The organism is Luteimonas sp. A501, assembly GCF_054052085.1.
In genome coordinates this window covers 54,750-164,999 of record NZ_JBSVRI010000002.1, presented here as the reverse complement: position 1 = coordinate 164,999, position 110,250 = coordinate 54,750, and the positions used below count along the sequence as shown (strand labels likewise).

Here is a 110,250-nt window from a genome sequence, read left to right as displayed (position 1 = left end):
GCCATGCTGGAACAGACGGCCCGTCTCGTGGCCGCGAACGGCATCAAGCCGGTGGTCGATCGCGTGTTCCCGTTCGCCGAGGCGAAGGAGGCGTACCGCCACCTGGAGTCCGGCACGCATTTCGGGAAGGTGGTGATCGAGGTGGCGAAGGCCTAGAGCAGCACAAGGCAAATCCGGTGCCAGCGCCGTTGTGTTCTCGGCGGGCGCCGGCGGTGGGAGCCCGCAGCGCACGCATGCCGTCGACTACCAAGCCGCGACCCGCGCCATGCAAGCGGCGGAGCAGGCCGGCGTCACCCGCTTCGTCATGGTGTCCTATGCCGGCGCCGACATGCACGTCAACCAGCTCGACCCGACGGACCCGTTCTACTCCTATGCCAAAGCCAAGCATGATGCGGATGCGAAGCTGCGCGAGACCGGGTTGGACTACACCATCCTCGGGCCCGGCCTGCTCACGCTGGAACCGGCAACAGGGAAAATCCTGCGAGCGGTAATGGCAGGCGCGGACTGGCCGGAAGACAAACGCGTCACCTCGCGGGCCAATGTCGCCGAAGCGATTGCACACGTCATCAAGACCGGCGCTGCCAGCCGCCAGACCGTGGATTTCTACGACGGAGATACCCCGCTCGCCGAGGTGATGGATCAAGGCTGATCCATGGCGAGTCCGACACTATCGCGTGAGCATCTCGGGGGTCAGGGTAGTTCAGCGCACCTGCTTGTTGAGGCCGCGTGCGTCGGACGCCTCGTCCACCGCAATGCGCCCAACGCGGACATCATCGGTAAAGAAGCCATCGATGCCGGCTTCAAGCAGCGCGCGGATATGCGCGATGGCACCCTCCTCGCTGCGGCTGCGCGGGTCGTCGCCCTCCCACAGGCTGCGCGGCAGGAAATGATTCTCGGGGCGGAACGTGTACGGCATGACCTGCAGCCCCGCGGCGTGCGCGTCGGCGACCAGCGTGGTCGCCTTGGCCAGGCGGCCGTCGGCGTCCACCGGCACCACGTACTGCAGGTGCGGGCCGAGTACGTCGGCGTAGGTTGCTACGTCACGCAGGCCGGCGGGCGTTGCCAAGTCGGCATAGGTCTGGCCGCCGGCGGGGACGTCGGCCGGCAGAGCGTCCGGCGCACCGAGCAGTTGCGCCAGGCGGATGTTCGCCCTGCCCTCGCCGAGCTGCGTGCGCAGCGCGCGCAGGTTGCCGACTTCAAAGGACTGGATCACCACCGGCGCACTGCGGGTGTAGGGATGCGCAACCAGCGCCGCGAGCACGCGGCTTTCCATCGCCAGGCCGAGCGCGCTGAAGTGGCTGGGGTGCTTGATCTCCGGGATCAGGCCGATCACCCGCCCGCGCGCCGCGGATTCGTGCGCGACCAGTTCGATGATCTCGTCGAAGGATGGCACCGGGTGCAGGCCGTCAGCGGCGGTGCTGCGCAGCTGCGGGATGCGCTCGCGGGCGCGCAGGGTGCGCAGCTCGTCGAAGCTGAAGTCTTCGACAAACCAGCCTTCGATCTCGTGGCCATCGACCGTGCGCGTGGCCTTGCGGTCGGCAAAGGCCGGGTGCGCGGCGACATCGGTGGTGCCGCCGATCTCGTTCTCGTGCCGTGCCACCAGCACGCCGTCGCGAGTGGAGACGAGGTCGGGCTCGATGTAGTCGGCGCCGTCTTCGATCGCGCGCAGGTAGGCAGCCAGGGTGTGCTCGGGCAGCACGGCGCTGGCGCCGCGGTGCGCGATCACCACCGCCTTGCCGTCATGCGGCGCTGCGATGGCGGCGGCGGCTTCCGGGTTGTTGCCGGTTTCGGCGGCGGGCGCGGGAGCGATGGCCATGGCGAGGGCGAGCGAAATCCAGTGCAGCATGCGGAACTCCAGCGGACGGAGGCAGACCGGCATCATCGCAGCGGGGTTTGACCTTCGCATGACCCGGGGCAATGGCCCGGAAAGAAAAGGGCCCCGGAAACACTCCGGGGCCCTGGAACAGGAAAATATTGTTGCGATGTCGCTTATGCGACAGGCGCCACCCCTGCCGCCTGTGCGCCCTTCGGACCCTGGGTGACTTCATAGCTGACGCGCTGGCCTTCCTGCAGGCTGCGGAAGCCTTCGGAAGAAATCGCCGAATAGTGCACGAACACGTCGGAGCTGCCGTCTTCGGGAGCGATGAAGCCGAAACCCTTGGCGTCGTTGAACCACTTCACTGTGCCGTATTGCATGACTCGTTCTACCTCGTCTGGATACGATTGCGCGCGCCGACCTGCAAGGGACCGGGCACACGCGAGCCGAGTATGCAAAGCCCGGCGCCGCCGTGCAAATCAGCCGGCGAGCAGCGCCTCGACCAGCGCGGGCAGCCCGGACGATGCCGCAGCCACGTTCGCAAGTACGTCGTCGAGCGTGATCACCTCGTCCACCTGCGGCCCCGCGCCCGCCGCCCAGTTGGCAACGATGGCGAGGCAGGCGTAGTCCAGGCCGAGTTCGCGCGCCAGCCCGGCCTCGGGCATGCCGGTCATGCCGACCAGGTCGCAGCCGTCGCGTCGCATGCGCGCGATCTCGGCGCGGGTCTCCAGGCGCGGCCCCTGGGTGGCGCCGTAGCAACCGCCATCGACCACCGCGACAGCGGCACGTGCGGCAGCCGCCAGGACGTCGCGACGCAGCGAGGGCGTATAGGGATCGCCCATGTCCACGTGCAGCACCTCGGTGCCCGGCTCCTCGCAGAAGGTCGAGATGCGGCCCCAGGTGTAGTCGATGAGCTGGTCGGGACAGGCGAGCACGCGCGGGCCGAAGGCATCGGTGATGCCGCCCACGGTGTTGAGCGCGAGCACCCGGCGCGCGCCCAGCGCGTGCAGCGCGGAGAGGTTGGCGCGGTAGTTGACCAGGTGTGGGGGCACCGAATGGCCCTCACCGTGGCGGGCCAGGAAGGCGACCTGCCTGCCTGCGATCCGGCCGATCCGCACCGGACCCGACAGCGCGCCGTAGCGGGTGGGCGGCTGCTGCGTTTGGACGTCTTCGAGGCCGGCGAGCCGGTACAGCCCGGTGCCGCCGATCACCGCCAGGGCGATCAGCTCATCGGCGAGCTTTGGCGTATTGGTTTCGGGCGACATGTCCGTTTCCTGCGTGGCGCGCGCTCAGTCGGCCAGCGCGTAGATGGCGGGCAGGTTGCGGCCCTGTTCGTTGTAGTCCATGCCGTAGCCGAAGACGTAGCGATCGGGCACGTCGACGCCCGCCCAGTCGGCGCAGACGCCGTCCACGCAGCGGTCGTGGACCTTGGTGGCGAGCACCGCGACCCGGATATCGGCGGCGCCTTCGTCTTCGCACCAGCGGGTGACGGCCTTCAGGGTGTGGCCTTCGTCGAGGATGTCGTCGACCAGGATCACGCGGCGGCCGCGCATCGGCGTTGCCGGGCGGTGCAGCCAGGCCAGGCGCGAGCCGCTGGTGCCGCCGCGGTAGCGGGTGGCGTGCAGGTAGTCGAATTCGAGGTCCAGGCCGCGCTCGCCCAAGGCAAACGCCAGCTGCGTCGCGAATGGCATGCCGCCGTTCATGATCGTCACGAACAAAGGCGGGCGCTCGTCATCGGCGTACTCGGCTTTGATGGCATCGGCCATGCCCTCGATCGCGTCCTCGAGCACGTCGCGGTCGTGGATCAGGTCGGCATCGACCATGACCTCGGCCAGCCTCGGCGCGTTCATGCCGCCACCCCGCCGCCCTGGCGCGCGGATGCGGCGCCATGGCGCGCGTCGGCCAGCAGGCCGTCCCAGCCCAGCGCGCCGCGGCCGACCAGCCCGGCCAGGGCCATGGTGTTGAGGCTGCGGCCTTCGACCGCGGCCAGCGATTCCTCCACCAGTTCCGGGTGGCAGACCAGGACCACGTCGCAGCCGGCGTCCAGGTGCGCATCGACGCGCGCCTTGATGCCGCCCACGCCGTGCGCCGCGGCCATGCCGATGTCGTCGGAGAAGACCACGCCGCGAAAGCCCATTTCCTTGCGCAGGATGCCGTTGATCCACAGCGGCGAGTAGCCGGCGGGCTCCGGCGCCACCTGCGGGTAGACCACGTGCGCGAGCATCACCGCGTCGGCACCGGCGTCGATGCCGGCGACGAAGGGCACCAGGTCATGGGCGCGGATCACGTCCAGCGGGCGGTCGTCGACGGCGTCGTCGAAATGCGTGTCTTCGCGCACCGAGCCGTGGCCGGGGAAGTGCTTGAGCGTGGCCGCCATGCCGGCCTCGTGCATGCCTTCGACGTAGGCGCGGGTGAAGGCGGCGACCACCTGCGGATCGTCGGAAAACGCGCGGTCGCCGATGGCGAGGTTGCCGCGGCCCAGGTCGACCACCGGGGCGAAGCTGAGGTCGACGCCCGATGCGCGGACTTCGCTGGCCATCAGCCAGGCGTGTTCGCGGGCGCGCTGCAGGGCGCCTTCGGCATCACAGGCGTAGTCGCGGCCGAAGGTCTCCAGCGGCGGCAGCGCGCTGTAACCCTCGCGGAAGCGCTGCACGCGGCCACCCTCCTGGTCGACGCTGATGAGTTGCGGACGCGGCGCGGCCTCGCGGATGGCCTGCGACAGCTCGGCCACTTGGGCGCGCGAGGCGAAGTTGCGGGTGAACAGGATCACGCCGGCGCAGGCATCGTGCTGCAGCCAGTCGCGTTCCTGCGCGTTGAGTTCGGTACCGGCGATGCCGATGACAAGCATGGTGGTTCTCCTCAGGCGGCCGGTCCCGCGCGTTCCGCATCGCTCCACAGCGAGTACGGCCGCGCGGCCAGGGCCAGATTGTAGTAGCGGGGGCAGTCGGTGGCCTCGACGCCCAGCCAGGCGGGGTGTTCGAAGGTTTCCGCGGCGCTTTCGAGCTCGATCTCGGCGACCACCAGGCCGGCGTTGTCGCCGAGGAACTCGTCGACTTCCCACAGATGATCCCCATGGCGCACCAGGTGGCGGCGCTTCTCGACCAGACCGCCGACGCACAGCGCGAGCAGCTCGCGGGCTTCGGTCACGGGCAGCGGGTATTCGAACTCCTGCCGGGTGTGCCCGAGCTCGCGCGACTTGATGTTGAGGAACGCCCCATCGCCCTCCAGCCGCACGCGCACCGAAGCGCGCTGCCGCCCTTCGTCCATCGACGACTGGTCGTTGAGGTAGCCCTGCGCCATCGGCACCACGGCGTGCGCCGCGTCGCGCCAGCCTTCGCCGGTCACCATGAATTTCCGCTCTATCTCGATACCCATGAACCCTCACGACCCTCTGTAGGAGCAGCTATAGCTGCGATCCCGGCCAGACAGCTTATCGCGGCTATAGCCGCTCCCACAGGTGAAGGTGAGGCTGGTCGCAGCTATAGCTGCTCCTACAGGGGGTGGGCGTGAGCTGGCGGGTCGAAGACGGCGATGGATTCGACGTGGGCGGTGTGGGGGAACATGTCCATCACCCCTGCGGCGCGCAGGTGCCAGCCGCGCTCGTTGACGAGGTAGCCGGCATCGCGCGCGAGCGAGCCGGGATGGCAGCTGACGTAGACGATGCGCTTCAGGCCCTCCAGCGGCAGCTGCTGCAGCACTTCCAGCGCGCCGGCGCGGGCCGGGTCGAGCAGCAGCCTGTCGAAGCCCGCCTTCATCCAGGGCTGCTCGCGCAGGTCGGTGGTCAGGTCGGCCATGTGGAAATACACGTGCGCCATGCCGTTGCGCGCCGCATTCGCGCGCGCGCGCTCCACCAGCCCGGCATCGCCTTCCACGCCCACCACTTCGTCCGCGACCCGCCCCAGCGGCAGGCTGAAGTTGCCCAGGCCGCAGAACAGGTCGAGCACGCGCTCCCCGGGCTGCACGTCGAGCAGCTCAAGCGCGTGCGCGATCATCGATTCGTTGAGCGCGGCGTTGACCTGGATGAAGTCCAGCGGCTGGAACTCCAGCTCGACGTCCCAGCGGGCGAGACGGAACGCCAGCCTCGGGCTTTCGGGCCACAGCGGCGCAACGGTCTCGAGCCCGCCCGGCTGCAGGTACACGGCAAGATCGTGTTCCTGCGCGAACGCCACCAGCGCCGCGCGGTCGCGCTCGCCGAGCGGTTCAAGATGGCGGAACACCAGCGCGGTGGCGTCGTCGCCGGCTGCGAACTCGATCTGCGGGATCGCGCTGCGCGCGTCCATGCCGTCGACCAGGGCTGCGAGCGCCCCGAGACGGCTGCCAAGCTGCGGAACCAGGGTGTGGCATTCGCTCAACTCCGCAACGAAGCGCGCATCGCGCTCGCGGAAGCCGACCAGGGTCCTGTCCTTCTTCTCCACGCGCCGCACCGAGAACCGCCCCTTCCGGCGATAGCCCCAGGGGCTCGCGGTGAGCGGCGGCAGCGTTGCCTCCGGCCGCACCTGCCCGATGTGCTCGAAGTCCGCGGCCAGCATCCGCGCCTTGGTGGTGATCTGCTGGTCCCCGGCCATGTGCTGCAGGCTGCACGCGCCGCAGGTGCCGAAGTGCGGGCATTGCGGCTCCACGCGTTCGGGCGCGGCCAGCAGCACTTCCACGACTTCGGCTTCGTCGAACCGCCGTGCGCGACGGGTCTGCACCGCCATTACCCGTTCGCCGGCGAGCGTGCCGGCGATATGCACGGACTTGCCAGCGTGCGGATGTCCTTCCGGTCGACGGGCAATGCCGCGGCCGTCGGCGCCAAGTTCGAGGATTTCGGCCTCGAACGGAGTCCTGTCAATGCGTGCCAATGAAAAATACCCGGAACAATCTATCGAACCCCCATTCTGACCCTGCAGGAGCCGCTGTAGCCGCGACCGCTGTTGTGGGAGCGGCTATAGCCGCTCCCACAAAAAAAGGGGGGATTATTTCTGGCGCCAGGCGCCGCCCTGCTGGTACCACCAGCCAGAGCGCGCGCTCGCCACCCACTGCTTCGCGAACACGTCGCGGATCTGCGACTCCCACTCCGGATGGCCGTTGGCGACGGCGATCTCGCGATAGACGGCGTTGCGGTCGCGGTTGTCGTCGGCCACCGCGGCGTTCACCGCCACGCGGTCTTTCAGCGGCAGCTTCGCGGCATCGCGCACCACCAGCAGGCCGTCGCTGCCGAAGCCCAGCGCGCCACTGTCGAAGTGCGGGCGCAGGGTCGATGTGAAGCGCGACTCCATCCGCTGCTGGATCGCCTGGATCGCCGGCGTGCGGATGCTGATGTCCGGCGTCTGCGCGTGCGCCGGTGCGATGCCGAGCAGGATCCACGGATCGAAGTCCAGGCGGCGCGATTTCGCGTCCGGAAGCTGCGCCACGGCGCCTGCCTGGCCATTTCCGGGGACGTCATGCCCTGGGACGTCATTCTCGGGAACATCGCGTTCTGGAACATCAGTCGCAGGGCTGTCGCTCGCCGGAGCGTCACCCTCCGGAACACCCGGCGCCTGGGCCGCGCCCCCGTCCCCGTCCCCGTCCCCGATCACCTTCTCGACGAACTCGCGCGCGGCTTCGCGCGCCTCGGCCGCGGGGAAATACACGTTGATGGTGACGCAGGCGGTGAGCACCAGCGCGGCGGCGATTGGCAGAGTGTACGAACGCATGCAGTCCTCCTGGGACGGGTCAATCGAACACCGGCGAGACCTCGCCGGAACCTGCGGCGGCCAGGCGTTCGACCAGGGTGTCCCAGTCGACGCGCCGGTTGAAACCAACGATGTCCAGCCGCGGCAGCCCGGACCCTTCGACGATAACAAACCCGCTGCCACGCGGCTGCAATCCGGCCATCGTGCAGACGCCGTTCACCAGTCGGCACGACAGGCCGATCCGGCGGTAGCCGAAGTCGTCGAACAGCGCCAGCAGCTGGCCCTGCAGGCTGGCGGTGAACGAGGCGTCGCCGACGCTGGAGATGTCCTGCACCGCGCGCTGGCTGATCCGCTGGCGAACGCCGCGGCGCGGTTCGGTGTGCAGCTCGGCATCGAAGGCCACCGGTTCCCAGTCGACCAGGCGCAGGCCTTCGACGTGGCCGTGCAGCCGCCCGCTGATGCCGCCGACCTCGAACACGCCGGTCAGCGCCCGCAGGTCCAGGCCGTCGAAGCCGATGTCGGCCAGCAGCGTGGGCGCGACGCCGAAGGGCCGCTCCATCGCCAGCGACGACACCCGCACTTCGCCATCGAACGCGTGCATGACCAGGCCGCCGTCGAAATCCAGGCGCTCGCCGACGTAGCGCACGCCGGGGATGCTTCCGGACAGCGTGCCCGGGAAGGCCGGCAGGCCAAGGGCCGGCATCAGCCGCGCCATGTCCAGCGCCTCCACCGAGAGCGCGCCCTCGATCAGCAGCGGCCCGCGCTGGCCGGGCGGGCGCAGGTGCAGCGCCGACACCGAGAGCCGCCCGTCGAGCAGCGGGATGTCCGTGGCCTCGCGCAGGTGCAGTTCGCCGCCGCTGCTCCGCCACGGCAGCCGCGCCGCGCCAAGCGCGATCGCGCCGAGCGCGCCGCTTCGCCACTGCAGGTCGCTCTGCGCGCTGCCCTCGGATACCAGGTGGACGCGGCCATCAAGGCCTTCGAAGCGGAAGCGGTCGCCGGGCGCGGCAAGGTCGAGTGCACGTGGCCGCAGGTCGAAGCTCGACAGCACGCCGTCGCGCAGCGCCAGGTCGATGTCCAGCGCCCCGTACATCGTCAGCCCGCCGAGGCCCGCCACGCCAAGCCATCCCGAGAGATAGCGCTCCGGCAGCAGCGAAACGTCGGCGCTGCGCAGCGACAGCGCAAGATCGCGCAGGCCGGATTCGCCCAGGAATGCGCTGCCGCCGACCTCGAGCACGCCCGGGTCACTGGCCGAAAATTCCGTCAGCGCCCAGCCGTCAAGCGCACGCTGCGCCCGCAAGTGCAGCGGCAACGGCGCGTCGGGGAGCACGAAATAGCCGCCGCCCAGCAGCAGCTCGCCGCCGCGCAGTTCACCGTCGAGCGCCAGCAGCGGGCCGTCATCCAGCGCCAACCAGTCGAAGTCCAGGCCCGCGGCAAGGCCGGCACCGGCAACGCGGCCGTCGGTGCTGTCGAAGGCTGCGTCGGCAAGCGCCAGCCGACCCTGCAGTCGCAGCGGTCCGGCGTCGGGAACGCGCACCTGCAGGTTCCCGTCCACGCGGCCCTCGCCAAGCTGGACCTCGCTCCAGGCCTGCGCCGCCAGCGCCTGCGCCCAGGCCACCGGGACGCGCGCAAGGTCGATGGCGAAGAGGTCCGGCTCCGCCTCCGTGCGCAGCAGTGCCAGGCGCGTGCCGTCGGCACCGGAGAGCGCGGCCTGGATGTCGCCATGCGGCAGTGCCAGCGCCAGCCGCAGCGGTGCACCCTGTCCCTGGCGGACTTCGCCCTCGCAGCGCCAGCCTTCGTCGCCATCGCGGCGCAGCGGGCAGCGCCAGGACAGCGCGTGGAAGCGATAGCCGAGATCCGGGGCCTCGGCGCGCCCGGCGCTGATGCGCAGGTCGCCGCTGTCCGCCCCCGCCGGCCAGTCCAGCCGCACCTCCACATCGTGCAGGGTCGCGACCGGCGTCGACACCTCGGCCACGCGCGCGGTCAGCGTGCGCGCATCGGCGCCGCCGGCGTGCAGCAGCGCGAACAATCCAAGCAGGGGTAAGATCCACGCTGACATGGCTGTCAGGTTAGCGACAGGAGCGTACGCGTTGATGAAGCCCCGCATCCTGCTGGTCGAGGACGACCACACCACCGCCGCCTTCCTGGCGGCCGCCACCGAAGCGCTGCCCGCCAGCGTGGATATCGTGGGAACCCGCGCGGCCGCCCGCGCCCAGGCCAGCAACATCGCCTACGCGCTCTGGCTGGTGGACGCCCACCTGCCCGACGGCGATGGAGCCAGCCTGCTGGCCGACCTGCGGGCGCTGGGCCTGGTCACGCCCGCGATCGCACACACTGCCGCGCGCGAAGACGACGTCCACCGGTATCTGCACCAGGCCGGCTTCGATGCGGTGCTGGTGAAGCCCTTGGCCGCGGCCGCGCTGCGGGCCGCGATTGCCGGAACCCTGGCTGGACGGACGCCGTTGCGCATCGCCGAGCCCGGGCCGGGGGTTGCGGAAGCCGCGGCTGCGCATCGGTCGGCGGAATCGGCATGGGACGACGCCGCAGCGCTGCGCGCGCTCAACGGCGAACGTGCGCATGTCGATGCCCTGCGCCAGTTGTTCCTGGCCGAACTGCCGGCCGCCCATCGCCTGGTCATGGCCGCGGGGCAGTCCGGCGACCAGGCGACGGTGCAGGACGCCCTGCACCGCCTGCGCGCGAGCTGCGGATTCGTGGGCGCGGCGCGGCTGGAGCAGGCGGTGATCGCACTCCAATGCGCCCCGACCTCGGCAGGAGCGCTCGCGCACTTCGACGCCGCGGCTCAGGAACTCTCACCGCGGCCCTGACGCACGGGCGTCGCGGTCATCCGGCCCAGGTCGCCCAGCAGTTGCCACGAGGCCAGCGGCCGACCGCCAAGATGCGACTGCAGCACTTCGCGCATCACCCGGCGCAGGCCGCCCAGGTCCTCCGCCGGCGGCACGCTGTCCGCGGCCAGCGCCAGCAATGCGCGTCCGGTGGCGGTGCGCGCGCGATCGCCACCGCCGCGATCGCCATGCACGCGCAGCGGTCCCTGTTCCGCGTCCAGCCGGTAGCGCGCGGCCGGGTCCACCGGGCTGCCGTCCCCTTCGTGCGCGTAGTCAACGCCGACGCCGAGCGCGTCCAGCAGGTCGCGTTCGAATCGGCGCAGGGTCCAGGCCAAGGGTTCACCGGCGCCCAGGCGCGCGCGTAGTTCGCCATAGGTGGCGTAGAGCTCGGGCTGGGGATCCTGGCGCGGGGCCAGGCGCAGGATCAGTTCGTTGGCGTAGAAGCCCGACAGCATCGCGTCGCCCTGCAGCCGCGGTGCGGCGTCCAGCGCCTCGGCCGTGGTCAGTTGCGCGAGTTCACCGCGGAGAACGGCGTCGAAACGGATGTGCTGCATCGGCTGCAGCGCCGCGCGCAGCGCCTGCCGCTTCGGCCCGCGCACGCCGCGCGCGACCAGGCCGATGCGCCCGTGTTCGGCACACAGGACCTCGAGCAGCAGGCTGGTCTCGCGCCAGGCCCGGGCGTGGAGGACATAGGCGGGTTCGCCAAGGATTCGCATCCCGCCATTGTAGGAGCGGCCATGGCCGCGAACGCTCCTCGTGCCGGCCTTTGTGGGAGCAGCTATAGCTGCTCCTACTGAGAGATCACACCTAGTCGCCGTAGCCGAGGGTGCGCAGGGCGGCTTCGTCGTCGGACCAGCCGGCGCGGACGCGGACGAAGGTCTCGAGGAAAACCTTGCAGTCGAACAGGCGCTCCATCGACAGCCGCGCCTTGGTGCCGATCTCGCGCAGGCGCTGGCCGCCCTTGCCGATCACGATCGCCTTCTGGCCGTCGCGCTCCACCCAGATCACGGCACCGATGCGCAGCAACGGGCCGGACTTCGAGGTCTCTTCGGTGAAGGATTCGATCTCGACCGTGGTCGAATACGGAAGCTCGGCGCCAAGCTGGCGCATCAGCTGCTCGCGCAGCAGCTCGCCGGCCAGGAAGCGCTGGCTCTTGTCGGTGATGGCGTCCTCGTCGTAAGCCGGCTCGCCTTCGGGCACCAGCGCCAGCAGCTCGGCCACCAGCGCGTCCAGGCCGGTGCGCTTGAGCGCGGACACCGGGTGCACTCCGGCGAATTCGCGGCCCTCGGTGGCCTGCTGCAGGTAGGGCAGCAGGCTGGCCTTGTCCTTGATCCGGTCGACCTGGTTGACCACCAGCACCACCGGCACCTTCGCCTCGCGCAGGGCCTCGTAGGCGAGTCCGTCCTCATCGTCCCAGCGTCCGGCCTCGACCACCAGCACGGCCGCGTCCACGCCTTCGACTGCACCGCGCGCGGCGCGGTTCATCATCCGGTGCATCGCGGTGGCCGATTGCCTGCGTTCGCCGCGATGGATGCCGGGGGTATCGACCAGCTGCAGCTGGCCGCCGGGGAAGGTGGCGATGCCCAGCAGTCGATGGCGCGTGGTCTGCGGGCGGTTGGAGACGATGCTGACCTTGACGCCCACCAGCGCGTTGACCAGGGTCGACTTGCCGACGTTGGGCCGGCCGACGATGGCGATCGCGCCGCTGCGGCTGGGGGCTTGGGTGTTCATGGTTTCACTGGTTCCAGTTGGGCGAGCACCGCGGACGCGGCCTCCTGTTCCGCCGCGCGGCGGGAGCTGCCGCTGCCTTCGGCGTCGGTCGCGGGATCGCTGAGCTGGCAGCGGACCAGGAAGATCCGCGCGTGCTCTTCGCCACCTTCCGACAGCAGTTCGTAGGTCGGCAACGGACGTTGCCGCGCCTGCAGCCACTCCTGCAGCCGGGTCTTGGGATCCTTGCCGATGCCGCCGGCCGGGAGGCCGTCGATCTCGGGTTCGAACCAGGGCAGCACGGCGGCGCAGCAGGCTTCGAAGCCGGCGTCGAGGAAGATCGCGCCGACCACTGCTTCAAGCGCGTCGGAAAGGATCGAGTCGCGGCGATGCCCGCCGGACTTCATCTCGCCGGGCCCCAGCGTGATGCGCGCGCCGAGCTCAAGCGCGCGCGCGATCCGCGCCAGCGACGATTCGCGCACCATCTCGGCGCGGGCGCGGGTCATCGCGCCTTCGTCGGCCTTGGGCCAGCGCAGGTACAGCGCCTCGGCCACGATCAGCCCGACCAGGGCGTCGCCGAGGAACTCCAGGCGTTCGTTATGCGGTGCGCCGGCGCTGCGGTGGGTCAGCGCCTGCGCCAGGAGCGCGGGATCGCGGAACACGTGTCCCGCGATGCGCGCAGGGGCATCAATCGACCGCACCGGCCCGGGTCAGCATCTGCGTGGACTCGAACTTGCCGACGACGTCGAGGTTGCCGATGAGTTCCTTGCGGACCTCGTACTTGACGTCCATCTGCCAGCCGGCGCCCACGCGCTTGAGCTTGACGTGCTCGGGCTTCACGTTCTCCGAGTAGCTGATGTACAGCCGACGGAAGAACAGGTCCTGGATCTTGCGCGGCTCGGTGTTGGCGATGCCCGGTTCGTTGGCCAGCCCCTTCATCGCCGAGCGCACGCTGTAGTACTCCGAATACATCGGGAACAGCTTCATGCCGACGTAGGCGAACAGGCCCACGACCGCCAGCACGATGATGAATCCGAGCAGGGTGATGCCGCGTTGTGAATTCCTCATTTCCCCTCTCCCCTTGGTCCGCGATGCGTTGGTTGTCGCGCCGGCCGGTGCGGCCGTGGTCACAGGCGCGTGCCGATGCGCTTGAAGTCGACGCCGCCGGCGGCGCTGTCGAAGTTCATCCACACCAGGAACGCCTTGCCGCGCAGCTGCGCCTCCGGCAACGTGCCCCAGAAGCGGCTGTCGTCGCTTCTATCACGATTGTCGCCCATCACGAAATACTCGCCCGCGGGCACGGTCCATTCGCCCACGCCGTGGCTGGCGAACAGCGGGCTTTCGATCTCGAGCACTTCGTGCGGACCGGTGCCCAGGTCTTCGGCCAGGAGCGTCGCGCCGGTCATCTCCTCGCCGCGCCCCTTGCCGACGTAGTCGCCGACCGGCTGGTAGGCCGCCGGCTCGCCGTTCACGTACAGCACGTTGTCGCTGTAGGCGATCCGGTCGCCCGGCAAGCCGACCACGCGCTTGATCCAGTCCTGGTCCGGGTGCGCGGGCGGCCGGAACACGACCACGTCGCCACGCTCGGGCAGGCCGATCTCGATCACCTTCCTGTTGTTGACCGGCAGGCGCAGGCCGTAGGCGAACTTGTTGACCAGGATGAAGTCGCCGATCAGCAGCGTCGGCATCATCGAACTGGACGGGATCCGGAAGGGCTCGGCGATGAAGCTGCGCAGCACCAGCACCACCAGCAGGATCGGGAAGAAGGCGCGCGCGTAGTCGACGACGACCGGCTCCCTGTCCTCGTCCAGCAGGCCTGCACGCGCCTTGCGCGCCTTGGCGAAGAACAGCCGGTCCAGCAGCCAGATGATGCCGGAGGCGAAGGTCAGGATGACCAGCCCGAGTTCGAACCACTTCATCATGCGCGTACCTCGCCCGTGGCACGCCCGTTGGCCGCCATCACTTGTTGTCCACCTGGAGCACCGCGAGGAAGGCTTCCTGCGGAATCTCGACGCGCCCGACCTGCTTCATGCGCTTCTTGCCTTCCTTCTGCTTTTCCAGGAGCTTCTTCTTGCGGCTGATATCGCCACCGTAGCACTTGGCCAGCACGTTCTTGCGCAGCGCCTTGACCGAGCTGCGGGCGATGATCTGCGAGCCGATGGCGGCCTGGATCGCGACGTCGAACTGCTGCCGCGGGATCAGGTCCTTCATGCGGTCGGTCAGGTCGCGGCCGCGGCGGTCGGCGTGGCTGCGGTGGACGATGATCGACAATGCGTCGACCTTGTCGCCGTTGATCAGCGTGTCCACGCGCACGAAGGGACCGGCGTCGAAGCGCACGAAGTGGTAGTCCAGCGAGGCGTAGCCGCGGCTGACCGACTTCAGGCGGTCGAAGAAGTCCAGCACCACTTCCGCCATCGGCAGCTCGTAGCTGATCTGCACCTGGCTGCCGAGGTAGTTGATGCCGATCTGGCTGCCGCGCTTCTCTTCGCAGAGGGTGATCACGTTGCCGACGTAATCCGGCGGCGTGAGGATGTTGGCGCGGATGATCGGCTCGCGCACTTCTTCGATCTTGTTCGACGGCGGCAGCTTGGCCGGGTTGTCGAGCGTCATGACTTCGCCGTCGGTCATCAACACTTCGTAGACCACCGTCGGCGCGGTGCTGATCAGGTTGAGGTCGTACTCGCGCTCAAGGCGCTCCTGCACGATCTCCATGTGCAGCATGCCGAGGAAGCCGCAGCGGAAACCGAAGCCCATGGCCTCGGAACTTTCCGGCTCGAAGCGCAGCGCGGCGTCGTTGAGGCGCAGCTTTTCAAGCGCCTCGCGCAGGTCCGGGTAGTCGTCGGCATCCACCGGGAACAGACCGGAAAACACGCGCGGCTGCATTTCCTGGAAGCCCGGCAGCGGATGCGGCGCGGGATCGCCGGCGAGGGTGAGCGTGTCGCCCACCGGCGCGCCGTGCACGTCCTTGATGGACGCATTGATCCAGCCCACTTCGCCCGCGCGCAGGGCCGCGGTTTCCTTGCGCTTCGGCGTGAACACGCCGACCTTGTCGACCTGGTGGGTGCGGCCGGTGGACATGACCAGCATCTTGGCGCCGGCCTTGATTTCGCCCTGCATCACCCGCACCAGCGAAACCACGCCCAGGTAGTTGTCGAACCACGAGTCGATGATCAGCGCCTGCAGCTTGTCGGTGTCCCGCGGCTGCGGCGGGGGGATGCGGTGCACGATGGCCTCCAGCACCTCTTCCACGTTGAGCCCGGTCTTGGCGCTGACCGCGACCGCGTCGGTGGCGTCGATGCCGATCACGGCTTCGATCTCGGCTTTGGCGCGCTCGATGTCGGCGGTGGGCAGGTCGATCTTGTTGAGCACCGGGATGACTTCCAGCCCCTGCTCGACCGCGGTGTAGCAGTTGGCGACCGACTGCGCCTCGACGCCCTGGGCCGCATCCACCACCAGCAGCGCGCCCTCGCAGGCCGCCAGCGAGCGGCTGACTTCATAGCTGAAGTCGACGTGGCCGGGGGTGTCGATGAAGTTGAGGTGGTAGGTCTCGCCGTTGCGCGCCGTGTACGGCACCGACACCGACTGCGCCTTGATGGTGATGCCGCGTTCGCGCTCGATCGGGTTGTTGTCGAGGACCTGCGATTCCATCTCGCGCGCGGTCAATCCGCCGCACAGCTGGATGATGCGGTCGGCCAGCGTCGACTTGCCGTGGTCGACGTGCGCGATGATGGAGAAGTTGCGGATGTTCCGCATTGATTCGGGGGGCATGGGCGGCAGTCTGGTGGCCGCGTCGGGCCGGATCGTCGAACGGGATATTGTCGCACAGCCGCCGCGAGCCGCCGCGGCCCCTGCAGGAGCCGCTATAGCGGCGATCGCCGCCATGGAAATCCCCGGAACGTGCAATCGCGGGTATAGCCGCTCCCACAGTGCGGCTGCGGCCGCTCCACACAGTGCGGCTGTGGCCGCTCCCCAGGGGTCGTGGCGGCCCCTACTTCGCGCTCTCGCGGGGCGTCACTGCGATGAACTGCGTCCCGCCGCTGCGGTTGCGGACCAGCAACATGACCGTTTCTCCAGTCTTGACCTTGCCCAGCTCGCGGTCGAGCGCGGCCGGGGTGGCCACGTTCACGCGGCCCACCTGCAGGATCACGTCGCCCGGCTGGATGCCGGCGCTGCGCGCGGCCAGTCCTTCGACGCGTGCCACGGCCACGCCCTCGTCCGGCTTGAGGTCCAGGCGGCGGCGCTGTTCCGCGTTCAGCTCGCTGCCGACGAGGCCCAGCGGATTGCTCTGCTGCGCCGCCGGCGGTCGCGCCGCCGGGCGGGAACCCGCACCCGCGATGCCTTCGTCAAGCTCGCCCAGGGTCACGGTGATGTCGCGGGTGCGCCCTTCGCGCCAGATCTTGACCCGGACCTTGCTGCCCGGTGCCTTGCCGCCAATCATCGGCGGCACGTCGCTGGACTGGTTGACGCTGACACCGTCGACCTCGCGGATCACATCGCCGCGCTCGATGCCGGCCTTCTCGGCCGCGCCACCCTGGATCACATCGGCGACCAGCGCGCCGCGGATGTCGGGCAGGTCGAGGCCCTTGGCGTCGTCGGGCCCGATCTCCTGCACCTGCACGCCCATCTGGCCGCGACGCACCTGGCCGGTGTCCTTGAGCTGCTCGGCCACGTTCATCACCACGTCGATCGGGATCGCGAAGCTGACGCCCATGTAGCCGCCGGAATTGGAGAAGATCTGCGAGTTGATGCCGATCACTTCGCCGCTGGTGTTGAGCAGCGGGCCACCGGAATTGCCGCGGTTGATCGCGACGTCGGTCTGGATGAAAGGCACGTAGCGCTGGTTGGAATAGCGGTTGGCACGCCCGACGGCGCTGACGATGCCGGCGGTGACCGACTGGTCGAAGCCGAACGGCGAGCCGATCGCGACCGCCCATTGCCCGGGCTTGACGCTGTTGGCGTCGCCGGCGCGCAGGAAGGGCAGGTTCCTGGCATCGATCTTCAGCACCGCCACGTCGGACTGCTCGTCGCTGCCGATCACCTCGGCGTTGAACCCGCGACGGTCGGGCAGCGTCACCCGGACATCGCTCGCGCCGGCAACCACGTGGTGGTTGGTGATCACATAGCCGTCGCCGGAGATCAGGAAGCCGCTGCCCATCGACATGCCGCCGCGACCGGGACCCGGATCCTGCGGCGCGCCCGGGAACGGCGTGCCGGGACCGAAGAAGCGACGGAAGAACTCGGGCATGTCATCCGGCATCGCCTGCGCCTGGCGGTTGCCGCGGCCGTCGATGGTGACCTCGATGTTGACCACTGCCGGCGCCACGCGGTCGACCAGACGGGTGAAGTCCGGCAGTCCGGTGACCAGCGGGGCCGATGGCGGCGCGGACACCGCCGCCGGAGCCGGAGCCTGGTCCTGTGACTGCGCGGTGGCGGCCGGAATCACGACCGCGGCGGTACCGGCGGCGGTCAGCGCGACCAGGGCCAGGGCAAAGACGGGGGTTTTCATCGGGGATCGGCCTCGGCTTGGTGATCGGGAAGTTGTACGCCTGCCTCGCGTGGCGTTTCCAGCCGCGGCTGGAACGGCGCGAAACTGTCGGCCTGCTGCAGTCCGTAGCCGGCCGCGAACGGCCGCGTGGCCGACAGGCCGGACAGCGTGGCACGTGGCCAGGGGCGCGTGGCCGCGGCCGGCGGTGCGCCAAACAGGGCCTCGCCATCCGCAGCGGGCGAAGGCACTGCGGCCAGGATCGGCAGTCCGGCATCAATGGCGGCCGGCCGTGCTGCCTGCGGGACCGGGACCTCGAGCGCGGGTAGCAGCGGCGCCACGGGCAGCCGTGGTGCTGTCGCCACCGCCCGGGCCGGGGCGTCGACCGCAGCCTGCGAGCGGCGCACCGCGGCGCGCTGTGCCTGGCTGCGCGTGCTGCTGCGGTCACCGGCGCGACGGGGGACCTCGGCCACGGCGATTGCCAGCGGTGCGGCGGCGGCCAGCAGATCCGATGGGGCATCCGTCGCGGATGCGGGCGACGCGGGATCTATACCGACGCCATCGGTCTCCGCGGTCTGCGCAAGCGGAGCCGCTGCAGCAGCGCTTTCGACAAGGACCGGCGCGGACAGCGAAGTACTGGAGGCCGTGGCGAGCTCCGGCGCCTGGGCGTCGGGCATCTGCCGGGCCATGAACAAGGCCACCAGCGCAACCGAAGCGGCCAGCGCGCCGCCGCCCCAGCGCAGCAGGCGCGGCGGTCGTGGCCGCGCGTTCCCGGCTGGCGATGCGGCCGCGGCGGCAGGGCCGGCGATGGCAGCCGCCACCCGCTTGGAGAAGTCCGCCGGCAGCAGGGCATGGCCGCGGCCGCGCAGTACGTCGCCGCTGACCTGCCAGCGCTCCCAGCACGCGGCCAGCTCGCCGTCGTGCTGGAGGCGGCGCAGCATGAAGCGCGCCTGGTCCGGTGAAAGCTCGCCGTCGAGCATCGCCGACAGCTGCCGGCGATTGTGGGCATAGAGCTTGTCCGGCGGCGCCGGTTCAAAATCGATGTTGTCGTAGTCGTTGGTCATCAGTGTGCTCATCGCGCCGCGCGTGCGGGCGCGGATCCGGTATCCATCAGGGGTTCGAGCTCGATGTCGATCGCTTCGCGGGCGCGGAAGATCCGCGAGCGGACGGTGCCGATCGGACAGTCCATGCGCGAGGCGATCTCCTCGTAGCTCAGGCCCTCGACTTCGCGCAAGGTGATCGCCGTGCGCAATTCCTCGGGCAGTGCTTGGACCGCGCGAAGCACCGTTTGTTCCAGCTGCTGGCGCATCAGCTCGCGTTCCGGCGTGTCGTTGTCGCGCAGCGCGGTTGCGGAGTCGAAGTGCTCGGCGTCGCCAACCTCGATGTCATCGGTCGGCGGACGGCGGCTGTGCGCGACCAGGTGGTTCTTGGCCGTGTTGACCGCGATCCGGTGCAGCCACGTATAGAACTGCGCGTCGCCGCGAAAGCTGCCGATCGCGCGGTAGGCGCGGATGAAGGTCTCCTGGGCGATGTCCTGGCATTCGCTCCAGTCGCGCACGTAGCGCCCCACCACCGCGGCCACGCGATGCTGGTACTTGCGCACCAGCAGGTCGAACGCTGCCATGTCGCCCTGCTGGACGCGGCGGACAAGATCCTGGTCGAGCTGCGTGTTGTCGATTTCAGCCATCGGCCGGTGCTCTCCTCGGGACCGGCCCTGGGGACCGGATATGACCTTCACGCAGGGCAAAAGTTCCCTGCTGCAGGATCATCTGGGGTCGCGTTCAGCCGCGTGCAAGCCCGATACGCCGAAGCGGACCATTTGACGCCGGTGAAACAGACTCTGGATCATAGGCAATTCCCCCGTACCCGCACGGATGGTTCCGCATGATTCCTGGCCTCGATGGTCTGCGCTTCAGCCACTGGCAGGTGGAGCAGCGCACAGACGGCGTTGTCCTGCTCACGTTCGACCGCCAAGGCGAGTCGGTGAACACCTTCGCCCAAGACGTCCTGGTCGAGCTCGACGCCCTGCTCGAGCGGCTGTCACTCGATCCGCCAAAAGCACTGGTGCTGCGTTCGGGGAAGGCGAAGGGCTTCATCGCCGGCGCCGACATCCGCGAGTTCGCCGAGTTCGATGCCAAGGGCACCATCGGCGATTCCATCCGCCGCGGCCAGCAGGCGTTCCAGCGCCTGGCCGAACTGCCCTGCCCCACCGTCGCCGCGATCCACGGCTTCTGCATGGGCGGCGGCACCGAGATCGCGCTGGCCTGCCGCTACCGCGTGGCCAGCAACGATCCCTCCACGCGCATCGGCCTGCCCGAAGTGAAGCTGGGCATCTATCCCGGCTGGGGCGGCAGCGTGCGCCTGCCCCGCCTGGTGGGCACGCCGGCTGCGATGGACATGATGCTGACCGGACGCACGCTGTCGGCGTCGGCGGCGAAGACCATCGGCCTGGTCGACGAGGTGGTGGAGCCGGCGCAGCTGGTGGACGCCGCCGCCGGGCTCGCGCTCAAGGGCGTGATGCGCCCCTTCAAACAGCGCTTCACGGGCTGGCTGACCAACCTCGGGCCGGTGCGCCAGGTGATGGCGCCGATGCTGGTCAAGCAGGTCGCACGCAAGGCCCGCAAGGAGCACTACCCCGCGCCTTACGCGCTGATCGAGACCTGGCGGCGCACGGGCGGGGACATCCAGAACCGCTTGGCCGCTGAGCGCAAATCGGTGGTGAAACTGGCGGGCACGCCGACCGCGCGCAACCTGACGCGTGTGTTCTTCCTGCAGGAGCGGCTGAAGGCCCTGGGCGGAAAGGACAGCGGCATCCAGCGCGTGCACGTGATCGGCGCAGGGGTGATGGGCGGCGACATCGCGGCGTGGGCGGCGCTGAAGGGCTTCGATGTCACGCTGCAGGATCGCGAGCAGGGCTATATCGACAAGGCGCTGGCGCGTGCGCAGGAGCTGTTCGCGAGGAAGGTCAAGGTCGATGCGAAGCGGCCGGAGGTTGCGGCGCGACTGAAGTCGGATCTGGCAGGCGACGGCGTGGCCGGCGCGGATCTGGTGATCGAGGCGATCATCGAACAGCCGGAGGCCAAGCGTTCGCTGTACGCGGGCGTGGAACCGAAACTCAAGGCCGACGCCCTGCTCACCACCAACACCTCTTCGATCCCGCTGGACGAACTGCGCACCGGTCTCGCGCGCCCGGCGCAGTTCGCCGGCCTGCACTACTTCAATCCGGTGGCACTGATGCCGCTGGTGGAGATCGTGCGCCACGACGCGATGGACGCCGACACCGAGCGCCGCCTGGCCGCGTTCTGCAAGGCGATCGACAAGCTGCCGGTACCGGTGGCCGGCACGCCGGGCTTCCTGGTCAACCGCCTGCTGTTCCCGTACATGCTCGAGGCCGCGACCGCGTATTCGGAAGGCATCCCGGGCGCGGTGATCGACAGGGCGGCGGTGAAGTTCGGCATGCCGATGGGTCCGATTGAACTGATCGACACCGTGGGCCTGGACGTGGCCGCCGGTGTCGGCGCGGAGCTCGCGCCCTTCCTCGGCCTGCCGATCCCGGCATCGCTGGCGACGCCGCCCGAGATGGGCAAGCGCGGCAAGAAGGACGGCCAGGGCCTGTACACCTGGGCGGACGGCAAGGCGAAGAAGCCGGACGTGCCGAAGGATTACAAAGTGCCGGCGGACCTCGAGGATCGCCTGATCCTGCCGCTGGTCAACGAAGCGGTGGCGGCGCTGCACGAAGGCGTGGTGGCCGACGGCGACCTGCTGGATGCGGGCGTGATCTTCGGCACCGGGTTCGCGCCGTTCCGCGGCGGCCCGATCCAGTACGTGCGCGAATCGGGGGCGGATGCCCTGCTGCTGCGGCTCAAGGCGCTGCAGGCAACGCACGGCAACCGGTTCGCCCCGCGGCCGGGCTGGGATTCGCCGGCGTTGAGGCGCTGACAGAAAGCCCAACCGCTCATGTAGGAGCAGCTATAGCTGCGACCCACGCCCAGGCAAGACCCGGCGGTCGCAGCTCTGGCTGCTCCTACATGGTGTGCGTGGGCTTTTCGGCGGTGAGGCTGCCCGCCAGCAGGGTTTCGATCTTGCCCTTCACGTTCTCGCCCTCGGTGGTGTCGGCGAACTGCACGCCGATGCCGGCGGTGCGGTTGCCCTGGGCGCCGGGCGGGGTCACCCAGACCACCTTGCCGGCAGCCGGCAGGCGCTCGCTGGATTCGGGCAGGGTCAGCAGCACGAAGACTTCGTCGCCGATGAAATAGCGGCGCGTGGTCGGCACGAAGATGCCGCCGTGCTTGAGATACGGCATGTAGGCCGCGTACAGCTGGGCCTTGTCCTTGACCGCCAGGGACAGGATGCCCTGCCGCGCGCCGCCACCGGTTGCACTCATCGCGTGACTCCCCTTGCCTTGTCGCCCGCCGCGTCGCGCCATGCGAGCAGCAGTTCCACCACCGCGAGATCGGCGCGGACCGTGCTGCGCAGCAGTTCGCGGGTGCGATTCGCGGCGTCGAACCAGGCGGCCAGCTTCCGGATTCCGGCGGGGTCGGTCAAGCCGGCGGCGTGGTCGCGGGACAGGTCGGCGGCGTGCAGCAGGCGCTGCATCGCCAGTTCGTCCGTGGTCCAGGCCTTGGCGACCTCCAGCGGCGAAGCCGCGTTGGATGCGACCTTGGCCAGGTCCGTGGCAACCTCGCGGCGCAGCGCCATGCCACCGTCACGCAGCCAGGCGTCGGCCAGCCCGGGATGGCCCCGCGCCGCGGCAAGCGCCTCGATGGCCGACGCCGGCGCATGGCCCTGGGACTGCAGCCAGACCGCGGCCTCGTCGGCCGGCGGCAGGCGGAACTCGAGGCGCTGGCAGCGGCTGCGGATGGTCGCCGGCAGGCGCGCGGGGTTCGCGCTCAAGAGCCACAGGTAGCGCCCGGGCACCGGCTCTTCCAGCGTCTTGAGCAGGGCGTTGGCGGCGGCATCGTTCATGTCGTCGGCGGGATCGATGATCGCGACCTTCGCGCTGCCGTACTGCGGCGTGGTGGCCAAGCGCGCGGACAGTTCGCGCACTTGGTCGACCGGGATCACCGCCATCTGCCGCGGCGGCGACGGCGTGTGGCGCCAGGCGTGGCCGACGAAGATCGCATCAGGGTGCCCGGGGTGGCCCCAGGGCTGCGACAGCGAGCCGTCGGGACGCTGCTCCAGCGGATCCTTCTGCGAGCGCGAGCGGTACAGCACGCAGGGGCGGCACTGGCCGCAGGGCCGCGCCGCGCCATCGCCGGCCTGGCACAGGACGCGCCCGGCGAGGCGTTCGGCCACCGCACGCTTGCCCAGCATCGCCGGCCCGGTGAACAGCAGCGCGTGCCCCATGCGCCCGCCATCAAGCGCGGCGGCGGCATGGTCGTACGCGCGCTGCTGCCAGGGCGCGAGTGGAGCGTCGAAACTCATGGCCCAATCCGCGATGCGCGCAGCGCGGCCAGCGCCGCCGCCACGACCTCGTCCACCGGGCGTGACGCGTCGACCACGCGGAAGCGCGCGGGCTCGGCCGCCGCGCGCGCGAGGAAGGTCGCGCGCACACGCTCGAAGAACGCATCGCGCTCGCGTTCGATGCGATCGGGCTGCGGGTCACGGCTGCGGATGCGCGCACGGCCCTGGGCCACGTCGATATCGAGCAGCAGCGTCAGTCCGGGGCGGATTCCGACCACGCGGCGTTCGAGCCCGGCGATGAAGCCTGCGTCCAGGCCACGACCGCCGCCCTGGTAGGCGTAGCTGGAATCGGTGAAGCGGTCGCACAGCACCCAGGCACCGCGCTCGAGCGCTGGCTGCACGATGGCGCGCACGTGCTGCGCGCGCGCGGCGAACATCAGCAGCAGCTCGGTTTCGGCCGCCACCGCTTCGTCGCCGGGATGCAGCAGCAACTCGCGGATTTTCTCCGCCAGCGGCGTGCCGCCGGGCTCGCGGGTGACCACCACTTCGCCACCGTCGGCCGCGAGCGCCTCGCGCAGCGCGGCCAGCACCGTGGTCTTGCCGGCGCCCTCGCCGCCTTCCAGCGACACCAGGCGCGGATGCATGGGCAGCACGCTCATCGACAGCCGACTCATCGCGGCCCGTGCTGTTCGCGGTAGCGGCGCACGTACTGGCGCACGGCGGCGTTGTGCGCCTCGAGCGAGGGCGAGAATACGTGCCGGCCGCTGCCGTCGCCGATGGCGACGAAGTACAGCGCGTCGGTCTCCTCCGGCTGCGTGGCCGCGCGCAGCGCGGCGGCGCCGACCATGGCGATCGGCGTCGGCGGCAGGCCGTCGCGGGTATAGGTGTTGTACGGCGTGTCGGTGAGCAGGTCGCGGCGGCGGATGTTGCCGTCGTAGCCACTGCCCATGCCGTAGATCACCGTCGGGTCGGTCTGCATGCGCATGCCGATGCGAAGGCGGCGGGTGAACACGCCGGCGATCATGGGCCGCTCTTCGGCGATGCCGGTTTCCTTCTCCACGATCGAGGCCAGCACCAGCGCCTCCTCGGGGGTGTCGATCGGCAGGTCGTCGGCGCGCGCCTGCCAGGCGGCGTCCAGCGCGGCATCGAGGTCGGCGGCGGCGCGGCGCAGCAGGTCGATGTCGCTGTCGCCGCGGTCATAGGCATAGGTTTCCGGCAGGAAGCGGCCTTCGGGATGCACGCCCTCGCGGCCCAGCATCGTCATCAGCGCGGCGTCGTCGACCTCGTGCAGGGTCTGCACCAGGGGCGTGGCGCGGGCCAGCGCGGCGCGCAGCTCGCGGATGGTCCAGCCCTCCACGATGGTGAAGCGGTGGTGCACCACCTTGCCGTCGCGCATGTGCGCCAGCAGCTGCGTGGCGGTGATGCCCGGCTCGAGCGCGTACTCGCCCACCTGGATGTGGCCGCCGGTGCCGAGCTGGCGCGCCAGCAGGCGCCACTCAAGGTCGCGGCCGGCGTCGATGCCCTGCCCGCGCAGGCGCGCGACCACCCTGCGCAGCGTGTCGCCGCGCTCGACCATCAGGTTGTCGCCGGCCTCGACGCCCGGCAGCGGCCCGGTCGCGAAGCGCTGGTAGCTGGTCCAGGCCTGGTAGCCGGCCGCGCCGGCGACGACGGCCGAGAGCAGGAACAGGACGAGGACGATGCGCTTGAACGCCTTCATGGCGCGCGCCCGCCGATCTGGCGATGGTGGTCGGGATGCATGCGTCGAAGGATACCGTGCCCGCCGCGGCGCCGGTCAGGCACCGATGGCCTGCAGCATGCCGCGGGCCTTGGCGCGGGTCTCGTCGAGTTCGTGCGCGGGATCGGAATCGGCCACGATCCCGGCGCCGGTGCGGAAGCGCAGCACGTCGCCGCCGACCTCGGCGCTGCGGATCAGGATGTTGAGGTCCATGTCGCCGCTGCGGTCGAGCCAGCCCATGGCGCCGGTGTACGCGCCGCGGCCGACGCCTTCCAGCCCGGCAATGATCTCCATGCAGCGCACCTTCGGCGCGCCGGTGATCGTGCCGCCGGGGAACACCGCGCGCAGCACCTCGCCCGGCGTCGCATCGGCGCGCAGGCGGCCACGCACGTTGCTCACGATGTGGTGCACGTGCGCATAGCTTTCCACCACCATCAGCTCGTCGACCTCGACGCTGCCGGCGCGGCTGACGCGGCCGAGGTCGTTGCGCTCCAGGTCGACCAGCATCACGTGCTCGGCGCGCTCCTTGGCATGGCCGACCATCTCGCGGATACGCTCGATGTCGTCGTCACCGGGCAGGCGCGGCCGGGTGCCGGCGATGGGCCGGGTCTCGACCAGGTCGCCGCGCACCGAGACCAGGCGTTCGGGCGAGGCGCTGACCACCGCGCCGTCATCGCCGAGATCGAACAGGCCGGCAAACGGGGCCGGGTTGGCGCGGCGCAGGCGTTCGTACAGCGCGGCGGGTGCGACCGGTGCATCGAAGCGCGCTTCCCAGGCCCGCGACAGGTTGACCTGGAACACGTCGCCGGCGCGGATGTACTCGAGCGCGCGGGCGACGGCGGCGAGGTAGTCGCCGTCCGGGTCTTCGCGACAATCGAGCAGCGTCGGCCAGTGCGGCGCGGCGATCGAGGCGGCCATTGGCTTCACGTACGGCCGTGATGTCGCCATCGGCTCCGTCGATACGAAGGCAGCAGACGATACCGGACCCGGAAATGTCGCGACAGGGATCGCTGCGATATCCGCCAGCACCTGCTCCAACAACGCCTCGGTGCCCTCTTCCGCCAGCACCACCGTTTCGCCGCTGGTGCGGTCGCGCAGCACCGCAGCCGGGCAGCGGCAGGCCACGGCCACGGGCAGCACACCCGGGGCGGGCGGCAGGCGCAGCACCGGCTCCACCTGCGCGCCAAGCTCATAGCCCAACAGCAGCGCCCAACCGCCCTGGAAGGGCCACGGCGAAGGCGCGCGCGGCCGGCGCAAGGCGCCCCAGTCGGCGTCGAGGGTACGCAGGAAGTCATCGCCCGCGGACGCGCCCTCAGCAGGCAAGCAGTCGCTGCGCCGTGTGATGCCGTCGCGGTCGAGCGTGATGCGTGCACCGTCAGCGATGAGCAGCATGTCCCAGCGCCCGAGCGCAGTGCCCGAGGCCACCGATTCAAGCAGCAGTGGATAGCGCGCGGACGCACGCTGCTGCAGCGCGAGCAGGTCCAGGCCGGGCGCCAGCTCGCGGACGTGGGTCATATGCGGGTTCCGCCGCCCTGCGGCGGCACCGTGCTCAGATGCGGCGGAAGACCAGGCTGCCGTTGGTGCCGCCGAAGCCGAACGAGTTCGACATCGCCACGTCGACCTGCTGCTCGCGCGCGGTGTGCGGCACGTAGTCGAGGTCGCAGCCTTCGGAAGGATTGTCGAGGTTGATGGTCGGCGGGATCACGCCGGTGTGCAGCGCCATCGCCGAAAACACCGCTTCGACGCCACCGGCCGCGCCCAGCAGGTGGCCGGTCATCGACTTGGTCGAGCTGACCATGACCTTGCGCGCATGCTCGCCGAGCACGCTCTTGATGCCCATGGTTTCAGCCAGGTCGCCGGCCGGGGTGGAGGTGCCGTGGGCGTTGATGTAGCCGACCGCGGACGGGTCGATGCCGGCGTCGCGGATCGCGGCCACCATGCAGCGCGCGCCGCCCTCGCCGTTCTCGCTGGGCGCGGTCATGTGGTACGCGTCGCCGCTCATGCCGAAGCCGGCGAGCTCGGCGTAGATGCGCGCGCCACGCGCCTTCGCGCGCTCGTACTCCTCGATTACCAGCACGCCGGCGCCATCGCCCATGACGAAGCCGTCGCGGCCCTCGTCCCAGGGACGCGAGGCGCGCTGCGGGTCGTCGTTGCGGGTCGACAGTGCCTTCATCGCGCAGAACCCGCCGAGCGAGGTCGGCGTGGTGGCGAACTCGGCGCCACCGGCGATCATCGCGTCGGCGTCGCCGTACTGGATCATGCGCATCGCCAGGCCGATGTTGTGGGTGGCCGTGGTGCAGGCGGTGACCGCGGCGATGTTCGGGCCCTTGGCGCCGGTCATCATCGACACCTGGCCGGCGATCATGTTGATGATCGTGCTGGGCACGTAGAACGGCGAGATCTTGCGCGGGCCGCCCTCGTGGAACTTGACCGTGGTTTCCTCGATGCCCTTCAGGCCACCGATGCCGGCGCCGATGGCGACGCCGATGCGCTCGGGATCATCCGCCGCGACGTCCAGGCCGGCGTCGGCCAGGGCCATCATCGCCGCTGCCACGCCGTAGTGGACGAAGGGGTCCATCTTCTTGACGTCCTTCGGCGCGATCCACAGCGTGGGATCGAAGCCCTTCACCTCACCCGAGATGCGGGTGGCGAAGGCCGAGGCGTCGAAATTGGTGATCGGGCCGATGCCCGAACGGCCGTCCACGATGCCCTGCCATGACGAGGCCAGGTCATTGCCAAGCGGCGACAGGATGCCGAGGCCGGAGATGACGACGCGACGCTTGGACATGTGGACTCCTGGACGGTTGTGCACGCCGCCGCGCGGCGCGCCGGAAACGCCCGAGGCCGCATGAGCGGCCCCGGGTTTTTTACTCGGTGCGGCGCGCTGCGCCGCCTGGCGAGTCAGGCCTTGACGTGCGTCTTGACGTAGTCGATCGCCTGCTGCACCGAAGTGATCTTTTCGGCTTCTTCGTCGGGGATCTCGCACTCGAACTCTTCTTCGAGCGCCATCACCAGCTCGACGGTGTCGAGGGAATCCGCACCCAGGTCGTCGACGAAGGAGGCGCTGGCGCTGACCTCGTCTTCCTTGACGCCCAGTTGTTCGACGACGATCTTCTTGACGCGCTCTTCGATGCTGCTCATAGGTATCCGGCTCCGGTGGAGGCTGTTGCGGTGGGTAGTGTAAGGGATTCGGGTGGAGGTGGTACCGGCCGGTTCGGCCCCTTTCCGTTCAGGGACCTGGCGGCCGCTTCCGTCACGGCATGTACATGCCGCCGTTGACGTGCAGGGTTTCGCCGGTGATGTAGCCGGCGTCCGGGCCGGCCAGGAAGGCGACGGCGCGGGCGATGTCGGCGGGCTCGCCGAGGCGGCCCAGTGCGATCTGCGCCGCCATCGCGGCCTTGGCGTCCTCGGGCAGGTCGCGGGTCATGTCGGTGCTGATGAAGCCCGGGGCGACCACGTTCACGGTCACCCCGCGGCTGCCGATCTCCTTCGCCAGCGACTTCGAGAAGGCGATGATGCCGGCCTTGGCGGCGGCGTAGTTGGCTTGGCCGGCGTTGCCCATCACGCCGATCACCGAAGCAATGTTGACGATGCGGCCCTTGCGCGCCTTCATCATGCCGCGCATCACTGCCTTCGAGCTGCGGAAGACGCTGCTCAGGTTGGTGTCGATGACAGCCTGCCAGTCTTCATCTTTCATGCGCATCAGCAGGTTGTCGCGGGTGATGCCGGCGTTGTTGACCAGGATCGAGATCGGGCCGATGTCCTTCGCGATCGAATCGACCAGGGCCTCGATCGCACCAGGCGTGGTGACGTCAAGCACGCGGCCATGGCCGCCCTGCGCGGCGAGCCGCTCACCGATCGCCTTCGCCCCGCCCTCGCTGGTGGCGGTGCCGACGACCGTCGCGCCACGCGCAGCCAGTTCGTCCGCGATCGCCGCCCCGATGCCACGGCTTGCGCCGGTCACCAGCACGATCTCGCCTTTCAGTTCCTGGGTCATTCTGCTTCTGCCTGTATCAGTAAGAGCTTTTGCCGCGGATTTACGCGGATTGTTCACGGATTTACACGAATAAAACAGGAATGGGCCGCAGCGGAACCTCGCTTGTGCCTTTTCATCTGCACTTGCCCTATCCGCGTAGATCCGCCCTTATCCGCGTAAATCCGTGGCAAAAATCAGCTTTTCCATTCTGCCAAAGCCGCGTCGAAGTCTGCGACGGTACCAAGGGCGCGGGCTTCGAGGGATTTGTCGATGCGGCGGGCCAGGCCGGTGAGGACCTTGCCGGGGCCGCATTCGCCGATGCGGGTGGCGCCACGGGTGGCGAGGGCCTGCACGCAACCGGTCCACTGCACGGGGAGGTAGAGCTGGCGCACCAGGGCGTCGCGGATGGCCTGCACGCCGTCGTGGACTTCGGCGTCGACGTTCTGCACCACCGGCAGCGAAGGCTCGCTCCACGCCAGCCCTGCCATCGCCTCGGACAGGCGGTTGGCGGCCTCGCGCATCAGCGGCGTGTGCGAGGGCACGCTGACGGCGAGCTTCACCGTCTTGCGCACGCCCTTGGCGGCAAGCAGTTCCAGCGCACGGTCGACCGCAGCCGCATGGCCGCCGATCACCACCTGGCCCGGCGAATTGAAATTGGCGGGCACCACTACCTCGTCACCCGACGCCTCGGTGCAGGTCTCACGAACGAGGGCGTCCTCGGCGCCGATGACGGCGGCCATGGCGCCCGTACCGGCCGGGGACGCGGCCTGCATCAGCTGGCCGCGCAGGCGCACCAGGCGTGCGGCATCCGCCAGCGGCAGCGCACCGGCCGCGACCAGCGCCGAATACTCGCCCAGGCTGTGGCCGGCCAGCAGCGACGGCGCCGGCCCGCCCGCGGCCTGCCAGGCGCGCCACACGGCCACGCCCGCCGCCAGCAGCGCCGGCTGGGTGAACTCGGTGCTGTTGAGCTGCGCGTCGTCGACATCCTGCGACAGCGCCCAGAGATCGACCCCTGCACCTTCGGACGCTTCGGCGAAGGTATTTCGCACCACCTCTCCGCGCGCGGCGAGGTCGGCAAGCATGCCCGACGACTGCGAGCCCTGGCCTGGGAAAACGAATGCGAGCTGCGAAGCGGTCAAGTGATGGTCCAGATCAAAAAAGCCGGGCGATGATAAGCCCGAACCACCCGCTCCGTCTGTACCCGCCCGTATTGAGCTTGGCCGCCGAGCGACAGCGACCCATCCTGCCCGCTCCCCGATGACCCTCAACGCAGCCGGGAAAGGTCGAACAAAAGCTTTCTGCCACGGATTTACGCGGATTTACACGGATAGAGCAAAATCAGGAGTGCAGCGCGGCCACTCGATGCTCTCGCTTTATCCGCGTGTATCCGTGGCAAAAAAGCTCTTCCAGAATCCCCGGGAAACGCAAAAGGGCCGCGGTTTCCCGCGGCCCTTTCGCCATGCAGCGTGCAGTTGCTCAGTAGCGCAGCAGCGCCGAGCCCCAGGTGAAGCCGCCGCCGAAGGCTTCGAGCAGCAGCAGCTGGCCGCGTTCGACCTTGCCCGAGCGCACCGCTTCGTCGAGCGCCAGCGGCACCGAGCCCGACGAGGTGTTGCCGTGCTTGTCGACGGTAACGATCACGCGGTCCATCGGCAGGTCGAGGCGCTTGGCCGTGGCTTCGATGATGCGCAGGTTCGCCTGGTGCGGGATCAGCCAGTCGATCTCGCTGCGGTCGATGCCGTTGGCCTCGAGCGTCTCCTCGACGATGCTGTCGAGCGCCTTGACGGCGTGCTTGAAGACATCGCTGCCGGCCATCTGGATGCGCACGCCGGCGTTCTTCTCGTTTTCCTTGAACCCGACCGAGACCCCGACCGGGTTCCACAGCAGCTCCTTCTTGGCGCCGTCGGCGTGCAGATGGGTGCTGAGGATGCCGGTCTCGGTATCGGCCTTGAGCACCACCGCGCCGGCACCGTCGCCGAACAGCACGCTGGTGGTGCGGTCGCCCCAGTCGACCATGCGGGTCAAGGTTTCCGAGCCGATCACCAGCGCGGTCTTGACCGAGCCCGAAATGATGAACTTCTCGGCCACGCTGAGCGCGAAGATGAAGCCCGAACAGGCGGCGTTGACGTCGAACGCCGGGCAGCCGGCCACGCCCAGGCGCGCCTGCACCAGGCAGGCGGTGGACGGGAAGATCAGGTCGGGCGTGGTCGTGCCGACGATGATCAGCTCGACCTCGGAGGCCTCGATGCCCGCTGCTTCCAGCGCGCGCACTGCGGCATGGAAAGCCAGGTCACCCGTGGTCTCGCCCTCGGCGGCGATGTGGCGCTGGCGGATGCCGGTGCGCGCCGCGATCCATTCGTCCGAGGTGTCGACGAACTTCGCGAGGTCGTCGTTGGTCAGGACCTTGGCCGGCAGGTAGCTGCCGGTCCCTGCAATGCGCGCGTACGTGCGCGGTGCGGCGGACTCACTCATTACGAAGACGGACCTCGCGTGTTGCTGGGCGCCACGCATGGCGCCGACGGCTGCGTGGCGCACGGGGGCGCCACGGCCAGGGCATCGCCCGCGATGGAAGCGGGCGCGCTGAGGATCAGTCTTCTTCGGCCACGCGGGTCTTGGGCACGATCACCTGGCGGCCGCGGTAGAAGCCGTCGGCGGTCATGTGGTGGCGCAGGTGGGTCTCGCCCGACACCGGGTCGGTCGCCAGCTGCTTGGCGCTCAGCGCGTCATGGGCGCGGCGCATGCCGCGGCGCGAGGGGGAAACACGGGATTTCTGTACAGCCATGGGAGTGCTCCAGCAGCAGGAATAGTCAATCAGGAACCAGGGCTGATCGGACCAGGGTCGATCGGATCAGCTTGATCAATCTTTTTTCTTCAGCGCCGACAACGCCGCGAACGGGTTGATCTGCGCCTCTTCGTCGGCGGCGACCGGCCAGTCGCGTTCGACGCTTTCCGACCCGGGCGACACCGGTACCACCGGCACCGCCAGGATCAGCTCATCCTCGACGAGGTCGATGGGGCGGATGGCGCCGTCGTCGGCCACGACCAGGGCTTCATACCCTGGTGGCAGCGCGGCTTCGGCGGCCTCGCCTTCATCATCCCCCGATCGCAGCAGCCCCAGCCGCTGCACCAGCGACACCGGGAACACGAAGCGCTGCAGCGTGCGTTGGCACAGCAGCGGCAGGCGTGCTTCGATACCCAGCTCGACATAGGGCACCTGCAGCGAGTCGCGGTCGAAGGAGACGGTGTACGCCACCTCGCCCTCGTCGTCTGCCAGCGCCTCGCGCAGGCGCGGGAGCGCGGACAGCGGCAGGCGGCCCACGAACTCCCGCCGGGCCGCAACCATGCGCCAAGCGTCCACTACCTCGGGCACGTCTACGGACATAAGCCGCAAAATGTTAGGCCTCGGACCCGCCCGTGTCAAACCCGGCCCCGCCCGGGAATTCCATGCCGCGGCCCGCGCGGCGACAGTTTGCCACCGGCTCCGGTTCCCCGGCAGACTGCGGCCCCGCACGCGAGGTCCCCGACTTGACGCCAACACTGCTGTGGAGCGCGTTCCTGGCGCTGGTCGCCCTGGTGGCCGGGCTGTTGCTGCGCCGTCGCGCCGGCCAGGGCCGGCACCGGCGGGCGATGGCCGGAGTCCTGGATGCCGCCGATGCCCTGGAGACGAGGTTGCGCACCGCACGCGGTGAAATCGAGGCCGTGGCGGGCGAAGGCGACGATCCGGTGCGCGCGGCTCTGCAGGAAATGCTGCGCCAGCGCCTGTGGCTGCAGCAGCATGGTTCCGCGGCTTCGCCCAGCCAGCTCGATGCCGTCCGCACCTCGATCGACGACGCGCGTGCGCGCATCGACCAGCAGCTCCTGCACATCGAGCGCGCCAGGGCGCCGCAGCCGTGAGCAGCGACGCCAATCTGGTGCTGGCCTCGACCTCGCCCTACCGCCGCGAGCTGCTTGCCAGGCTGCGGCTGCCGTTCGACACCGCCCGCCCCGAAGTCGACGAAGCGCCACTTGCGGGCGAGACCCCGTCCGCACTGGCCCTGCGCCTGGCCGAAGCCAAGGCCCGGGCCGTGGCCACGCTGCATCCCGGCGCGCGCGTGATCGGTTCGGACCAGGTCGCGGACTTCGACGGCGTTGCCCTGGGCAAGCCCGGCAGCCGCGAGGCGGCGATCGCGCAGCTGCAGGCGATGTCGGGACGCGCAGTAGCCTTCCGCACCGCCGTGGCAGTCGTCGGCAGCGGCACGATGGCCACGGCGCTCGACACCACGCTGGTGCGGTTCCGCCAGCTTGGCCGCGGCGAGATCGAGCGCTACGTCGACTGCGAGCAGCCCTTCGACTGCGCCGGCAGCTTCAAGTCCGAAGGCCTGGGCATCACCCTGTTCGAAGCCATCGAAACCCGCGACCCGACGGCTCTGGTCGGCCTGTCGCTGCTGGACACCGTGCGCCTGCTGCGCGAGTCGGGCCTGGTCCTGCCCTGAAGTTCAGCGCGCGGCCGCATCCACGATGATGCGCTGCTCCGACCAGTCCTCGACGCTGCCGTCCCGGCCATGGAGCCGCAGGCCCAGCCAATGCTCGCCGGCGCTGCCGGCCGGCAGCTCGACGCGGGCGGAGAAGCCGACTTCGGGGTGGCCGGCATCGGTCGAGATGCCCCAATACGTCGCCACGCCCGGACTCTCGATGCCGTAATCGGCCTCCGCCACCAGGGTGCCGTCGAGCAGTACCTCGACCCGCTCGATGCCGACGCCATCCTTGAACGCCCAGCCGCCGACATCGAACGCAGTGCCGACCCGCGCATTGGCGGCGGGCGTGTCGATCCAGGCCATGGCTGGAAGCGTGCAGGCCGCGTCCGCGGCGCGCTCTTCGATCGCAAACAGCAGGAAGCGCGTGCGCCCGTGGTCGACGTTGAGCACGCGTGGCGGCGGCAACGCGCCGAAGCGCCCGCACAGTGCGTGGTAGCGCAGCAGCAGGTGCTTGTATTCGACCTCGCTGGCCGCGATCACCAGCAGTACGGGCCCGCCGGGGTCGGTCGCGCCGGCCGCCTCCAGGCCCCACAGGCGCAGCTGCGGCGCGCGCCCATGCTGGCGGTTGGCCGGATGCTCCAGCACCTCGATCGAAGCATCGCCGAGCGCAAAGCCGAGTTCGGCGCCGATCTTGAAGTTGTCCGCCACGAGCCGCGTGCCTTCCGGCATGTCTTCGCGCAGCTCGCGCACGGCATCGGCAAGCACGTCCCATCCGGCGAAGTTGGACGGATACCATTTCAGCGAAGCGGTCCGCGCGCGCAGCTCCGGCACCGAGACCAGTGCGTGGTAGCCCAGCACCGCGGCCAGGCCTACGCCCGCGGTGGCCCATGTCAGCACGCGCAACCAGCGCGGCCATCGCACGAGCAGCGCCGGCAGCAGCGGCAGCAGCGCCACCAGGCCCGGCAGCGGCCAGTGGAAGCTCACCCGCTCGGTATCGGCGAAAAAGCCGAGCACGAAGAAGCCGAGCACGACCAGGCCGCCCGACAGCGCGATGAAGCGCACGGGCTCGCTGGGCGCGCGTGCGCCGCGCCAGCCCGCCCACAGCAGCGCCGCGAACAGCAGCGGCGTTGCCAACAGCGTCTGGATGGCGATGAACCAGGTGCCTTCCGGATGCCAGGCCCACGGGTGGCGATCGACCAGCTGGAAACGCAGGCCGGCCTCGGCGTTCTCGAAGTTCCAGGCCAGGAGCGGTGTCCAGGCCGCCGCGCCGAAGGCGATCGCGATCCACAGGCGCGGGTCGCGCAGCGCCTGGCGGCCCTGCGGCAGTGCAAACAGCGCCATCACGCCGACGCCGATCACCGCCGCGAAGCGGTAGTGGCTCAGCGCTCCGATCGCCAGGCCGACGGCCAGCTGCAGCGCGGCGCCGTACCCGACCTCGCGCAGCAGGCGCGTGCCTGCATCCAGGCACAGCAGCGTGGCCACGACCATCGCCGCGTCCGGCAGCGCCATCAGGCCCAGGGTGCCCGACAGTGGAAGCAGCAGCGCGGCGATACCGGCCACCCAACCCTGCCTCTCACCGAACTCTCGCGCGGTGATCCGCACCACCAGCCAGGGCACCAGCGATGCCAGCAGCAGGAATGGCATGCGCAGCGCCAGCGTGCCTTCGCCGAACACCGCGGTCCCGATGCGGATCAGCCACGCGGTCAGCCCCGGCAGGTCCGAGTAGGCCCACGCCAGGTGCCGGCTCTCCTGCCAATAGAAAGCCTCGTCCACGAACAGCGGCAGGCGTGCAGCCACCACCGCCTTGAGCAGCAGCAGCGCACACCAGAGGGCGACGAAGGTCGCACGTGCGTCGATCTTTTCCCGCATCCGGCAGCGACCTCGTTACACTTCGGTGGACTCTTACGGAGCCCGGCATGACTGCCCAGTCCGCAAAACAGGACATGCTACCCGACGCCCTGCGCAAGTCCCTGCATCATGCCGAAGCGCAGGTGAACTCACTGGTACTGGGCAAGGCGCAGGCGGTCCGCTTCGCCTTCACCGCCCTGCTCTCCGATGGCCACCTGCTGATCGAGGACCTGCCCGGCCTCGGCAAGACCACGCTGGCGCATGCGCTGGCGGCAACGCTGGGCCTCGGCTTCCAGCGGGTGCAGTTCACCTCCGACCTGCTGCCCTCGGACATCGTCGGCGTGTCGGTGTACGACGCGCAGGCCGCGAGCTTCACCTTCCATCCCGGGCCGGTATTCGCGCACGTGCTGCTGGCCGATGAGATCAACCGCGCGCCACCGCGTACGCAGAGCGCCCTGCTCGAAGCCATGGCCGAGCACCAGGTCACCGTCGACGGCAGCACGCACCTGCTGCCCGACCCGTTCTTCGTGATCGCCACCCAGAACCCGGTCGACCTCGCCGGCACCTATCCCCTGCCGGACTCGCAGCTGGACCGCTTCCTGCTCCGCCTGCAGTTGGGCTACCCGGACGCCGAGGCCGAGCGCGCGCTGCTGGCCGGCAGCGACCGGCGCCACCTGATTGCCCAGGCCATGCCGATGCTCGGCGGCGATGATGTGCTGCGCCTGCGCGAGGCGGTGCTTTCGGTGCACGCCAGTGACGCCCTGGTCCGCTACGTTCAGGCGCTGCTTGAACGCAGCCGCCACCACGCCGGGGTCCGCGTGGGGCTGTCGCCGCGCGCCGGCATCGCCCTGCTGCGTGCGGCACGCGCGCACGCGCTGCTGCTCGGGCGTGGACACGTCCTGCCCGACGACATCCAGGCACTGTTCGCCGCTGTGGCCGCGCATCGACTGGTGGCCGACGCCGACGCCGGCGACGAGGCCGCGCTGGCGCAGGCGATCCTGCACGCCGTCGCGGTCGACTGAGCGTGGCGGGCGGGCGCCTGGCCAGCCTGCGCGCACGCCTTGGATCGCTCGCGCGGCCGCGGCGGCCCGAACCCTTGCCGGTCATCTTCAACCGCCGCCGCATCTACGTCCTGCCGACCGCCTTCGGCGCCTTCTTCGCCACGCTGCTGGCGGTGATGCTGCTCGGGGCCCTGAACTACAACAACAACCCGGCCCTGCTGCTGGCCCTGCTGCTGGCCGGCGCCGGCAATGCCAGCCTGTTTGCAGCGCACCTGCAGCTGTCCGGGCTGCGCGTGGTCGCGGTCGATGCCGAACCCGTGCCGGCCGGCGCGCCGATCACGCTGCGCGTGCACCTGCGTGCCGACACAGCACGCCCGCGGCGCGGCCTGCGCCTGCGCGTGGGCGACGTCGAAGCCACCAGCTCGCTGGTCGACGGCGCCGGCGAGGCGCGCCTGGTGCTGCCCACGCAGCGCCGGGGCTGGCTGCATCCGGAGCGCATCACGATATCGACGACGCGGCCGCTCGGCATCGCCCGCGCCTGGGGCCATGCCTGGCCAGCCGAACCGCTGCTGGTCTATCCGCGCCCGGAAGCCGACGGGCCGCCGCTGCCGCACGGTGCCGGTGATGCGCCGCAGGCGCGGCTGCATCCGTCGGGTGACGACGTGCACCACCTGCGTGCCTACCGCCGCGGCGATTCGCGGCGGGCGATCGCCTGGAAGCCCTCGGCGCGACGCGGCTCGCTGCTGGTGCGCGAGTACGAGCAGGCGCAAGGCGCGGACGTGGTGCTGGACTGGTCGCTGGTGCCGCTTGCGTACGAGGACCGCATCCACCGCCTGGCACGCTGGGTGGACCAGGCCGAACGCGAAGGCCGTCGCTACCGGCTGCAGCTGCCGCAGCAGGCGATCGGTCCGGGCCGCGGCGCCGTGCACCGGCATGCCTGCCTGCGCGCGCTGGCACTGATGCCCGCGTTGGCCGTGGAATCCGGTGGCCGCCGTGGCTGAGGCGCGCCGCCGCAGTCCGACGCTGGATCCGCAGGCGCGGGCCTGGACCCTGGCCGCGGCGGGCGCGTGCCTGCTGCCGCTGCTGCTGCAGCTGCCGGGGCCGCTCGCCGCCGGACTGGCCGCGGTCGCCGCCGCGGTCGGCGCGCTGTCCTGGCGCCGCCGGCTGCCTGCCGTGCTGCGCCTGGTGCTGTCGGTGGCGCTGGTCGCCCTGGTGCTTGCCAACTCCGGCTTCCACTTCGGCCGCGATACCGGCTGCGCACTTCTGGCCGCCATGCTCGCGCTCAAGCCGATGGAGCTGGTGACCCTGCGCGATGCGCGCAGCCTGCTCGGCTTCGCCCTGTTCGCGCCGTTCGCGACCTTCCTCCTCGACCAGGGGCCGCTGAGCCTGTTGCTCGGGCTCGGCGCCGCGCTGCTGGCGCTTGCGTCCATGCTGCGCCTGGCCGAGTTCGAGAGCGGGGATGACGCCGGCATGCCGCCGCGCGAACGCCTTCGACGTGTCGGCGCGATGGTCGCCATCGGCCTGCCGCTGGCGCTGGCCGCCTTCTGGCTGTTCCCGCGCATGGCCACGCCGCTGTGGGGCGTGCCGGAGCGTGCGATCACCCGCACCGGGCTGTCGGACAGCATGTCGCCCGGCGAGTGGATCGACATGCTGGTCGACGACAGCCCCGCGCTGCGCGTCACCTTCGACGGCGCCACGCCGCCGACCTCGGAGATGTACTGGCGCGGCCCGGTGCTGTGGAACTACGACGGCCGCGAGTGGACGGCCTCGCGCTGGTTCAGCGCGCTGCCTCCGGCCGCCATCGAGCACGGCGCAACGCGCTACAGCTACCAGGTCGACGTCGAGCCCACGGAGCGCCGGATGCTGGTCGCGCTGGAGCTTCCGGTGGCGACGCCCGACGGCGCGCAGCGCGCGTACGACCACACGCTGACCACGCGCCGGCCGCTGACCTCGGTGACGCGCTGGCGGATGACATCGGCCGCGCCCACCACGTTCGAACCCGAGCTCCGGCAACTCCTGCGCAGCGCCGCGCTGCGGCTGCCCGAGGGCTTCAATCCGCGCACGCTTGCCCTGGCCCGGCAGTGGCGCCTGGATGCCGGCGAAGGCGCCGCCGCCGACGCGGCCATCGTCGACCGTGCGTTGTCATGGATCCGCGCCGAGTTCGGCTACACCCTGGGCACGCCCCTGCCCGGCCGCCATGCCGTCGATGAATTCCTCTTCGAGCAGAAGGAGGGCTTCTGCGAGCACTTCAGCCAGGCCTTCGTGGTGCTGATGCGCGCGTCCGGCATCCCGGCGCGGGTGGTGACCGGCTATGTCGGCGGCTACCGCAATCCCGTGGGCGGCTACTGGATCGTGCGCAACTCCGATGCCCACGCCTGGGTCGAAGCCTGGCTGCCCGGGCGCGGCTGGGTGCGCGTCGACCCGACCGCGGCCGTCGCGCCCGAACGCATCTACGACACCATCGCCGACCGCGCCTCGCGCAGCCCCGGCGGCCTGCAGGCGCTGGGCCCGATGCTGGGCGTGGGCGACTGGATGCGGCGCGGCTGGAACGACCTGGTGCTCGGCTTCGACGCCGATCGCCAGCAGCGCATCCTGCACGCGTTTGGCGGACGCGACCTTGGCGGCGGCCAGCTGGCGCTGCTGTTCGCGCTGATGGCGGGGCTGGCGCTGGCGGCGATGCTCTGGCTGGTGGCGCGCGGCGAACGCGAACGCGACCCGGTCCTGCGCGCCTGGCACCGACTGGCCGCGCGCTACGCGCGGATGGGCCTGGGACGGCACCGGCATGAGACCGCGAATGCCTGGGCGGCGCGCGTGGTGGCGACCCGCCCGCAGTCCGCCGCACTCCTCACCCTCGGCACGCGTTTCGACAATTGGCGCTACGCTCCCGGGCAGGAGGGCGAGCACCGCGCCCTGTTGCGCGACCTGCGCGCGCACCGCCCCTGACGCCCGGCGCACGCCGACATTCCGGAGACATCCATGCGCAACCACATCCTTCTCGCACTGGCTTCCGCGGCGCTGCTGGCCGCATGTGCCTCGCAGCCCAAGCCGCTGCAGGGCGAGTACGCCCCGCTCACGCCGCGGGTGGCGGCCGAATCCGACGCCAGCGGCAGCCTGGTGCGTTGGGGCGGACGCATCGTCCAGGTCGAGCCGCGCGCCGACAGCACCTGCTTTGAAATGGTCTCGACCCGCCTTGACCACTACGGCCGTCCGTACTGGGCCGACGACGACACCGGCGGCCGCTTCATCGCCTGCCGCTCCGGCTTCTACGACCCGGCGGTGTTCGAACGCAACCGCGAGGTGACGTTCACCGGGCGCTTGGCCGGGCACGAGAGCCGCGACATCGGCGGTTACAGCTACCGCTTCCCGCTGGTGGATGCCGACGTGGTCTACCTCTGGCCCGAGCGGCCGCGCAACCTGGTCACGCGTCCTGCGCCGTGGCCGTGGTGGGGTTACTGGTAGGGCTTATTCGGGGTTCTTATCCCGACTGAGGGAGAGAGGTACGGCCACGCCGTGGATGCAGGGGGGATGCCCAGAGCCGGCCATGGATGTCCGGCGGCCGGATCTGGGAGCAGGACGCGCATAATCCGGCTGGGCATCCCCCCTGCATCCACGGCGGGCAGCGCGCCCCCTCCCGGAGCAACAACCGAACCCCGGCAACCGGGAGAAGAACCCTATTCGGGCGTACCGAAACGGCCGAGGGGCGCGCCGGCCAGCAGGTGCAGGTGGATCTGGAACACGGTCTGCCCGCCGTCTTCGTTGCAGTTCATGACGATGCGATAGCCGTCCCCGTCGAACCCCTCCTGCTTGGCATACGCCGCCGCGGCCAGCGCCAGCCGGCCTACGACCGCGGCCTGGTCGGCCTGCAGGTCGTTGAGCGTGGCGACGTCGACCTTGGGCACGAACAGCACGTGCACCGGCGCCTGCGGCGCGATGTCGCGGAAGGCGATGAGGTGTTCGTCTTCGTAGACGATGTCGGCGGGAATCTCGCGCTTGATGATCTTGTGGAAAATGGTCATGGGGCTCCTAGGCCATCTCGCCGCGGCTGCCGAAGGCGTGGGACAGCGTGCCGCGGTCGACGTACTCGAGTTCGCCGCCCAGCGGCAGGCCGTGCGCGGGGCGGCTGGGGCGCACACCGTGCTTGCGCGCGAGCTGCGCCAGGTAGTGCGCGGTGGCCTCGCCCTCGACGGTGGGGTTGGTGGCGATGATCAGCTCCTGCACCTCGCCTTCGGCCAGGCGTTCACCAAGCACGTGCAGGCCGAGTTCGCGCGGGCCAATTCCGTCGAGCGGACTCAGCCGGCCCTGGAGCACGAAGTACAGGCCGCGATAACCCGTCGCCTGCTCGATCGCCAGGCGGTCGGCGGGCGATTCCACCGCGCACAGCAGCTGGGCATCGCGCGACGCGCTGGCGCAAGTCGCGCACAGCGGCGTCTCGCTGAAGTCGCGGCAGCGCTCGCAGTGGCCGATCTTCTCCACCGCTTCGCCCAATACTTCGGCCAAGCGCTTGCCACCGTCGCGCCCGCGTTCAAGCACGTGGTAGGCCATGCGCTGCGCGGTCTTCTGGCCCACGCCGGGCAACACGCGGAAGGCCTCCACCAGCTGCTCGAGCAGGGGCACGCTCACGATGTGGCGGCGTGCCGGTTCAGAACGGCATCTGCATGCCGGGGGGCAGCGGCATGCCGGCGGTGGCGGCACCCATCTTCGCCTGCGATTCGCTGTCCACCTTGTTGCTGGCGTCGTTGAACGCGGCGGCCACCAGGTCCTCGGCCATCTCCGGATCGGCCAGCACGCTGGGATCGATGCGCACCTTCCGGCACTCCTTGCGGCCGGTCAGCGTGACCGTGACCATGCCGCCACCGGCGCTGCCGGTGACTTCGATGTTGGCCAGTTCGGCCTGCGCCTTCTGCAGGTTCTCCTGCATCTTCTGTGCCTGCTGCATCAGCTGTGCGATGTTCCCGCGCATGTCAGTGCTCCTGTTCTTGTATGGGACGGATGGAGTCCGGGACCACGCGTGCGCCCTGGCGCTCCATCAGGCGCTGCACGTCCGGATCATTGAGGAAGGTCGATTCCGCGGCGCCCTGGCGCTCGTCGCGCGCGCGTTCGTTGCGCGCGTGCAGGGTTTCGCCGGTGGTGGCAGCGCCGGACTCGAAGCGGATCTGCGGCGCAGCGCCCCAGGTGGGAGCCAAGGCATTGGCGAGCTGCTGCACCAGGAGCGGCGCGCGAAGGTGGTCGTCGGCCTCGGGCAGCGACAGGCGCAGCACGCCGTCGCCCACGGCCACGAAGGCGGAGCTGGCCGCAAGTTCGCGCGCCGGGCCGCGAAGTCCGAGGCCGGCGACGAAGTCGGGCCAGGACGCAGCGTCGATCGCGGCCGGCGACGCGCTTGTACGTGGCGCAGCCACAGGCGCAGCCGCCGGAGTGGCCGGAGGCAGCACTGTCGGAGCGGCGGCTGGCGCCACGGACGGAGCCACCGATGGCGACGTCGAAGGCCGAGCCGACGATGCGGCGCGCACGGGCGGCGCTTCGGGCCACGGCGGTGCGTCAACAGGCACCGGCGCCTTAGCCGGCCGCGGAGCCGGAGCCGGAGCCGGAGCCGGAGCGAGGGTCGGCGTGGTCGATGCAGGCGTCGATGCGGATGTCGGGGCCGCTGCGGGTGCCACCGGCGCCACTTCCGGTGTCGCCCTGGCGGCACTGACGGCCGGCACCGCGGCAGCCCCCTGCAGCGCCGCGCGCGCCGCAGCCGCGGCCGAGCGCCCGGCGCCTGGCGCCGCGGCCTGGCCACCCGCGCCACCGCCAGAGGCTGCGCCGCCTTCGCCGGGCCGGAACGCCAGCATGCGCAGCAGGCTCATTTCAAAGCCCACGCGCGCACTCGGCGCGAGGTTGATGTCGCGGCGGCCACCGACCGCCATCTGGTACCAGAGCTGCACCAGCTCCGGGCGCAGCGTCGAGGCCAGCGCGCCGAGGTCGACACCGTCGGCCTCGCCCACGCTCCCCGGCACCAGCTGCCTGACCTGGATGCGATGCAGGGCCTCGGCCATCGCGTCGAGCACGCCCGCCCAGTCGGGCGAGAAGCCGGCCAACACCTCGATCGTTGCCATCAGCGCCGCACCATCATCGTCGGCAAGCGACGCGAGCAGCCCTGCCACCTGGGTGCGGTCGACCGAACCGAGCATGGTCGCCACGGCCTGGTCGGTCAGCGCAACGCCTTCGCCGGCGCCGCAGTAGGCGATGGCCTGGTCGAGCAGCGACAGGCCGTCTCGCAGGCTGCCATCGGCCGCCTTCGCCATCTGGCGCACCGCGCCGGGCTCGGCGCCGATGCCTTCGGCGGCAAGGATCTTCGTGATCTGCCCGCCGATCTGCTCCTCGTCCAGGCGCTTGAGGTTGAACTGCAGGCAGCGCGACAGCACCGTCACCAGCAGCTTCTGCGGATCGGTGGTCGCGAACAGGAACTTGACGTGCTCCGGCGGCTCCTCGAGCGTCTTCAAGAGCGCGTTGAACGCCGGCTTGGAGAGCATGTGCACCTCGTCGATCAGGTACACCTTGTAGCGCCCGCGCGAGGGCATGTACTGCGCGTTTTCGATCAGGTCGCGGATGTTGTCGACGCCGGTGTTCGACGCGGCGTCGATCTCCAGCAGGTCGATGTAGCGGCCGGCGTCGATCGCCTGGCAGGTCTCGCACTCGCCGCAGGGGTCGCTGGAGGCGCCACGCTCGCAGTTGAGGCTCTTGGCGAAGATGCGCGCAATCGTGGTCTTGCCCACGCCGCGGGTACCGGTGAACAGGAAGGCGTGGTGGACGCGGCCGGAATCGAGCGCGTTGACCAGGGCGCGGACCACGTGCTCCTGGCCCACGAGTTCGGCGAAACGCTTCGGGCGCCACTTGCGGGCGAGGACGAGGTAGGACATGGCGCCATTCTGCCATGCGAGCGGAGGCGGTCGATGGTCGAGGAGGCGGAGGATGGGCAGGTACTCCGCCGGCGTCGCGGTGGAGCTGCTCCTTATTGCCGGCGGAGTACCTGCCCACCCTCCGCTGCCACCGGCGCGGCGGGGTGGTGGGAAAGGCAGGGGCGTCGCGCTTTTGATCTTTCCGGGCCGCGGGAAGGCGCTGCGAGGCGGGTTGGGGGGTGCGCAGTGGGCATAAAGGCCCGCGCAGCGGGACAGCCCACGGAGTACCCACCAACCCGCCGTACGGCGGGCCATGCCACGTCCCTGCCACGCCGATCCCGAACTCCACCAACCCGCCGATGTTCCTTGTCGTCACAACCCGAGGAAGGCTAGAATTGCGGGTCCCGTGCGGCCGCGCCAAGGCAGGCAAGACGCAAGGGCAGGTGCGGAGAGGTGTCCGAGTGGTTGAAGGAGCACGCCTGGAAAGTGTGTAAGCGTCTAAACCGCGCTTCGGGGGTTCGAATCCCCCTCTCTCCGCCAGTTCCAAGCGCGCGCCGCGCATCGGCCGCGTTCGCAGGTTTCCATGGTGGCCCCGTCGGCCCCTCGCGACGCTAGATCGAAAACTCCGCCAGGGCCGGAAGGCAGCAACGGTATTGATCGACGCGGGTGCCGAGGCAAGTTGGCGGGGCCGCCTCCATTCAGGGCGCCAACGCCGGATGCGGCACCGGATCGGCCAGCGCGATCGCCTCGCCAGGGCGCGCCACGCGATGGCCGCGAGCGCGGATGGCATCACCGTCGGCCTCGCTTGCGTAGTGATAAAGCACGCAACGCTCCAGGAGCCCGGGTGCGTACTCGCGCTCCAGGTCGTCGATGCCGCTGTGCGAGGGATTGCCGAGCAGACCGCAGTCATGGGCGATGAGTTCGCCGGCGCTGGCGACCGCGGCCAGCACCCCGGGGATCGGCCGCGTGTCGCCGCTCCATACCAGGCTGCCACGCAGGCGCAGTCCGAAGGCGGTGCGCGGCCAGTGGTGGCGGGATTCGAATACTTCCAGGCGCACGCCGTCGTGCCAGAAGGCATCGCCCACCGGGACCACCCTGAACGCGTCCCAGAAGTTGGCACCACCTTCGGCCAGCGCGTTGGGGTAGTCGGCGACGCGCCGGTGCAGCAGCGGAAGCACGTCCACCGGCACGTACAGCGGCGTGCGCCCACGGCGCGCGGGATCGAAATAATTGGCCACGAACAGGCGCTCGAAGCCGGCGACATGATCCAGGTGCACGTGGGTGACGAACAGCGCCGGCGGCGGTGCCCCGTAGTGCGCAAGGTAGCTGGTCAGGCCTTCGGCGCCGCAGTCGATGGCGAGCCACGGCGCGCCATCGCGTTCGATGGTCGCCATCGGCGAGCCCAGGGCCACCGCCGAAGCGCTGCCCACGCCCTGGAACCTCAGTGTCCAGGCCATGCTCAGGTGCCCCGTTCCCAGCGCTTGTCGTAGCTGCGGCGCAGGCGCGCGAAGTCCTCGCGGACCTCGGCCTCGCTGCGCGCGCCGCGGAGCTTGATCAGCGAGCGCTCCAGCCGCGCCAGGTTGCCCATGCGCCAGCCGGTCGCCGGGATGTGCATGCGGCCGCGGTCCAGGTCGATGAGCCAGCCCTGGCCGGTGGCGTCATAGAGGATGTTGTGGGCGTTGAGGTCGGCGTGGTCGAAGCCTTCGCGGTGGAAGCGCGCCAGCAGGCGACCGGTCTCCTCCCAGGGCGTCGTTGCCGGATCGCCGCCCGCCCAGTCCGCCAGCGAACGCACGTCCAGCAGGCGCTGCATCAGGATCGCCGCGCGATAGGTGGCGCCGTTGCGCACGTACGAAGCCGCGATCGGCTCCGGCACCGGCAGGCCGCGCTTGCGCAGTTCGCGCAGCAGCCGGAACTCGGCGAAGCTGCGGACGCGGTCGACGCCGCGCCACAGGTGGCGATCACGGTTGAAGCCGGCAACGAGTCCGCCGCGCAGGTAGTGGCGCAGCACGCAGGGTCCGTTGCTGGTGTCCTCGATGAACCAGGCTCCGCCGCGGCCGCTGCCCGACACCGCGATGGCACGCGGCCCCCAGGCCTCGGGATCGAACCAGCGCGGATCCGCTTGCCGCAACTGCGTCTGGTCGAACAGAATCGAGCCGAACCCGCCCTCGGGTCCGGCGCGGAACGGCGTCAGGCTCTCTGCGGCGTCGAAAATTGCCATCCTTCCGAGTCTAACAAGCTTGTCGCAGCCTGATACCGCTCCACCGCGTTCGATTTGCCTGCTGCGCCTGTCGGCGCTGGGCGACGTGACCCATGTCCTGCCCCTGGTGCACACGCTGCAGCGGGCCTGGCCCGACGTCGCGCTGACCTGGATCATCGGCAAGGGCGAGCAGCGGCTGCTGGAGGGCCTGCCGGGCGTGGAGTTCGTGGTCTACGACAAGAAGACCGGGCGCGAGGGCATGCGCACGCTGCGCCGCGAGCTGGCCGGCCGCGAATTCGATGCGCTGCTGCTGATGCAGCTCGCGCTGCGCGCCAACCTGCTGTCGCGGGCGGTGCCGGCGCGGCGGCGGATCGGCTATGACCGCGCGCGCTCGAAGGAGCTGCACGGGATGTTCGTGAACGAACGCATCCCGGCCGATGCGGGCCCGCACGTGCTGGACGTGCTTGGCGCGTTCGCGCGCCCGCTCGGCCTGCGCCAGGACCGCGTCGAATGGGCCCTGCCGGTGCCCGACGACGCCCGCGCCTGGGCGCAGGCGCAGTGGCCCGAGGACGGCCGGCCGACACTGGTGGTCTCGCCCTGTTCCAGCCACGTGCTGCGCAACTGGAGCGCCGGGCGCAACGCGGCCGTGGCCGCGCACGCCGTGGCCCAGGGCTGGCGGGTGGTGCTCTGCGGCGGCCGCAGCGAGCTGGAACGCGCCACTGCCGACGCCATCATCGCCAATGCCGGCGTCCCGCTGCTGGACCTCGTCGGCAAGGACACCCTCAAGCAGCTTCCGGCGCTGCTGGAGCGCGCCGACCTGGTGATGACGCCCGATTCCGGCCCGACCCACATCGCCAACGCCATGGGCACGAAGGTCCTGGGCCTGCATGCGGCGACCGATCCTTCCCGCAGCGGGCCCTGGTCGGACCGCCGCTATTGCGTGGACAGGTATGACGATGCGGCGCGGCGCTTCCTCGGCAAGCCGGCCACGGCGCTGCGCTGGGGGACGAAGATCGAGCGAGACGGGGTGATGGACCTGATCAGCGTGGACGACGCGATCGCGGCCTTCGAGCGCTACCGCGGCGATCATCGGAAGTAATGACGTGACAGGTGGAGCGTTGTTGCGCCCAACAAAAAGGCCACCCCGAAGAGTGGCCTTTTTGCTTCAATCACTTGCAACTCAATATGGCGGAGAGGGGGGGATTCGAACCCCCGAGGCGCTATAAACGCCTGCCTGATTTCGAGTCAGGTACATTCAACCGCTCTGCCACCTCTCCGGTGCCCGGCCACAGGGGCCGGGGGCGCAATGATACGGGTCGCCGGCAGGGCCGACAAGACGAGGCGCTACACTGGCCGGCCCCCGTGCCCGGTTGAAGCGATGTCCGAGATCACCGTCCCCGTGTCCTTCGGCGAGCTGCTCGACAAGATCGCCATCCTGCAGATCAAGTCCGAGCGCATGACCGACGCCGCCAAGCTGGCCAATGTCCGCAACGAGCTCTCGGCGCTGGAGAAGACCTGGATGGCGCATCCCGTGGCCGGCACGGACATCGTCCGCCTGCGCGCCGATCTCAAGGCCGTCAACGAGCGGCTGTGGGTGATCGAGGACGACGTCCGGCTGAAGGAGAAAGCGCAGGCCTTCGACGAGGAGTTCGTGCGCCTGGCGCGCAGCGTCTATGTGCAGAACGACGAGCGCGCGCGGATCAAGAAGGAGATCAACCTCGCGCTCGGCTCGAGCTACGTCGAAGAGAAGTCCTACCAGGACTATGGTGCCGACCCGGTGGGCTGATGCCGCAACCGGACGCTGTGTCTCTCTGCCGGAGCGGCGCCATACGCGCGCCGCTCACAGGCACGTATGCCATCATTCCGTCACATCAACATTCGCCGCAATTGCATGCCTGCTGACCTCTCCGACCGGCCGTCGCCGTTATCCCATTCAGCCTCTCCGGGAACCGCCGCGGCCCTCGCATGATCGAATTCGGCCACCTCACCCATGTCGGCTTGCGGCGCGAGCTGAACGAAGACACCTATTACGGCGACAGCGACCTCGGGCTGTGGCTGGTTGCCGACGGCATGGGCGGCCATGAGTACGGCGAGGTCGCCAGCGCGCTGGCGCGCGAAGCGATCGTACGCGAGACGCGCCAGGGCACGTCGCTGGCGCAGGCCATCCGCATCGCCGACGAAGAGATCATCGGCGCCTCGCGCAAGCGCCAGGACGCCCTGCCCATGGGCACCACCGTGGTCGCGGCGCGGATCAACGGCAATCGTTTCGAGGTGGCCTGGGTGGGCGACAGTCGCGTCTACCTGTGGCGCGACGGCAAGTTGGCCCAGCTGTCCCAGGACCACAGCTACGTGCAGGAGCTGATCACCCAGGGTGCGATCAGCATCGACCAGGCGCGCAGCCATCCGCACCGCAACGTCGTGACCCAGGCGCTGGGCGTGACCGATCCGCAGACGCTCAACGTCGAGACCATGTCCGGCGAGCTCGCGCCCGGCATGCAGCTGCTGCTGTGCAGCGACGGGCTGACCGAAGAAGTCGACGACAAGGACATCGCCCGCGTGCTGGCCCACGGCGAATGCAGCGCGCAGGAGTGCGTGGATGGACTGGTCGCCGCGGCGCTGGATGGCGGCGGTTCCGACAACGTCACCGTGCTGCTGGTGCGCCGCCACTGACGGCAACGCCCCGCCCTGCCGCAGCCAGCGATCAGGCCGGCTCGGCGACTCCGGCGCCCTCGCCCACCGCTTCCCACAGCGCCTGCCCCGCGCGCGCCCTGATCGCGTCCACGCGCGTGCGGTGCGCCTCCATGTCGGCGGCGTCCACCACCACCAGCGGTCGCGGCGCCAGGGCCACGGCGCGCGGCAGGTGGACGGCGAGCGCTTCGGCTTCGGTCAGCGACGGACCGGCCAGGCCCAGCTCGGTCTGGCCCGAGGTCAGCGCGAGGTAGACCTCGACCAGCAGCTGGGCGTCGAGCAGCGCGCCGTGCAGCTGGCGGTGCGTGTTGTCCACGCCCAGCCGGCGGCAGAGCGCGTCGAGCGAATTCCGCTGCCCCGGGAAGCGCTGGCGCGCCAGCTCCAGCGAGTCGAGCACGGCGGCGCGCTCGGCGATCCGGCCGCGGCCGCCACCATCCAGGAGCGACAACTCGTAGTCGAGGAAGCCGACGTCGAAGGCGGCGTTGTGGATCACCAGCTCGGCGCCGTCGATGAATTCCAGGAACTCGTCGGCGATCGCGGCGAACTTCGGCTTGTCGGCAAGGAAGTCCAGCGTAAGGCCGGTGACCTCCTGCGCGCCCGGCTCGAACTCGCGCTCGGGATGGATGTAGCGCTGCCAGGTGCGGCCGGTGGGGCGTCGTTCGACCAGCTCGACGCAACCGATCTCGACGACGCGGTTGCCCTTGCGCCATTCCAGGCCGGTGGTTTCGGTGTCGAGGACGATCTGGCGCATATGCGGGGGTCGGGCCTGGCTTGGAGGGATGGATGGACCGGACGGTGCGCTCAGCGCGCGGCGGCCTTGAACCGGATGGCCTCGTTGCGGGCCAGGTCATCGACGCGCTCGTTGCCGGGGTCGCCGGAGTGGCCCTTCACCCAGCGCCAGTCAATGGTGTGGCGGCCAGCGGCGGCGTGTAGGCGCTCCCAGAGGTCGCGGTTCTTGACCGGGTCGCCACCGGAGGTCTTCCAGCCCCGGCGGACCCAGTTGGCCATCCACTGGGTGATGCCCTGGCGGACGTATTGCGAGTCGGTGTGCAGGGTCACCTTGCAGGCTTCGGTCAGCGTTTCCAGGGCAACGATGGCCGCCATCAGTTCCATGCGGTTGTTGGTCGAAAGCAGCTCGCCACCGACCAGTTCGCGCTCCTGTGCGCCGTAGCGCAGCAGTGCGGCCCAGCCGCCGGGACCGGGGTTGCCGAGACAGGCCCCGTCGGTATGCACTTCGACCGCCTTCATGCCGTGGCGGCCCCTTGCGGCACCAGCAGGCGGCGCGGGCGTACCGGCGTCATCGGCAGGCTGCGCCGGTCCGCACGCACCAGGTAGGCCGCGCGCAAACCCACGCCACGCTGGCGGCGCGCATCGACCTCGGGCTCCCAGCGCGGACCCAGCCCTTCGGAGACGACATCGGGCTCAAGCCCCGCCCTGCGCAGCATCCGGCGGCAGGACAGCGGCTCGACCGCGCGCAGCCCCTGCCCGCGCCAGCGCCAGCGGTAGGGCGAAAGCGGGTTGAGCCCGAACAGCAGCACGCGCCCTCCGGGCACCAGCAGGCGCACGACTTCATCCAGCAGTGCGCCGCCGCGCGCATCGGACACCACCACGTGCTGCAGTACCACGGTGCCGCAGGTCTCGCTGGGCAGTGGCAGCGGCAGCCCGCAGGTCACGTCGCCGGCGAACCGGCTGCCGCGCGAGTACAGGGCCAGGCCGCGACCATCGGCAAGGCGGGGCTGCGGCAACGGCGCCAGCCACAGCCAAGGCTGCGCCGGTCGCTCCGCAAGGGCGTCTTCGATCACATCGTGTTCGCTGGCGAGCAGCGCTGCGCCCTCGCTGGATGCGAACCAGGCCTGGACTGCGTCGGGTTGACCGGGGCGGGAACGGAGGGGCATGGTCGCCATTCTAGACGCCCTGCCTCGCCACGTCCCTGCCCATGCAACCGGTTGCGCTCCCGGCATTCGCCGACAACTACATCTGGATGCTGCCGGCCGGCGACGGCCGCGGCACGCTGCTGGTCGATCCGGGAGACGCCGCACCGGTGCTGGCCGCCGCCGCGGCCGGTGGCTGGCGCCCCGACGCCGTGTTGCTCACGCACCACCACGACGACCATATCGGCGGCGTCGGCGCGCTTGTTGCGCGCTGGCCGGACCTTGAGGTGCTCGCGCCCGCCGACCGCCGGATCCCGGTCGCCACCCGGCGGGTCGGCGGCGGCGCAAGGGTCGAAGCTGCCGGCTACGCCTTCGACGTGATCGCCGTACCGGGCCATACCGTGAGCCACATCGCATTCCACGGCCACGGCCTCTTGTTTTGTGGCGACACGCTGTTCAGTCTCGGCTGCGGTCGCATGTTCGAAGATACGCCGGCGCGGATGCTGGCCTCCCTGGAGCGGCTGGCGGCCCTGCCCGGAGACACCCTGGTGTGCTGCGGGCACGAGTACACGCAGTCGAATGCCGCCTTTGCGCGCGTGGTCGACCCTGACAATCCGGCGCTCGCCCGCCGCAGCGAAGAGGTGACCGCCATGCGCGAAAACTCCCTGCCCACGCTTCCATCCACGCTGGCCGATGAGCGCGCCTGCAATCCGTTCCTGCGCGTGGACGCGCCCGGCGTGCGCGCGTCGGTGGCCGCATGGTCCGGCACCGACAGCCTGTCGCGCGTCGACACGTTCGCCGCAATGCGGCGCTGGAAGGACGGGTTCCGCGCATGACGGTCGGCGCAGGCGCGACGCTGGCGCTGCTGCTGGCATTCGCTGCGGGGCCGGCGCATGCCGCCGGGGGAAGCAACGAGATCGCGCCACCAGCCGGGGACATGCTCGCGGCTGAGCCCGCCTCGCCGGCACTCGCGCCCGCCGGGCAGGACCGGATGGCGAATGGCGCAGGCATCTACCAGCGCTTCGTCGATGGCCTGGCGCAGCCCGGCTGCGACGACGCCAGCCCGCGCTGGCGCGCGCACTTCGCGCACGTGCCCGGGCAGCTGGCATCTGCCGAAGACGAGGTCCTGCCGCTGTTCGGCTACGTGGTCGACGCATTGCGCAGCGCGCACCTGCCCACCGAATACGCGCTGATCCCGTTCGTCGAAAGCGGCTACCGCCCCGGCACACGCAGCAGCAGCGGCCCAGCCGGCCTGTGGCAATTCATCGCGGTCACTGCGCGCAACCACGGCATCCCGATCCGCGGCGGCTACGACGGCCGCCTCTCACCGGTCGACGCCACCCGCGCGGCGGTCCGCTACCTCAAGACCCTGCACGGCATGTTCGCCGGCGACTGGCGACTGGCAGTGATGGCCTTCAACGCCGGCGAATACCGCGTGCTCGGCGCGCTGCGGCGCCATGACCAGCGCGCCGCCGCCGCCGAACCCCAGGCCCTGGACAGTCTCTCCGGAATCACCCGTGCATACGTGCGCAAGCTGCACGCGCTGTCGTGCCTGATGGTCGAAGCAGGTGCCGACCAGGCGTGGCGTGAATCCCTGGAGCGGCCGGTGCCGCGGCTGGTCGCGATCGACCTGGCGGGCGAGCCCGGGGGACTGGACGGCTACGCGCGGCGCAACGGCCTGGACGCCGCCCGTCTCCGTCGCCTCAATCCGGCGCAGGCGGGTGCACGGCCCGCCGGCCGCCAGATCCTCGTGCCCGCGACCGGCGCCGCGACGACCCCGGCGGCGGCGCCCATGGCAAACTAGCCAGCTCCCGTCCATCGAGTCGAACACCACCATGGGATTCCTGCAAGGCAAGCGCGCGTTGATCACCGGCATCGCCAGCCAGCGCTCCATCGCCAACGGCATCGCCGAGGCGATGCACCGCGAAGGCGCGGAACTGGCTTTCACCTATCAGAACGAAAAGCTCAAGTCGCGGGTCGAGGACGTAGCCTCGCGCCTGGGCGGCGGGCCCGTGTTCCCGCTCGACGTCAGCGACGACGCGCAGATCGAGGCCCTGTTCGCCGACCTTGGCAAGCACTGGGACGACGGTTTCGACATCCTCATCCACGCCATCGCCTTCGCCCCGCGCGAAGCGATCGCCGGCCAGTTCCTGGATGGCCTGACCCGCGACGCCTTTTCGGTGGCGCAGGACATCTCCGCCTATTCGCTGGCGGCGCTGGCCAAGGGCGCGCGCCCTCTGATGAAGGGCCGCAACGGCGCGGTGCTGACGCTGAGCTACCTGGGCGCCGTGCGCACCCTGCCCAGCTATAACGTGATGGGCGTGGCCAAGGCCAGCCTGGAAGCCACGATGCGCTACCTGGCCTACAACCTCGGGCCCGAAGGCACGCGCGTCAACGCGATCTCGGCCGGCCCCATCAAGACCCTGGCGGCGGCGGGCATTGGTGGCTTCCGCAAGATCCTCGGCCACGTCGAGTCACATGCGCCGCTGCGGCGCACGGTGAGCATCGATGATGTCGGCAACGTGGCGGCGTTCCTGTGTTCGGACCTGGCCGCCGGCATCACCGGCGAAGTGACCTATGTCGACGCCGGCTACAACATCGTCAGCATGACCGGCCTGGAAGAGCCCGCGACGGACGCCAGCTGAGCGATCCGCCAGCGCGACGGCAAGGCCGGACGCAAGGCGCAATGGAAAAAGCCCGGCATTGCCGGGCTTTTTCGTGGACGGGCGATGGCGGGACTCCGTGGCAGCGGCTACAGCCGCGATGCCAGCGCCCCGATCGCGGCCATGGCCTCTACCCGACGATCATCCAGGTGCTCCCTAGAGGCGCGCCTCGACCGTGGTCACCCGCACCCCTTCGCGCAGGGCACGCAGCAGCGCCATGGCGTCTTCATCGCCAGCCAGGCGCGTGAGCTGGGTCGCGATCATCGCGCGCTCCTCGGCATTGGCGGCTGATCCGGCATCGCCGGGCACGACCTTGTTGACCGCATAGACCACGATGCTGCCATCGTCCTGCAGCACCCGCCCAGCGGACACCCCGCCTTCGACCGGCTGCGGAGCGGCAAAGATGGCCTTGTTGGCCTCGGCCGACGGCATCGGCATGCCGCGACGCATGTCCGGCAGCGCCAGATGCTGCCAGCCCTTGGCCTCGGCGACTTCGGCCAGCGCCTTGCCTGCCGTGACTTCGGCCACTGCGGCATCGGCCTGGGCAAGCACGGCCAGGCGCGCGCGATCGGCGCGGATGGCCGCCACCACCTGGTCCCGAACCTCGGCCAGCGCACGCTCGCGCTCGGGCTCGTGCCCGGTCACCCGGATCAGCACGCTGTGGTTGGTGCCGAGTTCGATCGGATCGCTGACGGTGCCGTCCTGGACCAGGGCTTCGGAGAATGCAGCCCGCTGCACGGCCGGATCGGCGGCGATGCCTTCGCCGCCGCCGCGGACGAACGGCCCGGCCTTGAGCACCGGCAGGCCGGCCTCCCGCGCGGCCGGGGCCAGCGAGCTCGGGTTGCGATAGATCTGGTCCACCAGACGGCCGATCAGGTCGTTGAACGCACGCTCCCGGTCGGAGATGGCCTGCGCCGCGGCGAGCTCGACACGCGCGACCTCGAACGGCACTTCCTTGCCTTCACGCACCTCGCGCACCAGCAGCACGTGCCAGCCGAAGTCGGTCAGCACCGGCTCGGTGGCGACGCCCGGCGCGGCCGCATGCACGGCATTGTCGAAACTCTCGCCCATGATTCCACGCTCGAGCCAGCCGAGGTCGCCGCCTGCGCCCTTCGAGCCCTCGTCATCGGACTCCGCGCGCGCGATGGCGGCGAAGTCGGCGCCTTCGGTCCGCGCCTTGGCGGCGATATCGTTCGCCTCCGCCTGGGCGGCGTCGCGCGCCGCAGCGTCGGCGCCCTCGGGCACGCGCACCAGGATGTGCGACACAAGGCGCTGTTCGGGCTCGACGAAGCGCCCCTTCTCGAGTTCGTAGCGCGACCGCAGCGTGGCCTCGTCGGCCGGCTCGGGCTCGGGCACGGTGTCGGCGATGATCTCGACGTATTCGATCGAGACTTCTTCCGGCGCACGGTACTCGTCGCGGTGGCCGTCATACCAGGCCTGGATGTCGGTGGCGCCGATCGCACCGGTGTCCGGCGCAGGTGCCGGAATCACGGCCATGGCGACATCGCGCTGTTGGCCGAGCAGCTGCATCGTGCGCTCGACCTGCCCCGGGCTCGCGAAAGCCGTGCTGGCGACTCCACCAGGCAGCAGCACCATCTGCAGGCGCTCCCGGATCTCTTCCTGATGCTGGCGCGGCGTCTGCGCGGGCACGCGCGCCTGCAGCAGCATCTGGTAGCGCTGCGGATCGAAGCGGCCTTCCACCTGGAACTCGGGCATCGTCGACACGACTTCGGCGACGCGGGCATTGCCGACCGCGACCCCTGCGTTTTGCGCTGCCAGCGCCAGCACGGTGCGGTCGACCAGCTGGTCGAGGACGCGCAGCTTGTTGTCCATCTGCTCGAAGGCGCGCGCATCGTAGGCTTCGCCCCCGGTGGCGCGCGCCTGCTGGCGCGCGGCCTCGAATTCGTTGCGGAACTCGTCCGGCGAAACCTCGCGCGACACCCAGAACGCCTTGCGCACGGGCCAGATATCCGGCGCCGAACGCCACCAGGACGGCGGTGCCTCGACCTTCGCCGCGTAATTCGCGGAGTTCTGGAACAGGTATTGCTCCATGCCGAAGAACGCGAACGGGATCGCGAGCAGCATCACGATCACGAGAGCGATCCAGCCGGAGGTTTTTTCTCGAAGTGCTTGCAGCATGTCGGGGGGTCGCGCGTTGGACGTAGCCGCGCAGTTTAGCGCATGGCTTGCCGCAGCGGCTCCGCGGGGCCGGACGACCTTGAAGCGCCGGCAACTGCAGGTCCCGCGTCGTCGGAAAAAAGAAAGGCGCCCTTGCGGGCGCCTTCCTGGTGTGACTGGCGGAGTGGACGGGACTCGAACCCGCGACCTCCGGCGTGACAGGCCAGCATTCTAACCAACTGAACTACCACTCCGCGTTGTCGAACCTGTTGCGAACGTCAGACCCTGGTGGGTGCTGAGGGGATCGAACCCCCGACCCTCTCCGTGTAAAGGAGACGCTCTACCGCTGAGCTAAGCACCCAAGCGGGTCGCTTAGTTTACAGCATCCTTCAGCGCCTTGCCAGCCTTGAAGACCGGATTTTTCGACGCGGCGATCGCGATCTCTTCGCCCGTGCGCGGATTGCGGCCGGTACGGGCGGCGCGATCCTTGACCTGGAAGGTGCCAAAGCCGATCAGGGCAACGGTGTCACCCTGCTTCAGGGCCTCGCCCACCGAGGACAGCACGGCGTCGACAGCACGCGCGGCATCGGCCTTGGACAGGTTGGCCTCGTCGGCAACGGCCTGGACCAGATCGTTCTTGTTCATTTATTCGGTGCTCCTGCGCGACCAAGGGTCGCTCGAATTGGTGACGGGCCTGCGGGCGGCCTGGCCGCCGCGGCTCCGGAATCGCTGGCGGCTACAAGTCGCGCAGCGAGCGGGAATTTATACCAGTGCGCTTGGTGCCGCGCAACAAAAAGGCGGCGCGGTCAGTGCTTGACATCAGCCCTGGGCGACGATTTGCGCGACGCACGCGCCACCGGCTCGACCGGCGCGGGGGGCGGCAACGCAGGCAGCGGCCGCTCAAGCGCAAGGTCAAGCACTTCATCGATCCACTTCACCGGCACGATCTTCATGCCCTGGGTGACGTTCTTCGGGATGTCGGCGAGATCCTTGCGGTTCTCTTCCGGGATGATCACCGTGGTGATGCCGCCCCGCAGCGCCGCCAGCAGCTTTTCCTTGAGCCCGCCGATGGCCGTGACCTTGCCACGCAGGGTGATCTCGCCGGTCATCGCCACGTCGGCGCGCACCGGGATCCGGGTCAGGGTCGACACCAGCGAGGTCGCCATCGCGATGCCCGCGCTCGGGCCGTCCTTGGGCGTGGCGCCATCGGGCACGTGCACGTGGATGTCACGCTTCTGCAGGAAGTCGGGCTCAAGGCCGAACCGCTCGGCGCGCGCGCGCACCACCGACAGCGCCGCCGACGCCGACTCCTTCATCACGTCGCCAAGCTGGCCGGTGAGCGTGAGCTGCCCGCCCTTGCCGGGAACCAGGGTGGACTCGATCTGCAGCAGGTCACCGCCGACCTCGGTCCAGGCCAGGCCGGTGACCAGGCCGATCTCGTTGTCCTGCTCGGCGCGACCGAAGTCGTAGCGGCGCACGCCGAGGTACTTGTCGAGGTTCCTGGAGGCGACGCTGAGCGCGCGCGACTTCTTTTTCTGCGGCCCCGCCAGCGCGATCTCCTTCACCACCTTGCGGCAGATCTTTGCGATCTCGCGCTCCAGGTTGCGCACGCCGGACTCGCGCGTGTAGTAGCGCACGATGTCCTGTACCGCGCCCTCCGCGATCCTGATCTCGTCATCGCGCAGGCCATTGGCCTTGATCTGCTTTGGCAGCAGGTAACGCATGGCGATGTGGATCTTCTCCTCCTCGGTGTAGCCGGGAAGGCGGATCACCTCCATGCGGTCCAGCAGCGGACCGGGGATGTTGAGCGAGTTCGACGTCGCGACGAACATCACTTCCGACAGATCGAGGTCGACTTCAAGATAGTGGTCGTTGAAGGCGTTGTTCTGCTCGGGATCCAGCACTTCCAGCAGCGCCGAGGACGGGTCGCCGCGGAAGTCCATCGACATCTTGTCGATCTCGTCGAGCATGAACAGCGGGTTCTTGACGCCGGCCTTGTTGAGGTTCTGGACGATGCGTCCCGGCATCGAACCAACGTAGGTGCGGCGATGGCCGCGGATCTCGGCCTCGTCGCGCACGCCGCCGAGCGACATGCGCACGAACTTGCGGTTGGTGGCCTTCGCGATCGACTGGCCAAGCGAGGTCTTGCCCACGCCCGGCGGGCCGACCAGGCACAGGATCGCGCCCTTCATCTGCTTCACGCGGGTCTGCACCGCGAGGTATTCGAGGATGCGTTCCTTGACCTTCTCAAGCCCGTAATGGTCCGCGTCAAGCACGTCCTGCGCAGCATTGAGGTCCTTGCGCACCTTGCTGCGCTTCTTCCACGGCACGCCGAGCAGCCATTCCAGGTAGTTGCGCACCACCGCGGCTTCCGCAGCCATCGGCGACATCTGCTTGAGCTTGTTGAGCTCGGACTTCGCCTTGGTTTCCACGGGCTTGGGCATGCCGGCAGCGGCGATCTTCCGCGCCAGTTCCTCCAGGTCGTTGGGCGCGTCGTCCATGTCGCCCAGCTCTTTCTGGATCGCCTTCATCTGTTCGTTGAGGTAGTACTCGCGCTGCGACTTCTCCATCTGGCCCTTCACCCGGCCGCGGATGCGCTTCTCCATCTGCTGCACGTCGATCTCGCCGTCGACCAGGCCGACCAGCATCTCAAGCCGCTCAGCGGTGCCGAAGGTTTCAAGCAGGCGCTGCTTCTCGCCCAGGCGCACGCCCAGGTGCGCAGCGACGGTGTCGGCCAGGCGCGAGGGCTCGTCGATGCCCGCAAGCGTCTGCAGCAGCTCCGGCGGCAGCTTGCGGTTTGTCTTGACGTATTGCTCGAACAGCCCCATCAGCGAGCGTGCGATGGCTTCGACCTCGCGCGGTTCGCGGTCCTCGACGGGGTCCACCGCGGTGCCGGTGCCGACCAGCGCGCCATCGACCTCGCGCACGGCGTCGACCGAGGCGCGCTGGACACCCTCGACCAGCACCTTGATGGTGCCATCAGGCAGCTTCAGCAGCTGCAGCACCTGCGCCAGCGTGCCAACCGGGTGCAGGTCGTCGGCGCCCGGATCGTCGGTTTCGGCGGATGTCTGCGCGACCAGCAGCACCTGCTTGTCGCCCTCCATCGCCACGTCAAGCGCGCGAATGGACTTGTCGCGGCCCACGAACAACGGGATGACCATGTGCGGGAACACCACCACGTCGCGCAGCGGCAGGACCGGCAGGTCAAAAGTGGTGGGCTGGGTGCTCATCTGGACTCCTGGAATACGGGCGGCCGGGCGCCGCATGGTTCTGGTTATGGGGTCCGGCGGAAGTGGATGCAAGCGCTGCGAGCCGGTCCGCGCTGAACGCCCCGACGCATGGCGCGGTACCCGTTCATGGACAGCAGGCAGTGGCGGACAGGCGGCCGCAAGCCGCGGCCAAGCGACGCTCCCGGGGAGCGGTCGTGACGCGAGCCGCGATTGCATGGAAACAACCACGGCCGCGAGATCGGCGGGCGTGCAACTGTGGGGAGCGGCCACGGCCGCGATGCCGGCGGGCGGGATTCGCGGCCATGGCCGCCCCCACAAAAGCCTGGACTCGACAAAGGCGGACGCCAGCCCCGGCTGCCGCCCCGGGGCGGCCTCACCCGGAGGCCGCGTTCAGTCGCCCGAGGCGGCCTTCGCCGGCGGGGCGGCTGGGGTTTCGTAGATCAGGTAGGGCTCGGACTTGTGCTCGATCACCGACTCGTCCACCACCACCTTGCTCACGTTTTCCTGCGACGGCAGGTCGTACATCGTGTCCAGCAGCACCGATTCGACGATGGTGCGCAGGCCACGCGCGCCCGTCTTGCGCTTCAGCGCCTTGCGGGCGATGGCGGCCAGCGCGTCGGGGCGGAACTCCAGTTCGACGCCTTCCATCTCGAACAGCTTGCGGAACTGCTTGGTGATGGCGTTCTTCGGCTCCGACAGGATCTTGACCAGCGCCGCCTCGTCCAGCTCCTCGAGCGTGGCGACCACCGGCAGGCGGCCGACGAACTCGGGGATCAGGCCGAACTTGATCAGGTCCTCGGGCTCGACCGCGGCCAGCACCTTGCCGAATTCGACCTTGCGCTCGGAGCTCTTGAGCTTGGCGCCGAAGCCGATGCCGCTGGCGTCGGTGCTGCGCTGCTGGATGACCTTGTCCAGGCCTGCGAACGCGCCGCCGACGATGAACAGGATGTTGCGGGTGTCGACCTGCAGGAACTCCTGCTGCGGATGCTTGCGCCCGCCCTGCGGCGGCACGCTGGCGACCGTGCCCTCGATGAGCTTCAGCAGCGCCTGCTGCACGCCCTCGCCCGACACGTCGCGGGTGATCGACGGGTTCTCGCTCTTGCGCGAGATCTTGTCGATCTCGTCGATGTAGACGATGCCCTGCTGTGCCTTCTCGACGTCGTAGTCGCACTTCTGCAGCAGCTTCTGGATGATGTTCTCGACGTCCTCGCCGACATAGCCGGCCTCGGTCAGCGTCGTGGCATCGGCCATCGTGAACGGCACGTTGAGCATCCGCGCCAGCGTTTCCGCCAGCAGCGTCTTGCCCGAGCCGGTCGGGCCGACCAGCAGGATGTTGGACTTGGCGAGCTCGACCTCGTCGTTCTTCTGCCGGCTCTCGATGCGCTTGTAATGGTTGTACACCGCCACCGCGAGCGTCTTCTTCGCCCGCTGCTGCCCGATCACGTACTGGTCCAGTACCTCGAGGATCTCCTTCGGCTTGGGCAGCGAACTGCGCGCGCTCTGGGCCTTCTCCTCGAGTTCCTCGCGGATGATGTCGTTGCACAGCTCGACGCATTCGTCGCAGATGAACACGCTCGGGCCCGCGATCAGCTTGCGGACCTCATGCTGGCTCTTCCCGCAGAACGAGCAGTAGAGGATCTTGCTGCTGTCGCCGGAACGGCCCTGTCTGTCTTCGGTCATGCGTTCGCCAATCGGTGTTTCGGGGGGGTCGGGGTCGAGAATAGCACCCGGGCCCCGGGCCGCAAGCGCGGCGGGGTCCAGGCTGCGATGGCCGGGGCCATGGCGTGGGTCAGTGGCAGGCCTGCCTGCTCAGGCTGGCTGGATGGAGTCTTCGGGTCGCCGTTCGAGTACTTCGTCCACAAGGCCGTACTCGCGCGCGGCCACGGCACTCTTGAAGTTGTCGCGTTCAGTGTCGTGGGCGACGGTCTCGATCGACTGGCCGGTGTGGCGGGCCAGGATCTCGTTCAGGTTCTTCTTCATCGAGAGGATTTCGCGGGCGTGGATCTCGATGTCGGTCGCCTGGCCCTGGAAGCCGCCCAGGGGCTGGTGGATCATCACCCGCGAGTTCGGCAGCGCGTAGCGCTTGCCGGCCGCGCCCGCGGCCAGCAGCAGCGCGCCCATGCTGGCCGCCTGGCCGACGCAGATGGTGCTGACGTCGGGCTTGATGAACTGCATGGTGTCGTAGATCGCCATGCCCGCCGTGACGATGCCGCCCGGCGAGTTGATGTACAGGTTGATGTCCTTCTCGGGGTTTTCGGCCTCGAGGAACAGCATCTGCGCCACGATCACGTTGGCAACGTGGTCGTCGATGCCGCCGACCAGGAAGATCACCCGCTCCTTCAGCAGGCGCGAATAGATGTCGTACGCGCGCTCGCCGCGGCTGGTCTGTTCGACCACCATCGGCACGAGGTTGAGGGCCTTGGTCTGGATGTTCATTTGATTCCCGTGTCGGTCGGACGCGCTCACGCCTGCGGCGCGATCGCTTCCTGGAAGGTCAGCTGGGTGTCGGTGTGCTCGGCGCGCTCGGCGATCCAGTCGATCACCTGCTCCTCCATCACCCGGTTCTGCAGCCCACTCATAAGCTGGGGATCGTTGCGGTACAAGTCAATGACCTGCTGCGGCTCCTCGTAGGTCGAGGCGATCAGGCGCAGGCTTTCGTCCAGGCGCTTGCGGTCCAGGATCAGCTGGTGCTTGCGGGCGACCTCGCCGACCAGCAGACCGACCAGGACACGCTTGCGCGCGGGCTCCATGAAATTCTCGTGGGCATTGGCCGGCGGCTCGGAGGGGCGGCCCTCGCGGCGGGCCTGCTCGGCCACCTGGGCAACCAGCGCACGCGCCTCCCGCTCGATCAGGTTCGGCGGCAGCTCGACGTCGGCATAGGCGGCCACCAGCTGCTCCCCGACCGCGCGGCGCAGGCGGTTCATCAGCGCGTGCTTGAGTTCGCGCTCGAGGTTGGTGCGGATGTCCACGCGGAACTGGTCCATCTCGCCGCTCTTGACGCCGAAGCTGCGGATGAACGCCGCGTCGGCCTCCGGGAGCACTTCCTCGGACACCTGCTCGGCGCGCAGGTGCACCTTCGCCGACTTGCCGGCCAGCTGCGGCACGCGCCAGCCTTCCGGGAAGGTCACCTCGACCTCCTTCTCGTCACCGGTGGACATGCCCACCAGCGCCGCTTCGATATCGGCGAACATCGCGCCGGAACCGATCACCGACACGCCGCGCTCGGTGCCCTCGGCAGGCATGCGCTCGCCGTCGACCTCGGACCAGGTCTCGACGTCGACCGCATCGCCCTGCTTCGCGGCGCGGGTCACGGCGGTCCAGCTGCGACGCTGCTGGCGCAGGTTCCCGATCATGCGGTCGATGTCTTCCTCGGTGACCTCGGCCACCGCGCGGTCGACCTTGAGGCCGGAGACGTCGATCTCGCCGAAGTCCGGCACCACTTCGAAGGTGGCGACGTACGACAGGTCGTTGGCATCGTCTTCGCGTTCGATGCTGGGCTGGCCGGCAATGCGCAGTTCGTTCTCGCGCAGTGCGTTGTCGAAGCCCTCGCGCAGCAGGCCGTCCAGGACCTCGCTGCGGACCTGCGCGCCGAAGCGCTGCTCGATCACCTTCGCCGGCACCTTGCCGGGGCGGAAGCCCTTGATACGCGTCGTACGTGCGATTTCGCGCAGGCGGCCGCCCATCTGGTCCTGCAGGCGCTCGGCCGGCAGGCTGAAGGTCATCTTGCGTCCGAGGTTGCCGACGGTCTCGACTGAAACTTGCATACCCACTCCTGCCACCGCGGCCAGGGCCGCGGGCGTTGATAGTCTGGTTTGGCCGAACCGCGGGCTGGCCCGGATCCGGCGACGGAACGGGACATTTTGGCGGAATCCGGCCGCTGCCGCCAGCACCACGCGTTGACACCGTCCGGAGGCCTCCCGACAATGCCCCGGACCAGCCGCGGCGGCACCGGCTGTCCGCATTCGTCGGGGTATAGCGCAGTCTGGTAGCGCGCCTGCTTTGGGAGCAGGATGTCGGGGGTTCGAATCCCTCTACCCCGACCATTCTTCTGCGCCCGTAGCTCAACCGGATAGAGCACCGGCCTTCTAAGCCGGGGGTTGCAGGTTCGAGTCCTGCCGGGCGCGCCAGATCTCCAGATGCCTGCAACCCGTCGCACTTCACTTCCGACCGCGCTACAATGCGCGGCCCGTCGGTTCGACGCGGGACCCAATGGTGGATGTAGCTCAGCTGGTTAGAGCACCGGATTGTGATTCCGGGGGTCGCGGGTTCAAATCCCGTCTTCCACCCCAGCTTTCGCCGATGACCTGCAGTGTTGATCTGCCGGCCATCGTTTTGCTAAGATTTCCCGCTCGGGGCCGTTAGCTCAGTTGGTAGAGCAGTTGACTCTTAATCAATAGGTCCAAGGTTCGAATCCTTGACGGCCCACCAAGACCCGAAGCGCCCGGCCCCGCCGGGCGTTTTTTTGTTTGCGGGGCGCTCCGGCGGATGGCCGGCCCAGCACGATGCGAAAGTGGCGGAATTGGTAGACGCCCTGGTTTTAGGTACCAGTGCCGCAAGGCGTGGGGGTTCGAGTCCCCCCTTTCGCACCACCCCGGGGCCGCGCAGGCTCCCGCCCAGCCGGCCCGTGTATCCTTCCGCGCAGGCAAACGCACACTGAACCCTTGGGGAAATCCATGCGCAGCGGCAACCCGGTCCTTTCCGACTCCACCTTCCTCGATCTTGGCAGCGGCACCGTCGTGACCCGCGATGGCGCCGGGACCATGACCATCAACGGCACGATCAACAAGACCGCGTTCCTGCTGTTCCTGACAGTGTTGACCGCGGCGTTCGCCTGGAGCCAGGCGTTCACGCCGGGCGGCGAGATCGCCCCGGGCTTCTCCGTGTACATGTGGGGCGGCCTGATCGGCGGCTTCATCCTGGCCATGGTCACGGTGTTCAAGAAGGAATGGGCGCCGGTGACCGCGCCGCTCTACGCGCTGGTCGAAGGCTTTTTCCTCGGCGCGATCTCCGCTCTGTACAGCCATATGTACGAAGGCATCGTGGTCCACGCCGTGATGCTGACCTTCGGCACCCTGTTCGCGATGCTGTTCGCTTATCGCGCGGGCTGGATCCAGGCCACCGAGAAGTTCAAGCTCGGCGTGGTCGCGGCCACCGGCGGCATCTTCCTGGTGTACCTGGCGACGATCGTGCTGGGCTTCTTCGGCGTCAACATCCCGATGATCCATGACAACGGCATCGTCGGCATCGGCTTCAGTCTGTTCGTGATCGTGATCGCGGCGCTGAACCTCGTGCTCGACTTCGATTTCATCCAGTCCGGCTCCGAGCAGGGCGCGCCGAAGTACATGGAGTGGTACGGCGCCTTCGGCCTGATGGTCACCCTGGTGTGGCTGTACATCGAGTTCCTGCGCCTGCTGTCCAAGCTGCAGTCCCGCTGACGGTTGCACCACGCAGCACGCATCAGGAGGGCGCCCCGCGGGGCGCCCTTCGCGTATGGGCTTCAAGGGGAACAGCAAGAGCCTTTGCCACGGATTCGCGCGGATAAGAGCGGATCTACGCAGATAGAGCGAAAACAGGGAAGAACGGGTGCTTCATGCCACACGGACCTGCTCCTCTCCTGCCTTATCCGCGTAGATCCGCGAAAAATCCGCGTAAATCCGTGGCAAAAAAGCTCTTGGCTTTTCCCGGCTAGGCAGCACCTGGCCCCGCCGCACCCGCCGCATCCGCCGCAAGCGCCGGTTCGCGCCGCGGCCGGGCCATGAAGCCGATCGCCACCAACGCCAGGATCCAGCAGTAGAAGACGCTGCCCGAGAGCGACAGCGGGGAGACCGAGGCCAGGCCGGCGGCAAGCAGGATCTGCGCGCCATAGGGCAACACGCCTTGCGGTACGCAGGCGAAGATGTCGAGCACGCTCGCCGCGCGCCGGGGGCTGATGCCGTGGCGGTGGGCGATGTCGCGGGCGACGTCGCCGCTGACCAGGATCGCGACGGTGTTGTTGGCGGTGAACACGTCCGCGGTCGCCGAGAGCGCGGCGATGCTGAACTCGCCCGTGCGCCGTCCCTGATGGCCGCGCGCGAAGCGGGCGATCGCACGCGCCAGCCAATCCAGGCCGCCAGCGGCCTTCATCAGCGCGCCAACGCCGCCGATCAGCAGCGACAGCAGCAGGATTTCCGTCATGCCCTCGAAGCCGGTCCAGATATCGCCGGCGTACTGCACCAGGTCGTAGTCCGGGCCCAGCGCCAGCCCGATCGCACCGGCCAGCGCGAGACCGATGCCCAGCACCAGGATCACGTCCAGACCGCTGAGCGCGAGGGCCAGCACCAGCACATAGGGCAGCACCAGCCAGGCCGACGCCGGCTGCTCGGTGGTCACCGGCGCCGGGTCGCCGAGGAAGGCGAGCAGCACCATCGTCGCCAGTGCCGCCGGCAGTGCGATCCTGAAATTTTCGCGGAACTTGTCGCGCATCTCCGCGCCCTGGCTGCGGGTGGCGGCGATGGTGGTATCCGAAATCACCGACAGGTTGTCGCCGAACATCGCGCCGCCGATCACCGCACCCACGACCAGCGCGCGATCCAGGCCCGACGCATCCGCCACGCCCAACGCGATCGGCACCACCGCCGCGATCGTGCCCATCGACGTGCCTATCGCCAGCGAGATCAGCGAGGCGACGACGAACAGTCCAGGCAGCAGCAGCGCTGCAGGCACCGCACCGACGCCCAGGGCAACCACCGCATCGACCGCGCCAATCGCCTGCGAGACATAGGCGAATGCGCCCGCCAACAGGAAAATCAGGCACATCGTCATGATGTTCGGGTCGCCCATGCCGCGCAGCAGCACCTCGCCCGCCTTCACCCCCCGGCGGTGGGCGAGCCACGCGGCGAGCGCGAGCGCCGGGAGGATCGCGACCGGCGCCCGCAGCTGGTAGAAGCCCATCGCTTCGCCCTGCAGGGTGAAATAGAGCCCGGATCCGAAGAACAGCGCCAGGAACAGCAGCAGCGGGGTCAGCGCCAGGGCGCTGGGGCGGGTATTCATCGCTTTATCCGCATGAAAGGATTTGCGATTGTGGGCCGCACGACCCGCACTGTCGAGGCGAGCGTCGGGACAGCGGTGTTCCAGAAACGAAACGGGCGCCGAAGCGCCCGTCTGCATTGCCATCCCGCCTGCCCCGCGGCAGGCCGCCGGCTCAGGCCGCGGCGCGGCCTGCGATCGCCCGGGCGAAGCCCATGGTGGTGCCGGAGCCACCCAGGTCGGGGGTGAGCGAGTCCTTGGCTTCCAGCGTGGCCACGATCGCCGCGCGCAGTTTGCCGGCCTGCTCGACCATGCCGAGGTGCTCGAGCATCTGCACCGCGCCCAACAGCAGGGCGCAGGGGTTGGCGACGCCCTTGCCGGCGATGTCCGGCGCCGAGCCGTGCACGGCCTCGAAGATCGCCGCGTCCTTGCCGATGTTGGCGCCCGGGATCAGGCCCAGGCCACCGATCAGGCCGGCGCAGAGGTCGGAGATGATGTCGCCGAACAGGTTGGTGGTCACGATGATGTCGAACTGCTCCGGGCGCATCACCAGCTGCATGCAGGTGTTGTCCACGATCATCTCGTTGCACTCGATGTCCGGGTATTCCTTGGCCACTTCGCGCGCGGCGTTGAGGAAGATTCCCGAGGTCGACTTCAGGATGTTGGCCTTGTGCACCACCGTGACCTTCTTGCGGCCGACGCGGCGCGCAAGGTCGAATGCGTAGCGCACGATGCGCTCGGAGCCCTTGCGGGTGTTGCGGGTGACCGACACCGCCCAGCTGCCGTCGGGCGCGGTTTCCTGGCCTTCGGCGCTGTAGGCACCCTCGGTGTTCTCGCGCACGGTGATGATGTCCACGCCCTCGGTGTAGCGCGAGCGGGTGTTCGGGAACGAGGTCGCCGGACGCACGTTCGCGTACAGGTCGAAGTGGCGGCGCAGCTGGACGTTGATCGACGAAAAACCGTCGCCGACCGGCGTGGTCAGGGGGCTCTTGAGCGCGACCCGGTTGCGGCTGATCGAGTCCAGCGTGGCCTGCGGAAGCAGTTCGCCGTGTTTCTCGAGCGCCATCAGGCCGGCGTCGGCTTCTTCATACGCAAGGTCGAGGCCCATGGCGTCGAGCACGTGCAGGGTGGCGTCCATGATCTCCGGGCCGATGCCATCGCCGCGGATGACCGTGATTGTCTGGGTCATTGTTTGGGGTCCATACAGGGGGGACGCCGGGCGCATGCGCAGGCGTCGGGGAAGCGAAATGCAGCCCCCGATTATGCCGCAAGCGGTCCGGCACTGCGCGCAGCCGCCCCTGAACGCAGTGATGAATGCGTGGCGGCCCGTGGGCCAGCCGCCTTGCGCCCTACGCGTCCTTGCCCGTCACCAGGGGCTCGAAGCCCCCTGCCCGGTGCAGCGCCATCATGTCGTCGTAGCCACCGACGTGGGCGTCGCCGACGAAAATCTGCGGCACCGAGGTGCGCCCGGCAAGCGACACCATGCGCTCGCGCTCGGCGGGGTCGGTGTCGATCCGCACTTCGGTCCACTCAAGGCCCTTGCTGCGCAGGAAGTTCTTGGCGGCGACGCAGTAGGCGCAAACCGCGCTGGTGTAGAGGGTGATCTCGGGGGAAGTGTTTTCGTTCAAGGGATTCTCCGGAAACTTGTGGCGCCAGACGCGGTCAATGGTGCGGTGGGCGCGGACGCGGATATCGCGCGGGCCGCTTCCGCACGGGTCGGCTGCATTTTCGCCGATCTTGCACGGCGCGTCGTGCACGCGCCGCAACGGACCGGATCGAGGGCCCGGATTAACGAGGTGTTCACGCCTGCCGTCCGCGTCGCCCCCATCCTGTCAGCCCGCCCTCCCCCTCTACGACCTGGCCTCAGCCCATCCGATCCCGCATGCGCCTGCTTCCCGCCACCATCGCCTTCGCTCTCGCAGTGGCCGCCTCCGCGGCACCTGCGCAGCAGCGGCTGCCCGATATCGGATCGTCGGCGGACACCATGCTCGGACCCGCACAGCAGCGCGAGTACGGGCAGATGCTGTTGGCGCAGCTGCGCCACTACGACTACATCCTCGATGACCCGTTGATCGATTCGTGGCTGCGCCACATGGGCAACCGGCTGGCCGAGGCCAGCGACCAGCCCGAGCAGCCGTTCACTTTCTTCATGATCAAGGACCGTTCGGTCAATGCGTTCGCCACCCTGGGCGGGTACATCGGTACCAACGCGGGCCTGGTGCTGATCGCCGAAAGCGAGGACGAAGTCGCCGGTGTGCTCGCCCACGAAGTCGCGCACGTGACCCAGGCCCACGTCCTGCGCGGGGCCGAGCGCGCCCAGCGCGACAGCATTCCGATCCTGCTGGCGATGCTGGGCGCCATGGCCGTGGCTTCGCAGACCAGCAGCGACTCGGCGGGAAACGCCGCGGTCGCGGCGGTTGCCGGCGCCCAGGGCCTGCTGCTCCAGCGCCGGATCGACTACACGCGCGCCAACGAATCCGAGGCCGACCGCGTGGGCATGCGCACGCTTGCCCGCAGCGGCTACGACACGACTGCTATGGCAAGGATGTTCGAACACATGCAGGCGCTGTCACGCACGAACCAGGGAGGCGAGCGCGAGCGCATGCCGGACTACCTGCGCACCCACCCCGTCACCACCGTCCGGATCAGCGAGGCCCGGCAGTTGGCCGAGCAGCATGCCGACCGGAACAAGGGCAGCTTTTCAACCGTCGGGCTTGCCGGCAACAACCCCCTGCTGCCGCCGCTGTTGCGCCCGGGCGCTCCCGGCGCCGCCAGCGGCAAACAGTTCGGTTGGGCTCGTGAGCGCCTGCGTGCGCTGAGCGCGGAGACTCCGGCACGCGCCATCTCCGAGTACGCCCGGCTTTCGCGCAGCGGCGAGCTCACCGACCCCCAGCGCTACGGATTGGCCGTGGCGCAGCTGCTTGCGGGCCAAGGGGCCGAGGCCGCACGCGGCTTCGAAGCGTTGCTGGCCTCGAACCCCGGCGACACCTGGCTGCTGCTTGGCCTGGCACGGGCCGAGTCGCGCCAGGGCCTGCACGCCGCAGCCGATGCCCGCTACGAAGACCTGGTGCGGCGCATGCCGCGCAACCGCGCCGTGGTGCTGGGCTATGCCGAAACCCTGGTCGAACGCAACAATGCCGAATCCGGGCGTCGTGCCCAGGACATCCTGCGCCCGCTGATGGCCGCGTCCGGCGAAGATCCGGTGTTCCACCACATCTTTGCCCGCGCCAGCGACAGCGCCGGCGACCCGATTCGCGCCGGCGAGGCCTGGGCGGAAAACGCCTTCCTCAACGGCCGCGCCGAGCAGGCCCTGCTCCAGCTCAATACCCTGCGCAAGCGCGACGACCTCGACTATTACGCCCGCGCCCGGATCGATGCGCGGATCGCCGCGATCACCCCGACCGTGCTTGAACTCCGCCGCCAGGGCATCCGCGACCCCGACCTGCACCGGCGGTGAGACCGCGCCGCCGCGCGGCGCTGTCACCAAACAGTCACCAAACCGTCGTCTAATGGCCGCCATGGCCAAAAGTGAGCGGTAGCAGCGTGCAGAAGCGCATCCTGATCGTCGACGATGAACCCGCCATCCGCGACATGGTGGCTTTCGCCGTGCGCAAGGGCGACTACGAACCGGTCCATGCGGCCGATGCCCGCCAGGCCCAGGAGGCGATCGCCGACCGCGTGCCCGACCTGATCCTGCTGGACTGGATGCTGCCAGGCACCAGCGGCATCGAGCTGGCCCGCCGCTGGCGCCGCGAATCGCTGACCCGCGAGATCCCGATCATCATGCTCACCGCCCGCGGCGAGGAAAACGACCGCGTCGGCGGCCTCGAGGCCGGCGTCGACGACTACGTGGTCAAGCCCTTCTCGTCGCGCGAGCTCCTGGCTCGCATCCGCGCGGTCATGCGCCGCTCCCGGGAGGACGACGAGGACGGCAGCGTGAACGTCGGCGGCCTGCGCATCGACGGCGCCGCGCACCGGGTGTTCGCGGGCGAGGAGCCGGTATCGATCGGACCCACCGAGTACCGCCTGCTGCACTTCTTCATGACCCATCCCGACCGGGTGTATTCGCGCTCGCAGCTGCTGGACCACGTCTGGGGCGGCAGCGTCTACGTCGAGGAACGCACGGTCGACGTGCACATCCGCCGCCTGCGCAAGACCCTGGAGCCCTTCACGCTCGACGGCATGGTGCAGACGGTGCGGGGCGCGGGTTACCGATTCTCCGCCTCGGTCTAGACTGGCGGCATGCCGCCGACCCTCAAGACTTCGTGGCAGCGGACCCTGGCAACGCTGGCAGGGGTCCTGGTTGCCGCCCTGATCATCGGCCTGGCCGTGGGCCAGCCCTGGCCCGCCGTGGCGTTGGCCGCGCTGGCGCTGCTGGCCGCGCACCTGCTGCGCCTGCACCGGATCATGGGCCACCTGGACGCACGCATGCGCCTGCCGCCACCCAGCGCGCGCGGTGGCGCCTGGTCGGCCGTTGAGCGCCTGCTGCATCGCGCCCGCCAGGAGGTCCGGACCCGCGAGCGCCGGCTGGTGGAGATGATGCGCGCCTATCGCGCGGTCGCCACCGCCCTGCCCGATGCGCTCGTGGTCGTCGACCGCAACACCCAGCGGGTGATCTGGTGCAACGCCGCCTCCGGCAGGCTGCTTGGCCTCGGCTACCCGCAGGACCGCGGCGCCAGCCTCTGCGAACGGCTGCAGCCGCTGCCGATCGCGCACTGGCTGAGCGCCGGCCGCCACGCCGAGCCGATCGTCGACGCCGCGTCGCCCGCGGATCCGGCGATCCGCATCAGCCTGCGCCTGATCCCCTACTCCGACGCGCTGTGGCTGCTGGTGGCCCGCGACGTCGGCAAGCTGATGCGCCTGGAGAAGATGCGCCGCGACTTCGTGGCCAACGTCTCCCACGAGCTGCGCACGCCGCTGACGGTGATCCACGGCTACCTGGACATGCTCGACCCGGCCGAGGCCGCCGAAACCGCCGAGTGGGAGCCGATCATCAGCGAGATGCGGCGCCAGTCGCAGCGCATGACCCAGCTGGTGGAGGACCTGCTGATGCTGTCCAGGCTGGAGGCGCAGGAGGCGATCGAAGACGATGAAGTCGCGATGGCGCCGATGCTTGCCACCCTGCGCCGCGAGGCCGAAGCGATAAGCCAGGGCCGCCACCAGGTCAACGTCGACGACCTGGCCGGGGTCGACCTCCTCGGCTCCACGCGCGAACTGCACAGCGCGTTCTCCAACCTCGTCGCCAACGCGGTGCGCTACACGCCCAGCGGCGGCACGGTATCCGTGCGCCTGCAGCCGGCCGCGCACGGTGGCGTCTCGCTGGTGGTGGAGGACAGCGGCTACGGCATCCCCGAAGCGCACCTGTCTCGCCTGACCGAGCGCTTCTACCGGGTTTCCAGCAGCCGCACCCGCGAAACCGGCGGCACCGGCCTGGGCCTGGCGATCGTCAAGCACGTACTGCAGCTCCACCAGGCGCGGCTGGACATCAGCAGCGAAGTCGGGCGCGGCAGCACGTTCTCCTGCCATTTCGGCGCCGAGCGCATCCTGGCGCGAACGCAGGACCATGATGAAGAGCCACATGACCAGACCCACACCAGCCAACCCGCCTGACGCCGGCGCAGCCCGCACCCTCGCCGCGCGCGCGCAGGCCGCCACGGCGAAGGCGAGAGCCGCGACCGACCCGGCCGCGGACTCGCTCCGCGACCCCGCGCTGTACCTCAACCGCGAGCTGTCCCAGCTCGACTTCAACTTCCGCGTACTCGCACAGGCGCAGGACGCGACCATGCCGCTGCTCGAGCGGCTGCGCTTCCTTTGCATCTCCTGCACCAACCTCGACGAGTTCTTCGAGATCCGCGCGGCCACCGTGCGCCACGCGCAGGATTTCGACGTGCCGCTGCCGGCTGACGGGCTGTCGCCCGGCACCGTGCTGCGCAGGATCCACGAGCGCACCGCTGAACTGGTGGCCGCGCAGTACGCCTGCTGGAACGACGTGCTGCGCCCCGCGCTCGCCGATGCCGGGGTGCGAGTGCTCGCTCGCGAAACCTGGAACACGCGCCAGCGCCGCTGGCTGCGCGCGTATTTCCGCGAAGAGATCCTGCCCATCCTGTCGCCGCTGGGCCTGGACCCGTCGCACCCGTTCCCGAAGATCCTCAACAAATCGCTCAACCTGGTGGTGGTGCTCAAGGGCAAGGACGCGTTCGGCCGCAGCGGGCACTTGGCCATCGTCCGCGCCCCACGTTCGCTGGCGCGGATCATCCGCCTGCCGCCGCGCGTGTCCGGCGGTGACCATGATTTCGTGTTCCTCTCGGCGATGCTGTCGGAATTCGTCGAAGACCTGTTCCCGGGCATGAAGGTCCAGGGCGCGTACCAGTTCCGGGTCACCCGCAACTCCGAACTGATCCTCGACGAGGACGAGGTCGAGAACCTGGCGCTGGCGCTGCGCGACGAACTGCTCGGCCGCGGCTACCTGCGCGCGATGCGGCTGGAGATCGCCGCCGATTGCCCGGCACCGATCGTGCAGGACCTGCTGCGGAACTTCGACCTGCCCGACAACGCCGTCTATCGCATCAACGGGCCGGTCAACCTCAACCGGGTGATCCACGTCTACAACGACGTCGACCGCCCCGAGCTCAAGTTCCCGCCCTTCCAGGCACGCCACCTGCCCGGCGGCGACGCGATGTTCGAACGCATCGCCGAAGGCGACATCCTGCTCCACCATCCCTTCGACGCCTTCAGCCCGGTGCTCGAGCTGCTCAAGCAGGCGGCAGCCGATCCGGGTGTGCTGGCGATCAAGCAGACGCTGTACCGCACCGGGCGCGACTCGCCGATCGTCGAGCACCTGGTGCAGGCCGCGCGCAACGGCAAGGACGTGACCGTGGTGGTCGAGCTGCGTGCGCGCTTCGACGAAGAAGCCAACCTCGGCCTTGCCGACCGCCTGCAGGATGCCGGCGTGCAGGTGGTCTACGGCGTGGTCGGCTACAAGACCCATGCCAAGATGCTGCTGGTGGTGCGGCGCGAGGGCCGCCGCCTGCGCCGCTATGTGCACATGGGCACCGGCAACTACCACAGCGGAACCGCGCGGGCGTACACCGACATCGGCCTGATGACCGCCGATGCCGACATCGGCAGCGACGTGCATCAGATCTTCCAGCAGATCTCCGGGCTGGCGCCGGCGATCCACCTCAAGCGCCTGCTGCAATCGCCGTTCACCCTGCACGCAGCGGTGCTGGCATCGATCAGGCGCGAGGCCCGGTTCGCCGCCGCCGGCCGCCCGGCGCGGATCGTCGCCAAGATGAACGCGCTCAACGAGCCGCAGGTGGTGCGTGCCCTGTACGCCGCCTCGCAGGCGGGGGTGCAGATCGACCTGATCGTGCGCGGCGCCTGCACCCTTCGCCCCGGCGTGCCCGGCGTCTCCGACAACATCCGCGTGCGCTCCATCGTCGGCCGCTTCCTTGAACACAGCCGGGTGTACTGGTTCGGCAACGATGGCGCGCCGGAAACCTGGTGCGCCAGCGCCGACTGGCTGGAGCGCAACCTGCTGCGCAGGGTCGAGACCTGCTTCCCGATCCTGGACCCGGCGGTCGCCGCGCGCGTTCGCCACGAGACGCTCGAAACCTATCTTGCCGACAACACCAACGCCTGGGAGCTGCAGCCGGACGGCAGCTATCGCGAACTCGCGCCGGCCGAGGGCGAAGCCGCGCATTCCGCGCAGGCGGCGCTGCTTGCGGACATCTGCGGATGAGCCCGTTGGCGGCGCCTCCGGCTTCGCAGAGCCAGCCGCTGGTCGACGGCGACATGCTCGCCGCGATCGACCTCGGCTCCAACAGCTACCACATGGTCGTGGCCCGCTACACGCTGGGCCAGCTGCGCATCGTCGACCGCCTGCGCGAGACCGTGCGCATGGCCGAGGGCCTGGACGCCCGCGGCGGCCTGGTCACGGAGGTGCGCCAGCGCGCACTGCAGTGCCTGGCGCGCTTCGGCCAGCGCATCCGCCACATCCCGCCGCATCGCGTGCGCGCGGTCGCCACCAACAGCGTGCGCAAGCTGGCCGCGCCGCAGGCCTTCCTGATGCCTGCGGAGACCGCGCTCGGCCATGCCATCGAGATCGTGGCGGGACGCGAGGAAGCGCGCCTGGTCTACCTGGGGGTCGCGCACGCGCAGCCGCCGAAGGCCGGACACCGCAGGCTGGTGATCGACATCGGCGGCGGCTCGACCGAATGCATCATCGGCCGCGGCTTCGAGACCCTGGAGCGCGAGAGCATGCAGCTGGGCGCGGTGGCCAGCACGATGCGCTATTTCAGCAGCGGCCGGCTGTCACAGAAGAAGTGGCGCGACGCGCTGATCGAAGCCTCCGTGGAATTCCAGCAGTTCGCGGCGACCTATCGCAGCCTTGGCTGGCAGGAGGCCATCGGCGCCTCGGGCACCAACAAGGCCATCGGTGAGATCTGCGCTGCGATGAAGCTCACCAAGGGCGCGGTCACCGCCGCGGCGCTGCCCGTGGTCCGGGACGAACTGCTGCGCGCGGGCCATATCGACGACATCAAGCTGCCGGGCCTGTCCGCCGAACGCCGTCCGATCATCGCCGGCGGGCTGCTGGTGCTCGAAGCGGCCTTCGGCAGCCTGGACCTGGAGCGGATGGCGGTAAGCAAGGCCGCACTGCGCGAAGGCGTGCTGTACGACATGCTCGGCCGTGCCGGCGACCAGGACCCGCGCGATGCTTCGGTCGATGCGCTGGTCCAGCGCTATGGCATGGACCGCGCGCAGGCGCTCCGGGTCGAGGCCACCGCGGGCATGCTGTTCGACCAGGTCGCGGCCGCGTGGGCACTCACGCCCGACGACCGGGTCATGCTGTCCTGGGCGGCCCAGCTGCACGAACTGGGACTGACGATCGCGCACAGCCATTACCAGGTGCACGGCGCCTACATCCTGGCGCAGTCCGACATCGCCGGCTTCTCGCGCCAGGAGCAGCAGTTCCTCGCCGCCCTGGTGCGCGCGCACCGGCGCAAGGTGCCGAAGACCGTGTTCGAAGCCCTGCCCGACCGCCTGCTGCCTTCTGCGCGCAGGCTGTCGGCCCTGCTGCGGCTGGCGGTGCTGCTGCACCGCGGCCATGAGAGTCCCGACATCCCGGGGCTGGACGCCGTGGCCCGCGACGACGCGCTGCAACTTCAGCTGCCGGCGCGCTACCTCGAAGAGCGACCCTTGCTGCAGGCCGACCTTGCGGGCGAGCCTGCGGAAACCGCTGCCCTGGGCATCGCGCTGCGCTTCAGCCAGCGCGCACCCGCCGGGCGATAACGACCTGTCCGCTCAGCCCTTCGCGCGCTCCGAATAGATGCGCACTTCGGTCTTGCCGTCGGGCTTGGGCACGAACACCATCCGCGTCTGCGACAGTACGTTGCCGCCTGCGGCCGTGATGTAGAACAGGCCCCAGTCCTGGGCGTCGCCCATCTTGTCGAAGCTGCCGACGATGCGGCAGCTCGACTGCTTGCAGGCGATGTCGACGTTGCCGGGGCGCAGGCCGGTGCCGGCCATGGTTTCACCGGAGATGGTCTCGACCAGGAGGTTCTCGGTGCTCGGGCCGCTGACCGGATCGGGCACGTCGCGGGCGAAGCTGGCCTCGAGCTCCTTGAGCTGCTGGTCGCGCGCCGCGGCGATCTCTTCGGGCGTCTGCGGCTCCCCGGTGCCAATCCTGGCATCAAGGTCGCCACCGATGCCGCCGGCCGGCCCGGGCCGGATGCCCGCCGGTGCGCGTCGCGCAGGGGTTGGCGGCGTGTTTTCCAAGGCGTCCAGGCGTTCGGTCAGCTGGGCCAGCGTCGCGTCCGCGTCCGCCTTGTCCGGGCGGTCCCAGACCAGGCTCGCCACCAGCGCGACCACCGCGATGGCGGCGATGGTCCATGGCAGGCGCTCTTTGAAACCGTTCCGGGTGTGATCGGCACTCATCTCTGTTGCAGCTCCGTGATGTCTTCGACTCACTGTAAACGCTAAACAGCGGCAGTTCCCGACAGGCAGCAGGACCATCCGCCACCGTATCGAGCGATGCTATGCTCGGAACAATCGTTCAGGAGGCAGCAATGGGCCGTCGAATCCTCGCGTTCACGTCGCTGGTCGTGCTGCTTGCGACCGCCTGTTCCAGCGGTCCGGTGCGCCGCATTTCAGAGCCCGCGGCAAGCATCCAGCAGCTGACCGTGCAGGCCGACGGCAGCTGGTCGATCAACCTGCGCCTGCAGAATTACAGCAGCATCCCGATGCGCTTCGACTCGGTGGACCTGGAGGTCACCGTCGGCGGCCAGGACGCCGGCGCGCTGCAGCACGCACCGGCGCTCGAGATCGGCCCCGAGTCGGCGGACGTAGTCGCGGTCGCGATGGTGCCGGCCTCCAGCGCGCGCATGGTGCTGGCCGACGCGCTCGCCGCGGGCCGCGGCGTCGACTACGGGCTCGAAGGCAGCATCCAGGCCGCACCGGCGGACAAGGGGTCCGCCCGCGACTACAAGGTGACGCGCAAGAGCGCGCTCAGCCCCGCACCGGGGCTGCCGGGCGTATTGCGCTGAATCCCGCCACCCCATTCCAACCAATCGCAAGGACACGTCCCCGGACATGAGCCAGTACACCGCCCCGCTCGACGACATCCGCTTCGTCCTCAACGAGGTGCTCGACGCACCGACGCAGTTCGCCCGCCTCGGCCACGCCGATGCCACGCCCGACGTCATCGATGCGGTCCTCGAGGAAGCCGCGCGCTTCAGCGGCAGCGTGCTCGCGCCGCTCAACGCGATCGGCGACCAGCAAGGCTGCCACCATGACCCGGCCACCGGCGACGTCATCACGCCGGACGGCTTCAAGGCCGCCTATGCGCAGTACGTCGAAGGCGGTTGGCCGGGGCTGACCGCGACGCCGGAATACGGCGGCCAGGGCCTGCCGCACCTGGTGGGCACGCTGGTGAGCGAGATGATCAACTCCGCCAACCTTGCCTGGGGCAACTTCCCCCTGCTTTCGCACGGCGCGGTCGAAGCGCTGCGCCAGCACGGCGAGGACTGGCAGCGCGAGGTCTTCCTGAAGCCGCTGCTCGAAGGCAGCTGGACCGGCACCATGTGCCTGACCGAGCCGCACTGCGGCACCGACCTGGGCCTGCTGCGCACCCGCGCCGAGCCCGTCGACGACGGTGCGTATTCCATCACCGGCACCAAGATCTTCATCACCGCCGGCGAGCACGACTTCACCGACAACATCATCCACCTGGTGCTGGCCAAGCTGCCGGATGCGCCGCCGGGGGCGAAGGGCATCTCGCTGTTCGTCGCGCCCAAGTTCAAGGTCGCCCGCGACGGCACCATCGGCGAGCGCAACGCGGTGCGCTGCGGTTCGATCGAACACAAGATGGGCATCAAGGGCTCGGCCACCTGCGTGATGAACTTCGACGGCGCCCAGGCCTACCTCGTCGGCGAGAAGCACGGCGGGCTCAAGGCGATGTTCACCATGATGAACTCCGCGCGCCTGGGCGTCGGCCTGCAGGGGCTCGGGCTGTCGGAGCGCGCCTACCAGAACGCACTGCGCTACTCGCGCGAGCGCCTGCAGTCGCGCGCGCTGACCGGCCCCAAGTTCCCCGACAAGCCGGCCGATCCCATCATCGTGCACCCGGACGTGCGGCGCATGCTGCTGTCGGTCAAGGCGCTGACCGAAGGCAGCCGCATGCTGGCGATGCACGCCGGCAGCCTGCTGGACGAAGCCGCGCACGCCAGCGACCCGGCCGCGCGCGAACGCGCCGAGACCCTGGTCGGCTTCCTGACCCCGATCTCCAAGGCCTGCCAGACCGAATGGGGCATCGAGAACACCTACAACGCGCTGCAGTGCTTCGGCGGCCACGGCTACATCGCCGAGCACGGCATGGAGCAGCTGGCGCGCGACGCCCGCATCACCACGCTTTACGAGGGCACGACCGGCATCCAGGCGATGGACCTGATCGGGCGCAAGACGGCCTCCTCCGGGGGCGCGGGCCTGAAGCTGTTCCTGGCCGAGGTGGAGGCGTTCTGCGCGGCCAACGACGGCGACGGCGAACTCGCCGACGACATCGCCACCCTGCGCGCCAGGTGCGCGGAATGGGGCGAGCTGACCACCGGCGTGCTGGGCCGTGCGGCCGGCAACCCCGACGAGCTCGGGGCGGCCGCCTGGGACTACCTGTTCTATTCCGGCTACGTGGTCCTGGCGTACTGGTGGCTGCGCGCGGCCGTGGCGGCACGCGGTTCATCGCGGCCGGCGGCGTTCAAGGAGGCGAAGCGCGAGACGGCCCGCTTCTACTTCGCCAGGATCCTGCCGCGCACGCTGGCCCACGCCGCCGCGATCCGGGCCGGCGCCGGGTCGCTGATGGCGCTGGAGGCCGATCACTTCGGCGCCTGAGCCCGCCCCTACACAAGCCGCCGTGGGGAGCGTATAAACTGCTGTTCCCATGGAACCCGGCAGAGCGCGACTTCGCCTTGTCAGCGGCATGGAACCCCCGGCACCACCGGCGATCCCGCAGTCCGTGGGCATGGGGGTCCCGGCCCTGGGTCGCGTGCGCCTGCTGGCCCTGGATGCCCACGGCCGCGCGCTTGACTGGATGAGCTGGCAGGAAGCCACCTGCCTGTACGTGCGCGGGGCAGTTGCCTGGACCCTTGGCGAACCCTGCCTTGCGGTCCGCGGCGGCATCAGCCGCGCCACCGGGGCGCGCAGCCTGGTCGAACTGCATCCCATCGTGGCCGCCCGCGGCCATGCCAGCGCGCGGGCGCTGGACCCGACCCCCGCGCTCACCAACAACGCACTCTTCGCCCGCGACCAGCACCTGTGCATGTACTGCGGCCACGCGTTCCCGCGCCAGAAGCTCACCCGCGACCACGTGCAGCCGGTGTCGCGCGGCGGCGTGGACACCTGGGAAAACGTGGTCGCCGCCTGCTTCGCCTGCAATTCGCGCAAGGGCGGCCGCAATCCGGCGCAGGCGTCGATGCCGCTGCTCGCGATCCCGTACCGGCCAAGCTGGATCGAGCACCTGATCCTGTCCAACCGCAACATCCTCGCCGACCAGATGGCCTTCCTCTCCAGCCAGTTGCCGAAGCGCCGGCGCCACTGAGGATCCCGGGCCGGTCACGCGCAGCACGTCGCAGGGCGAACGCGACCGACGTCACCGAACACAGGGGAAAGTGACGCACCGCAGCCGCAAGTGCCGTCCTGTGCGCGTTGACGGCCGTGACCCGCTCCGCAACACTTCGGTCAATTCAACGTCAGGAATGCTGCGCGATGTCGCTGACCCTCGGCCTGACCGGGATGGACCCCGCCACCGAAGCCGCACTCAAGGCCGCCTTCATCGAGGCGAACACGCACCTGGGCGAGCGCTGGTCGCTGGTCCCGGACGCCGATGCCGGGCACATCGTCGTGGACATGGACAGCATGTACGGGCCGATGAGCTGGCTGCGCCTGCACGCCGCCGGCCGCAAGGTGATCGGCCTGACCTCCGCACCGCGCACCCAGACCGACTACCGGCTCGGCCGTCCCTTCGATACCGCGCAGCTGGTGGAGCTGCTGGCGGATGTCGCGCGGGGGATGGGCATCGAGCTGCAGCAGGCGGGGGACAGCGCCGCGATGACCCCGCCGGCTCCCGCCCCCGCAGTGCCGCCGGAGACTGGACCCCCGGCTGCGGCTCCGGCAGTGGCACCCGCACCCCTCGTCTCCAGCTTGCTGCGCGCAGCAGCCGAAGCCGAACCCGAGCCGGCGCCCGTGGCCGAGGCCGCCCCGGCTGCTGCAGCCGTTCCGCCGGGCGCTGCAGCCGTTCCGCCGGTTTCGGCACCCACGAACGAACCGGCGGCCACCCCGCCTCTTTCCGTCGAAGGCTCATTGGCCACGTGGCTGCAGCCCGGCGCCCTCACGGGCAAGCTGCGCTATCGCCAGGACGGGCAACCCGGCCTGTTGATCGATGCGTCGAACGACAGCTGGTTTGGCCCGGCGCAGCTCAAGCCACTGGCTGCCTGCTTCGAGCGCGGCATCGAGGCTTCGGACTTCGAGCCCATGGGCGCGGAGGAATGGGCGCGTGAGACGGCGTCAGCCGGCGCCCCCCAGCCACTCTCGCGACTGCGCTGGTTCGACGGCCTGCTTGCCGGTGGCGGCGCGCTGCTGCCGGGCCTCGACCCGATGGGCCTGTTCCAGCTCAACAAATGGCCGCAGACCGAACGCGAATACCCGCGCCACTTCCGCATCGCCACCCAGATGATGAAGGGGCCGGCCACCGTGGCCGAGCTCGCCGCCGCCAGCGGCGTTCCGGCAGCCGATGTCGCCGACTTCGTCAACGCCAACCTGGCCACCGGCTTTGCCGAGCCGGTGCGCGACGAGCCCGTGCACGCGGAAGAGCCGGCAAAGCCGCGCGGCGGGCTGTTCGGCCGCCTCCGCAACCGCTGAACGGGGCCTGCGGGTGGACGCCGGCCCCTCAATGCGCCGCAGTACGCCACGGCGTCCTACAATGCGGGGATGATCGACTCCACTCGCCATCCGCGCCTTGCGCGCATCGACAGCCCGGCCCGCCTGCGCGAGTTCGACGAAGCGGAACTGCCCGCCATCGCCGACGAGCTGCGCGCCTACCTCATTGAATCCGTCGGCAAGAGCGGCGGCCATTTCGGCGCCGGCCTGGGCGTGGTGGAGCTGACCACCGCCCTGCACTACCTCTACGACACCCCGCGCGACCGCATCGTCTGGGACGTCGGCCACCAGGCCTATCCGCACAAGATCCTGACCGGCCGCCGCGACAGCATCCACACCGTCAAGCAGAAGGACGGCGTCGCGCCGTTCCCCAAGCGCGAGGAAAGCGAGTACGACACCTTCGGCGTCGGCCACTCCTCCACCAGCATCTCGGCCGCGCTTGGCATGGCCATCGCCGCCGCCCGCGCCGGCGACGAGCGCAAGGTGGTCGCGGTGATCGGCGACGGCGCGATGACCGCGGGCATGGCCTTCGAGGCCCTCAACCACGCCGGCGGCATGGAGCCCGAGCCCGACATCCTGGTGGTGCTCAACGACAACCGCATGTCGATCAGCGAGAACGTCGGCGGCCTGACCAAGATGCTTGGCCGCGCCACCGGCAGCCACACGCTCAACGCCCTGCGCGAGGGCGGGAAGAAGCTGCTGGGCGACAAGAACAAGTCGCCGGCGCGCTTCGTGCGCCGCTGGGAAGAACACTGGAAGGGCATGTTCGTGCCGTCCACGCTGTTCGAGGAAATGGGCTTCCACTACACCGGCCCCATCGATGGCAACGACATCAAGGCCCTGGCCTCGGCGCTGAAGCTGCTCAGGACCCTCAAGGGACCGCAACTGCTGCACGTCATCACCACCAAGGGCAAGGGCTACGAGCGCGCCGAAGGCGACCAGATCGGCTACCACGCGGTGTCGCCCTTCGATCCCGACCAGGGCCTGGTGGCCAAGCCCGGCGCGGTGAAGAAGCCGACCTACACCGACATCTTCGGCGACTGGCTTTGCGACATGGCTGCGGCGGATCCCAAGCTCATGGCCATCACCCCGGCGATGCGCGAAGGCTCCGGCCTCGTGCGCTACAGCCGGGAGTACCCCGAGCGCTACTTCGACGTCGCGATCGCCGAGCAGCACGCGGTCACGCTTGCCGCCGGCATGGCCTGCGAAGGCGCCAAGCCCGTGGTCGCGATCTACTCCACCTTCCTGCAGCGCGGCTACGACCAGCTGGTGCACGACGTGGCCCTGCAGGAGTTGGACGTGCTGTTCGCGATCGATCGCGGCGGCGTGGTCGGTCCCGACGGCGCCACCCACGCCGGCAACCTCGACCTCAGCTACCTGCGCTGCGTGCCCAACATGGTGGTCATGGCGCCCGCAGACGAAGACGAGTGCCGGAAGATGCTGTCCACCGGCTTCCGCTTCGACGGTCCAGCCGCGGTGCGATACCCGCGCGGCAGCGGCCCCGGCATCGCGATCGGTCCGGGGCTCGAGACGCTGCCCATCGGCAAGGCGCAGCTGCGCCGCGAGGGTGCGCTCATCGCGCTGCTCGCCTTCGGCGCCACGGTACCCGCGGCCGAGGCCGTGGGCGCCGAGCTCGGCCTCACGGTGGTCAACATGCGCTTCGTGAAGCCGCTGGACCGCGAGCTGCTGCTGGAGCTGGCGCGCACGCACGAAGGCTTCGTGACCATCGAGGACAACGTGGTGATGGGCGGCGCCGGCTCGGGCGTGTCCGAACTCCTCGCCGCGGAGGCCGTGCTCCTGCCCGTGCTGCACCTTGGACTGCCGGATGCGTTCCAGCACCACGCCAGCCGCGAGGACCTGCTGGCCGAGGCCGGCATCGACGCCGCGGGGATCCGCGCATCGGTGCTGGCTCGCTGGCCGCAGGCAGGCCGGACCGAGGCGCCGGGACCGCGCAGCGCGGCCGGCTGAAGGCCGGCCGCAAGGCCTATACTCCGGGCATCCGGCGCGTCTGCGCGGGGCGGCCGACCGGTGGGGAGGGCCAGTGAAGACAGGACCACTGAGCGGAGAGGCCGCCCACGCGAGCGTGTTCAGTTCGCCGCGCGCGCGCGCGGCGCTGCCCCGGCGCGTCTACCGCTATCGCATACTCGGCATGGGGTTCGGCGCCCTGGCGATGGCGATGGTGCTGTGGGAGCTCCAGGCCGGACCGCTGCGCTGGACCCTGTGCGCGCTCACCGGCTTGGCCTGGCCGCACATCGCCTACCTGCTGGCCAGGCGCAGTGCCGACCCCTTCGCGGCCGAGCAGCGCAACCTGCTGGTCGACTCCGCGATCGCCGCGTTCTGGGTGCCGCTGATGCACTTCAACCTGCTGCCCAGCGTGCTGCTGGTCGCGCTGTCCGCGGCGGACAAGGTCAACTCCGACGTGCCGGGCATCTTCCGGCGCACGCTTCCCGTGTCCTTGGCCGCGCTGCTGCTTGGCGGCCTGGCGACCGGCTTCGCCTTCCAGCCCGCCTCCAGCACCGCCGTGATCCTGGCCTGCCTGCCGATGCTGCTGATCCACACCGGCATGGTGAGCCTCGGCCGCCAGCAACTGGTGCGCAAGGTGCTGCAGAAGAACCGGGAGCTCGACCTGCTCGGCCGCGTCGACCGGGTCACCGGGCTGGCGCTGCGCGGGCATTGGGAGCGCGACGCCGCGGCGGCGTTGCATGACGTCCACGCCCATGCCCGGCCCGCGGCCCTGCTGTTGATCGACGTGGACGGATTCAAGCGCGTCAATGACGACAGCGGCCACGTCGCGGGCGATGCCCTGCTGCGCGCGGCCGGCGCCGCGCTGCGCACGCTGCTGCGCCCGGGGGATATCGCCGGCCGCTATGGCGGCGACGAGTTCGCGGTGGTCTGCCCCGCCACCGGACTGGACGAGGCCGCCCGGCTGGCCGAAGCCTACCGGGCCGCGGTCGAACGCATCGCACTGGCCGAAGCGCCGGGCGATGTGTACTCGGTGAGCATCGGCATCGCGCAGGCACGCGCCAACCATGCGCGCATCGAGCACTGGATCGGCGCCGCCGATGCGGCGCTGTACGCGGCCAAGCGCGGCGGCCGCAACCGCCTGGTGCTGGCCCCCGGCGAGGCCGAGGGCGCGAACGGCTGAAGCTCGCCCGGGGCGCTACGGTGCTTCGATGGCGTAGCCGCGCGCCGCGAGCTTCTCCAGCATGCCGTCGGCCCCCAGCAGATGGTGCATCGGCAGCATGGCGAAGCTCGAGCCGTGCTCGGCCAGCGCCCGGTCCACGTTCTCCAGCCAGGCCTCGCCGGCGCGGCGCGGCATGTCGTCGATGCCCAGCCTCCGAGCCAGTGCGCTGCCGGTCAGTGCGTCCTGGCAGCTTGTGTAGTGGTTCTCGTAGGGCAGCGCACGCAGCCCTTCGATGTCGCCCAGCGCCCAGGCATTGGCACGCGCGCGCATGTTGTCGAGGTCGGTCTCGATCCGGTCCATGGTGCCGGCGAAGCACTCGCGGTCGGCCAGGTCGCTCTCGCCGAGCTCCTTGAGCACGGCCTTCGGATCCTCCACCGTCAGCCGCACCGTGGTCGCGACCAGCGGGACATCGCCGGCCTTGCGCGCCTTGCGCACCACCGGACCGACCACGCCGCTCATCCGCAGTCCGGACTTGTCCAGCGCCGCCTCGTACAGCGCTTGCGCCGCCAGCAGCGGGCGTCGCTTCTCGACGCCACGGTCGCGGCCCATGTAGCGCGCCTTCAACACCTGCCAGCGCGCGTACAGCTGCGGCGACACGACCTCGCTCAGCGGCCGCTTGCCCGGGTTGTTGCGGGCGCGCAGCATCGCCGGCACCAGAGCCATGCCGCGGAAAAAGCCGAGGTCGGCGCCGACCGCGATCGACGGCGCGCCGATCACCACCTGCGACCCGGCGATGACGGCTTCGACACCGGCCGAGCTCCACTCCATGCGCCGCGGCAGCGGCGACACCGTGCCGAGGATATGCAGCACGTGGTCGCCGCTCCGGACCGTCCACATGCCCGGACCCGGCTGCGCGCCGGAGACGACCATGGTGTCGAGGTCGACGATGGCCCGCTCCGGGCCATCCACGGATTCCGGTGCGCCGGCCAGCGTGGCCGTGGACTCCGTTGCGTCCGGAGTATCCATCAGCTCCGCGCGCTGCGGCTGCGCCTGTGCACCCGCCGCAGCCATCGCGAGGAGCACCGCCAGGACGACCGGGATCCCTGTCTCTTTCGCGCGCATTCCACACCCTCCATGTTGGCGATGAAGCGATTGGAACATGGCGCGACCGGAAGGTTCCCGCGCCCGGAAAAGCACGAAGCCCGCACAAGGCGGGCTTCGTGTTCAAAATGGTCGGGGTAGCCGGATTCGAACCGACGACCACTTGTCCCCCAGACTAGCCCCCTGACACCCGCATGGTCTTGAATGCGAAGGGAAACACGCTGATTTCGGCCGCTTCAAAACCTTCAATTAAGCGCCTTCAAGATCAATCACTTACCGGGCCATAGGGTGGCAGGTAGCAGCGCTTCAATCCTCGCTTGGGGCGTACGCGGCGATGGCCAGCTGAGCGAACGAAGGCGGCAGCGCTTTCTGAGCCACGTTCGACTCGATATACCTCGCGAACTCGCCTGCCCCCACATAGTCCTCCCGGAGCCAACGACGAAACTCACCGGGAGCGGCTTCGGGATAGCACCACGGCTCCTGCGGATTCGATGCAGCCTGTGGAGAATAATCCGGATAGTTGTGCTCGAACTTGGCCCTTGGACCGATCGCCCCATCGAAGCCCTGCTTCTTCCAGTGTGCTGCCCATGCCTGGCCGACGCTGATGTCGGGCACGAAACCGGCGTCAATTTGGAGCCCGTTTTGTCCGAGGGTGACGACCACGTCCGCCATTTCTTTGAAGATGCCGAAGTAGCCAGCCGGTACAGCGTTATAGGTCAGCGAGACCCGATCATGAAGTTGCTTCCAGGCCTCCGGGACCTCAGATTTCGGGTCGTACCCCACCTGGGTGTAGATGAACGCCCTGAACGACGATCGTGCCAGCAGGCGATAGTTCGAAAGGGCCGCAGCGTTGGACTCCGATCCAGCTTCGAACGCGTAGTACTCCAGGATCGCCATGCAGACGACGTCCGGAAAAGCGAGGGTCTCCGTCCCCTTGTGCATGGCACGAAGTGCCAGCGTCCGAACATCGTAGTTCTGCGCCTGTAGCGCGTCGGCAATCTTCCGGCCGCGGGGGCTTGAATCGCTCGTCATCCCACCCGCTTGCCAAGCGTGAAAGGACCGAATGAGGGGTGCCGCACATCCGGGCCAACCCTCGCGCCGTGAGGTAGGCGGTTCCGTCCGGAAGGACGCCCATCTGGATGCCATCGATGTCCCGCTGGGCGATGGGCAGGAGAGGCAGCTGGGGGTGGTGCCCAATCACGTCTGTTCCGGCCATAACTAGCTGATTCTTTTCATATAATACGCGGTGCCGAGCACGACCGAGTGTACCTGCCATTCGTGACCCGTGTCGCGGCTTGAGATAACGGCAGCGGTCACCTTTACGGCCGCGGTGCGGAACGACCGGGAGGGCACTTGCGTTGCGAGCGAGACTGACTGTTAATCAGGGGGTCGTTGGTTCGAGTCCAACTTCGGGCGCCAGAGATATCAAGGGCTTGCGGAGCAATCCGCAGGCCCTTTTTACTGGCCACGTAACAGCCCACGTAACAACGCGACGATCGTCAGGGTGCCTTTTTCGGACCGGCATTCAGCTCGTCGGCCAGCCGCTGCATTTGCTCCGGCACGAACCCGGTCAGGGCCGCGCCAGGGTGTTCGGGCGGACAGTAATGATCGCCTGCCTCGTTGATTAGCACCCATCCGATCTTTTGGATGGTGCCGTCGGGCATCTCAAACTACTCAAGCTTCGGCGTCCACATCTCAGGCTGCGACCCTCACCTCAATCCCGAGCGCAACATCCGACTAGTCTGGCTATGGGGAAATGATAGTGCTAGGGGAATCATGAGAATGCTCTACCGGCTCGGGCTGCTCGGTGCAGTTGGGGCCGCGGCAATCGCGTACGTCAACTTCGCACCCGCAGATCCGACCTCTGTTCCGGGTAGCGGCCCTGTGCAGGGTGCCCGCCTATCTAGCGATCGCGCGCCTGCAGAACGTTCCGGCCGAGCCAGTGCGCGTGCACTGACTCGGGCCGACCCAGGACATGCAACCGAGCTGTCGCGACTCAATCTGGCAGATTCGATGGCAAATCTGGAGCAACGAGCGCAGGGCGACCCCGCATTCGCTTACGCTCTCGCAACTGCCCTCGCGACCTGTGACACCGCCCAGGTTGCAGATGAAACATTCACTGAAAACGCCGCGCAGCTAGTTCGACCCGATGATCTCGAGGCCGCCGCTGCCACTCATAACGAGCTCTTTAGACCTTGCCATGGATTGACCTCCAGCACCGCCGAGCAGCGCTTCGACCTGATCACCAGCGCTGCGGCGAGAGGCGTGATCGAAGCGCAAATCGATTACCGCGGTTTGGCGGCCGAGTTTCTCTCTACTGAGGCCGCGCTCAGCCGACCGGGCATCATGGACACGTATAAGGGGAACGTCGTCGCATTCGCTAGTGCGGCGGCGGCGAGCGGGGACCCCCCTGCGCTCTATAACGCATTCGAGGTGTTCGACAGTCCTCTTTTTGGCGCCCATGACCCGATCAAGGCGCATGCGTATCTCCTAGCGTACGGGACAGTGAAGGGAGGCTCGCCACAGTTTCAAGCACTTGTTCGCAGCCATGCGGGCAGTCTGGGCGCCAAGGATCTGGCCGCGGCCCAGGCATATGCCACTCAACTTGGGGCCAGCAGCGGGAAGAAGTAAATGAAAAGGAAGACGATCATTGCAGCCGCACTCTTGGTAGCCGCTGGTGCTGCTTTCGCCATCATCAACGTTGGCACTTACGAGGGTTGCTCGAGTTGTGACTTTGAAGGGTCTTTCGGCGGGCCTGAGGAACTGTTGTTTATCAAGACCGTTGTCGATCCGGACGTGGGCAGCTGGGTCGACGGCCAGAACCGGCCTAAGAACGTAAATCTGTGCAGCACCGGCCGCTGCTCGAATTATCGTTACATCCCTATGAGCGGCATGTTCCAACGTATCGGTTCACCGTGGGTGAAACCAGGTTCTAGCTGCGGTACTTCAATTTGCCTTCCGAAGTAAGACACGAAGTGAGCACCACCCAAGGTGGTGCTCACTTAATTAAGGATCACGTGGCTGAGTGGCCGCGAAGGTACGTAGGTCGGAGCCGATGAAGTTCGCCACCTGCTTCCCGCGGTAGACCAGCGCGGTCCGCTGCTTGTCGTACTGGTAGCGGCTCGCCCAGTGGAAGCCTACGGGGAGCATGCAGCGCATGGTAGCGAAGCGTGTTTCCGGTGCGTGAGACTGCCGCAGGCCGTTAACCTGACCCTCGCGTAGGCTGGGATACTCTCGATCCCCCCACCCTGCCCCGGCCACGCCATGTGCTACTCCGCCTTGGTCGAGACGAACTACCGGAAATACGTGCGCGAGTTCGGCGCGAAGATCTCGCTGGACGAATTCACCCAGCAGGCCATGGCCGATCCCGGCAAGGGCAAGCGCCCGAAGTGGCCCAAGGGCATGCGGGACGCCGCGGCGGCCGACCCGGCACCCGAGGCAGCTCCGTTGCGCGATGCCGTTCGGTTCTAGATTGCCAAGGACATCGCCGAGGCTGAACGCGAACTCGGGAAGCAGCGGCTCCGGGTGACCAAGGGCGAGCTGGCGCTGGCCGAGAAGCCGACCAAGAAGGCGGCCGACGACGTCCGCATCGGCAGCAACAAGGTTCGAGCAGCTTGAGGGGCGCCTGGCTGACCTGCGCCGCAAGGACCCGAAGCCGCGCGACAGCCGCATCTACCCCGGTTACTACGCGCCGGTGATGGTCTAGCAGGAAGGCGGGCCGGTGGTGCTGCCCATGCGGTACCAGTTTCGGCCTGCGGGCAAGCCGGAGTTCTACGACCGCAAATACCCCGGAACCTACAACGCCAGGCGCGACAACCTCGAGGGCTTCTGGAAGGGCCAGTTCGGCAAGACTCACGGGGTGATGCTGGCCAGCGCCTTCTACGAGCACGTCGAGCGGGATGGCAAAGACCAGGTGCTGGAGTTCCGGCCGCAGGATGGCAGCGAGGCTGCAGAACGCAATGGATCTGTCGCTGCTGACGCTGCTGCGGCGCGAGGACATCGCCGCTGCGCGGTTCTCGGACGTGCGCGACGGCGCGCTGTGGGTTGTGCCGCAGAAGACCGAGGGATCGAGCGCCGTGCGGCTCAAGATCGCCGTGTCAGACGCGCTGGCGGCGCTGGTGACCCGCTGCCGTGATTCGGTCCTCTCGCCGCACCGCCTGCCGGGCCGCGCGCGCCCGAAGGGCCAGCAGGCCGCCCATCGCGACCACCACACGCAGGTGATGCCCGAGCAGATCAGCCGGGCCTTCGCCGACGCGCGCACCGCCGCCGGCATCACCGGCGACAACCCGCCCACTTTCCACGAGATCCGCAGCCTGGGAGGCGCGCTGCTGATCACCGAAGCCGGGTGGCGAAGGAGCGGGTGCAGGCCCTGATGGGACACGCCGACGTGGCGATGACGACGGTCTATCTGGACGGTCACGACCTGCCGTGGACCGACGTCGCGCCGGGGCTGTCGCTCAACCGATAGGGTTGCCATAGGGTTGCAACGAAAAAGCGGCCGCCGAGGTCATCGACAAGCCGCTGATTCTTCAAGCAATTTTGGTCGGGGTAGCCGGATTCGAACCGACGACCACTTGTCCCCCAGACAAGTGCGCTACCAGGCTGCGCTATACCCCGGTCGGAGAATTATAGCCGCCGCGGCGCCACGATGGGAGCCGTCCGGCGTCGAAACTTCGGATGTGCTCAGCGCCGCAACAGAAGCAGCACGTCCTCCAGCTCCATCCGCACCTGGCGGATGATCTGGCTGCTGAGTGCGGACTCCTGCTTCGCATCGTCGCCCTCCAGCCGCAGGCGGGCGCCACCGATGGTGTAGCCCTGCTCGTACAGCAGGCCGCGGATCTGGCGCACCATCAGCACGTCGTGGCGCTGGTAGTAGCGGCGGTTGCCGCGGCGCTTGACCGGGCTGAGGCTGGGGAATTCGGTTTCCCAGTAGCGCAGCACGTGCGGCTTGACGTCGCAGAGCTCGCTGACTTCGCCGATGGTGAAGTAGCGCTTGGCCGGGATCGGCGGGAGTTCGCGGTTGCTGCCGGGATCAAGCATGGGTGCCTCCGGCGTAGGCCTCGACCCGCTCCTTGAGCTTCTGGCCGGGGCGGAAGGTGACCACGGTGCGCGCGGAGATCGGGATCTCCTCGCCGGTCTTGGGGTTGCGGCCAGGGCGCTGGTTCTTGCGGCGCAGGTCGAAGTTGCCAAAACCCGAAAGCTTGACCTGGCGGCCGCCCTGCAGGGCCTCGCGCAGCGCGGTGAAGAAGGCATCGACGAATTCCTTCGCCTCGCGCTTGTTCAAACCCACTTCTTCGTAGAGCCGCTCAGCCATTTCAGCCTTCGTCAACGCCATGCCAGCCCCCTGGTCAATTCCTGATCCTTGCGCCGTGCGCCGCAGCGACCGCATCGGTGACCGAAGCCACCGCCGCATCCACATCGCGGTCGGTCAGCGTGCGCGAATCATCCTGCAGAATCAAGCCCATGCCGACACTCTTGCATCCCGTTTCCACGCCCTTGCCGGCATAGACGTCGAACAGTCGCAGGCTACGCAGGAAGGGTCCGGCGGCGGCCACCGCCGTGGCCTCGAGTTCACCCCAGGCAACGGAGTCGGCAACGATGAATGCGAGATCGCGGCGCACCGAGGGGAACTTCGACAGCGCGCGCGCGCGCGGCAGGCCGCGTGCCAGCAGCACGGCGAGATCGAGTTCGAACGCCACCACCGGGTGGTCCAGATCCAGCGCCTGCTGCAGCCGCGGATGCAGTTCGGCGATCGATCCCACCACCACGCCTTCGCGCAGCACGTCGGCGGCGCGGCCGGGATGCGCCCAGGACGGCGTCGCGGGACGGAACTCAAGGCGCGTGCCGGACAGCGCCGCCAAGGCCTCCAGGTCGCCCTTCAGGTCGTGGAAGTCGACGCGGCGCGCGGGCACGCCCCACTGTTCGGCGGCAGCATTGCCGCTGGCCACCGCGGCAATGCGTGGCGTCTCCCGTGGTGCCTTGCCGGCCGCAGTCGCGGTGAACACCTTGCCCAGCTCGAACAGGCGCACGCGGTCCTGCTGGCGCGCGGCGTTGCGCGCCAGCGCGTCCACCAGCCCGGGCAGCAGCCGCGGCCGCATCACGCCGAGCTCGGCGCTCAGCGGGTTGGCCAGCCGGACCAGCGCCTCGTCGACCTGCCAGCGCTCCAGCAGAGCGGCATCGACGAAGGCGTAGTTGATGGCTTCCAGGTAGCCGCGGCCCGCCAGCACGCGGCGCAGGTCGTGCTCGGGCACGCGCCCTTCGGTCGGCGCCACCAGGCGGGTCGAGCCGCCGGGAAGCGTGGTGGGCACGGCGTCGTAGCCGTGGATGCGTGCGACCTCTTCGATCAGGTCCTCTTCGATGGCCAGGTCGAAGCGGCGGGTCGGCGCGGTGACCGTCCAGCCTTCGCCTCCGGCCTCGGCCTCGACGCCCAGGCCGAGGGCGCGCAGGATGCGCTCGACGTCGGCATCGGCGATGGCCACGCCGAGCACGCGCGACAGGCGGGCGCGGCGCAGCGTGATCGTGGTCGGGCGCGGCAGCGCATCGGCAATCACCGCCTCGCTGACGGGCCCGGGCACGCCACCGGCGATATCCAGGACCAGACGCGTCGCGCGTTCGATGGCGGTGCGCGGCAGCTCGGGATCAACGCCGCGCTCGAAGCGGTGCCCCGCTTCGGTGTGCAGGCCAAGGCGGCGGCCACGGCCGATGATCGCGGCCGGCGCGAAGTGCGCGGCCTCGAGGAACACCGTACGCGTGGCATCGGTGACACGGGTGTCGAAGCCGCCCATCACCCCGGCCAGGCCCACGGCGCGGTCGGCGTCGGTGATGACGAGGAAGCCGTCGTCGAGCGCGGCATCGCGGCCGTCGAGCAGGACCAGCGACTCACCGGCGCGCGCGCGGCGAACGCCGACGGGACCCCTCAGCAGGGCTCGGTCATAGGCGTGCATCGGCTGGCCCAGCTCCAGCATCACGTACTGGGTGATGTCGACCAGCAGCGATACCGGGCGGATGTCGCTGCGGCGCAGGCGCTCGGCCATCCACACCGGCGTGGCACGGGTGGCGTCGATGCCTTCGATGACGCGGCCGAGGTAGCGCGGCGCATCGCCACCGGCTTCCAGGCGCACTTCGACCGCAGCGTCGCCGGTTGCCGGCACCGGAGCGGCGTCGAGCTCCACGACCGTGCCGCCACAGGCCGCGGCCACGTCATAGGCGATGCCGCGCACGCTGAAGCAATCGGCGCGGTTGGGCGTGAGCTTGAGCTCGAGGCTGGCGTCGGGCAGGCCGAGGTGGTCCGCCAGCGGCGTGCCCACGGGCGCATCGTCCGCGAGTTCCAGCAGGCCGGAGGCATCGGCGTCGATGCCGAGCTCCTTCGCCGAACACAGCATGCCGTTGGACTCGACGCCGCGCAGCTTCGCGGCCTTGATCGTGAGTTCGCCGACGGTCGTTCCGATGGTCGCAAGCGGCGCCACCAGGCCCACGCGCGCATTGGGCGCGCCACACACGATCTGCAGCATGCCGGCAGCGCCCGCATCAACCTGGCAGACCTGCAGGCGGTCGGCCTCGGGATGCTTCCCGGCCGACACGATGCGCGCAACCACGACGCCGTCCAGCGCCTCGCCCAGCGGCGTGACTTCTTCGACCTCCAGGCCGATCGCGGTCAAGGTCGCGGCCAGCTCCTCGCGCGTGGCCGTAGTGGGGACGTGCTGGCGCAGCCAGTTCTCGGAAAATTTCATCGCAACACCCGATTGTCAGGGTCGAGGGACTGACGCAGCTGCGTCAGGCGAACTGGCGCAGGAAGCGCAGGTCGTTGTCGAAGAAGCTGCGCAGGTCGTCGACGCCGTAGCGCAGCATCGCGAAGCGCTCCACGCCCAGGCCGAAGGCGAAACCGGTGTAGCGCTCGGGATCGATGCCGACGTTGGCCAGCACCTTCGGATGCACCATGCCGCAGCCCAGGACCTCCAGCCAGCGGGTGCTGCCGTCGGGCTGCGCCCAGGCGATGTCGACCTCGGCCGAGGGCTCGGTGAATGGGAAGTAGCTCGGGCGAAAGCGCATCTCGAAGTCGCGCTCGAAGAAAGCGCGCACGAATTCAGACAGCGTGCCCTTCAGGTCGGCGAAGCTCGCGTGCTCGTCGACCAGCAGTCCCTCGCACTGGTGGAACATCGGCGTGTGCGTCTGGTCGGAGTCGGAACGGTAGACCTTGCCCAGCGCGATCATGCGCAGCGGCGGCTGGCCACCGCGGGCGAGCAGGTCCTGCATGTAGCGCACCTGCACGCCCGAGGTGTGCGTGCGCAGCACCCGGCGCTCGCCGCTGCCGTCGTCGGCGGTGTAGAAGGTGTCGTGCATGGCCCGCGCCGGATGGTGCGGCGGGAAATTCAGGGCCTCGAAGTTGTGCCAGTCGTCCTCGATCTCGGGGCCGTCGGCGAGCTCATAGCCCAGGCGGCCGAAGATGTCGGCGATGCGCTCCATGGTGCGGCTGACCGGGTGCAGGCCACCGGCCTCGGCGTCGCGGCCAGGGAGCGTCACGTCGATGGTCTCGTTGGCCAGGCGCGCGTCGAGCGCGGCGGCGTCGAGATCGGCCTTGCGCGCCGACAGCGCGGCGCCGATGGCATCGCGCGCGCGGTTGATCGTTTCACCGGCCGCCTTGCGCTGGTCGGCGGGAAGCGCGCCCAGCGTCTTCAGCTGCGCGGTGACGCTGCCGCTCTTGCCCAGGAGCGCCACGCGCAATGCCTCGATGGCGTCGGGGCTCGCGGCTGCTGCGATGTCGGCGAGCGCCTGCTCGCGGACGGATTCGATATCGGTCATCGGGGCACCATCGGAAGGCCTTCGGGGGCCGTAAACGAAGCATGGGGAAGGACTTGCGCCCTTCCCCATGCGTGTATCGCGATGTCCGCCTGGCGCGGGTGCCGGGGGCACCGCGCGCGGGCGACACGTCTTACGCTGCGAGCGCGCCCTTCGCCTTCTCGGCCAGCGCGGCAAAACCCGCCGCGTCGTGCACGGCGATGTCAGCCAGCACCTTGCGGTCGAGGGTGATGCCGGCCTTCAGCATGCCGTTCATGAAACGGCTGTAGCTCAGGCCATTGATGCGGGCCGCGGCGTTGATGCGGGTGATCCACAGCGAGCGGAAATTGCGCTTCTTCTGCTTGCGGCCGATGTAGGCGTACTGCAGGGCCTTGGTGACGGCCTGCTTGGCAACGCGGAACACCTTGCGGCGCGCGTTGTAGTAACCCTTGGCCTGCTTGAGGACCTTCTTGTGACGACGGCGTGCCTGCACACCACGTTTGACTCGTGCCATTGTTCAGTCCTCCTCAGAGATACGGCAGCATGCGGTCGAGGCGACCGCTGTCGCACGCCCGGATATGGTTCGTCTGGCGGAGATTGCGCTTCCGCTTCGTCGGCTTCTTCGTGAGGATATGGCTGCGGTTGGCGTGGCCCGCCTTGTACTTGCCGGAAGCAGTCTTCCGGAAGCGCTTGGCCGCGCCCCGATGCGTCTTGATCTTGGGCATTGCGATGTCCTTGTTGGTAGCTCTTCTACTGGCCCGGGCGGTGGCTGGCGCCACTCTTTCCGTCCTGCCCTTGCCTGCTTGATGGCCCCGGGTGCCGAAAGCAGCCGAGGCGGGTCCAACCGGCCCACCCGCAACGCGGGCGAACCGAGCCGCACATTATGCACGGAGACGGGTTCATGTGGCAAATCACGCCTCCCCCGCAAAACAAGAGGGGAAGTCACGCGCCAGCGGCGCGCGGCATCACTTCTTCTTCGGCGCGATCATCATCACCATCTGCCGGCCCTCGAGGCGGGGCCTGGACTCGACGACGATGTCTTCGCCCAGGTCGGCCTCGATGCGCGAAGCCATGCCGCGACCCAGCTCCTGGTGGCTCATCTCGCGCCCACGGAAGCGGATGTTGACCTTGATCTTGTCGCCGTCCTCGAGGAAGCCGCGCATCTTGCGCAGCTTGATCTGGTAGTCGCCCTCGTCGGTCACCGGACGGAACTTGACTTCCTTGATCTCGACCTGGCGGGTCTTCTTCTTGGCTTCGTTCGCCTTCTTCTGCGCCTCGAACCTGAACTTGCCGAAGTCCATGATCTTGCAGACCGGCGGATCGGCGTTGGGCTGGATCTCGACGAGGTCCAAGCCCTCTTCAACGGCCATGGCGAGGGCTTCGTCGCGCGAAAGCACGCCGATCATCTCGCCATCCGAGCCGATCACGCGTACGCGGGGTACGCGGATGTCGAGGTTCCTGCGGTTCTGCTTGTCCGGGGTACTGATATTGCGATCTCCGTGGGTGGCACTTCTGGCAAGGCCCCGTGTCCGGGACCCACTGCGCCCGCCGCAAGGGCAGGCACCGGGTTACATGATACTCAGGGACCCTGTTCCGCGTGCATCCTGGCCGTGAAATCGGCCAATGGCATCGAACCCAGGTCTTCCCCTGCACGCGTGCGGACGGCGACCGTGCCCTGTTCCTTCTCGCGGTCCCCCACCACGAGCAGGTACGGTACGCGCTGCAGCGTATGCTCGCGGATCTTATATCCGATTTTCTCGTTCCGCAAATCCGATTCCACCCGGACGCCTTGATCTGCAAGGGTTTTCCGGACTTCGTCGGCCCAGTCGGCCTGGGCATCGGTGATGTTCATCACCACCGCCTGGACCGGCGCCAGCCAGGCCGGGAACGCTCCGGCGTGGTTCTCGATCAGGATGCCGATGAAGCGCTCCATCGAGCCGACGATGGCGCGATGCAGCATGACCGGGGTGCGCTTCTGGCTGGCCTCGTCGACGTATTCCGCGCCAAGACGGCCCGGCATCATGAAATCGACCTGCATGGTGCCCAGCTGCCAGGTGCGGCCGATGGCGTCCTTCAGGTGGTACTCGATCTTGGGGCCGTAGAAAGCGCCCTCGCCCGGCAGCTCCTCCCACTCCACTCCCGCGGCGGAAAGCGCATTGCGCAGCGCGGCCTCGGACTTGTCCCAGGTGGCGTCGTCGCCCAGGCGCAGCTCGGGGCGCAAGGCCAGCTTGACCTGCACCTCGGTGAAGCCGAAATCGGCGTAGACCTTCATCGCCTGGGCGTGGAAGTCGGTGACCTCCTGCTCGATCTGCGACTCGGTGCAGAAGACATGGCCGTCGTCCTGGGTGAAGCCGCGCACGCGCAGGATCCCGTGCAGCGCGCCGGAGGGCTCGTTGCGATGGCAGCTGCCAAACTCGCCGTAGCGGATCGGCAGGTCGCGGTAGCTGTGCAGGCCCTGGTTGAACACCTGTACGTGGCCGGGGCAGTTCATGGGCTTCAGCGCGTAGGTCCGCTTCTCGGACTCGGTGAAGAACATGTTCTCCTTGTAGTTGTCCCAGTGGCCGGACTTCTGCCACAGGCTCACGTCCAGGATCTGCGGGCAGCGCACCTCGCCGTAGCCGCTGCTGCGGTACACGCCGCGCATGTACTGCTCGACCACCTGCCACAGCGCCCAGCCCTTGGGGTGCCAGAACACCAGGCCCGGGGCCTCTTCCTGCAGGTGGAACAGCTCCTGGGCCTTGCCGATGCGCCGGTGGTCACGCTTCTCGGCTTCCTCGATGCGCAGGACGTAGGCCTTGAGCTGCTTGGCGTCGGCCCAGGCGGTGCCGTAGATGCGCTGCAGCTGCTCGTTCTTGGCGTCGCCGCGCCAGTAGGCGCCGGAGGTGCGCAGCAGCTTGAAGGCCTTCAGGAAACGCGTGTTCGGCACGTGCGGGCCGCGGCACATGTCCACGTATTCCTGGTGGTGATACAGGCCCATGGCCGTGACCTCGGGCCCCATGTCATCGATCAGGCGCAGCTTGTAGTCCTCGCCGCGTGCCTTGAACGTTTCAATGACCTCGTCGCGCGGGGTCATGCGCTTGATGACGTCGTACTCGGTGTCGATCAGCTCGCGCATGCGCTGCTCGATCGCGACCATGTCTTCGGGGGTGAACGGCTGTTCGCGCCAGATGTCGTAGTAAAAGCCCTCGTCGATCACCGGGCCGATCACCATCTTGGCGTCCGGGTAGAGCTGCTTCACCGCGTGCCCGACCAGGTGCGCGCTGGAGTGGCGGATGATCTCCACGCCCTCGGCGTCCTTCGGGGTCAGGATCTGCAGGCTGGCGTCGTGCTCGATGAGGTCGGATGCATCGACCTGGCGACCGTCGACCTTGCCGGCGACGGTCGCCTTGGCCAGGCCCGGACCGATCGACTCGGCGACCTGCATGACGGTGACGGGGGCTTCGAACTCGCGGCGGCTGCCGTCGGGGAGCGTGATGGTGATCATGTGGGCTGGCGTTCTGGTCTGGCGGGTGGCCCCGCGGGCATGAAAAAGGCGCCACGCGGGCGCCTTCCGGATCGGCCGCGGGCAAGGATCAGCAGTGGGCGGTGGTAGTGCTCATGTCGCACGCTCGGCCGGCGCGTTGGCGCGGGCCACCTGTCCGGAAACGGTGTCGCCCATGATTCTAGCCCATTGCCTGTCCCGTGCGGACACAGTTCCCGAACCGCACGGGAACACCATGCAGGCGACCTGCAGCGGGATCGGGCGGACCATGAAAATGGCTGAACGCAACCGGCCTGCAGCATGTCGTTCAATAGCATTTGCCAATGGATATGTGACCGCGTCCAGAGAGCAGAAAGCTCCGAGCGCACTTTCAGCGCCTCGGCTCGCGATTGCAGTGTCATCCTCGCGCCGTACCATTCGCCAATGCCATTACATACCCGACCCGCGGCGCAGTTCGCCGCCACTCTCGCCGCCCTGTTGATACTCGGCGCCTGCAGCAGCCCCGGCGTGCCCACCACGACGAACGCTCAAGCTGAGGCCATTGCCAGCACCGGCACAGCCATCGGCGCCAGCACCAACCCGCTGTTGCTCATCTCCATCGACGGCCTGCATCCGGACCGCATCAACGCCACCGACTCGCCCAACATCGTCCGGCTCGCCGCGGGCGGCGTTCAGGCACGCTGGATGACGCCGTCCTACCCCACGCTGACCTTCCCCAACCACTACACCCTCGCCACCGGCCTGCGCCCTGATCGCCACGGCATCGTCCACAACTCGATGCTCGACGCGGAGCTCGGCGCCTTCCGCCTGTCCGACCGCGATGCGGTGGGCACCAGCGCGTGGTGGGGAGGCGAGCCGATCTGGGTGGGCGCCGAGAACGCCGGTCTGTCCACCGCAACCATGTTCTGGCCGGGCACCGAGGCCGAGATCAATGGCGTACGCCCCACGCGCTGGAATCTCTACGACGAGTCGATCACGCCACTGGAGCGCGCCCACACGGTCGCAGGCTGGCTGCTCGAGCCCGAAGCCACCCGCCCGCACCTGGCCACGCTCTACTTCCACAACGTCGACACGGCGGCCCACACCTTTGGCCCCGATTCCGACGAGGCGCGCGCGGCGCTGGATGAAATCGATGCCGCCATCGGCAGCCTGCTCGCGAACCTGCAGCGCGGCGGGCGCCTGCAGCACACCAATATCGTGCTGGTCTCCGACCACGGCATGGCGCCGGTGCCGCCGGGCAACCAGGTGTCGACCAGCGACATGGTGACGATGGAACAGGCGCGCATCGTCAGCATCGGCCAGGTGATCCAGGTCCAGCCCAATCCCGGCTTTGAAGCCGAGGTGGTTGCACGCCTGCCCGGCCGCCACGATCACTACGAATGCTGGCGCCGGGACGCGCTCCCGGCGCGCTGGCACTACGGCACGCATCCGCGCATCCCGGCCATCGTCTGCCAGATGGACGAGGGCTGGGATGCGCTGGCGCCGCAGATGCTGGAACGCCGCTCCGCCGGCGGCATGCGCGGCTCGCACGGCTACGACCCTGCGCTGCCGTCGATGCGCGCGGTATTCATCGCGTCCGGCCCGGCGTTCCGCAGCGGTGCGGTGATCGAGCCGATCGACAACGTCGACGTCTACCCATTGCTGGTGCGGCTGCTGGGTATCCCCGCGGCCGACCATGACGGCGATCCGGCGGCGCTGCTGCCGGCGCTTGAGGGCGATCCCGCGCACTGAGCCGAGCGTGGCGGGAGCCTCCCGGGGGGCTTCCGCCCTGATGTCCGAAAGCGGCGAGTCAGGTCATGGCGGCGGTGCTAGCCTGCATCCATGGCTACGCCCCTGCTCCCCGACGCCGCGGTCTGCGACCAGGCCCGACGCAGCCGCGATCCGCGCTTCGACGGCCTGTTTTTCACCGGCGTCCACAGCACGCGGATCTACTGCCGCCCGGTGTGCCCGGCGCCGTTCGCGAAGCGGGTGACCTATTACGCCAGCGCGGCGGCTGCCGAGGGCGCGGGCTTCCGCCCATGCCTGCGCTGCCGTCCGGAACTGTCGCCGTCAGATGGTGCCTGGCGGCGCGGTGACGCGGCGGTCGCGCGCGCGCTGGTGCTGATCGATCAGGGCGCACTGGCCGATGCGCCGCTGTCGGCGCTGGCCGAGCGCATCGGCATGGGTGAGCGCCAGCTGCGTCGCCTGTTCGTGGAGCGTGTCGGCGCGCCGCCGGTCGCCGTGCACGGCACGCGGCGCCTGCTGTTTGCCAAGCAGCTGTTGACCGAGACCGCGCTGCCCGTCACCGAGGTCGCACTTGCGGCCGGCTTCGGCAGCCTCCGGCGCTTCAATACCAGCTTCAAGGATGCATATCGGATGGCGCCGCGGGACCTGCGCCGGCAGCCAGGTGCGGCACGCCAGGCGCCGGGCGATGCGCTGGTGCTCCGCCTGGGCTATCGGCCGCCCTACGACTTCGCGGCGATGCTGGCGTTCCTGCGCGGCCGCGCGCTGCCGGGCGTGGAGTCGGTGGGCAATGCGCACTACGCGCGCGTGATCGCCGGCACCGATGGCGCGCCGCACGGGTGGCTGCGGGTCTCGGCATGGCCTGGCGACGAGCATGCGCTGCGGCTGGAACTGCACGCAGCGCAGGCGGCGCGCCTGCTCGACATCGTGCAGCGGCTGCGGCGCATGTTCGACTTGGATGCCGATCCCCAACTGATCGCCGCCACGTTGTCAGTGGACGACCGGCTGCGACCCCTGCTGCATGCGCGCCCCGGCCTGCGCTTGCCCAGCGGCTGGGACGGCTTCGAGATCGCGGTGCGGGCCGTGCTTGGCCAGCAGGTCAGCGTGGCCGCCGCGCGCACCCTGGCCACGCGCCTGGCGCAGCGTTTCGGCGAGGTGCTACCGGTGCCGCTCGACGAAGGCCTCGACCATCTGTTCCCGACGCCCGACGCGCTTGCCGATGCCGACCTCGGCAGCATCGGGCTCACCCGCGCGCGTGCAGAAACGGTGCGCGGCGTGGCGCGGGCACTGCTCGATGGCCGGGTCGACTTCCAGCCCGAGCGCACGCTTGAAGACTTCGCCGCGCGGTGGGTGGCGCTTCCGGGCATCGGTCCATGGACGGCGCAGTACATCGCGATGCGCGCGCTCGGCCACCCGGATGCGTTCCCGGCGGAAGACCTGGTGTTGCAAAAAGCGCTGCCGACGGACGGCTCCCGACTCACGGCCAAGGCGCTCGGCGCCCACGCCGAGGTCTGGCGCCCGTGGCGCGCCTACGCGGTGATACATCTGTGGAAGGACGCGATGGAGCGCGCCGCCACGACACCTCCAGCGACGCGGGTCCGCGCCGCGACGCCGCGCACCCGCGCGCGACCCACAACGCATGAGGCAAGCCCATGACCATCACCTGCCTGCATATGGATACGCCCATCGGCGAGCTGACCCTGGCCGCCGACGAAGACGGACTGCGCCGCATCGACTTCCCGCCGCCGCACGGCCCATCGCCGGGCGATGGCTGGCAAAAAGGCAGCAACGACGTGCTGCTCGAAGCGCAGCGACAGCTTGGCGAGTACTTCGCTGGCAAGCGCATGCAGTTCAACCTGCCATTGTCGCCGCATGGCACCGACTTCCAGCGCGCGGTCTGGACCACGCTTGCGGAAATTCCGTACGGCGGGACCTGGAGTTATCGCAATCTCGCGCACAGGATCGGCAGGCCAACCGCGACCCGCGCAGTCGGCGCCGCCAACGGCCGCAACCCGCTGCCGATCGTGCTGCCCTGCCACCGCGTGATCGGTGCCGATGGATCGCTGACCGGCTTCGGCGGCGGCCTGCCGACCAAGCAGTTCTTGCTGAAGCTGGAGGGCGCGCTGCCGGCCGGCTACGACCTGTTTGGCTGAGGAGCCTTCGGCACCAGCCCCGACCGGTAATCGTGTGCGGGAGCGGCCACAACCGCGACCCGTAGCCAGCCATTGTGGGAGCAGCCATGGCCATGATTGCCAGCCAGGCAGTGTGGGAGCGGCTACAGCCGCGATTGCCGCTCCCGCAGGTTCTTTCAGGTTTTACCTGGCACCGGGCGCGCTCAGTTCCGCTTGCCGGGAAGCACCTGTCCGCCCTGGTGCAGCTCGAGCGATTCCACGCTGCCGTCGGCGCCGCGCTTGAACACGATCTCGACGCCGAACGCCGGCGCTTCAAAAGTGTCCTTGCCTCGCGCCTGGAGCGGGAACTCGCTCTGTCCCGTGGCCTGGGCATGCAGCGAGCCGTCCTGCCCACGCACCGTCAGGACGAAGTTCGGCATCAGGGGATATTCGCCGGCATAGGCCGCCACATCCTCGTCCGAAAGCGCGGGCTTCTGCGCAACCTCACCACCTTCGCCAGCCTCGCCGAGACGCGTCGCCGGAATCGCGCCACCGCCCTGCATCCAGGTAAACGCGTAGCCGCCGTCCGCCTTCTCCTGCGGCCGCAGCACGGCATCCACCACCGTCGGGAAGAAATCCCCGGCGCTGTCGTGGAACAGCTCGAATTCGCCCTGGCCCTCGGCCTGGCCAAACAGCTTGCCGTCGCGCTGGCGCAGGCTCATCTTCATCATGCCCTGCAGCTGGTATTCGCCGACGAGCCCGTCGAGCAGCTCCTGCGGCGGTGCCACCAGCTTGCGCGGCTCGCCCATCGGGAACGAAGCGTCGACCAGGTGCAGGCCGAGGCTGGCCAGGCCATCGATGGAGTTCCAGTTGGTGTCGGACAGGATGACGACGCCGCGCTGCTGCGCCTTGTCCACCGACACGAACGACGAGAACCCTCCGGTTCCACCCTCGTGCGCCAGCACGCTGCGCTCGTCCACGGGCAGGATCATCCAGTTCATGGCCATCGGCGGCTGATCGCCGACCTGCGTTTGTGCAAGTTCGATCGCAGCTTCCAGCGGCGTTCCCGAAGGATCGAGGTTGGCCTGCACGTAGCGCACCATGTCATCCAGCGTGGCGCGCACGCCGCCCACGCCGGCAACGTCCACCGGGAAGGTCCACGCCGCGGTCGGCACGCCGTTGGGCGTGTGCCCGTCCGCGGCGCGCACGCCCTCGGGGCGCTGGCCGATGTAAGCCGTGTCCATGCCCAGCGGCGCGAGCAGCTTCTGCCTGAGCAGGGTTTCGAAGTCACTTCCGGCGCGACGCGTCACCGCATAGGACAGCACCATCGAAGCAAAGTTGGAGTACGCGAACTGCGTGCCCGGAGCCTGCGCCAGCGTTACGTCACCAAGCGAGGCGAGCAGGTCATCCACCGTAAGCGCGGCATACGGGTCGGCGGGATTGGTGATCGCCATTCGCGCAGGCAGCGCCGGCAGTCCGCTGGTGTGCGTGACCACGTGACGCAGCAGGATCGGCGCACCTTCGAACTGCGGCACCACCGTGCCTTCGGGCAGGTAGTCGGCCAGCGGATCGTCCAGCGAAGCTTTGCCCTGCACGATCAGGTCGGCCAGCAGGGTGGACGTCATGGTCTTGGCGACCGAACCGATCTCGAACGCGCTGTCGGGGCCTACGCGTGCGGTGGCCTTGGGGTCGGCGCAGCGGAACGCGCGCGCGACGTCACCCTTGTCGATCACCGCCACCGCCATGCAGGCGCCGGTGCGGTCACCGGCCAGTCGCTGGTCGATGAGCGTCGCAAGCGCGGCGTTGTCAGCGGCATGGACACTGCCGCTCACGGCCAGTGCGAGCCCGGCAAGCACGGGGAATACGGAAGCAGGACGGGTTGGCATGGCGCTCTCCTTGGCATGGGTGGCATCCACGGGCACGGAGGGTGTTCCTGGAATGACGCTGTCCGTTGTCACGTGTCGTCCCTCGCCAGCCCGTCGATCTGGCGTTGCAGTGTTTCGGCGTGGGCACGGAACTGCGTCCGCGCCACCCGGCGGTTGATCCAGGCCAGGGCCGCGTACAGCACCAGCATCACCGCAAGATAGCGAAGTGCGCCAGCGGTCGCACCGTCGCGCGCCAAGGTCAGCCCGATCAGCCCGATCGCTGGAGGAGTCAGGTACCAGAGCCAGACCTGTTCGAGCATCCGCGCCTGCGCCAGCGTGGCGTCGCGCTGCCGCTGCAGGTAGGCCAGCAGTGGAACGCCATGGTCGGGATCCGGTGCCAGCCGCCTGGACCGGCGCAGCCGGAACGGCAGCGCCACGCCCCAGGCTGTGATCAGCAGGGCGAACCCCGCCTGCAGCCACTCGCCTTCCACGAGCGCCGCCAGCGTGATCAGGGCGAAGAAGATGACGACGAGCACCGCCGCGACCGTCTCCACCAGGTCGCGCCGGCGCACCTTCTTCCACAGCGCCTGGTCGCGCGTTCGAAGCTCTTCCATCGGCAGCAGGCACACAGTCGGCGCGTCGCCGCGCCACGCGTTCCTCATCTTGTCCCAGTCCATGCTCAGCCCTCCAGGAATCGCTGTTCGAACAGTTGGCGCAGGCGCGTCATGCGCACCGCCACCGCGTTGACGCTGAGGCCCAGCACGTCGGCGACCTGCTCGCGGGGCAGCCCTTCAAGGTCGAGCAGGAGGACGCTGCGCTGCAGCGGATCGAGCATCGCGAGGAACTCGTCGAGCACGCCCATGGGATCGACCGCATGGCCGGTGTCGCCCTGTTCGGGCACGTCGTCCAGCGAACGGTGGTCGCGACGCGGCTTGCGCACGTGGCTCAGCGCGGTGTTCAGCGCCACCCGGTAAAGCCAGGTGGAGCGCTGCGCGCGCCCGTCGAAGCCGCCGAAGCTGCGCCAGAGCTGGAGCTGCATTTCCTGCAGCAGGTCCTGCCAGTCGTCAGGACCGGCATATCGCCGCGCCAGGCGCACCAGCGCCCCGCGGTTGTCCTGGACCATGGCGGTGAACGCCCTTTCGATTTCCATCCCGGAAAGATGCCTGCTGCTTGGGTCTCAACGTATTAGTCGCAGCGCCCGACGGAAATTTTCATCGGTCGCGCAGCGCGACCGGAACATGGTGCACGGGGAAGGCGGCGGCCGGCACGCGAATGCCGGCCGCCGCGGATCAGGCGATCGTGTTCACTCCGCCCAGACCCCGCGCTCGGGCGTCCAGTACAGCGTCTTGCGCTCGAACTGCTGCTTGCGGCCGTTGCTGCCGTGCGCCTGCTCGTCGGTCTTCGGATAGCCGAGCGCCGCTTCGCGCCCGTTGTTCTCGAAGTGCGCCAGGATCGCGCCGTGCACCGCGTGCGCGCCGGTGGCCGGCGTCCACAGGAACAGGCCATCCTCGAAGTACTGGAACTTGCCGCGCTGCCCCGACACCGGGGACACGGCGGCGTTGAGCTCGTCGATCATCGCGAAGCCCCAGCGTGTTTCCGAACCGGTGGCCCGGTAGTGCTCCAGGATCTTGCCGGCGACCGCGAACGCGCCGGTGCGCGGATGCCACAGGATCATGCCGTTCCGGAACTGCTGGTAGCGACCACCCGCCTGGGCCGCCATCTCGGCCAGATCGGGCACGCCCAGGTGGCTGCGCACGCCGCCCATGGCGTAGTACTTCCTGCCAATCTCGCCATGCGGCAGGACGTCGCAGCGCGGCAGGTCGTAGCCGTCGTTGTCACGCGCTTCGTCATTGCCCCAGCGCGAGAGGTAATAGGCGGACACCCACTGCCCCGCCGGCCCCACGTCGAGGTCGGTCTTGAGCCACCAGCGGTTGAACGTCGCGCCGCTGCGGATCTCGCGGCCCCAGGCCTTGCAGTACACATAGTTGGTGCCGGCGTGCAGGCTGCCGCTCTGCGAGCCACCGGTCGGCGACGGAAAGCCGGGCGCGCTGGCGTAGGTGTCGACCCAGTAGGTCGGTGCCGTGGCCGGCGGCGGTGCGCCGTTGTTGATCAGGTTGTAGAAACTTGCCCAGGGGAAGTACCGGCCCGGGTCGTAGCGGTTCTGGTTGCTGGTCAGCATCCCGTGGCCCTTGATGCGAACGCTGTCAGGGACCACGTGCCAGTAGTCGTAGCCGGGACCCTGCCATGCGGACGCGCAGTTGACCGGCTGGCGCGCGCAGATGCTCCGGGTCAGGCGCGCCGAAGCGTTGATCATCGCCGAGGTCCAGTTGCCGGCGTCACCGGCGCGCCCATCGTGTTCGATGCCGATGGTGTAATAGTTGTGATACGCCGCATGCCAGGCTTGGTGGTGCTCGCGCACCATCTGCGTGACCTGGCCATCGGACCTGCGGATCACGTAGTGCGCCGAGACGTTCGATGCGGGGTTCTTGAACCAGGAGATTCCGCCAGCGTAGCTGCCCTCGATCGTATGCATGATCACGGCAGAGCGGCCGTTGCCGGCCGTGCTGTAGTTGCTGGAATGCGCCGGGTTCCAGATCGCCTCGCCGAAATCCATGGCGATGCCCACGTCGGATGCCTGCGCTTCCACGCGCCCTGCTGCACGCGCCGGGTGCTCCTCCACCAGCTCATCCGTGGCACCGATGGTGTCGGTGCCGTAGTCCAGCCTTAGTGCCGGGGCGCCGAGCAGCCGGAGGCGATCGGCGGGAAAGGCGAGTTCCATTTCGATGGGCATGGCGGAGATGCGGATGCCCTTCTCGTCCACTCCACGCGCCAACGTCTGCAGCACCTCGTAGGCGAAACTCTGCCGTGCGAAGCCGTGGATGTTGCCATCGCCGCTGCCATAACCGGCATAGCGTGCGAGCGCACCGGCCATGGCTTCCACACCACCGCCGGCCCGGCTGGTGCCACCATCCTTCTTCAGTGCACGGTCCAGCAGCGCCGCAGCGGCCAGGATATTGGTCTCCGGATCCACCACGACCAGGCGCTCGCTGACACCAAGGACCTTTGCGCCCTCCGCCACCTGGTTGTCGAACCCACCGCCGCGATAGAGGCCCATCACGCCGTACGAGGCCGGCATGTGGTGATGCCCGGCCTTGCCGTGGGCATCGGGATCAACGTGGACCCAGCGGGTTTCCGTGTAGGCGATCGCCTCGAGCACGCCGCGTGGAATGGCCGGGTAGCGCTCGTGGGCGCGCTGGAAATACATCGGATAGTCCGCCCGTTCCTGCGCCTGCAACGCCATCGCCGACTCGCGTTCGGCTTCGGTGGTTTCCATCGCGGCGACTGGCCCCGCCAGCGCGATCAGCAGCGTGGCCGCGGCCGTCAACATCACATTCTTCTTCATCAGACTCTCCCGTCCGGTCATGTGGTCCATCCCCTGGCCAACAAGTCTGGCCACATCCATCCGCTCGGCGTCATTGGGGCCAGCCCCATGCGACGCACGGCCTGCGACGCCATGGTCGTGAAACGTGACCGCGGTCATCGCCACCTGCAGTCAGCCCTAGGTTGTCCGCACCGGGAACGGACACGAGACTCGCTGCATCCTGCGTTCCACGCGCGCCGCCGAGGTCCGTCCCGACATGTTCCAGCCCCTTATCAACAACGCGCTGCACGCGGCCGATCTCTTCTTCCGCCAGGTCCACGAAGCCCTGAACCCGAACACGGGGAGCGTTCCGGGACGCGACGGCGGCTTCGACCAGGCCGTGGGCGGCACGGGGATGGACCAGGCATTCGACAGCGCGATGGCGGGCGTCGCGGAGGCCGTCTACCTGCGCCAGGACGCGGACGGCTGGCAGCGGATGGGCGACGGCGAACTGGCCGCGGCGGGGATCGATCCCGGCCTCCAGTACAGCCACGGCATGGAGGCCGGCGTCTACACCGATGGTGTCGGCAACTACGTCGTGGCCTATGCCGGAAACGACACCGGAGGCGTGGAGGACGTGGGCACGGTGATCGCGCAGTCGGCGGGCTTCCAGACCCGGCAGTACGACACTGCGGTCACCCTCGCGCACCAGGCCGAGAACGCCTTTGGCGGCGACAACGTGGTCTACACCGGGCACTCGCTTGGCGGCGGTCTCGCGTCCATGGCAGCGGCGGCGACCGGCAGCACCGCGATCACGTTCAACGCGCAGGGCATCCACGACAACACGCTGCGCCAGCATGGCCTTGACGCCGGGGCCATCCGCCATGGCGCGGAAAACGGCCAGATGCGCCACTACAGCATCGACGGCGACTGGGCGACCGGCGTGCAGCGCCAGGTCCCGGTCCTCGACATGTTGCCCAACCCGCTGGGCACCCACATCCAGTTCAACGATCCGGCGGGCATCCTGAACATCGGCAGCAATCACTACATCGGGCCGGTGAAGGCGGCGATCGAGCAGGGTGCGTCGTATCGCATCGAGACCACCGACCCGCTGGAGCGGGCCTTGCAGGACGTCTATTCGGCGGTGACCTCGGTCATCGCGAACGCGTGGCGCATTGTCGCGCCGCCGATCATCTGAAGCCCTTCATGATTGCCAAGGCCGGCTGCGCCTGATCTGCGTGGGCGCGCGGGATACCAGCCGCTTCTGCTAGCGGCTGGTGGCGTGCCCGCCGGACAGCGTCGCAAGCGCCGTCCGATACCGCGCAAGCACCGCACCACTGTCCGCATGGCGGCCGTCGGCCACCACCCGACGGCCGGCCACATGCACTTCGCTGATGCAAGGCCGGTTTCCGCTGAACAGCCAGCGGTCGGCAACGTCGCCCGCGGTCGCAGCGGCAAGCAGCGGCGCCTCCGCATCAAGCACCAGCATGTCACCGGCGGCATCGAAGCCGGCGGCGTTGGCCACGCTCGCGTACGCGCCGCGCAGCAGGGTCTCGCCGACGCTGGACGATGCAGCGCCCACGGCGATGTTGCGACGCCGCTTCAGCAGCCGCTGGCCGTACTCCAGCCAGCGCAGCTCTTCGACCGGCGACACGGAGATATGTGAATCCGAGCCGATGCCCCAGGCGCCGCCGGCATCGAGATAATCGCGCAGGCGGAACAGGCCGTCTCCGAGGTTGGCCTCGGTGGTCGGGCAGATGGCGACGGTGGCGCCGCTCTTCGCGATGCCCGCGACTTCCCAGTCGTTGAGGTGGGTCGCGTGCACCAGTGTCCAGCGCGCGTCGACGTCGGCGTTCTGCAGCAGCCATTCCACCGGGCGCAGGTCGCGGATGGCGAGGCAGTCCTGCACCTCGCCCACCTGTTCGGCGATGTGGATGTGGATGCGCGCGTCGGCGGGCAGCGCCGCCAGCACCGCGCGCATCGCCTCCGGCGGCACGGCGCGCAGGCTGTGCAGGGCGCAGCCGACGCGCAGCATGTCGCCGGTCTGTGCATGCATCGTCTCGAAGAGGCGCAGGTAGCCATCGACGTCGTGGCCGAAGCGCTTCTGGCGCTCGCCCAGCGCGCGGCCGTCGAAGCCGCCGGTCATGTACAGAACCGGCAGCAGGGTCAGGCGGATGCCGGTGTCGCGCGCGGCGGCCACCAGCGCCTGCGACATCGCCGCCGGATCGGCGTAGGGCCGGCCGTTGGGCGCGTGGTGCAGGTAGTGGAATTCGCAGACGCTGCCGTAGCCGGCCTCCAGCATCTCGACGTAGAGCTGGCTTGCGACCGCATACAGCGAATCAGGATCGAAGCGCGCGGCCATGCGGTACATGGTGTCGCGCCAGGTCCAGAACGAATCCTCGGGATGCGTCTGGCGTTCGGCCAGCCCGGCCATCGCCCGCTGGAAAGCGTGCGAATGCAGGTTGGCGATCGTTGGCAGCTGCCAGCCGCCGGCCACCGCGCGCGGCGCGAAGGCGCCATCGCGCGCTTCGCCTGCGACGGACATGCCGGACGCTTCGGGGATCGGGTTCGGGGACATGGCGGCACGCTCCGGCGGCGGGGTGCGATAGGCTACCGCGTCGATGCCAGCCCGAGGTCCTGACATGCCCTGCACTGCAGCCACCACCCCCGTCCGGGCGCTCGCCGATGGCCACTGAGCGTTGGGACGGCCTGCTGCTCGATGCGCGCCTGGCCACGCTTGACGATGGCGGGTTGGACGGCGACACGGCTGAAGACGGCCCGGACGCTTACGGCTTGCTCGAGAACGCCGCGCTTGGCTGGCGCGACGGACGAATCGTGTTTGCCGGGGCGGCCGATGCGCTGCCCGCGCGCGCCGATGAGCTCGCGCACGAGGTGATCGACGCCGGCGGCGATCTTGTCACCCCCGGCCTGGTCGATTGCCACACCCACATCGTGTTCGCCGGCGATCGCGCCGCCGAGTTCGAGCAGCGCCTGACCGGCGCCAGCTACGAGGACATCGCGCGTGGCGGCGGCGGCATCGTCTCCAGCGTGCGCGCCACCCGCGCCGCCGACGCGCAGGCGCTGCTGGCGCAAACCCTGCCACGCGCCCGCGCCCTGGTCGCCGATGGCGTGACCACGCTGGAAGTGAAATCCGGCTACGGCCTGGACTTCGACAACGAGCGCAAGATGCTGCGCACCGCGCGCGAACTCGGCGACGCGCTTGGCATTGGCGTGCGCACCACCTTCCTTGGCGCCCACGCGCTGCCACCCGAATACGCCGGCGATCCCGACGGCTATATCGACGCCGTCTGCGACTGGCTGCCGCGACTGCACGCTGAAGGCCTGGTCGATGCCGTGGACGCCTTCTGCGAACGCATCGGCTTCAGCAACGCGCAGACCCGCCGCGTGTTCGAGGCCGCACGCGCACTCGAGCTCCCGGTGAAATTGCACGCCGACCAGCTCAGTGATGGCGAAGGCGCGGCGCTGGTGGCGGAATTCGGCGGCCTGTCCGCCGACCACGTCGAACACACCTCCGATGCAGGCGTGCGCGCGATGGCGGCCGCCGGCACCGTGGCGGTGCTGCTGCCGGGCGCCTTCCACGTGCTGCGCGAAACGACATTGCCGCCGATCGATGCGTTCCGCACGCACGGCGTGCCGATGGCGGTCGCCACCGACTGCAATCCCGGGACCTCGCCGCTGCTGTCGCTGCGCCAGGCCATGCAGCTGGCCTGCACCCACTTCCGCCTGACGCCGGCGGAGGCGCTGCGCGGCGCCACCATCCACGCCGCACGCGCGCTGGGCCTCGGCGACCGCGGCATGCTGCGCACCGGCCTGCGCGCGGACTTCGTGCGCTGGCGCGTGCGCGAGCCTGCGGCGCTGTGCTACTGGCTGGGCGGGGAGCTTGCCGCCTCCGTCCATTCCGGCGGCCGCCGGGTGGCCTGATTGCGGGACCATGAGATGTGTTGCCGGCACGAAAGGCGTCGCGGCTATAGCCGCTCCCACAAATGCCGCTACGAAGTGCCATCGCGGCTGTAGCTCCCACGAATGCCACCAGGACATGCCGCTATGAGAATGCCGCCCACGGTTGCCGAACCCCCCTGTGGCAGCGCCTACAGCCGCGACAAACCCTTCCGTCCGACAAGGAGCCTCCCGATGCCCCAAAGCCCACGCCGCCACGCACTCGCACTCGCTTTCGCCCTGAGCTTCGCCCTGCCCGCCACCGCGCTGACCCAGGCCACCGACGCCGCGCGCGCGCTGGCCGCCGACGCGATCATCGTCGATACCCATATCGATGCGCCCGGAGTGCTGGTCTCCAGCTGGGCCGACCTCGGCGAGGCCGCGCCCGACCGCGAGTTCGACTACCCGCGCGCGCGTGAAGGGGGCCTGGACGTCGCCTTCATGTCGATCTACACCTCCGCGCGCCAGGACGAGTCCGGCAGCGCCTGGCAGGCGGCCAACATCCAGATCGACGCGGTGGAGGCGCTGGTCGCGCGACACCCGGACCGCTTCGCCCTGCTGACCTCGCCGGGCGACGTCGAACGCCTGCGTGCCGGTGGCCGCGTGCTGCTGCCGCTGGGACTCGAGAACGGTGCTCCGCTCGGCGAAGACCTTGCGCAGCTCGCCTTCTTCCGCGACCGCGGCGTGAGCTACATCACCCTGGCGCACAGCGGCAACAACCGCATCGCCGACTCCTCCTACACGGTGGAGAAGCGCTGGAACGGCCTGAGCCCCTTCGGCCGCGAAGTGGTGCGGGAGATGAACCGGCTCGGGATCATGGTCGACGTCTCGCACCTGTCCGACGACGCCGTGCACCAGGCGATCGAACTCAGCAACGTGCCGGTGATCGCCAGCCATTCCGCGCTGCGCCACTTCACTCCGGACTTCGAGCGCAACCTCAGCGACGAACTGGCCAGGGCCATCGCGGCGAAGGGCGGCGTCGTGCAGATTCCGTTCGGCACCGCGTTCGTCAATCCGACCGCCGCGGCCAATACCCGCGACTGGTTCCGTGAGTCGCTCGCCTTCGACCGGCGCAGTGCGGCGGCGGTGGCCGCCGGCGAACCGGCGCTGGACCGCAAGGCCTTCGAAGCGCAGTGGGAGCTGGACCATCCCAAGGTGGAGGCCCCGATCAGCGACGTGCTCGACCAGATCGACTACGCGGTCAAGCTGATCGGGGTCGACCATGTCGGCATCGGCTCCGACTTCGATGGCGTCGACGGCGAGCTGCCCGAAGGCCTGCGCACCGTGGCCGACTTCCCCAACTTCATCGCCGGGCTGCAGGCACGCGGACATTCGGACGAAGACATCCGCAAGATCCTGGGCGACAACCTGCTGCGGGTATGGGCGGTGATCGAGGCGGGGGCCGCGACCCGCTGACCGGAAACGACGAAGCCCCGCTTCTGGCGGGGCTTCGTACGTCAACGCTGGCGCAGGACGTCAGTCCTTGGCCACGGTCTTCTTGGCCACGACCTTCTTTGCCGGGGCCTTGGCCACGGTCTTGGTGCCAGCCTTCTTCGCAACCGGCGCGGCGGTGGCGCCGGTCGCCTTCGCGGTGGCGTGGCTGCGGGCGTTGCCGTAGCTGGAGTTGTAGCGCTTGCCCTTGGCCGTCTTGCGATCGCCCTTACCCATCTGTCGCTCCTGGAGTTCGTTCGGTGGGGCGCGCTTTTGCACGCCACAGGGCGCGCATCCTAGCACGCGCGCCGGTTTCACGGCGTCGCGCGGGCCGCCGC

General features: G+C 69.2%; 106 protein-coding genes, 10 tRNA genes, 1 other RNA gene and 1 pseudogene (2 of these 118 running past the window's edge). 45 read left to right on the top strand and 73 right to left on the bottom strand.

What is annotated here, in order from left to right; genetic code table 11:
* Positions 1 to 156 carry the 3' portion of a zinc-dependent alcohol dehydrogenase family protein gene (locus ACW7G5_RS07280; protein WP_457003175.1) on the top strand. Its footprint begins 864 nt before the window's first position, so 156 of the gene's 1,020 nt are visible here — the last part of the coding sequence; its start codon lies off the left edge, out of view; the stop codon is at positions 154 to 156.
* Positions 157 to 184: 28 nt separating this feature from the next.
* Positions 185 to 649: pseudogene (locus tag ACW7G5_RS07275) on the top strand (NAD(P)H-binding protein); the annotation flags it as partial.
* 51 nt (positions 650 to 700) lie between these two features.
* On the opposite strand, the gene ACW7G5_RS07270 reads toward ACW7G5_RS07275, so the two are convergent.
* From ACW7G5_RS07270 to ACW7G5_RS07230, 9 genes are all read right to left on the bottom strand, one after another.
* Positions 701 to 1,846 (bottom strand): glycerophosphodiester phosphodiesterase, encoded by a 1,146-nt coding sequence (locus ACW7G5_RS07270; RefSeq protein ID WP_457003174.1) that lies wholly within the window; start codon positions 1,844 to 1,846, stop codon positions 701 to 703.
* 143 nt (positions 1,847 to 1,989) lie between these two features.
* The gene (locus tag ACW7G5_RS07265) at positions 1,990 to 2,196 is read right to left on the bottom strand and encodes a cold-shock protein (protein ID WP_343255997.1); all 207 of its coding nucleotides are present in this window, start codon (positions 2,194 to 2,196) and stop codon (positions 1,990 to 1,992) included.
* A 99-nt stretch (positions 2,197 to 2,295) separates the two neighbouring features.
* Positions 2,296 to 3,081: an S-methyl-5'-thioinosine phosphorylase gene (locus tag ACW7G5_RS07260; protein WP_457003171.1), complete on the bottom strand. Its 786-nt coding sequence runs from the start codon at positions 3,079 to 3,081 to the stop codon at positions 2,296 to 2,298.
* A gap of 24 nt (positions 3,082 to 3,105) precedes the next feature.
* The gene (locus tag ACW7G5_RS07255) at positions 3,106 to 3,666 is read right to left on the bottom strand and encodes a hypoxanthine-guanine phosphoribosyltransferase (RefSeq protein ID WP_457003169.1); all 561 of its coding nucleotides are present in this window, start codon (positions 3,664 to 3,666) and stop codon (positions 3,106 to 3,108) included.
* Complete coding sequence (gene nagZ, locus ACW7G5_RS07250) at positions 3,663 to 4,664, bottom strand: beta-N-acetylhexosaminidase (RefSeq protein ID WP_457003168.1); 1,002 nt, start codon at positions 4,662 to 4,664, stop codon at positions 3,663 to 3,665. The genes ACW7G5_RS07255 and nagZ overlap by 4 nt, the downstream gene beginning before the upstream one ends.
* An 11-nt stretch (positions 4,665 to 4,675) precedes the next feature.
* Positions 4,676 to 5,191 (bottom strand): CYTH domain-containing protein, encoded by a 516-nt coding sequence (locus ACW7G5_RS07245; RefSeq protein WP_457003166.1) that lies wholly within the window; start codon positions 5,189 to 5,191, stop codon positions 4,676 to 4,678.
* 116 nt (positions 5,192 to 5,307) lie between these two features.
* On the bottom strand, positions 5,308 to 6,657 hold the full coding sequence (gene rlmD, locus ACW7G5_RS07240; protein WP_457003164.1) for a 23S rRNA (uracil(1939)-C(5))-methyltransferase RlmD: 1,350 nt from the start codon (positions 6,655 to 6,657) through the stop codon (positions 5,308 to 5,310).
* Between the two features lie 114 nt (positions 6,658 to 6,771).
* A complete protein-coding gene (locus ACW7G5_RS07235) occupies positions 6,772 to 7,491 on the bottom strand; it encodes a YdbL family protein (RefSeq protein ID WP_457003162.1) in 720 nt (239 codons plus the stop codon).
* 19 nt (positions 7,492 to 7,510) lie between these two features.
* Positions 7,511 to 9,526 (bottom strand): hypothetical protein, encoded by a 2,016-nt coding sequence (locus ACW7G5_RS07230; RefSeq protein WP_457003160.1) that lies wholly within the window; start codon positions 9,524 to 9,526, stop codon positions 7,511 to 7,513.
* Positions 9,527 to 9,560: 34 nt separating this feature from the next.
* Here ACW7G5_RS07230 and ACW7G5_RS07225 point away from each other — a divergent pair, with 34 nt between their 5' ends.
* Entirely contained in the window at positions 9,561 to 10,292 is a 732-nt protein-coding gene (locus ACW7G5_RS07225) for a response regulator transcription factor (RefSeq protein WP_457003158.1), read from the top strand.
* Here the strand turns inward: ACW7G5_RS07225 and recO are convergent.
* From recO to rpoE, 9 genes are all read right to left on the bottom strand, one after another.
* Positions 10,268 to 11,026, bottom strand: a complete 759-nt coding sequence (recO, locus tag ACW7G5_RS07220) for a DNA repair protein RecO (protein ID WP_457003156.1) — start codon at positions 11,024 to 11,026, stop codon at positions 10,268 to 10,270. The genes ACW7G5_RS07225 and recO overlap by 25 nt on opposite strands.
* Before the next feature lie 91 nt (positions 11,027 to 11,117).
* Positions 11,118 to 12,041, bottom strand: a complete 924-nt coding sequence (gene era, locus ACW7G5_RS07215; RefSeq protein WP_457003154.1) for a GTPase Era — start codon at positions 12,039 to 12,041, stop codon at positions 11,118 to 11,120.
* Positions 12,038 to 12,718 (bottom strand): ribonuclease III, encoded by a 681-nt coding sequence (gene rnc / locus ACW7G5_RS07210; RefSeq protein WP_457003152.1) that lies wholly within the window; start codon positions 12,716 to 12,718, stop codon positions 12,038 to 12,040. The genes era and rnc overlap by 4 nt, the downstream gene beginning before the upstream one ends.
* On the bottom strand, positions 12,705 to 13,085 hold the full coding sequence (locus ACW7G5_RS07205; RefSeq protein ID WP_457003150.1) for a DUF4845 domain-containing protein: 381 nt from the start codon (positions 13,083 to 13,085) through the stop codon (positions 12,705 to 12,707). The genes rnc and ACW7G5_RS07205 overlap by 14 nt, the downstream gene beginning before the upstream one ends.
* Positions 13,086 to 13,144: 59 nt before the next feature.
* On the bottom strand, positions 13,145 to 13,936 hold the full coding sequence (lepB, locus tag ACW7G5_RS07200) for a signal peptidase I (protein WP_457003962.1): 792 nt from the start codon (positions 13,934 to 13,936) through the stop codon (positions 13,145 to 13,147).
* 40 nt (positions 13,937 to 13,976) lie between these two features.
* Complete coding sequence (gene lepA / locus ACW7G5_RS07195; RefSeq protein ID WP_457003960.1) at positions 13,977 to 15,770, bottom strand: translation elongation factor 4; 1,794 nt, start codon at positions 15,768 to 15,770, stop codon at positions 13,977 to 13,979.
* A gap of 235 nt (positions 15,771 to 16,005) precedes the next feature.
* A complete protein-coding gene (locus tag ACW7G5_RS07190) occupies positions 16,006 to 17,523 on the bottom strand; it encodes a Do family serine endopeptidase (RefSeq protein WP_457003148.1) in 1,518 nt (505 codons plus the stop codon).
* Positions 17,520 to 18,575 (bottom strand): RseA family anti-sigma factor, encoded by a 1,056-nt coding sequence (locus ACW7G5_RS07185; protein ID WP_457003147.1) that lies wholly within the window; start codon positions 18,573 to 18,575, stop codon positions 17,520 to 17,522. The genes ACW7G5_RS07190 and ACW7G5_RS07185 overlap by 4 nt, the downstream gene beginning before the upstream one ends.
* The gene (rpoE, locus tag ACW7G5_RS07180) at positions 18,572 to 19,186 is read right to left on the bottom strand and encodes an RNA polymerase sigma factor RpoE (RefSeq protein ID WP_457003145.1); all 615 of its coding nucleotides are present in this window, start codon (positions 19,184 to 19,186) and stop codon (positions 18,572 to 18,574) included. The genes ACW7G5_RS07185 and rpoE overlap by 4 nt, the downstream gene beginning before the upstream one ends.
* A gap of 197 nt (positions 19,187 to 19,383) precedes the next feature.
* Between rpoE and ACW7G5_RS07175 the strand changes: the two genes are divergently transcribed.
* Complete coding sequence (locus ACW7G5_RS07175; RefSeq protein WP_457003143.1) at positions 19,384 to 21,438, top strand: 3-hydroxyacyl-CoA dehydrogenase NAD-binding domain-containing protein; 2,055 nt, start codon at positions 19,384 to 19,386, stop codon at positions 21,436 to 21,438.
* Between the two features lie 85 nt (positions 21,439 to 21,523).
* Here ACW7G5_RS07175 and ACW7G5_RS07170 read toward each other — a convergent pair whose 3' ends face one another.
* The 12 genes from ACW7G5_RS07170 to ACW7G5_RS07115 all read right to left on the bottom strand — a co-directional run bounded on the left by ACW7G5_RS07170 (position 21,524) and on the right by ACW7G5_RS07115 (position 31,992).
* On the bottom strand, positions 21,524 to 21,883 hold the full coding sequence (locus ACW7G5_RS07170) for a PilZ domain-containing protein (RefSeq protein ID WP_457003141.1): 360 nt from the start codon (positions 21,881 to 21,883) through the stop codon (positions 21,524 to 21,526).
* A complete protein-coding gene (locus ACW7G5_RS07165; protein ID WP_457003139.1) occupies positions 21,880 to 22,923 on the bottom strand; it encodes a DNA polymerase III subunit delta' in 1,044 nt (347 codons plus the stop codon). The genes ACW7G5_RS07170 and ACW7G5_RS07165 overlap by 4 nt, the downstream gene beginning before the upstream one ends.
* Positions 22,920 to 23,561 (bottom strand): dTMP kinase, encoded by a 642-nt coding sequence (tmk, locus tag ACW7G5_RS07160; RefSeq protein WP_457003138.1) that lies wholly within the window; start codon positions 23,559 to 23,561, stop codon positions 22,920 to 22,922. Before tmk ends, ACW7G5_RS07165 begins: the two co-directional genes overlap by 4 nt.
* Before the next feature lie 11 nt (positions 23,562 to 23,572).
* Positions 23,573 to 24,619, bottom strand: a complete 1,047-nt coding sequence (mltG, locus tag ACW7G5_RS07155) for an endolytic transglycosylase MltG (RefSeq protein ID WP_457003136.1) — start codon at positions 24,617 to 24,619, stop codon at positions 23,573 to 23,575.
* A gap of 75 nt (positions 24,620 to 24,694) precedes the next feature.
* Positions 24,695 to 26,152 (bottom strand): chorismate-binding protein, encoded by a 1,458-nt coding sequence (locus ACW7G5_RS07150; protein ID WP_457003134.1) that lies wholly within the window; start codon positions 26,150 to 26,152, stop codon positions 24,695 to 24,697.
* A 34-nt stretch (positions 26,153 to 26,186) separates the two neighbouring features.
* Positions 26,187 to 27,425 carry a beta-ketoacyl-ACP synthase II gene (gene fabF / locus ACW7G5_RS07145; RefSeq protein WP_457003132.1) on the bottom strand — a complete coding sequence of 413 codons (1,239 nt, stop codon included), beginning with the start codon at positions 27,423 to 27,425 and terminating at the stop codon, positions 26,187 to 26,189.
* 113 nt (positions 27,426 to 27,538) lie between these two features.
* Positions 27,539 to 27,778 (bottom strand): acyl carrier protein, encoded by a 240-nt coding sequence (acpP, locus tag ACW7G5_RS07140; RefSeq protein ID WP_343255975.1) that lies wholly within the window; start codon positions 27,776 to 27,778, stop codon positions 27,539 to 27,541.
* 112 nt (positions 27,779 to 27,890) lie between these two features.
* Positions 27,891 to 28,634 carry a 3-oxoacyl-ACP reductase FabG gene (fabG, locus tag ACW7G5_RS07135; RefSeq protein WP_457003130.1) on the bottom strand — a complete coding sequence of 248 codons (744 nt, stop codon included), beginning with the start codon at positions 28,632 to 28,634 and terminating at the stop codon, positions 27,891 to 27,893.
* A gap of 173 nt (positions 28,635 to 28,807) precedes the next feature.
* Positions 28,808 to 29,752 (bottom strand): ACP S-malonyltransferase, encoded by a 945-nt coding sequence (fabD, locus tag ACW7G5_RS07130; RefSeq protein WP_457003128.1) that lies wholly within the window; start codon positions 29,750 to 29,752, stop codon positions 28,808 to 28,810.
* A gap of 337 nt (positions 29,753 to 30,089) precedes the next feature.
* Entirely contained in the window at positions 30,090 to 31,082 is a 993-nt protein-coding gene (locus ACW7G5_RS07125; RefSeq protein ID WP_457003126.1) for a beta-ketoacyl-ACP synthase III, read from the bottom strand.
* A gap of 115 nt (positions 31,083 to 31,197) precedes the next feature.
* Entirely contained in the window at positions 31,198 to 31,392 is a 195-nt protein-coding gene (gene rpmF / locus ACW7G5_RS07120; protein WP_343255971.1) for a 50S ribosomal protein L32, read from the bottom strand.
* A 75-nt stretch (positions 31,393 to 31,467) separates the two neighbouring features.
* A complete protein-coding gene (locus tag ACW7G5_RS07115) occupies positions 31,468 to 31,992 on the bottom strand; it encodes a YceD family protein (RefSeq protein WP_457003123.1) in 525 nt (174 codons plus the stop codon).
* A gap of 143 nt (positions 31,993 to 32,135) precedes the next feature.
* On the opposite strand from ACW7G5_RS07115, the gene ACW7G5_RS07110 reads away from it, so the two are divergent.
* Positions 32,136 to 32,504 carry a hypothetical protein gene (locus tag ACW7G5_RS07110; protein WP_457003122.1) on the top strand — a complete coding sequence of 123 codons (369 nt, stop codon included), beginning with the start codon at positions 32,136 to 32,138 and terminating at the stop codon, positions 32,502 to 32,504.
* A complete protein-coding gene (locus ACW7G5_RS07105; protein WP_457003120.1) occupies positions 32,501 to 33,082 on the top strand; it encodes a Maf family protein in 582 nt (193 codons plus the stop codon). The genes ACW7G5_RS07110 and ACW7G5_RS07105 overlap by 4 nt, the downstream gene beginning before the upstream one ends.
* Positions 33,083 to 33,085: 3 nt before the next feature.
* On the opposite strand, the gene ACW7G5_RS07100 is transcribed toward ACW7G5_RS07105, so the two are convergent.
* Positions 33,086 to 34,933, bottom strand: a complete 1,848-nt coding sequence (locus ACW7G5_RS07100) for a glycosyltransferase family 39 protein (protein ID WP_457003118.1) — start codon at positions 34,931 to 34,933, stop codon at positions 33,086 to 33,088.
* A gap of 47 nt (positions 34,934 to 34,980) precedes the next feature.
* Between ACW7G5_RS07100 and ACW7G5_RS07095 the strand changes: the two genes are divergently transcribed.
* The 4 genes from ACW7G5_RS07095 to ACW7G5_RS07080 are packed head-to-tail and all read left to right on the top strand — an operon-like array spanning position 34,981 to position 39,372.
* Complete coding sequence (locus ACW7G5_RS07095; RefSeq protein WP_457003116.1) at positions 34,981 to 35,934, top strand: AAA family ATPase; 954 nt, start codon at positions 34,981 to 34,983, stop codon at positions 35,932 to 35,934.
* A gap of 17 nt (positions 35,935 to 35,951) precedes the next feature.
* Complete coding sequence (locus ACW7G5_RS07090) at positions 35,952 to 36,914, top strand: DUF58 domain-containing protein (RefSeq protein WP_457003958.1); 963 nt, start codon at positions 35,952 to 35,954, stop codon at positions 36,912 to 36,914.
* Positions 36,907 to 38,856, top strand: a complete 1,950-nt coding sequence (locus ACW7G5_RS07085) for a transglutaminase TgpA family protein (RefSeq protein ID WP_457003115.1) — start codon at positions 36,907 to 36,909, stop codon at positions 38,854 to 38,856. The genes ACW7G5_RS07090 and ACW7G5_RS07085 overlap by 8 nt, the downstream gene beginning before the upstream one ends.
* 33 nt (positions 38,857 to 38,889) lie before the next feature.
* Positions 38,890 to 39,372 carry a Slp family lipoprotein gene (locus ACW7G5_RS07080; protein ID WP_457003113.1) on the top strand — a complete coding sequence of 161 codons (483 nt, stop codon included), beginning with the start codon at positions 38,890 to 38,892 and terminating at the stop codon, positions 39,370 to 39,372.
* A 212-nt stretch (positions 39,373 to 39,584) separates the two neighbouring features.
* Here the strand turns inward: ACW7G5_RS07080 and ACW7G5_RS07075 are convergent, their stop codons facing one another.
* Genes ACW7G5_RS07075 through dnaX form a run of 4 tightly spaced genes read right to left on the bottom strand, consistent with a single transcriptional unit; the run spans position 39,585 to position 42,809 of the window.
* Positions 39,585 to 39,929: a histidine triad nucleotide-binding protein gene (locus ACW7G5_RS07075; protein ID WP_457003111.1), complete on the bottom strand. Its 345-nt coding sequence runs from the start codon at positions 39,927 to 39,929 to the stop codon at positions 39,585 to 39,587.
* Between the two features lie 7 nt (positions 39,930 to 39,936).
* Positions 39,937 to 40,533 (bottom strand): recombination mediator RecR, encoded by a 597-nt coding sequence (recR, locus tag ACW7G5_RS07070; protein WP_457003109.1) that lies wholly within the window; start codon positions 40,531 to 40,533, stop codon positions 39,937 to 39,939.
* 19 nt (positions 40,534 to 40,552) lie between these two features.
* On the bottom strand, positions 40,553 to 40,873 hold the full coding sequence (locus ACW7G5_RS07065) for a YbaB/EbfC family nucleoid-associated protein (protein WP_343256127.1): 321 nt from the start codon (positions 40,871 to 40,873) through the stop codon (positions 40,553 to 40,555).
* Position 40,874: 1 nt separating this feature from the next.
* Positions 40,875 to 42,809, bottom strand: coding sequence for a DNA polymerase III subunit gamma/tau (gene dnaX / locus ACW7G5_RS07060; protein WP_457003107.1), 1,935 nt, complete (start codon positions 42,807 to 42,809; stop codon positions 40,875 to 40,877).
* Positions 42,810 to 43,235: 426 nt separating this feature from the next.
* Here dnaX and ACW7G5_RS07055 point away from each other — a divergent pair.
* Positions 43,236 to 43,328, top strand: a tRNA-Ser gene (locus ACW7G5_RS07055).
* A 52-nt stretch (positions 43,329 to 43,380) separates the two neighbouring features.
* Positions 43,381 to 43,477, top strand: an RNA gene (ffs, locus tag ACW7G5_RS07050) — signal recognition particle sRNA small type.
* Positions 43,478 to 43,486: 9 nt separating this feature from the next.
* Here ffs and ACW7G5_RS07045 read toward each other — a convergent pair.
* Together ACW7G5_RS07045 and ACW7G5_RS07040 are read right to left on the bottom strand one after the other, a co-directional pair.
* Positions 43,487 to 44,245, bottom strand: a complete 759-nt coding sequence (locus tag ACW7G5_RS07045) for an MBL fold metallo-hydrolase (RefSeq protein WP_457003105.1) — start codon at positions 44,243 to 44,245, stop codon at positions 43,487 to 43,489.
* Positions 44,246 to 44,247: 2 nt separating this feature from the next.
* The gene (locus ACW7G5_RS07040; protein WP_457003104.1) at positions 44,248 to 45,006 is read right to left on the bottom strand and encodes a 3-deoxy-D-manno-octulosonic acid kinase; all 759 of its coding nucleotides are present in this window, start codon (positions 45,004 to 45,006) and stop codon (positions 44,248 to 44,250) included.
* Between the two features lie 19 nt (positions 45,007 to 45,025).
* Between ACW7G5_RS07040 and ACW7G5_RS07035 the strand changes: the two genes are divergently transcribed.
* Entirely contained in the window at positions 45,026 to 46,084 is a 1,059-nt protein-coding gene (locus tag ACW7G5_RS07035; protein ID WP_457003102.1) for a glycosyltransferase family 9 protein, read from the top strand.
* Positions 46,085 to 46,171: 87 nt separating this feature from the next.
* Here ACW7G5_RS07035 and ACW7G5_RS07030 read toward each other — a convergent pair.
* Positions 46,172 to 46,262, bottom strand: a tRNA-Ser gene (locus tag ACW7G5_RS07030).
* A gap of 101 nt (positions 46,263 to 46,363) precedes the next feature.
* Here ACW7G5_RS07030 and ACW7G5_RS07025 point away from each other — a divergent pair.
* A complete protein-coding gene (locus ACW7G5_RS07025) occupies positions 46,364 to 46,771 on the top strand; it encodes a DUF6165 family protein (RefSeq protein ID WP_457003100.1) in 408 nt (135 codons plus the stop codon).
* Between the two features lie 179 nt (positions 46,772 to 46,950).
* The gene (locus ACW7G5_RS07020) at positions 46,951 to 47,655 is read left to right on the top strand and encodes a PP2C family protein-serine/threonine phosphatase (RefSeq protein WP_457003098.1); all 705 of its coding nucleotides are present in this window, start codon (positions 46,951 to 46,953) and stop codon (positions 47,653 to 47,655) included.
* A 31-nt stretch (positions 47,656 to 47,686) separates the two neighbouring features.
* Here ACW7G5_RS07020 and dnaQ read toward each other — a convergent pair whose 3' ends face one another.
* The 3 genes from dnaQ to ACW7G5_RS07005 are packed head-to-tail and all read right to left on the bottom strand — an operon-like array spanning position 47,687 to position 49,568.
* A complete protein-coding gene (gene dnaQ / locus ACW7G5_RS07015; protein ID WP_457003096.1) occupies positions 47,687 to 48,424 on the bottom strand; it encodes a DNA polymerase III subunit epsilon in 738 nt (245 codons plus the stop codon).
* 50 nt (positions 48,425 to 48,474) lie between these two features.
* On the bottom strand, positions 48,475 to 48,921 hold the full coding sequence (rnhA, locus tag ACW7G5_RS07010) for a ribonuclease HI (protein WP_457003094.1): 447 nt from the start codon (positions 48,919 to 48,921) through the stop codon (positions 48,475 to 48,477).
* Positions 48,918 to 49,568, bottom strand: coding sequence for a hypothetical protein (locus ACW7G5_RS07005; RefSeq protein ID WP_457003092.1), 651 nt, complete (start codon positions 49,566 to 49,568; stop codon positions 48,918 to 48,920). The genes rnhA and ACW7G5_RS07005 overlap by 4 nt, the downstream gene beginning before the upstream one ends.
* A 41-nt stretch (positions 49,569 to 49,609) precedes the next feature.
* On the opposite strand from ACW7G5_RS07005, the gene gloB reads away from it, so the two are divergent.
* Genes gloB through ACW7G5_RS06990 form a run of 3 tightly spaced genes read left to right on the top strand, consistent with a single transcriptional unit; the run spans position 49,610 to position 52,189 of the window.
* Complete coding sequence (gene gloB, locus ACW7G5_RS07000) at positions 49,610 to 50,380, top strand: hydroxyacylglutathione hydrolase (protein ID WP_457003090.1); 771 nt, start codon at positions 49,610 to 49,612, stop codon at positions 50,378 to 50,380.
* Positions 50,377 to 51,348 (top strand): lytic transglycosylase domain-containing protein, encoded by a 972-nt coding sequence (locus tag ACW7G5_RS06995; protein WP_457003088.1) that lies wholly within the window; start codon positions 50,377 to 50,379, stop codon positions 51,346 to 51,348. The genes gloB and ACW7G5_RS06995 overlap by 4 nt, the downstream gene beginning before the upstream one ends.
* Before the next feature lie 31 nt (positions 51,349 to 51,379).
* A complete protein-coding gene (locus ACW7G5_RS06990) occupies positions 51,380 to 52,189 on the top strand; it encodes an enoyl-ACP reductase FabI (protein ID WP_457003086.1) in 810 nt (269 codons plus the stop codon).
* A gap of 174 nt (positions 52,190 to 52,363) precedes the next feature.
* On the opposite strand, the gene ACW7G5_RS06985 is transcribed toward ACW7G5_RS06990, so the two are convergent.
* From ACW7G5_RS06985 to tig, 8 genes are all read right to left on the bottom strand, one after another.
* Positions 52,364 to 54,346 (bottom strand): SurA N-terminal domain-containing protein, encoded by a 1,983-nt coding sequence (locus tag ACW7G5_RS06985; protein WP_457003084.1) that lies wholly within the window; start codon positions 54,344 to 54,346, stop codon positions 52,364 to 52,366.
* Between the two features lie 156 nt (positions 54,347 to 54,502).
* A tRNA-Asp gene (locus ACW7G5_RS06980) sits at positions 54,503 to 54,579 on the bottom strand.
* A 32-nt stretch (positions 54,580 to 54,611) separates the two neighbouring features.
* A tRNA-Val gene (locus ACW7G5_RS06975) sits at positions 54,612 to 54,686 on the bottom strand.
* An 11-nt stretch (positions 54,687 to 54,697) separates the two neighbouring features.
* Positions 54,698 to 54,970, bottom strand: coding sequence for an HU family DNA-binding protein (locus ACW7G5_RS06970; protein ID WP_343255444.1), 273 nt, complete (start codon positions 54,968 to 54,970; stop codon positions 54,698 to 54,700).
* 161 nt (positions 54,971 to 55,131) lie between these two features.
* Positions 55,132 to 57,555, bottom strand: a complete 2,424-nt coding sequence (gene lon, locus ACW7G5_RS06965) for an endopeptidase La (RefSeq protein ID WP_457003082.1) — start codon at positions 57,553 to 57,555, stop codon at positions 55,132 to 55,134.
* 390 nt (positions 57,556 to 57,945) lie between these two features.
* Positions 57,946 to 59,235 (bottom strand): ATP-dependent Clp protease ATP-binding subunit ClpX, encoded by a 1,290-nt coding sequence (gene clpX / locus ACW7G5_RS06960; protein ID WP_457003081.1) that lies wholly within the window; start codon positions 59,233 to 59,235, stop codon positions 57,946 to 57,948.
* 129 nt (positions 59,236 to 59,364) lie between these two features.
* Entirely contained in the window at positions 59,365 to 59,991 is a 627-nt protein-coding gene (clpP, locus tag ACW7G5_RS06955; RefSeq protein ID WP_457003078.1) for an ATP-dependent Clp endopeptidase proteolytic subunit ClpP, read from the bottom strand.
* Positions 59,992 to 60,017: 26 nt separating this feature from the next.
* Positions 60,018 to 61,319 carry a trigger factor gene (gene tig / locus ACW7G5_RS06950; protein ID WP_457003076.1) on the bottom strand — a complete coding sequence of 434 codons (1,302 nt, stop codon included), beginning with the start codon at positions 61,317 to 61,319 and terminating at the stop codon, positions 60,018 to 60,020.
* A gap of 202 nt (positions 61,320 to 61,521) precedes the next feature.
* Between tig and ACW7G5_RS06945 the strand changes: the two genes are divergently transcribed.
* The 6 genes from ACW7G5_RS06945 to ACW7G5_RS06920 all read left to right on the top strand — a co-directional run bounded on the left by ACW7G5_RS06945 (position 61,522) and on the right by ACW7G5_RS06920 (position 62,990).
* Positions 61,522 to 61,598, top strand: a tRNA-Pro gene (locus tag ACW7G5_RS06945).
* Positions 61,599 to 61,605: 7 nt separating this feature from the next.
* Positions 61,606 to 61,682 (top strand) — tRNA-Arg (locus tag ACW7G5_RS06940).
* Between the two features lie 85 nt (positions 61,683 to 61,767).
* Positions 61,768 to 61,844, top strand: a tRNA-His gene (locus tag ACW7G5_RS06935).
* Positions 61,845 to 61,907: 63 nt separating this feature from the next.
* Positions 61,908 to 61,983 (top strand) — tRNA-Lys (locus ACW7G5_RS06930).
* 76 nt (positions 61,984 to 62,059) lie between these two features.
* Positions 62,060 to 62,144, top strand: a tRNA-Leu gene (locus tag ACW7G5_RS06925).
* An 84-nt stretch (positions 62,145 to 62,228) separates the two neighbouring features.
* A complete protein-coding gene (locus ACW7G5_RS06920; RefSeq protein WP_457003074.1) occupies positions 62,229 to 62,990 on the top strand; it encodes a Bax inhibitor-1/YccA family protein in 762 nt (253 codons plus the stop codon).
* Between the two features lie 250 nt (positions 62,991 to 63,240).
* Here ACW7G5_RS06920 and ACW7G5_RS06915 read toward each other — a convergent pair whose 3' ends face one another.
* The 3 genes from ACW7G5_RS06915 to grxC all read right to left on the bottom strand — a co-directional run bounded on the left by ACW7G5_RS06915 (position 63,241) and on the right by grxC (position 66,188).
* Complete coding sequence (locus tag ACW7G5_RS06915) at positions 63,241 to 64,701, bottom strand: Na+/H+ antiporter NhaC family protein (protein WP_457003956.1); 1,461 nt, start codon at positions 64,699 to 64,701, stop codon at positions 63,241 to 63,243.
* A gap of 34 nt (positions 64,702 to 64,735) precedes the next feature.
* Positions 64,736 to 65,749, bottom strand: coding sequence for an isocitrate dehydrogenase (locus ACW7G5_RS06910; protein ID WP_457003072.1), 1,014 nt, complete (start codon positions 65,747 to 65,749; stop codon positions 64,736 to 64,738).
* Positions 65,750 to 65,909: 160 nt separating this feature from the next.
* The gene (gene grxC / locus ACW7G5_RS06905) at positions 65,910 to 66,188 is read right to left on the bottom strand and encodes a glutaredoxin 3 (protein WP_457003070.1); all 279 of its coding nucleotides are present in this window, start codon (positions 66,186 to 66,188) and stop codon (positions 65,910 to 65,912) included.
* 254 nt (positions 66,189 to 66,442) lie between these two features.
* On the opposite strand from grxC, the gene ACW7G5_RS06900 reads away from it, so the two are divergent.
* From ACW7G5_RS06900 to ACW7G5_RS06880, 5 genes are all read left to right on the top strand, one after another.
* Positions 66,443 to 68,017: a M48 family metalloprotease gene (locus ACW7G5_RS06900; RefSeq protein WP_457003069.1), complete on the top strand. Its 1,575-nt coding sequence runs from the start codon at positions 66,443 to 66,445 to the stop codon at positions 68,015 to 68,017.
* Positions 68,018 to 68,103: 86 nt separating this feature from the next.
* Positions 68,104 to 68,793 (top strand): phosphate regulon transcriptional regulator PhoB, encoded by a 690-nt coding sequence (gene phoB, locus ACW7G5_RS06895; RefSeq protein ID WP_457003067.1) that lies wholly within the window; start codon positions 68,104 to 68,106, stop codon positions 68,791 to 68,793.
* 9 nt (positions 68,794 to 68,802) lie between these two features.
* A complete protein-coding gene (gene phoR, locus ACW7G5_RS06890) occupies positions 68,803 to 70,170 on the top strand; it encodes a phosphate regulon sensor histidine kinase PhoR (protein WP_457003065.1) in 1,368 nt (455 codons plus the stop codon).
* Positions 70,139 to 72,301 (top strand): polyphosphate kinase 1, encoded by a 2,163-nt coding sequence (ppk1, locus tag ACW7G5_RS06885; RefSeq protein ID WP_457003063.1) that lies wholly within the window; start codon positions 70,139 to 70,141, stop codon positions 72,299 to 72,301. Before phoR ends, ppk1 begins: the two co-directional genes overlap by 32 nt.
* On the top strand, positions 72,298 to 73,851 hold the full coding sequence (locus ACW7G5_RS06880; RefSeq protein ID WP_457003062.1) for a Ppx/GppA phosphatase family protein: 1,554 nt from the start codon (positions 72,298 to 72,300) through the stop codon (positions 73,849 to 73,851). The genes ppk1 and ACW7G5_RS06880 overlap by 4 nt, the downstream gene beginning before the upstream one ends.
* A 12-nt stretch (positions 73,852 to 73,863) precedes the next feature.
* Here ACW7G5_RS06880 and ACW7G5_RS06875 read toward each other — a convergent pair whose 3' ends face one another.
* On the bottom strand, positions 73,864 to 74,496 hold the full coding sequence (locus ACW7G5_RS06875) for a hypothetical protein (RefSeq protein ID WP_457003060.1): 633 nt from the start codon (positions 74,494 to 74,496) through the stop codon (positions 73,864 to 73,866).
* 131 nt (positions 74,497 to 74,627) lie between these two features.
* Between ACW7G5_RS06875 and ACW7G5_RS06870 the strand changes: the two genes are divergently transcribed.
* The 6 genes from ACW7G5_RS06870 to ACW7G5_RS06845 all read left to right on the top strand — a co-directional run bounded on the left by ACW7G5_RS06870 (position 74,628) and on the right by ACW7G5_RS06845 (position 82,129).
* Positions 74,628 to 75,104 (top strand): NDR1/HIN1-like protein, encoded by a 477-nt coding sequence (locus ACW7G5_RS06870; protein WP_457003059.1) that lies wholly within the window; start codon positions 74,628 to 74,630, stop codon positions 75,102 to 75,104.
* A gap of 46 nt (positions 75,105 to 75,150) precedes the next feature.
* Positions 75,151 to 76,941 (top strand): acyl-CoA dehydrogenase C-terminal domain-containing protein, encoded by a 1,791-nt coding sequence (locus ACW7G5_RS06865; RefSeq protein ID WP_457003057.1) that lies wholly within the window; start codon positions 75,151 to 75,153, stop codon positions 76,939 to 76,941.
* Positions 76,942 to 76,990: 49 nt separating this feature from the next.
* Positions 76,991 to 77,647, top strand: coding sequence for an HNH endonuclease (locus tag ACW7G5_RS06860; RefSeq protein WP_457003055.1), 657 nt, complete (start codon positions 76,991 to 76,993; stop codon positions 77,645 to 77,647).
* 167 nt (positions 77,648 to 77,814) lie between these two features.
* Entirely contained in the window at positions 77,815 to 78,966 is a 1,152-nt protein-coding gene (locus ACW7G5_RS06855) for a hypothetical protein (RefSeq protein WP_457003053.1), read from the top strand.
* A 69-nt stretch (positions 78,967 to 79,035) separates the two neighbouring features.
* A complete protein-coding gene (gene dxs, locus ACW7G5_RS06850) occupies positions 79,036 to 80,952 on the top strand; it encodes a 1-deoxy-D-xylulose-5-phosphate synthase (protein ID WP_457003052.1) in 1,917 nt (638 codons plus the stop codon).
* A 73-nt stretch (positions 80,953 to 81,025) separates the two neighbouring features.
* On the top strand, positions 81,026 to 82,129 hold the full coding sequence (locus tag ACW7G5_RS06845; protein WP_457003050.1) for a diguanylate cyclase: 1,104 nt from the start codon (positions 81,026 to 81,028) through the stop codon (positions 82,127 to 82,129).
* A gap of 15 nt (positions 82,130 to 82,144) precedes the next feature.
* Here the strand turns inward: ACW7G5_RS06845 and ACW7G5_RS06840 are convergent, their stop codons facing one another.
* The 3 genes from ACW7G5_RS06840 to ACW7G5_RS06830 form a co-directional block, all read right to left on the bottom strand.
* Positions 82,145 to 83,230: a TraB/GumN family protein gene (locus tag ACW7G5_RS06840; protein ID WP_457003048.1), complete on the bottom strand. Its 1,086-nt coding sequence runs from the start codon at positions 83,228 to 83,230 to the stop codon at positions 82,145 to 82,147.
* Between the two features lie 285 nt (positions 83,231 to 83,515).
* Positions 83,516 to 84,241 carry a hypothetical protein gene (locus ACW7G5_RS06835; protein WP_457003046.1) on the bottom strand — a complete coding sequence of 242 codons (726 nt, stop codon included), beginning with the start codon at positions 84,239 to 84,241 and terminating at the stop codon, positions 83,516 to 83,518.
* A gap of 467 nt (positions 84,242 to 84,708) precedes the next feature.
* Complete coding sequence (locus tag ACW7G5_RS06830; protein WP_457003044.1) at positions 84,709 to 84,873, bottom strand: hypothetical protein; 165 nt, start codon at positions 84,871 to 84,873, stop codon at positions 84,709 to 84,711.
* 349 nt (positions 84,874 to 85,222) lie between these two features.
* Here ACW7G5_RS06830 and ACW7G5_RS06825 point away from each other — a divergent pair, with 349 nt between their 5' ends.
* Positions 85,223 to 85,840, top strand: a complete 618-nt coding sequence (locus tag ACW7G5_RS06825) for a hypothetical protein (RefSeq protein WP_457003042.1) — start codon at positions 85,223 to 85,225, stop codon at positions 85,838 to 85,840.
* Positions 85,841 to 86,176: a hypothetical protein gene (locus tag ACW7G5_RS06820; protein ID WP_457003040.1), complete on the top strand. Its 336-nt coding sequence runs from the start codon at positions 85,841 to 85,843 to the stop codon at positions 86,174 to 86,176.
* 39 nt (positions 86,177 to 86,215) lie between these two features.
* On the opposite strand, the gene ACW7G5_RS06815 is transcribed toward ACW7G5_RS06820, so the two are convergent.
* Complete coding sequence (locus ACW7G5_RS06815; protein ID WP_457003039.1) at positions 86,216 to 86,359, bottom strand: hypothetical protein; 144 nt, start codon at positions 86,357 to 86,359, stop codon at positions 86,216 to 86,218.
* Between the two features lie 114 nt (positions 86,360 to 86,473).
* Here ACW7G5_RS06815 and ACW7G5_RS06810 point away from each other — a divergent pair, with 114 nt between their 5' ends.
* Both ACW7G5_RS06810 and ACW7G5_RS06805 read left to right on the top strand, forming a co-directional pair.
* Positions 86,474 to 86,680: a hypothetical protein gene (locus tag ACW7G5_RS06810; RefSeq protein WP_457003037.1), complete on the top strand. Its 207-nt coding sequence runs from the start codon at positions 86,474 to 86,476 to the stop codon at positions 86,678 to 86,680.
* 488 nt (positions 86,681 to 87,168) lie between these two features.
* Entirely contained in the window at positions 87,169 to 87,582 is a 414-nt protein-coding gene (locus tag ACW7G5_RS06805) for a tyrosine-type recombinase/integrase (RefSeq protein ID WP_457003035.1), read from the top strand.
* Between the two features lie 167 nt (positions 87,583 to 87,749).
* On the opposite strand, the gene ACW7G5_RS06800 is transcribed toward ACW7G5_RS06805, so the two are convergent.
* The 9 genes from ACW7G5_RS06800 to thrS all read right to left on the bottom strand — a co-directional run bounded on the left by ACW7G5_RS06800 (position 87,750) and on the right by thrS (position 95,468).
* Positions 87,750 to 87,826 (bottom strand) — tRNA-Pro (locus tag ACW7G5_RS06800).
* 66 nt (positions 87,827 to 87,892) lie between these two features.
* On the bottom strand, positions 87,893 to 88,249 hold the full coding sequence (locus ACW7G5_RS06795) for a MerR family transcriptional regulator (RefSeq protein ID WP_457003033.1): 357 nt from the start codon (positions 88,247 to 88,249) through the stop codon (positions 87,893 to 87,895).
* The gene (locus tag ACW7G5_RS06790) at positions 88,242 to 88,544 is read right to left on the bottom strand and encodes an integration host factor subunit alpha (protein WP_457003031.1); all 303 of its coding nucleotides are present in this window, start codon (positions 88,542 to 88,544) and stop codon (positions 88,242 to 88,244) included. Before ACW7G5_RS06790 ends, ACW7G5_RS06795 begins: the two co-directional genes overlap by 8 nt.
* Positions 88,545 to 88,557: 13 nt before the next feature.
* Positions 88,558 to 90,939: a phenylalanine--tRNA ligase subunit beta gene (gene pheT / locus ACW7G5_RS06785; protein WP_457003029.1), complete on the bottom strand. Its 2,382-nt coding sequence runs from the start codon at positions 90,937 to 90,939 to the stop codon at positions 88,558 to 88,560.
* Between the two features lie 43 nt (positions 90,940 to 90,982).
* On the bottom strand, positions 90,983 to 92,008 hold the full coding sequence (gene pheS / locus ACW7G5_RS06780; RefSeq protein WP_457003027.1) for a phenylalanine--tRNA ligase subunit alpha: 1,026 nt from the start codon (positions 92,006 to 92,008) through the stop codon (positions 90,983 to 90,985).
* A gap of 130 nt (positions 92,009 to 92,138) precedes the next feature.
* Positions 92,139 to 92,498, bottom strand: a complete 360-nt coding sequence (gene rplT / locus ACW7G5_RS06775; RefSeq protein WP_343254941.1) for a 50S ribosomal protein L20 — start codon at positions 92,496 to 92,498, stop codon at positions 92,139 to 92,141.
* Between the two features lie 13 nt (positions 92,499 to 92,511).
* The gene (gene rpmI, locus ACW7G5_RS06770) at positions 92,512 to 92,709 is read right to left on the bottom strand and encodes a 50S ribosomal protein L35 (protein ID WP_457003025.1); all 198 of its coding nucleotides are present in this window, start codon (positions 92,707 to 92,709) and stop codon (positions 92,512 to 92,514) included.
* A 240-nt stretch (positions 92,710 to 92,949) separates the two neighbouring features.
* Positions 92,950 to 93,471 carry a translation initiation factor IF-3 gene (infC, locus tag ACW7G5_RS06765; RefSeq protein ID WP_457003954.1) on the bottom strand — a complete coding sequence of 174 codons (522 nt, stop codon included), beginning with the start codon at positions 93,469 to 93,471 and terminating at the stop codon, positions 92,950 to 92,952.
* Between the two features lie 92 nt (positions 93,472 to 93,563).
* Entirely contained in the window at positions 93,564 to 95,468 is a 1,905-nt protein-coding gene (gene thrS / locus ACW7G5_RS06760; protein WP_457003023.1) for a threonine--tRNA ligase, read from the bottom strand.
* A 420-nt stretch (positions 95,469 to 95,888) separates the two neighbouring features.
* Here thrS and ACW7G5_RS06755 point away from each other — a divergent pair, with 420 nt between their 5' ends.
* From ACW7G5_RS06755 to ACW7G5_RS06745, 3 genes are all read left to right on the top strand, one after another.
* The gene (locus ACW7G5_RS06755; protein WP_457003021.1) at positions 95,889 to 97,196 is read left to right on the top strand and encodes an alkaline phosphatase family protein; all 1,308 of its coding nucleotides are present in this window, start codon (positions 95,889 to 95,891) and stop codon (positions 97,194 to 97,196) included.
* Positions 97,197 to 97,286: 90 nt separating this feature from the next.
* Positions 97,287 to 98,843, top strand: coding sequence for an AlkA N-terminal domain-containing protein (locus ACW7G5_RS06750; protein WP_457003019.1), 1,557 nt, complete (start codon positions 97,287 to 97,289; stop codon positions 98,841 to 98,843).
* Positions 98,840 to 99,340 carry a methylated-DNA--[protein]-cysteine S-methyltransferase gene (locus ACW7G5_RS06745; protein WP_457003017.1) on the top strand — a complete coding sequence of 167 codons (501 nt, stop codon included), beginning with the start codon at positions 98,840 to 98,842 and terminating at the stop codon, positions 99,338 to 99,340. Before ACW7G5_RS06750 ends, ACW7G5_RS06745 begins: the two co-directional genes overlap by 4 nt.
* A gap of 182 nt (positions 99,341 to 99,522) precedes the next feature.
* On the opposite strand, the gene ACW7G5_RS06740 is transcribed toward ACW7G5_RS06745, so the two are convergent.
* The 4 genes from ACW7G5_RS06740 to ACW7G5_RS06725 all read right to left on the bottom strand — a co-directional run bounded on the left by ACW7G5_RS06740 (position 99,523) and on the right by ACW7G5_RS06725 (position 104,566).
* The gene (locus tag ACW7G5_RS06740) at positions 99,523 to 101,184 is read right to left on the bottom strand and encodes a serine hydrolase (protein ID WP_457003015.1); all 1,662 of its coding nucleotides are present in this window, start codon (positions 101,182 to 101,184) and stop codon (positions 99,523 to 99,525) included.
* Positions 101,185 to 101,252: 68 nt separating this feature from the next.
* Positions 101,253 to 101,840: a hypothetical protein gene (locus tag ACW7G5_RS06735; protein WP_457003013.1), complete on the bottom strand. Its 588-nt coding sequence runs from the start codon at positions 101,838 to 101,840 to the stop codon at positions 101,253 to 101,255.
* A 2-nt stretch (positions 101,841 to 101,842) separates the two neighbouring features.
* A complete protein-coding gene (locus ACW7G5_RS06730; protein WP_457003011.1) occupies positions 101,843 to 102,313 on the bottom strand; it encodes an RNA polymerase sigma factor in 471 nt (156 codons plus the stop codon).
* Positions 102,314 to 102,466: 153 nt separating this feature from the next.
* Positions 102,467 to 104,566, bottom strand: a complete 2,100-nt coding sequence (locus ACW7G5_RS06725; RefSeq protein ID WP_457003010.1) for an N-acetylmuramoyl-L-alanine amidase — start codon at positions 104,564 to 104,566, stop codon at positions 102,467 to 102,469.
* Between the two features lie 235 nt (positions 104,567 to 104,801).
* On the opposite strand from ACW7G5_RS06725, the gene ACW7G5_RS06720 reads away from it, so the two are divergent.
* Positions 104,802 to 105,722 (top strand): hypothetical protein, encoded by a 921-nt coding sequence (locus tag ACW7G5_RS06720; protein ID WP_457003008.1) that lies wholly within the window; start codon positions 104,802 to 104,804, stop codon positions 105,720 to 105,722.
* 69 nt (positions 105,723 to 105,791) lie between these two features.
* On the opposite strand, the gene ACW7G5_RS06715 is transcribed toward ACW7G5_RS06720, so the two are convergent.
* Positions 105,792 to 107,102 (bottom strand): formimidoylglutamate deiminase, encoded by a 1,311-nt coding sequence (locus ACW7G5_RS06715; protein WP_457003006.1) that lies wholly within the window; start codon positions 107,100 to 107,102, stop codon positions 105,792 to 105,794.
* Between the two features lie 107 nt (positions 107,103 to 107,209).
* Between ACW7G5_RS06715 and hutI the strand changes: the two genes are divergently transcribed.
* Both hutI and ACW7G5_RS06705 read left to right on the top strand, forming a co-directional pair.
* Complete coding sequence (hutI, locus tag ACW7G5_RS06710; protein WP_457003004.1) at positions 107,210 to 108,466, top strand: imidazolonepropionase; 1,257 nt, start codon at positions 107,210 to 107,212, stop codon at positions 108,464 to 108,466.
* A gap of 210 nt (positions 108,467 to 108,676) precedes the next feature.
* Positions 108,677 to 109,897, top strand: a complete 1,221-nt coding sequence (locus ACW7G5_RS06705; protein WP_457003003.1) for a dipeptidase — start codon at positions 108,677 to 108,679, stop codon at positions 109,895 to 109,897.
* A 60-nt stretch (positions 109,898 to 109,957) separates the two neighbouring features.
* Here the strand turns inward: ACW7G5_RS06705 and ACW7G5_RS06700 are convergent, their stop codons facing one another.
* A complete protein-coding gene (locus tag ACW7G5_RS06700; RefSeq protein WP_457003001.1) occupies positions 109,958 to 110,149 on the bottom strand; it encodes a 30S ribosomal protein THX in 192 nt (63 codons plus the stop codon).
* 77 nt (positions 110,150 to 110,226) lie between these two features.
* A protein-coding gene (locus ACW7G5_RS06695; RefSeq protein WP_457002999.1) for a MerC domain-containing protein crosses the window boundary here: on the bottom strand, positions 110,227 to 110,250 show its final stretch. It continues 381 nt past the right edge of the window; only the last 24 of its 405 coding nucleotides appear in the window; its start codon lies beyond the right edge, outside the window; it ends in the stop codon at positions 110,227 to 110,229.

Bases quoted from the DNA above. Each gene is read 5' to 3' on its own strand.
- ACW7G5_RS06985 (WP_457003084.1), bottom strand. From the start codon at position 54,346: ATGCTGCAAGCACTTCGAGAAAAAACCTCCGGCTGGATCGCTCTCGTG.
- ACW7G5_RS06875 (WP_457003060.1), bottom strand. From the start codon at position 74,496: ATGAGTGCCGATCACACCCGGAACGGTTTCAAAGAGCGCCTGCCATGG.
- ACW7G5_RS06920 (WP_457003074.1), top strand. From the start codon at position 62,229: ATGCGCAGCGGCAACCCGGTCCTTTCCGACTCCACCTTCCTCGATCTT.
- ACW7G5_RS06795 (WP_457003033.1), bottom strand. From the start codon at position 88,249: ATGCTTGATCCCGGCAGCAACCGCGAACTCCCGCCGATCCCGGCCAAG.
- ACW7G5_RS07260 (WP_457003171.1), bottom strand. From the start codon at position 3,081: ATGTCGCCCGAAACCAATACGCCAAAGCTCGCCGATGAGCTGATCGCC.
- ACW7G5_RS07150 (WP_457003134.1), bottom strand. From the start codon at position 26,152: ATGACCCACGTCCGCGAGCTGGCGCCCGGCCTGGACCTGCTCGCGCTG.
- dnaQ (WP_457003096.1), bottom strand. From the start codon at position 48,424: ATGCGCCAGATCGTCCTCGACACCGAAACCACCGGCCTGGAATGGCGC.
- ACW7G5_RS06910 (WP_457003072.1), bottom strand. From the start codon at position 65,749: ATGACCCAGACAATCACGGTCATCCGCGGCGATGGCATCGGCCCGGAG.
- gloB (WP_457003090.1), top strand. From the start codon at position 49,610: ATGCAACCGGTTGCGCTCCCGGCATTCGCCGACAACTACATCTGGATG.
- ACW7G5_RS06825 (WP_457003042.1), top strand. From the start codon at position 85,223: ATGGCAAATCTGGAGCAACGAGCGCAGGGCGACCCCGCATTCGCTTAC.
- ACW7G5_RS07170 (WP_457003141.1), bottom strand. From the start codon at position 21,883: ATGAGTGCAACCGGTGGCGGCGCGCGGCAGGGCATCCTGTCCCTGGCG.
- dnaX (WP_457003107.1), bottom strand. From the start codon at position 42,809: ATGTCCTACCTCGTCCTCGCCCGCAAGTGGCGCCCGAAGCGTTTCGCC.
- ACW7G5_RS06735 (WP_457003013.1), bottom strand. From the start codon at position 101,840: ATGGACTGGGACAAGATGAGGAACGCGTGGCGCGGCGACGCGCCGACT.
- ACW7G5_RS07125 (WP_457003126.1), bottom strand. From the start codon at position 31,082: ATGAGTGAGTCCGCCGCACCGCGCACGTACGCGCGCATTGCAGGGACC.
- ACW7G5_RS06790 (WP_457003031.1), bottom strand. From the start codon at position 88,544: ATGGCGTTGACGAAGGCTGAAATGGCTGAGCGGCTCTACGAAGAAGTG.
- acpP (WP_343255975.1), bottom strand. From the start codon at position 27,778: ATGAGCAGCATCGAAGAGCGCGTCAAGAAGATCGTCGTCGAACAACTG.
- tig (WP_457003076.1), bottom strand. From the start codon at position 61,319: ATGCAAGTTTCAGTCGAGACCGTCGGCAACCTCGGACGCAAGATGACC.
- rpmI (WP_457003025.1), bottom strand. From the start codon at position 92,709: ATGCCCAAGATCAAGACGCATCGGGGCGCGGCCAAGCGCTTCCGGAAG.
- ACW7G5_RS06865 (WP_457003057.1), top strand. From the start codon at position 75,151: ATGAGCCAGTACACCGCCCCGCTCGACGACATCCGCTTCGTCCTCAAC.
- ACW7G5_RS07165 (WP_457003139.1), bottom strand. From the start codon at position 22,923: ATGAGTTTCGACGCTCCACTCGCGCCCTGGCAGCAGCGCGCGTACGAC.
- lepA (WP_457003960.1), bottom strand. From the start codon at position 15,770: ATGCGGAACATCCGCAACTTCTCCATCATCGCGCACGTCGACCACGGC.
- ACW7G5_RS07255 (WP_457003169.1), bottom strand. From the start codon at position 3,666: ATGAACGCGCCGAGGCTGGCCGAGGTCATGGTCGATGCCGACCTGATC.
- ACW7G5_RS07205 (WP_457003150.1), bottom strand. From the start codon at position 13,085: ATGAGGAATTCACAACGCGGCATCACCCTGCTCGGATTCATCATCGTG.
- mltG (WP_457003136.1), bottom strand. From the start codon at position 24,619: ATGAAGGCGTTCAAGCGCATCGTCCTCGTCCTGTTCCTGCTCTCGGCC.
- ACW7G5_RS06880 (WP_457003062.1), top strand. From the start codon at position 72,298: ATGAGCCCGTTGGCGGCGCCTCCGGCTTCGCAGAGCCAGCCGCTGGTC.
- ACW7G5_RS07175 (WP_457003143.1), top strand. From the start codon at position 19,384: ATGATTCCTGGCCTCGATGGTCTGCGCTTCAGCCACTGGCAGGTGGAG.
- ACW7G5_RS06970 (WP_343255444.1), bottom strand. From the start codon at position 54,970: ATGAACAAGAACGATCTGGTCCAGGCCGTTGCCGACGAGGCCAACCTG.
- ACW7G5_RS06870 (WP_457003059.1), top strand. From the start codon at position 74,628: ATGGGCCGTCGAATCCTCGCGTTCACGTCGCTGGTCGTGCTGCTTGCG.
- ACW7G5_RS07100 (WP_457003118.1), bottom strand. From the start codon at position 34,933: ATGCGGGAAAAGATCGACGCACGTGCGACCTTCGTCGCCCTCTGGTGT.
- era (WP_457003154.1), bottom strand. From the start codon at position 12,041: ATGAACACCCAAGCCCCCAGCCGCAGCGGCGCGATCGCCATCGTCGGC.
- ACW7G5_RS06750 (WP_457003019.1), top strand. From the start codon at position 97,287: ATGGCTACGCCCCTGCTCCCCGACGCCGCGGTCTGCGACCAGGCCCGA.
- ppk1 (WP_457003063.1), top strand. From the start codon at position 70,139: ATGACCAGACCCACACCAGCCAACCCGCCTGACGCCGGCGCAGCCCGC.
- ACW7G5_RS07020 (WP_457003098.1), top strand. From the start codon at position 46,951: ATGATCGAATTCGGCCACCTCACCCATGTCGGCTTGCGGCGCGAGCTG.
- ACW7G5_RS07025 (WP_457003100.1), top strand. From the start codon at position 46,364: ATGTCCGAGATCACCGTCCCCGTGTCCTTCGGCGAGCTGCTCGACAAG.
- ACW7G5_RS07080 (WP_457003113.1), top strand. From the start codon at position 38,890: ATGCGCAACCACATCCTTCTCGCACTGGCTTCCGCGGCGCTGCTGGCC.
- lepB (WP_457003962.1), bottom strand. From the start codon at position 13,936: ATGAAGTGGTTCGAACTCGGGCTGGTCATCCTGACCTTCGCCTCCGGC.
- ACW7G5_RS07045 (WP_457003105.1), bottom strand. From the start codon at position 44,245: ATGGCCTGGACACTGAGGTTCCAGGGCGTGGGCAGCGCTTCGGCGGTG.
- clpP (WP_457003078.1), bottom strand. From the start codon at position 59,991: ATGAACATCCAGACCAAGGCCCTCAACCTCGTGCCGATGGTGGTCGAA.
- ACW7G5_RS06860 (WP_457003055.1), top strand. From the start codon at position 76,991: ATGGAACCCGGCAGAGCGCGACTTCGCCTTGTCAGCGGCATGGAACCC.
- ACW7G5_RS06855 (WP_457003053.1), top strand. From the start codon at position 77,815: ATGTCGCTGACCCTCGGCCTGACCGGGATGGACCCCGCCACCGAAGCC.
- ACW7G5_RS06840 (WP_457003048.1), bottom strand. From the start codon at position 83,230: ATGCGCGCGAAAGAGACAGGGATCCCGGTCGTCCTGGCGGTGCTCCTC.
- lon (WP_457003082.1), bottom strand. From the start codon at position 57,555: ATGAGCACCCAGCCCACCACTTTTGACCTGCCGGTCCTGCCGCTGCGC.
- ACW7G5_RS06700 (WP_457003001.1), bottom strand. From the start codon at position 110,149: ATGGGTAAGGGCGATCGCAAGACGGCCAAGGGCAAGCGCTACAACTCC.
- ACW7G5_RS06745 (WP_457003017.1), top strand. From the start codon at position 98,840: ATGACCATCACCTGCCTGCATATGGATACGCCCATCGGCGAGCTGACC.
- fabG (WP_457003130.1), bottom strand. From the start codon at position 28,634: ATGACCCAGGAACTGAAAGGCGAGATCGTGCTGGTGACCGGCGCAAGC.
- ACW7G5_RS06730 (WP_457003011.1), bottom strand. From the start codon at position 102,313: ATGGAAATCGAAAGGGCGTTCACCGCCATGGTCCAGGACAACCGCGGG.
- pheT (WP_457003029.1), bottom strand. From the start codon at position 90,939: ATGAAATTTTCCGAGAACTGGCTGCGCCAGCACGTCCCCACTACGGCC.
- ACW7G5_RS07265 (WP_343255997.1), bottom strand. From the start codon at position 2,196: ATGCAATACGGCACAGTGAAGTGGTTCAACGACGCCAAGGGTTTCGGC.
- clpX (WP_457003081.1), bottom strand. From the start codon at position 59,235: ATGACCGAAGACAGACAGGGCCGTTCCGGCGACAGCAGCAAGATCCTC.
- ACW7G5_RS07040 (WP_457003104.1), bottom strand. From the start codon at position 45,006: ATGGCAATTTTCGACGCCGCAGAGAGCCTGACGCCGTTCCGCGCCGGA.
- ACW7G5_RS06900 (WP_457003069.1), top strand. From the start codon at position 66,443: ATGCGCCTGCTTCCCGCCACCATCGCCTTCGCTCTCGCAGTGGCCGCC.
- rpoE (WP_457003145.1), bottom strand. From the start codon at position 19,186: ATGGCTGAAATCGACAACACGCAGCTCGACCAGGATCTTGTCCGCCGC.
- rnhA (WP_457003094.1), bottom strand. From the start codon at position 48,921: ATGAAGGCGGTCGAAGTGCATACCGACGGGGCCTGTCTCGGCAACCCC.
- hutI (WP_457003004.1), top strand. From the start codon at position 107,210: ATGGCCACTGAGCGTTGGGACGGCCTGCTGCTCGATGCGCGCCTGGCC.
- ACW7G5_RS06805 (WP_457003035.1), top strand. From the start codon at position 87,169: ATGGATCTGTCGCTGCTGACGCTGCTGCGGCGCGAGGACATCGCCGCT.
- ACW7G5_RS06755 (WP_457003021.1), top strand. From the start codon at position 95,889: ATGCCATTACATACCCGACCCGCGGCGCAGTTCGCCGCCACTCTCGCC.
- pheS (WP_457003027.1), bottom strand. From the start codon at position 92,008: ATGACCGATATCGAATCCGTCCGCGAGCAGGCGCTCGCCGACATCGCA.
- ACW7G5_RS07065 (WP_343256127.1), bottom strand. From the start codon at position 40,873: ATGCGCGGGAACATCGCACAGCTGATGCAGCAGGCACAGAAGATGCAG.
- ACW7G5_RS07225 (WP_457003158.1), top strand. From the start codon at position 9,561: ATGAAGCCCCGCATCCTGCTGGTCGAGGACGACCACACCACCGCCGCC.
- ACW7G5_RS06915 (WP_457003956.1), bottom strand. From the start codon at position 64,701: ATGCAGACGGGCGCTTCGGCGCCCGTTTCGTTTCTGGAACACCGCTGT.
- ACW7G5_RS06705 (WP_457003003.1), top strand. From the start codon at position 108,677: ATGCCCCAAAGCCCACGCCGCCACGCACTCGCACTCGCTTTCGCCCTG.
- ACW7G5_RS07115 (WP_457003123.1), bottom strand. From the start codon at position 31,992: ATGTCCGTAGACGTGCCCGAGGTAGTGGACGCTTGGCGCATGGTTGCG.
- dxs (WP_457003052.1), top strand. From the start codon at position 79,036: ATGATCGACTCCACTCGCCATCCGCGCCTTGCGCGCATCGACAGCCCG.
- ACW7G5_RS07075 (WP_457003111.1), bottom strand. From the start codon at position 39,929: ATGACCATTTTCCACAAGATCATCAAGCGCGAGATTCCCGCCGACATC.
- rplT (WP_343254941.1), bottom strand. From the start codon at position 92,498: ATGGCACGAGTCAAACGTGGTGTGCAGGCACGCCGTCGTCACAAGAAG.
- ACW7G5_RS07245 (WP_457003166.1), bottom strand. From the start codon at position 5,191: ATGGGTATCGAGATAGAGCGGAAATTCATGGTGACCGGCGAAGGCTGG.
- ACW7G5_RS07190 (WP_457003148.1), bottom strand. From the start codon at position 17,523: ATGAAAACCCCCGTCTTTGCCCTGGCCCTGGTCGCGCTGACCGCCGCC.
- ACW7G5_RS06815 (WP_457003039.1), bottom strand. From the start codon at position 86,359: ATGCTCCCCGTAGGCTTCCACTGGGCGAGCCGCTACCAGTACGACAAG.
- ACW7G5_RS07005 (WP_457003092.1), bottom strand. From the start codon at position 49,568: ATGCCCCTCCGTTCCCGCCCCGGTCAACCCGACGCAGTCCAGGCCTGG.
- tmk (WP_457003138.1), bottom strand. From the start codon at position 23,561: ATGAGCGTGCTGCCCATGCATCCGCGCCTGGTGTCGCTGGAAGGCGGC.
- ACW7G5_RS06810 (WP_457003037.1), top strand. From the start codon at position 86,474: ATGTGCTACTCCGCCTTGGTCGAGACGAACTACCGGAAATACGTGCGC.
- ACW7G5_RS06740 (WP_457003015.1), bottom strand. From the start codon at position 101,184: ATGCCAACCCGTCCTGCTTCCGTATTCCCCGTGCTTGCCGGGCTCGCA.
- rpmF (WP_343255971.1), bottom strand. From the start codon at position 31,392: ATGGCTGTACAGAAATCCCGTGTTTCCCCCTCGCGCCGCGGCATGCGC.
- ACW7G5_RS07095 (WP_457003116.1), top strand. From the start codon at position 34,981: ATGACTGCCCAGTCCGCAAAACAGGACATGCTACCCGACGCCCTGCGC.
- ACW7G5_RS06820 (WP_457003040.1), top strand. From the start codon at position 85,841: ATGAAAAGGAAGACGATCATTGCAGCCGCACTCTTGGTAGCCGCTGGT.
- ACW7G5_RS07185 (WP_457003147.1), bottom strand. From the start codon at position 18,575: ATGAGCACACTGATGACCAACGACTACGACAACATCGATTTTGAACCG.
- ACW7G5_RS06715 (WP_457003006.1), bottom strand. From the start codon at position 107,102: ATGTCCCCGAACCCGATCCCCGAAGCGTCCGGCATGTCCGTCGCAGGC.
- ACW7G5_RS07270 (WP_457003174.1), bottom strand. From the start codon at position 1,846: ATGCTGCACTGGATTTCGCTCGCCCTCGCCATGGCCATCGCTCCCGCG.
- ACW7G5_RS07230 (WP_457003160.1), bottom strand. From the start codon at position 9,526: ATGTCAGCGTGGATCTTACCCCTGCTTGGATTGTTCGCGCTGCTGCAC.
- ACW7G5_RS07235 (WP_457003162.1), bottom strand. From the start codon at position 7,491: ATGCGTTCGTACACTCTGCCAATCGCCGCCGCGCTGGTGCTCACCGCC.
- fabF (WP_457003132.1), bottom strand. From the start codon at position 27,425: ATGTCCAAGCGTCGCGTCGTCATCTCCGGCCTCGGCATCCTGTCGCCG.
- nagZ (WP_457003168.1), bottom strand. From the start codon at position 4,664: ATGCTTGTCATCGGCATCGCCGGTACCGAACTCAACGCGCAGGAACGC.
- ACW7G5_RS06990 (WP_457003086.1), top strand. From the start codon at position 51,380: ATGGGATTCCTGCAAGGCAAGCGCGCGTTGATCACCGGCATCGCCAGC.
- ACW7G5_RS06720 (WP_457003008.1), top strand. From the start codon at position 104,802: ATGTTCCAGCCCCTTATCAACAACGCGCTGCACGCGGCCGATCTCTTC.
- ACW7G5_RS06995 (WP_457003088.1), top strand. From the start codon at position 50,377: ATGACGGTCGGCGCAGGCGCGACGCTGGCGCTGCTGCTGGCATTCGCT.
- phoR (WP_457003065.1), top strand. From the start codon at position 68,803: ATGCCGCCGACCCTCAAGACTTCGTGGCAGCGGACCCTGGCAACGCTG.
- ACW7G5_RS06830 (WP_457003044.1), bottom strand. From the start codon at position 84,873: ATGCCCGACGGCACCATCCAAAAGATCGGATGGGTGCTAATCAACGAG.
- recO (WP_457003156.1), bottom strand. From the start codon at position 11,026: ATGCGAATCCTTGGCGAACCCGCCTATGTCCTCCACGCCCGGGCCTGG.
- ACW7G5_RS06725 (WP_457003010.1), bottom strand. From the start codon at position 104,566: ATGAAGAAGAATGTGATGTTGACGGCCGCGGCCACGCTGCTGATCGCG.
- ACW7G5_RS06835 (WP_457003046.1), bottom strand. From the start codon at position 84,241: ATGACGAGCGATTCAAGCCCCCGCGGCCGGAAGATTGCCGACGCGCTA.
- thrS (WP_457003023.1), bottom strand. From the start codon at position 95,468: ATGATCACCATCACGCTCCCCGACGGCAGCCGCCGCGAGTTCGAAGCC.